We start from the raw sequence: 85,293 nt of genomic DNA, 5'->3' as shown, positions 1-85,293 counted from the left end.
GATATCCAAGTTTTCCTTCTTGATATTCTTGAACTACCATAATCTTAAATTCATCACTATATTTAGTCATAAATAAACACCCCAAAAGTTAGATTTCTGACTCTAACTTTTGGGGTGCATCACATTTTCATTTGATTTACGAGGGATTTTATCGAGATTTTCGCATTTTGTCCATAGACAATTTTGTTTTTCAACAGTATGAAACCTTGTCATTCGTTGAATGACAAGGTTAATTTTATATTTCTAGTCACTAATTGACTAATCTCGAATTAATCCTTAGCCTACATTAAAATTCTAATACTATGTAATATCATATCACTCAAATAGCACCATCTGCTCCACTTGTCCTAAACGCTCAATCGTCTTTAGTTCATGGTCTTGAAATATGCGCGATGAAGCCATTTTTCATTTGTCATGACTTTTTTGTTTTTCTCCAAATCTACCCACCGGATAGACGCATAAATAAAATACCAGCAATCGCAGTCAATATACCGATCAATTCTAAGCGAGTAAATTTTTCTTTAATAAAAAAGCGAGTGTAGAGTAGAACTAAGAAGACATTCAGTGAAACTACTGCCGATACAAGTCCAGCTTTCCCGTAATCAAAAGCGATAAGAATAAACACCATACCTACTGCATTCGTAATCCCTACTCCCATCCCAACCAGAAATGTTCTTTTTTCCGTCCAAGGATTATTAATTTTCGAAATGACGGGTTTTACCCTGAGTTTTGTTTGAAGTTCTGTAGCAGCATTCTCTTTTGAAGCAGCAAGTTCTCGATTTACGAACTTATTTTTTACTTTATAGTCCCTTAGCCACCAAAAACCAAAACAGATGGTTCCAGTTAAGAACATTAAAAAGAGCGTTGGAAACATTGGAGAGTTCAAAATCGTTGACCATTTTCCAGACAAATCATTAATAGCAAACATTAAAAGTGCTAAGAGCCCCCATTGAGAACCTTGTAAATTTCCAATAGAGATATCATTGGAATAACGGACTAGCAATACGCCTGACACAATGATGATAAATGCAATGAACTGCATGTAGTTTAAACGTTCTCCCCAGATAAAAAATGCACCTATGACAACAAGTACAGCAGGAAGAGCTGTTAAAATGGCTACGACAGATGCTTTCCCTACTTTAAACCCTTTAAACATACTGGCATTCGCTGCAAAAGAGAACAAGCCCATTTGTATTCCCACTAATGAGGTAGCCGCCCATTCTTGATTTAAAACAAAACTGCAAACTAAGCTAATTATCGCACCCATAAAAAAGGTCCCACATAGCAGTGTATTTCGATTCAGAGATTGTTGACTCGTCCAATGATATAGGACTCCCCGCATCCCGAAAGTTATCGCAGCAAGTATTGAAAATATAAGCCACATCTTGTATTTTTCCCCTTTCGAACCTAGTAATCTCTATTCTCTTATGATTCAGCATATTTTACAAGCTTAGTTGTAGCGAGTTTCATTACTTACAAAATTTCATTTTTGATGATTTTGATCTTGTGAACAAACTTTTAAATTTGTACTCCAATTTACATCGTAATTATTTTTACTTATAGATTGACTTTTATTACGAAATTGATTGGTATTATAATTTAAACGCTTACATATAAGGTATGTTTTATGTCTGAAATCACAAAACATACAAAAAAAGGCAAGGGTTAAATTATCGATGCCCCTCTACATAAAAATTTATTTAAGATGTCAGATGGACGGCAATTTATGAAGCATCAGATAAAGAATTACGACGGACCCATGCTCTATCTATTGAATTAAGTAATTCTAAACAGTATAAAGCTAACATTATGATACTTACATCGTGGTATTGGCTGATTTCTTTTATCTAGTATGTAATCAAACAGTTTCTTCCATATATAATAGGAAAATTCGGTATACAAGTAAAAGTTTGAGACAAAATAACGATAAAGTGAAACTTCCATCAGTGGTTTTTTTCCATGAAAATAAACATTTAAAATCAGGAAAAAAAGCAAAAATAAAGATCAAATCATATTGATTGAGTAAACTGGATTAAGGTCTACTACAGCATAGTCAAATTAAGGACATTTTCATCATTATTGGTAACGTTTTACTTCATTGTTGGCTGCCCGCTAATCAGCGATAAGAATGATAAAGGAGATATTTTTTCAATGAATGACGAAATCGAATCAATTTGTGAAGAAGAAACTGACTATATACACCATATTCTTAACGAGCAAATTACTCGCATTTGTGTTAAAGAGGAAGAAGAACGTATGAGAGAAGAATTGAAAAAATAAGAAAAGCGCAAGCGCCTTGTTCAGCCTAAAGCAAGCATAAGACGATTAGGAATAGAGAAGGTGGTCTTTTACCTTCAATTCCTGATCGTCTTATGACCTCGAGGAGCTAGGACGCTTGCGCTAGACACCAAAACATATAAATTCTGGTGTATAAAAAAGGAAACTGTATTGTGAACATTTTCTTAATACAGTTTCCGATAAAAACAAGCTGCTGAAAACTTCTTAACAGCTGTTTTTATGTCCTTACACTATTTAATTATGTTTATCACCTGTTAGTAAAAAAGAAGGCTGCTCCACCATCATTTTATTGTACAAATCTTTGAGTGACTGATCATCTAAACCTAATATTTCCTCTTCATTTTCTGAAAAAAACTTACACATTAATTCTTCCATTTTGATTCTGTCGGTTTCTTCCAAAAAATAATGTTTTAAAATGATATTAGACATGATCTCTTCCCCTTTTGTTTTATTAGCCGTATTGATGATAAAAATTGAGTAATCAATTACTTTGAAATCTTAGTAAGAGTTATCCTAATAACACGACTAATAACCATTTTCTAATATTTTTTTGTACGGCTAGGAATTTTATCACCCCTACTATTTTTCTCTACTTAATGTTATATTTTGCAACATAATAATGAACAATCTAAGTATATGATAAGAGCATGATAACTAATTGTCGAATTGAGTTTTTGGTTTATGACATTTTAATGACAATTGCGAATATTGTGTCTTCCGATGATAATAAGAAGTTTTGTGTTGCTTGGGGTTATACAATATAGCTCTTTAATAAGTTACTACTTGTACAGTTACATCAAATGTATCTTGTGCTTCTTCTTTAGATTTTTATTATCTTTGAAAAAACCATTACCACACTTCAGCAAAATCACTCGCCATTGATACACACTACAATCATTATTACAGAGCTTACAAATAAGGTATGTCTTGGGTTTTCATAAATTTAGATAATTTAACGAAAAGGAAAATATTAATATACCCACAAAAAACACATGACGATTTCACATTGTGAAAAAAGCCATGTGTTTTTGTATGTGATGTGATTGTTTACACATCTAATATGAACCCCTTAGAAATTCCTCAACAGCTTTTTAATTGCTATTTGCGTTTTCAGCGTTGGATTGAACCGTAATTTGTTTTCGATCTGTAAGTTCATCCTCCAACATATTGAAAATGACTCCTGTCAAGCTATGTGTACCAGCAGAATCTTGACCAAGTTCCCATAGCATCATCCCACCAAAGCCGTTATCGAGTGCAAGTTTCGTTTTCTTTTGAATCGTCATCACTCCGTTGTAATGATAGGTCGTTCCGTTTAGATTAACGGTATCCCGATTGGCATTTGCCGGGTCACTGTTAATAATTGCAGCGTATGACATCTGTTTAATTGACAAGTCTTCAGGTTGTGCATAGAAAGGAACGCCTAACACTAATTTTTCTTTAGACACTCCGTGATTGTCGAACAATTTTGACCAATAATTTACAATATTCTCAGTGAACGGATATGGAGACAAGTTCGCTGCATTATATTCCCCATCCCATTGACCGTCATAGGCCATTATATTTACATGATCTACATGCTGAAACATCGATGGTTCATATATAACCGATGTGATTTCTGTACCGGCCACACTATGAATCTTTGAATTTACCGCAATAGACAATTCTTTACCATTTGAATGAAGCTTTTCACTTAAAATTTTTGTAAAAGCAGCTAGATTTTGCGCGTCCTCCTGTGAACGAGGATGTTCAAAATCGATGTCAATCCCATCAAGATTTTCCCGCTCTGCCATTCCGATAAGTTCATTAATTAGCTTTGTACGAGAAGTTGCGTTTGAGATAGCTTCTTTAAAATAATCATACGATTCTCCCCCCTCAATGTGGTACCAACCACCAACTGCGAGCATCATCTTTGTGCCGTGTTGGTGTGCATGTTGAACCATCGTTCGCATGTTTGATAAAGCCGCTTCACCATTCATCAATAGGCTTCCATCTTTTGTTGGGTGGGCAAATGAAAAAATAATATGTGTTAGTTCCGAATAATCAATTGTTTTTGGATCACGAAAATCCTGTACATATCCAATCAATACATTTGATTTCGCTTTTTCGAGCTTAGGTTGTGTTTTTCCATATAGTTGTTTAGTAGATTTAGGAGCTTGACCTATTTTTTGTTGGGTATTGTTACTTGAAAATAACAGTCCAGAAATATATCCTCCCGCAAAAATCAGGATTGCAGTAATTGTTAGGAGAAAGTAGCGTTTCTTCATGATCTACACCCCTTTCACATTGATGGTAATCTAATAAATAGTACCAAAGATTTGAAAGGAAATGTAATGGTAATATTACCCCTTAAAAAAAGGATAGTTAGATCCGATCGATAAAGCAGGACATCTATCAGTGCGAATGATAGCCGATAATGGAAAATTAATCAGTCATGTTTACATGCGTGCCATCTTCTTGTTCGTCCACTTGCAAGTTAGAATGAAAGGGTTTACCTTCCCGATTAAGGCTGTGTCAATCTTTCTAAAAGATTTCGGTAGGAGCGATTCATTGACGTTTTGACTAAAATACATGTATCGTGATCTGAGATCGATTGTAAAAAATTCACTACAGCTTGCTGTTCATGAGCATGGTATACATTTTGGGGATTCATCCCTAATTCAATTGCTCTCATACTCATTACCTTAGATTTTTCACCAATTGTAATGAAATAATCTACTTTGCTGTTCACGACAAGCTCTGCTACGTTGTTATACTCATTCACATACGATTGACCAAGTTCTTCAATATCACCAAGGACGACAACCTTTTTAGTTGCATTACTTGCATGTTGTAAGACATCAAGTGCTGCTTTAATAGATGTTGGATTTGTACTCCAAGTATCATCGATAATGACACTGTCATTTAATCCTTTCTTAAATTGCGTATGGCGTTGAACATGTTTGAATGTTTTTAATCGTTCAATCATATCTGAAATACCCATTTTATTTACTTCTATACAGACAGCAATAGCATACAAGGCATTATAAACATTATGTTCTCCAAAACCAGGTACGAAACAAGGGTATTCTTTTCTTTTATAGCGAATAGTAAAGCCCATCCCTTTTTCTCTGTACTCTATATTTTCAGCGGTCAATGTTGCGTCTTGATATAAACTAACATTTATTATTTTCCCTTTATAGTCAGCTAAATTAATTTTTTTCGTATGCTCATCATCTGCATTCAACACAAGAACACCTTTATTGCCTAACGCCTTTAGCATTTTTTCCTTTTCCTCGATATATTTATCGTGCTCTTGAAACCCTTCAAGATGATCGACACCAATATTGGTAATCACGCCAATATCAGGCCTAAAATAATGGGCTGTATAGAGCATATTGTCTGGGCCATCTACACCCATTTCAATAACTGCTACATCAGTATCATCATCAATTTGCATGAGATATTGAAGATTCCTAGCTAATCCATTCAAACTTAATCTAGTTTTTACAACATTTAAGTCGTTCGATAAAATCCAGGAAATCATTTCCTTTGTTGTTGTTTTTCCACACGTTCCAGTTATACCAATTACTGGAATATCAAACAATCTCCGATAATAACTGATGAATCTATAATAGGCACTTTTTACATTTTGAACCAAAACAATGGTAACTCCCTCATCATTTATACCGCTGACATGGGATAAGTTACTTACTACGATCACACATGTTTTAACATCACTCGGAATCTGAACCTTTCCTTTTTGGATATGGAAATAGATTGAGTGATTCATAAGCTTATATCTTATCCCTTTTGCAACACTTTTTATTAAACTATTTACATCACCGTTAATGATCTCTCCAGACAATACCGGAAGAATACTCTTTAATCTAAGAGTTTTCATAATCTCACCTCACTTACTTTCAAACAACTTTTTATTTGAAAAATTCAAAACATAAAAGACAGGTTCTATATTCTATTTACAATTTCGCTAAGATGTTTTATTTTTTCAATTAAAAGAATCATTGTAGAATACATTTATGCACGCATCCTACGTTTTCTTTCTATATAATATAGCTTTGTTATTCTTAATGTGAATGGAACATTGAAACAAGGTTACCCATAATTATCCCATTCTTATAAAGCAGTAAAAACCTACCTCAAGATTCAGGGAGAAATAAAGTAGAAAGGTGGGAACCTCCATCTTTTTACGTTTTAAAATAAGAAAAACCTGTACTTTTATTATAAAATGTACAAGTTTTTCTTATTTTAAAATGTAGTATAAAATTCTATTTCGTTTGATCGTACTTTTTCTCTGTACCATCTTCAAACTTAACTTCTAACTCAAACTTTGAATAATTTTCATCAAGCTCAAAGACGTTTAATATCTCAGAAATAACTTCTTGATCAGGAGTATCTTGATCAAAGCTTAGCTCCTTAAATTTCGATTCTACTTGTTTAAATGCCGCATCACCATTCAAACTTTGTCCATTCAAGCGGTCCTCTATATCTACCTCCATCCCATCTGCTTCATTTTCATAGCTAACTTCATATGATTCATTCACCCCATAATCAACTTCTAAGTCGAAATTTGTAAAATGATATGGAGGGTTTACATTATTCTCATTTTTACTTTCATTATTTAAATTAGTATCTTCATTTTCGACTGGAGCCTCTGGTGGTGGTTCATTTACTTGATCACTAGTGCAGCCTTGAGCAATTGTAATAATTAGTAAAATCGTTACAATTTTTATATATGTCATCATATACTCACCCATTTCTAATGTAGTTACTTGTATTATCTCCAAAATCCACCAAAACAAAAATATATTTTTCTATTATGCTTCCTCAGTTAAACATTTTCTCGTTCACATGGATGATGAAGATTTATCTAAGGGTAAGCTTGCATACAATTTTGGAGATGGTATTCGGGGAATAACCCGAATTTTTTTACTTTTCTACTTAACACCAAGATATACACCCTGAACATATACCCTTTTGAAGAATATCTTAATACTAAATATGCTAAAGGGTCGTGTTACAATGGAAGAAATTCGTTTGCCAGTCCCCATCCAAACGATGATGATTATAGCGCCAACAGGTACGATTTTTTATCCTCAAGTGCAATGGCTGAAAAGTCGCGCCTTACAAAATAAAATTAATCATGGCATACTAAATAGCGTATATCAAATGTTTATGAAAGGTTATCAACATAACTATATGACAAAAATAATTGGTGAATACGAAGTGAAAAATAATCAGCGCGGGATTATTAGCATAATCATGACTAATATCGCCACTGGTCCAACGCTTTCTCACCCGGTTGAAAATCTCACTGCCTTCACAACAGATATTCGAACAGGTAAAACCTATTCCTTATCAGAACTCTTCAAACTAAATACCCCTTATATCGAGCGTCTATCAGCAATAGTCAAGCATCAAATCGATAAGCGACAGTTAAAAACATATCAAGATTTTACTTCCATCCGTCCTAATCAGGACTTTTATATTGCCGACAAAACGCTCGTGCTTTTTTTTCAAAGCTTTGAAATTGATCCTAACACTTCAGGATTTCCAATCTTCCCTATTTCAATTTATGATATTGCAGATATTTTGAAAGAAAATGGGCCTCTCGGAAAGTTGTTACATGATTAATAGGCTTCAAAACACTTTCTATACCCATTCAGCCTTTCTGAACAGGCAAGACTTCCGTAAGTATGGTTATACTTCTCTTTAAGCCTCGGATAAAGACCTTTTTCACTTAAGTGTTATTAATTGCTTTACACGGAGATTCTTTTTATAATGTGATTGGTTTAGTTGCAGATTTAAAAAGATGAATAGACAGAATGATTCACATTGAATATTTGAGGAGGAAATTTTATGAAAGTAGAGATTTGGTCGGATATTGCTTGTCCTTTTTGTTATATCGGCAAGCGTAAATTTGAACAAGGATTAGAACAATTTATGCATAACGAAACAGTGGATGTAACGTATAAAAGCTTTCAACTTGACCCCAATGCAGCAAAACAACAAAATCAGTCGATGTCAGAAATGCTCGCTAAAAAAATGGGTGTCAGTATCGAACAGGCTAAAGAGATGAACAGACATGTGGCATCACAAGCTAGTGAGGTTGGTCTTACTTATCATCTTGATACAGCAATTCCAACAAATACACTTGATGCCCATCGGCTTATTCAATATGCCGCCACAGAAGGAAAAATGGATGCTATGAAAGAACGCTTGCTAAAAGCTTATTTCACAGAATCTAAGAACGTTGCAGACCATTCAACGCTCACTCTGCTTGCAGAAGAAGTTGGTTTGGATAAGCAGGGAGTCGAAAATGTTCTTTTTGGAAATGCATATCTGCAAGAAGTTCAGAATGATCAACGTGAAGGTTCACAGCTTGGTCTACAAGGCGTACCATTCTTTGTCATAAATCGAAAGTACGCAGTTTCAGGCGCCCAATCTCCTGAAACATTCCTTAGTGTCTTAAATAAAGTTTGGGACGAAGAAAACCCAAAAGCAGATCTAAAAACGCTAGGAGAGACGGGTGCTTCATGTACAGACGATTCATGTACACCATAAGTATGTACAATTAAAGAGCTATTATGTAAAAGTCAAGGGGAGTAGTTTCCCTTGACTTTTCGGTTTACAGACGCTCATTCTGTAACTGCAAATTTTTCATGTTATAGGAAACTATAAAATTCTTGTAATGTGGATAAGCGCATGGCATCCAGCGCAAGCGTCCGTCCCCTCTTTCGTCTACAGCCACTTTTGAATTGATGGGGCGCAAAACACTTTCTATTCAAAAGCGTCTTATGCTATGCCTGAGGCTGATCATGGCGCTTGCGCTTTTGTTTTTCACACAATTTTATTTAAATAATCACGACTTATTTGAATGCTTTCAAATGGAGATCTTTTGCATTTATCTTGTTCTACCACCAGCCACTGTACGTTTGATTCTTTACTTTTTTTAACAATCGCTTCGATATTCACTCTTCCAGTTCCTAGTTCAGCAAAGTTTTTTTCACTATCTGTTGTCATATCCTTTAAATGGATGAGTGGCATCCGCCCTGAAAAGTTTTTCAGCCAAATTAAAGGATCTTCCCCTGCAAGTGTCAGCCAATAGACATCCAATTCGACTTTTACATAGTCCGAATCCGTTTCAGCCAAAAGAACCTCAAGATTTGTTTTATCACCACTTTTTTCTAATTCAAAATCATGATGATGATAGCTTAATTCAATCCCGTATTGCTTACTTCTCTCTCCAATTTTATTTAGTATTTTTGCTAATTGGACATAATCCGCTCGTCTATCTTCTCCTAAGTATGGGCAAACGATATTGTTGCAATCTAGCTTTTTTAGATACAGTAATTCCCTTTCAAGATTTTCTTCCATTTTTTCCAACGGAACATGACTACTTACTACACTTAGATTTAGTCGATCAAGTATCGCCTTTAAATCTTCAGCTTCTTTCCCCCAATAGCCAGCCAGTTCTACGTACTTATACCCTATTTCAGACACCTTTTCTAATGTGTGGTAAAAGTCTTTTGCACACTCATCATGCAAAGTGTATAGTTGTAAAACAATTGAGTCATTCATTTTTGCATATCCTCCCCTAGTTTGGAATGATTTTAACCGTTCTACTTTGTACACGTGTGTCGTGAAATGCACCAAGAATCCCCTTCTCTTTTATGTGCGCCTTTTGGACTTTTCTTAACGGAATTTCCACCTCAAATTCTCCTTTAAAAGGATATGGATGTACGATGATCTCCTCTTCACTTTTCCATTCGACCTTAAATGTATCCTCATGATAAAATGAAAATGGTTGGGCTAACCCTTTCTTAAACCAATTATGTAGAGAAAGACCGGTTGCTCCAGCCTCTTGCATACAGACAAAGAGAGAAATGTTATCACAAAATTTAAGTAAGTTATAATGAAAAATAAAGTTTTTGTCCGCTTCATTTACATCCAATATCTTTAAAAGTCGTTTTTGTCTTCGCTGTTCCGCCTGTATAAATTCAATAATTCGATTGTCATCAATTTCACCTGGGAAAAATCCAGTATAATGAATGCTACAAAGTAAAGCAGCATATAGGTTTTGCTCTTCTATTTCATTTAATCCCTTACGATAAAAATCAAGCTTAATTGAAATAGGAAAATCATTAAAGGTATAAGGCTCATTAGTATTGTCATTCCAGATAGGTGATTCATCAAGATTAATCCAAGAGCGATCATGTTGGGCAATTGCATATAAAACTGAATCCCTTTTATCTTTATCAAGGAAAAGCTCCACTTTCCAGTTCTGCGCGAAATCTTCTGATAAGATAGCATGCGCATGCTGTTCTGTCATAACAAATGAGTCATCCTCCTCGTATACAACCAAAGCAACCTCTCCCCCTCTTATTAAACCAATTTCCTAAAAAAAACACGGTAACATATAAATTCGTTGTGAACGAAAAAATACCTTCATTCGTTTGATGAAGTTCATAATCGTGCAAGAACAAAAGCGCAAGCGCCTTGATCAGCCTCAGACATAGACCCAAGAGGGCCGGACGCTTGCGCTGGATGCTATGCGCTTATCCACACAGTACAAAAATTTTATAGTCCCTTATAACATGAAAAAAGTTTGAATGACATTTTATGGCTTCCTTGCCTTAAATTTATTCAAACGAGCGAATACATTAATTAATCAATTATGACGAATTATAGTGTTGTACGATTTGAAATGGAGGGATTAAACAGTGCAAAATCAAATGCATCAACAGGATATGCACCAATCAACCAATTATCAAGCTAAAATGAATCATGGCGGACATGAGATGTTTGATGCCCATGAAATCATCTCTGGAACAATTTCACTATTAAATCAATACCAAATGTACGATCAATTTATGAAAGATCAAGAACTTAAAACCATCCTTCAACGTCAATACACATTTATTAATGATCTGTATAACTTGATGGTTCAAGCATTTTCAACTGGAGAGGATCCATCACATCGAACACAGGCTTATGAAATGCAACTTAGTCATGATATTGTGTATGGGTTAACCCCTTCACAACCGAAAAAGCCAAACCAATCTATAAATGAATTAGGCGAACAATGTCTTTCCAGTTTTATGCTTGGACAATGTAAATCAATGGCTGGTTTACTTGGGATGGCAGCCTGTGAGATTACAAATCCTGTGTTACGTAGAGTAGTCGCAGCTAGTGTCCCTAATTTTGTTGAAATGGCATATGAACTGTTCTTATATCAAAACAAGCATCAATATTACCAGGTTCCACAGCTTCAACAACAGGATATGACCCAAATGGTAAATTCTTTTACAATCACTAAAGCTTCATCGATAAACCAACAACCACCAATGTATATGTAATAAAATGTGCGATAACACGAATAAACAATCGTCTTACTGTATAAATTAAGAGTGTCCCTTTCGAAACCTTCGCTTGTTGCGGGACACTTAACCATGTACGGATCGGAAGGGACTAGTACCTGATTTTTAATCAGGTACTTTTTGTATATGAAGAACAAAAGCAGAAGTGCCTTGATCAGCCTCGGGCAAATAAGACGCTCTTGAATAGAAGGTGTTTTTTATCTTCAATTCAAGAGTGGCTGTAGATCCTAGAGGGGCCGGACGCTTGCACTGGATGTCAGGCGCTTTTCCACAGTTTAAGAATTTTTGTAACACTCTGCCCATTCTAACTATCCACATATACTTTATTCCTCCATTTTTACTAATTCATGTGATAGGGATATTACTACACGTTAAGAATGGGAAAAAATGTTGCTAAAATGACCACTTTGCAAACAAAGTATTAGTGCGAATCTAAGCTATTTCTGCTATTATTGAAGTGGAAACTACTTTTGGGCATTTTTGTTAACTTTCATACATGGAAATAGAATCAACTTACCTAAAAGACTTTCCTTGTGCTTAAAAGTAAATGGACTACCTGCCGAAAAGTTGGTTACCGATTGATGAGACATAATGGAGACAATCAGCAATCATTCGATGATCGTGCATTTCTAGGAGGAGCTCTTATGATACGTACATATGAATTTGTTTATCTACCAACAGATGCTGGAACCATTCGACTCGACATTTACTATAAACATTCTATGTTTCATGTTCAAGCTGAGTTAAATGGATTAGTGACTTCGTCTTATGACCGCAAAAAAGTTGAAGCTGTCAAGAAATCTTTGCTCCTCTTAGCAAAAGAACACCATGCATTTTGACATCAAAAAGTTTTCTACTTTATTATGCTTGTGCATACGATGGGTTTAAAAAAGAAGGACTTTAATACTTTCACAATTAATGATTTGTTTTGGGCAGTTATACACCCGCTTCTAATACGAATTGGAAAGCCGGTAACTAACTGCTCTTTACTATTACACGAGTATATTCATAGAGGTGAAAAACATGCTAGAAGGTTGGTTTCTTTGGTTTATCCTATTTTGGATTGTTTTTTTAGTTTCCATGTTAGCAATAGGCGGATTTTTCATGTTTCGCAAGTTTCTTCAAAGATTACCGAAGGAAGATGGTAAATCCGATTTAGATTGGCAAGATTATTATCTTGAAAAATCGAAACACTTATGGAAGCAAGAAGAAAAATATTTATTGGAAGAACTTGTTGAGCCTGTACCAGAGCTTTTCCGAGATGTTGCTCGCGCAAAAATTGCTGGAAAAATTGGACAACTTGCTCTAGAAGAAAATGTCTCAAGCATCACGTTAGATTTAGTCATACGAGGATATATTATCGCTACCCCGAAACGTGATCACAAATTTCTAATGAAGCGCTTAGAAGAAAAACAGATCGACTACTCAGCTTATGAAGCGCTATTTTAAAAAGATCCGAAACGTAATGATCGTTTCGGATCTTTTTGCTGACATATTTAATAGCTTAAATGAAACTAGTTGAATGAAACAGATTCTTTTACAAAAAAGAATTGTGATATAAAAAGGTTCTATATGTGCTAAATGGTCGGTATATTTGTCGACGTATTTAGTTGAGCCTTCACCTTTTTATAGGAAAAGAACATGGCAATTCTCCAAGGAACAATCATCCCGAATGCAAGAATCCAGAACATACCCCCAAGTTCACCAACATCAATCGTTCTACTTAAATACAATTTTAGGATAATTCTAATAATCAACAAACCAATTAAAATAAATGCAAAGGCTTTTGAGCGCTTTAAATATACATCATTTTCTTTAATTTCAAAATTAGATGTTTTAATCAAAAAAATCGAAAAGATCATTCCTACTAAAAGAGCTTCAAAAAACTCGACTGCTGTTACTCGAAACATCGGGTGAATAAACATTAATGCTCCCGTGCTCATAAAAATCGGCGGCAAAATGATCTTTTTAGCTGTAGCAGGCTTTTTAGCAGATTTCGTTCGAATGTATAAAACAACCAATGCCATCCCCAATGCAAAAATTGAAGAAATAATCGCGACCAAATAAATCATTCCTTTACTAGACAACTTTTAGCCTTAGTATAAACAAAATTCCCACGTTTACCTACAATACACTTTCAACAAATCCAATTGAAGTTTATTCACTAAAGCGAGAATTATTTTAGCTTTTCAAAACAAGTTTCCTCAGTTTCACTTCATAGCTCCACTATATGGAGGCTTATATTCGATTACAATGGATAAACAATTCCTTTTTTACCTTATCCTAAAACTCGATTTATTGCTTCTAGGACACGATTGTCATCGAATGGTTTAACAATAAAATCTTTTGCACCAGCCTCAATTGCCTCTACTACCATTTTTTGCTGTCCCATTGCAGAGCACATGATTATTTTTGCATTCGAATACTTTTGGATAATCTCTTTAAGTGCTTCAATGCCATTTTTTTTAGGCATCGTAATGTCCATTGTAACTAAATCAGGTTGTTCTTTTTCAAATAAATCAACTGCTTCTACACCATTTTCCGCTTCTCCGACAACTTCATGGTTTGCCCTTTGTAATATATTAGATAACGTCATTCTCATAAACTTAGCATCATCAACAATTAATATTCTAGCCACGTCTAGTTCCCCCTCAATAATGATAAAGGAAGCCTGATGATAGTCAAAAACTTCTTCTGTAAAAAGCAATCGACTATACATGTTATGGAGGCACTATATGCTTTTACCTTGCAACCATAAAAATCTTCCACCTTTATCTATTATAACAAAATATTCAAATAAAATAGTGAAATAGACCCAAAAATTGTTTTTTTTGAATTTGCAAGATCTAAAACCCTGTAAATCCTCCATAAAATTGAGTTAAATAAATGATAATCAGCGTCATCAAATCAAAGTATAGTAAAATTCCCATCACAATCATGAGATATCCACCGATTTTCATAATTTTCATATTATGCTTTTTTATCCAGCCAAGCTTACCTATAAAGAAAGATAATACGAAGAACGGTATGGCAAATCCTAATATATAGGCTATCATATAAATCATCGCCGAATTGGGATTTGTTGCTGCTAGCCAAATAACTGCAGAAAGAATTGGTCCTGTACATGGTGTCCAGCCCGCGGCGAACGCCATACCTATTAATGATGAACCAATATATCCACTAGGTCGGTTCTTAAATTCAAATCTATGATCCTTCATTAAGAATTTCGGTGTAAAAACACCAATAATCATTAATCCAAACACGACAATTAATATCGCACCTATTTGTCGGATCAAATCTTGATAATTTTGAAAAAATTCACCGACTAAAGATGTACCAAACCCAAGCGCAATAAATATAGAAGAAAAACCCAATAAAAAGAAAATCGTATGAACTAGGCTTCTCTTTTGTACTAGTCCATTTTCAGATTTTAGTTCTCCAACAGAAACTCCAGTAATATATGATAAAAATGCTGGATATAGAGGTAAACAACACGGAGAAATAAAAGATAAAAAACCAGCCCCAAATGCTAAAAAAATATTTATGTCTGCCATCAGACTCCTCCTAGAGTGAATATTATCCCTATTCTAGCAAAACACGCTTTACTTTTAGTGGATTTTAAATGTCACATTAACAACAACTACTACCCAATTCACATTTGATTCCTATTACAAACTTATTATAATAGATATAGTGTCGTTTTTTCTAGTATCTTCCTTTGAAACCATTCCATAAAAAGGGTATAATTTTAGTAGTTATCTATCATTAATGAAAGGACAAGTCCTCGTGTCTAAACAAGAAATGCTAAAAATCATCGAAAATAAAAGAGCCGAGTTAATTGACATTGTCCAAAAAAATGGGCTAAATTCAACGATTTCTATCGAATACAGCCAAGAGCTCGATAAATTATTAAATGAATATATTGAACTACCCTAATCGAAAGTACTTCTTAATTTTTAAGAAATAGTTATTCTCTAAAAAGAGTAGTCTAAATAACTTATTAGTCCATTGCCTGATCAACTGGGCAATGGGCACATTGCTTTCTCGGACAAACCTTTTTCCACTAATCACCAGTGAACTCCTATGTGAAAAATATCACTCACGGGGTATTGCCTCCTTGGAATTAAAAAGTCTATCAGATAGAAATAATGGGTATGTAATTCGGTTCATACATCTACTCTTAGTTCAAAAGATTTTTTCTATTTTAATTCTAATCGTACTGTTTATATAACAATTTTACCACTTAAAACTATACTTTTCCCTTTTTTGAATTTTATATTTCGACGAACTTAGCACATTTTAACATCGATAACTAACTTTGCGCCCTCCTTCATTCAGGGAAACATTTTATGCATTTATCAGGACAACATACTGACAATTAAACACCATAAACGCAAATAAAAAGCACGCTATTTTGCGTGCTATTGTTGTTTCGATATTTGCTTAAAAGATGGGAATCAGATCCATTTATTGAGCCATACATTTCTATGTAACTTATAAGAGCCTATATACATAACTTGATATCGAAATTTAAATTATTTCTAAAGAAGTGTTTATTTTGTATTATGATAATTATTATCCAGGTTATAATCCACATAGGTTAACTCCTGTAGGTTGTATTGGTAAATTCACAATGAATGAATTGTCCCAGCCATTTCTAATAAGGAAGTGGCTATTTCTATATCAAACTTATATTTTTATATAGATTAATGCTACCTGCTTATCAAATTTGACCCCCTCTGTCGTGTTTTGCAACATGGTTATTTTGACCTGATGTAAGGATTGTTTACCTCAAATACATTATCTCACCGCTAATTACTGTTCTCCATATTTTTGCACATGTAATTATTTGGAATTCAGACTAGGACACGTTGTCCTATGCAACTCACTTATTACAGATAAGTGACATACCTACAATTTGTCTTTATATTCGACAAAATAACAACGTAACAAAATCTACCCTTTAAATGGTATGATTTCCAGTTTCTCGCATATCATTAATTCATAAATCATTATGAAAAGGGTGAAGACTTTGAAACAATACATTTTCACGGTTAATACCAACAAAATGCAACGTGAACTTATCATTAACGCTAAAGGAATTACAGATGCTGTTGAACAAGTCAAACTTATAATGAAATTTGCTAGAGTGAAAAATTCTACTCAAGCGAAAAATATCCAATTTAAAGGTATTAAGTATTAATTAACTGATTGCTGAATAAATCCAAGACACTATGCTAAAAAATCATAAAACAGGTGTTTACACTCTCTTCTTTTCTCCACAACTAATCCAGCATAAACAACTGAGTAAAAGTACCCTTCAAATGTTGATCTAATCTTCCTTAGTTTTTTAGAGAATACAGACTGCTTAAACGCATCTACAACAACGTCACACAACGGCTTCTCTATCTTCGTTTTTTTGTAGGCTATCAAGATCAAGACCCTATTCCACAATTTATACGTGTCTACTGCGTTCATGAATGGCTTAGTTGCTTGGATAAATTCTTGGTCAACATTTGCAGGAGTGTATGAGTTGTCTAATTCATCTACTGACGGTTCTATTACGTTATGAAGGTTTTTATTCTCACAGAGTGAGCTTTGCTTATTCTCTGTTTTATTAGTAGTGACAGGTACAGTGACATCTTGCGGTGACATATTATTTTCAACTGGTAAATTACCTTCCAATTCCTGTACAACAATGATATTTACACCACGTTTTTTATTGACTCTAACAGTTGGAATACGTTTAATAATTCCTAACTCTTAAGTTTATTGACAGCCCTGATAACCGTTCTACGGCTCACTTTAACTTGATCAGCTATATAGGCAAAAGAGAGACACCAATAACCTTAACTGAGTTGCATCCAGATTGATTCGAGGACGTTGTATGTAGCTTCAGATAGTTCTGACTTATGTTTATATAAAAATGAACGGACTGACTTATCTATTTCCTCTATAGAGTTGAATGATTGATATTGTTTAATTGTGTCAAAGTTTTAATCTCACATATGCTTTTAAATCATGAACAGTGATACTTTCTAGTTCTGTAATCCCTCTCTTTTCAATCAGAAATTGTTTTAATTGCTTCAACTCTTGACGCTTATTTTTCATTGTTTTTGGCGTAAATCCTTTAGCTTCACAATGGTTAAAAGTACTCTGTTAAAACATCTTCTAAGAACACAAAAAAACCACCTTCCTGCTGAATTTTCCAACAGAAAAAGTGGTTTTGTAATTGTTATAAGAAGGATTAAGCAATTTGTTATAAAAATGACAATGAAAGATTCACCAACCTCTATATTTAGAGAAGATAATTTCATTGTATAAACCGCTTAAAACCTTGATATATCAACGTTTATTATTTCATTTGACCTTGCATTTGTTTCATCATTTGGTTAATTTTCTTTTGTGATGGTTTCATCCCCATTTGCATCATCATCATTTTTAACATTTGTTCATTGATTGGTGGATTCTTCTTTAGATAATTCATCATATATTTACGCGCAATGAAAAACCCTAGTGCAATTCCAGCAAGTAGTGCTAGAACGCCTACTAGAATAACAACCCATAACTCCATATAATTTCCTCCTTCTTGCTGTCTAACTTACAGTGTACTAAACCCTTTGATATTATACAACATTTGCTGTATTTTTTCTTCATATTTAAACAAAATTTCTTTCTTTTATTGGATTTAGCCACCCATATCTTTCGCCATTCAAATCCATCGCTAAAAAACATGGATCGAATTTTCTTAACACCTCAAAAAAAATCGTTTCTGCCTCATAGCTTCCGTAAGATATGAGCTCGAGGTAACGTTTTTTCACAATTATTGTAGCATTCCCACGCTGATCATTCAGCTCGATTTTATGAACATGATTTACCTTTTGATCGAGAACACGATTTACTAAGTTTGTCTCAAGTAACTGATTTATCTTTTGCATCGGTATCGGCCTTGTAATAAAATTTATTTGCTTTTCAAGGGTATCGTTATGATTTGAGCGAACTGTGGTCCAGTGAAAATCCTGAAACAGGTGAAAAATTTTTGACTCACGACCAAAGTAGTGACTTGCAAATTCCTCTTCTATTAAATAAATATAATAGTGTCTCACTTTCCACTCCTCCTCTATCATCCTATTTCTTCATTATATTAGAATGTTTGAGCAAGAATTGTCTTACGACGGAGAAAGAAGACACTATTTTTGTCGAAGTTGTCAGCTTTTCATTTTTCATTCCTTCCACAGTCGCAAAAATCAGTAACGATATCCACATCTTTTATGTCTATACTCACTTGAAAAGTGACTTCCATCGAGAGAATTTAGTTTATTCCCCAATGATTTTTAGTGAAACTCAACAAAGTATTTCGGATATTTATTACTACCAAACGAAGGCCAACCCCATAACTCTTAATCCAATCATGTTTGAAATACTACCTTTACTCTGCTAGTACTTTTTCCTCTGACGCAACGGTACCAATTGTAGTATGCGCATATAAAAAAGAATAAATCCTAATGATTTATTCTTAGTTAATGAAGATTATGTTTTTTATCATCTTTTAATTTCTGTGGTGTTACGTCATTTCCGTTTGGATCAACGATCGTTACACCTTTTAACGTATTTTTCATCGAAGAACGAAAAACTTGTAAATATTGCTGACGTAGCAATTGTTGTTCTTCTTGTTCCTTAGCTGTTAAGCCTTCCATTTTAGACTTTTTTGATAATTCATTTATACGATCGAGTTTTTCTTTAGGTAGCATAATAAATAATTCTCCTCTCAACTTACAAGTATAACAAGTTTTTAGCAATATCTATTCGGATCTGCAGTAATCGCTTTACTCCTCAAATAGATCATGCAGCTTAGCCCTAATAGAATTAGGCTGTCATTTTTGATTTAATCAAAAATAATTCATACTTGCCATAATACTAAAAAGAGGAACAAATAACAACTCCAACGCATTTTACTTATGTTTGGATTTTAGAGGGAAAGTAATGATTAGCTACCGTTGTTATCATGATTTAAACTTTCGTTGTATTCTTTATATCTTCTATGAACAGTCGCCTTACTTACTTCATAGCCTACTCCTCTAAGTGTAGCAGCAATTTCATGGAACGTAAGCTTTTTACTACGAAGCTTAAGAATTTCCTCGATTGGAACATCAATTTTTTCCCGACCTCCACCCTTATCTAAATTGGATAAGTTATCCTGTGGCCTATATCCATTCTCAATCGCCCGATTCATGCCCCTTTTAATCTTATAGTTAACTAGTTTTCTTTGAAATTCTTCAACAGCAGCAAGAATATTTAATACCATCAGATCCGATTCGGATAATTCGGGTTCTCCTTGTTCATTTAGTGAAAATACCTTTGCATCTAATTTCCTTATTTCATGTAATAAAGCTATTTTCGCATGACCTCTGCCTAAACGGGTATCATCCTGTACAAGAATCATACTAGCATGTTTGTCCTTAATCATTGCTAGCGCTTCAATTATCCCATCTCTATCCATGTCATATCCACTATGTCTCTCTTCAATCACTTTTACAACATCAATATTATGTATTTCAGCAAGTCTTTCTAATTCCTCTCTCTGTCTAACAATTGAAGTATCTTGTGCCTCTTTATCTGTACTTACTCTACAATATATAATCGCCTTCATTTTCATACACACCAGCTCTATTAATCATTTATCGATCATTTTCATTTAAATCAATTCTATTATAACAATTATTCACTTGCAATTTGTTCAATTTGATATCCATTTTCTTTTTTAACCGGTACAAACACGAAATCTCCTGGTTTAATAATACTAGTTTGGAGTTCATTTTTTTCTTGAACCCATGTTACAAATTCTTGTTTTGAGATATCGGTTTTTTCGTAGAATCTATCAGCAATACTCCATAAACTATCGCCGTCTTCAATTTTCACTTGATGAAATTTTTCTAAATCTTCATGATTACCAGTATAAGTAATAGCTCCTGCAACAGCTAAAAACACAAAAAAGAATGATAGGATATAAAACATTGTTTCTTTTTTCAATTTTACCACCTCATAGGAATATTCGTTCGTATTAATAACTAAAGTATAAAACGAACAATTGTTCCAGTCAACCCTTTTTTTCGAACCTACGTTTGTACTTATAGGTAAAAGATGCTATACTATACATAAATTATAGGAATCCGAGGTGTTAAATGGGATGACGAAACTATCAAAAAGGCAGCAAGATATCTTAAATTTTATAAAAGATGAAGTTCAAAGAAAGGGTTATCCGCCATCCGTTCGTGAAATTGGTGAAGCTGTTGGTTTAGCATCTAGCTCAACTGTTCATGGCCATTTAGCTAGATTAGAATCAAAGGGTTTAATTAGGCGAGATCCAACAAAACCAAGAGCGATTGAAATATTGGAAGATGAAGAAACCCAACATATTCCTAAAAGCAAAGTCATCAATGTACCTGTGATTGGCAAAGTAACAGCTGGCATTCCCATTACAGCAATCGAAAATGTGGAAGAATATTTCCCACTGCCCGATCGATACGTTACAGATGACGAGCATGTGTTTATGCTGGAAATTATGGGTGAAAGTATGATAGAGGCTGGTATATTGAATGGAGATATGGTCATTGTTAGACAACAGCAAACTGCAAATAATGGAGATATTATCATAGCAATGACAGAAGATGATGAAGCAACGTGTAAACGATTCTTTATGGAGAAGGATTATATTCGTCTCCAACCAGAAAACTCAACAATGGAACCAATTATTTTACGAAATGTAAGTATTTTAGGGAAAGTTATTGGAGTTTATCGTACGATTCACTAAAAGTCTGCCCATCGGCAGGCTTTTTTATTTACTCCCTTTGATAAAGCTGTCATCATCAATGAAATACAGATAAAATTTAATATTTTTGATATAAATACGAAACTTTATTAGAATACGAAAATATATTCTATTCTTTTCCTTGAGAAACATTATACTTTTAAGAGCTATCATTATCCTCTCACTTACGATAAACGTAGTTTTATTAGTCGTCACCTTTCCGCATCCTATGCTTCAAAATTGGATGATAAAATTTATCCTCAGTTTATTGAAGCGTTTCATAACCTATTTAATAAATTTAACAAAAAACGGTGTTGTAACTTTACCGAATGTCATCCAATGTCCAATGCTATTGCGAATTAGTAAAAAACGCGTAGTGACTATGTTAAACACTTTATAAGAATCATTTAGAAAAAAACGTAGCAGTGAATAAAAGGATTCGATGGAACATATCCCTTTATAATGTGAGACGTACCTAATTCTTTACAGGTAGTTATCCCCGGCCCAACTTTTTTTGCTACACTTGTATCTTGAGATTAGGGATTTCTTCCTGTTATAGCTCATAAAGGGAGGTAGAATAATAATGTTAGATAATGTGTTGCAATCCCCATCACTATCACTTGTTGCTGATTCCACTAAAGTATTAAATTACAAGCTCAATTCACAGAACTACATAACTCAAATGTTTGCCGCGCAACTTCCATCGATAAAAACTGGCTTTTTTAATGTGCATATGAGTAGAGGATTTATCATTCAACCACATTGGCATACGAATGTAAACGAACTCGTTTTTATCATATCTGGAGAAGCAAGTGTCGCTATTTTCAATCCTTTTACACGAAAGCTTATGACATACCGACTAACTCAAGGTCAAAATATCGTACTTCCGAAGGGATGGTTCCATTGGATTGTGGCCCTCAAAGACCAGACACACATGCTAACAATATTTGACAAGCCCACTCCCGATATTGTCTATGGTTCGGATTTTCTCCGCTTTACTCCCGCAGATATTATGCACCTTGCATACTGTATAAATCCAGATGAATACAATCGTGCCGTAGCGCCAATACAAGCATCTCACGTCTTAGGCCCACCGAAATGGTGCGGTAACCAACCTGGGACGTATCAACCCCATCAGCAACAGTACTACGCAGAACAAATGCAGCCTCCAACTGGATACTACAACTATTAATTGAATCTGACATGAAATATATCCAAGAACGTTTAGGACATGGTAACATACAAATTATATCTGATGTTTATTCTCACATAAGTAAAAAAAGCGATATTGACGTAATGAACAAATTCGAGGAGCACATGAAGAATGTCCTTGAATAATTTTTTTGAAATAAAATCGGGCAAAAATCGGGCAGTTACTAAAATAGGCGGAAAACTATTGAATTGCCCGATGTAAAAAAAGCCCCGATACTAGTCGTATCAAGGCTTTCAGTGATTAATATTGAGACATGTATTGTTCTCTTTCCCATGGATGTACGTGTGTACGGAACATATCCCACTCAATTTCTTTCGCTTCAATGAAGTGCTCAAATAAGTGCTCACCTAGTGCATGCTTCATTGTGCTGTCTGTTTTTAATACTTCTAAAGCTTGAGCAAGTGTTGCTGGTAAATCAACAATCCCATTTTCAACGCGCTCTTCTTTCGTCATTACATAGATGTTACGGTCAATTGGTTTCGGCGCTTCGAGATTATTCTTAATTCCATCAAGACCTGCAGCTAAAAGTACACTCATTGCTAAGTATGGGTTCGCTGCAGGATCTACGCTACGAACTTCAACACGCGTGCTTAATCCACGAGAAGCTGGAATACGAATTAATGGACTTCTATTTTGTGCAGACCAAGCAACATAACATGGTGCTTCATAACCTGGTACAAGACGTTTATATGAATTAACTAATGGATTTGTTACCGCAGTGAATGCTGGTGCATGTTTGATAATACCTGCAATAAATTGTCTAGCTGTATCACTTAATTGAAGATCACTGTTCTCATCCAAAAATGCATTTTCACCATTTCGGAATAACGATAAGTTCATGTGCATCCCTGATCCATTTACACCAAATAATGGCTTTGGCATAAACGTAGCATGTAATCCATGTTTACGAGCAATTGTTTTAACAACTAATTTAAAAGTTTGGATATCATCACACGCTTTAATTGCGCCAGCATATTTAAAGTCAATTTCATGTTGTCCTGGTGCTACCTCATGGTGAGAAGCCTCGATTTCGAAGCCCATTTCTTCAAGTTCTAACACGATATCACGACGGCAGTTTTCACCTAAGTCTGTTGGCGCTAAATCAAAGTAACCACCATTATCGTTTAGTTCTAGTGTCGGTTCGCCCTTTTCGTCTAGTTTAAACAAGAAGAATTCTGGCTCAGGTCCTAAGTTAAATTCTGTAAATCCAAGCTCTTCCATTTCTTCTAATAGTCGGCGTAAATTGTTACGAGGATCCCCTGCAAATGCAGTTCCATCTGGGTTATAAATATCACAAATAAAGCGCGCTACCTTACCCTTTTCTGCTGTCCAAGGGAAGATGACGAAAGTATCTAAATCTGGAAATAAATACATATCAGATTCTTCAATACGGACAAAACCTTCAATCGAAGAACCATCAAACATCATTTTGTTGTCTAGTGCTTTATCAAGCTGACTAACTGGTATTTCAACGTTTTTAACAGTTCCAAGAACATCTGTAAATTGTAATCGAATGTATTTGACATTGTTTTCTTTTACTAGACTTTGAATATCTTCTCTTGAATATTTAGACATTGAAAATCATCTCCTCTAGGAAAAAATTCATTTTAATTGTAACTTTCTAAAAATCATTTGAAAAATCGTGACATGTCACCTTGTCTTAAGGTTGATTGATTAAATCGACCAGCTTGCATTAATTCTGATTTCAGAAGTTTCCGCAGTTCTGTATCACTTAATTCAGGCTTTTCAACAGTTTTAGGTTGCTCTAGTTGGCCTTCATTATGTGCGTTTTCTTTACGAAAGAAAATTTGTTTAATTCCCGCCAAGTTAACACCTTGTTCAATTAATGAACGAATCTCCAATAATTTATCGACATCATGGAAAGAAAAGACTCTCCTATTCGTGTCTGTTCTAGCAGGAAAAATCAATTCATTTTCTTCATAATATCGAATTTGTCGAGCAGAGAGTTCTGTGAGCTGCATAACAATTCCTATTGGAAATAATGGCATTGAGCGGCGAATGTTATCACTCATGTTATTGTCTCCTTTGTAATAACTAATTTGATTATATTTCACGTTACATTATGTGTCAAGTGGATGTGAGGAAAAATAACATAGATTTTAATAGTTAGCTATTTATCGAGATTAATTCCTGATCTACTAGTGAATCAATAGCAGAACAAATCGCAATTTTCACATGGGAATAGGTCAGTCCACCTTGTACATAGGCAACGTACGGTGCTCTAATCGGACCATCAGCCGATAATTCTATACTAGCACCTTGAATAAATGTTCCTGCAGCCATAATTACATCATCTTCATATCCAGGCATGTAGTTTGGATATGGTGTTACATGTGAATTAATTGGAGAGGCATATTGAATCGCCTGACAAAAAGCCACCATCAGCTTTGGATCATCGAATTGAACCGATTGGATTAAATCTGTTCTGATATGATCCCACGAAGGATTCGTCTGCAACCCGATTTCCTCTAAAAAGGCTGATGTAAAAACAGCTCCTTTTAAGGCTTGTCCTACGATATGTGGCGCTAAAAAGAATCCTTGATACATTTCTTGTAAGCTATATAAGGAAGCACCAGCTTCTGCCCCAATACCCGGTGAGGTCATGCGGTATGAGCATGCTTCAACTAAAGATTGTTTCCCAACAATATATCCCCCAGTTTTCGCTATACCTCCACCAGGATTTTTTATCAACGATCCTGCCATTAAATCAGCACCTACATGACACGGTTCTAAGTCTTCGACAAATTCTCCATAGCAATTATCTACAAAAACGACAAGATCTTCTCTAATTGATTTTACAAATGCGATCATTTCTTGTATTTGTGCCACTGTAAAAGAAGGTCGGGTTGCATAACCTTTCGATCGCTGTATACCTATCATTTTTGTTTTTGGAGTAATCGCGTCTTTTACGGCTTCAAAATCGACGGATCCATTTTCGCTTAAATCGACTGTTTGATAATCAATTTGAAATTCCTTTAATGATCCAATTCCACTACCTCTTATCCCAACAATTTCCTCAAGTGTATCATATGGCTTGCCTGTAATATAGATCAGTTCATCTCCAGGTCTTAAAACACCGAATAACGCAATTGAGATGGCATGGGTTCCAGAAATGATTTGTGGTCTTACTAATCCTGATTCCGCACCAAAAACATCTGCGTAGATTTCTTCTAATGTATCTCTTCCGGTATCGTCATAGCCATATCCTGTTGTCGGCATAAAATGTGAATCGCTCACACGATAATTTTGAAAACTTCGCAACACACGAAATTGATTCGCTTCGCTTTGTCTATCAATTTGCTCGTGCACATTTTTAATCTTATTTTCAACTTTTTTCACAATAGGTGCAATTTTAGTTCCGTGCTTAAAATTCTTAAACATCATCCTTACCCTCTCTTCGCAAACTTCTCTAACTGACCATTAATTGAATGAGATGGCAGAACAAATCCTTCAATTTCGTAAACTTCTTTCTCTTCATTAAAGATTAACTTGTCAATTAATGATTCTGTTTTTAATTGAGAAATCATTCTACCTTCGTCAGTTGGTATTTGTACATAATAATGATTCATCACATCTTTAGCAAAATTCTCTACTCTATTCATTAAAACTTTTAGATCATCTTTTGAAAAAGCAGTAATCCGGATATAATCTTCTTTCGACGAAGGGACAAATGAACCCGGTGCATCATCTATTTTATTGTAGACCATTAGAATAGGAATATCGGTAATTTCCAATTCTTCAAGCAACTTATAAACTGTTTGCTCATGGTTTGCATAATCTTCATTTGAACTATCGACTATATGTAAAATTAGATTAGCCTCTTTTACTTCCTCTAGTGTTGAGCGAAAAGCGGCAACAAGTGTTGTTGGGAGATCTTGTATAAACCCAACCGTATCTGTAATAAGCGCTTGATAATTAGATGGAAATAACACTTTACGAGTCATTGGATCAAGTGTTGCAAACAGCAAATCTTCTTCAAAGCTTCCAGCTGTTGTCAAACGATTAAATATCGTTGATTTCCCCGCATTTGTATAGCCAACGAGAGCAATTTGGAAAGCTTGATTTTTTTTACGGCGTTCTCGATAACGGTTTCTGTGGCTAACAACCGTCGCAAGCTGTTGTTTAATTTCATGGATTCTATTCCGAATATGTCTTCGATCTGTTTCGAGCTGTGTCTCCCCTGGACCTCTTGTTCCAATTCCCCCACCTTGACGGGATAATGAAATACCTTGTCCAGCAAGTCTCGGTAACAAATATTGAAGCTGTGCTAATTCAACCTGAAGCTTACCCTCTTTTGATTTAGCTCGCTGCGCAAAAATATCTAATATTAATTGCGTTCGGTCAATAATCCTTACATTCAATATCGTTGCTAAATTTCGTAACTGACTAGGTGACAATTCGTCATTAAAAATCACGATATCTGGTTCAAGTTCTTCTACAAGATTCAATAATTCCTCAGCTTTCCCTTTTCCGATATATGTAGCAGGGTGGGGCCGATCTCTTTTTTGTATACAATCTATTAGCACTTCTCCATTTGCTGTTTTTGTTAATGATGCAAGCTCATCCATGGAATATTGAAAATGATCATCTTCCATTGTTTGAAGCTGACAACCAACTAATATGACTTTTTCTTTTATTATATGACTTGTGTTGTTCAATAAATAACCCTTCCTTTTCGCTATTCTAGCACCCTAATCATATCAAACATTTTGATATTTCACTAATCTATCTTTCATTCTTTGCGACAGAAATCTATACACCTATCTTTGACCTCTTATTTATGATAGATATCATACCAATTTTTATTTCTTGACCATTGTGAAATTGAGCTATAAAATCATTGAGACAGCAGGATTGAACCTATACGGAGGAAATATAAAAATGACTTGGGAAGTTTTTAGTATTATTGGGACTGTTGCTTTTGCGATAAGTGGAACAATTGTCGCATTAGAGGAAAAATATGATATTTTCGGTGTTTATGTATTAGGCTTTGTTACTGCATTCGGTGGTGGTGCCATTCGGAATCTGCTAATTGGATTGCCTATTTCTGCTTTGTGGGATCAAGTGTTACTATTTCAAATTGCGCTCGTTGCAATTACTTGTGTTTTTCTTTTTCCACATAGATTATTAAAGCATTGGCATAAATGGGGTAATTTTTCAGATGCCATCGGTCTATCTGCATTTGCAATTCAAGGAGCGCTATTCGCTCATAAGATGGGGCATCCAACAAGTGCGGTCGTCCTTGCGGCAGTTCTAACCGGATGTGGAGGAGGAATTGCACGCGATTTACTAGCAGGTCGAAAGCCATTAGTGTTTCGAGCAGAGATTTATGCGTTTTGGGCAATTTGCGTTGGTCTTTTAATCGGACTAGAAATTGTAAAACAACCGATCGGACTTTACATTTTATTTGTAGGTACTGTTATACTCCGAGTTCTCTCCTATTCGCTTAAATGGAAATTACCTTATCGCAGTTTACAATCTATATCGAATGAGCAGATTCACTCAAAATAAGCATATTATCACTTGAGATATACAATCAAATACGTAAGGGAAACAGGCTATTTCAATCCAATTTCCCTCTTTCTTTGTTTAGCGAACTATAAAAAGTTCTTGTACTGTGGATAAGCCCACGACATCCAGCGCCTAGCTCCTCTAGGGTCTACAGCCACTTATTTGCCCAAGACTGACCAAGGCGCTTGCGCTTTTGTTCTTATCTATTAATTGATTTTTTGTAATGATTTTCTTGATTGGTTCACTTTACATTTAATATAGGTCGGAGTTGTTTCAAACAAATCAGCTACATATAAAGTGGCTCCGTAGTATGTTTTTTCATATGACATTTCTTCCCTAACAATGTAATCAATAATTGTTGCTTCTATATCATGAATAAATGGTAAGATGGATTTATTATTATTTAGAATTTGGTAAACTTTAGTAATGAGAATCCGACTTTTATGATATTTTCCTATTATTTGACCAATAACGTTCTCATTAAGTGATCGTTCATTTCCCACAATATATGTAAGCTCTTCTAAAAATAATTTGTTATCACTCACCATCATCACTCCCTCTTATACTTAATATTTTATCATCGCCACCACGCAAAAGAAAGCGCATTCATTTGATTGTTCAATAGCTTTTCTCGAACGAATATCGCTCATCTTATGCTGTTAACGTATCACTTTACATATTATCGATAATATTTATTAATTTTAGAAATCACTCTACAAAAATAAGAGGTAATTCCTCGAGAATCACCTCTTTTTATTTGCAAACTTCATTTCTATTTATCTAGTTTTTCTATTTTCAAAATCCCATTTACATGATTTGTAGTTTCAACATATGCCAGAATTTTGTCGTTCACATTAATTTTTTCTGTTATCGGTTGTTTTACATTTTCAAGATTAAAGTGAATTTTCGTTTTACCATCAACTGATTGACCAGAATATTCATTACCACTAATATCGGTAATAATATAAGTAAATGTCTTATATAATCCAAGTGATTCACTTTCTTCGATAGGATTCGTAACTGCTTGTTTTTCATGTGACTTTTCAAAATTAATGAATAATATAAGAAATATGCAAAGTAGTAAAAATAAAATGATAAGTTTACGTTTCATCACAACCTCCAAAAATTGGATCAGTAACAGTATGAAAAACCACGTTATGGATCGTCTTTTATCTAATTTACTTTTTCATCAGATAACACTACATCTTGGCTTTTGATTGTTAAAAGGTCATCACGGTTATATTTATCAGTAAGTAATAAGCGCATCGCCTGCGAACGGATTGATTTTTCGATGATATTTCGTACATATCGACCATTGCTAAATTTGGCAGGTGTTGTCATTGTTTTAACGACCATCAAATGCTCCTTTAATTTCAACATTGCATCATGACTAAAACGATATTCTCGTTCAGTCATCATTCTTAATGATATGTCCATCAGGTCATCTACTGAATAATCGGGGAAATCAACGACTAGTGGAAATCTGGACAATAACCCTGGATTAAGTGATAAAAAATTATCCATTTCTCGTGGATACCCCGCTAGTATTAAAACAAAATCATGTTGTTTATCTTCCATATGCTTTACTAACGTATCAATTGCTTCTTTACCAAAGTCCTTTTCACCACCTCTTGCAAGTGAATAGGCTTCATCAATAAACAAGATCCCACCAAGTGCCTTTTTAATAAGATCTCGTGTTTTTTGGGCAGTGTGACCAATATATTCCCCTACTAGATCTGCTCTTTCAGCCTCAATGAGATGGCCTTTCGAAAGTACGTTCATTTGAAAGAACAATTTCCCGACTAAACGAGCTACTGTTGTTTTACCAGTCCCTGGATTTCCTTTATACATCATATGAAGGGCTTGTTTTCCAGCCTTTAACCCTTGTTCCTCACGTTTTTTATTAATAAAAATCCACGCATAGATTTCTTTTATCATTCGTTTCATTTCATTCATTCCAACGAGAGAACTCATTTCGTTTTCAATTTCCTTAAGAACAGTGTGCTTCTCTTCAACCTTAGGAATTTTCAAGTCATAGGAAGTTGAGCTTACATTATTTTCGATTTTTTCTTTTGATTGATTATTTAAGACAATATTTATCTGTCCATTCGTTTTATACGTAACTGCACGATCTTGTTCCAAAGATCTTCACCCCACAGTCTAATGCTATTTATCACAAATTAACTACTAGTAGCACCAACTTCTTGAAATATCACCTTTTCGTGTACGTTTTCAACTTCACTCCACAGAGAATCGTCATCAATTCATGGAGCGATTATCCGCACTTTTGGTCGGTTGGAGCATACTTGACGTTTATTTGCGGTTCTAAGCGCTAGTTCATATGTAGATCTTGAAATCAAAGGATTGCTGCCAATTGATGCGGAAAAACTTCAATTTGTTCAATAATCAAGCTTATACTTTTACAAAAAATGGTCGAAAATATATGAAAATTGTTACTTTATGCGCTTTCCCAAGAAATATTCATTCCTTTATTTATATTCATTTTTTAGAAATTTACTACAATTGTAGGAAGTTTTTTAGGTTAATACCTTCCGTAACGGGCAATACCATCTTATTTCAAGATTCAAGAGAATCATAAAAAGTAGGTGGGAAACACTGACCGTAAAGTTTCAGGTAACTCCCGCTTTACGAGGTCTGTAAGATTCTTTGCTGTGGCTAATTAAAAAATGACAAAAGGAGCTAATCGAATTTTAACGATTTGCTCCTTTTAATGTTACTATTCAAGCTCTAACTGAATATTTTTTTGTGGTGCAAACGTTGAAATCGCATGTTTATAGATAAGCTGTTGTTTACCTTCTGTTTCTAACAGCACAGTAAAATTATCAAAGCTTTTTACGGTGCCTCTTAATTGAAATCCATTAAGTAAAAATACGGTAACAAATATACCATCCTTACGTAATTGGTTAAGAAATTGATCTTGAATGATAATTGATTGTTTCATGTTTCGTCCTCCTCTTTTCTCTATACCTTTTAAATTCGATTAAAGTTGAATCTTTCCTGCTATGTATGTAAAAATATCATCAACCATTCCATCATACTTAATTGGTGGGGTCATATCAAACCATTTTACTTCCATTTTATTACGAAACCATGTCAGTTGGCGTTTTGCATAGCGCCTTGAATTTTGCTTTAATTGGTTAATCGCTTCATCATATGTCATTTTCCCATCAAAATAGTCATAAATCTCTTTGTAGCCTATTGCTTGAATCGCTTGGGTGTTGCGAATGCCCTTATCATAAAGCTGCTTTACTTCTTCAAGTAAACCTTGCTTTACCATAATCTCCACCCGCTGATTTATGCGGTCATAGAGGATTTCTCGGTCCATTGTTAATCCAATTAATGCAACATCGTAAAGAGGTTCTTGCTCTTGACTATTTATGTATTCAGACATCGTTTTATTTGTGCAATGGAAAACCTCAAGTGCCCGAATGACTCTTCTACTATTGTTTGGGTGAATTTTCCAAGCCGATTCAGGATCAATTTTTTCCAGTAATTGATGGATCGCCTTTGCACCCCTATCTTTCAGTTCAGCCTCAAGCTTGGACCTATATTCGGGATCTGATGGATTTTCTGTGAATTGATAATCATATAAGACAGATTGTATATATAAACCAGTACCTCCAACAATCATCGGCGTTTTCGTCTGATTAGCAATTTCTTCAATTAATGGCCGGACATTTGCCTGAAATTCAGCAACCGAAAAGTCTTCTTCAGGACTTTTAATATCAAGTAAATGATGTCGAATCCCTTCCATTTCATTCACGCTTATCTTCGCAGTTCCAATGTCCATTCCTTTATAAATTTGCATGGAGTCACCACTAATTATTTCTCCATCAAGTCGATGTGCTAAATCGATACTTAGTTTTGTTTTTCCTACAGCAGTAGGACCAATGATGACGACGAGCTTCTTTTTCTCCAATAACAATCACTCTTTCGAATCTGATAAATACTTCGTTCATCATCTTAACATGTGAACTACATGAACACCAGATTATTGTTTCCTATTTCATATATTTGTAAACATTGTTCCACACGAATAAAAACATTGTTCAAAAATCCATACCTTTCCGAAAAAGTCTAAAACGAGTAAATTTCTAGTTATCCCATCATTTGATTTACATAACATTATTATTGTATTAACCAAAAGATAATTTCGCTCATAAAAATAGCACAGTCCTATCTTTACAGCGATCTCAATGGGAAAAATCCCCCACCATTGCTTTCATTCCGGTGGGGGATTTTTGCTGAAAATAAATCGGGTTAGTACCTTTACTTTAAATTATTCTTTTTTAATACTTCTTTTTGTTTTAACCCCTTCTTGGACAGATAATTATTTTTCCATCCTGCATAAAGAAAATAAAAACCAGAAACAACAGCAATAAAATCATTTACAAAATCTTCAGGAATCGTTTGATAACCAAGCATATTTAACACGGCATTTATTGCAGCTACAATTAATAAAATAAATCGTGTAAAACTCGCTTTGTCCAAATGAAGTACCTCCTTTAGATGGGATCAATCAGTTTTTCATTGTGAAAGCTAACATTCTAATAATCATACAAATCCTCTTTCATATCTTTATATATTCAATTTTGCTTTTACTAGACGTATTATTTATTTTTTATCCCATTCTTAACTGGCAATACCCAAATCTTGAGCCTTAGGAGCATCAAAGGAGAGTGATGGGGATAACCTTGTAGGACCTTTACTCCTTTCATGGGTATGTCCATACCTTCGCAAGACAATATAAAAGCCCTCATTTAGAGGACTTATGATCTTCTATTATTTTGTTTTATCTCATCAACCAACTTAATGAATTGTAGCAACAAATGTAAAGGCCAGAATATAGTTGTTAGGATGATCTCATAACGCTTTAACTCATTGATTTTATATACTGAATACAGTATACCAATGGTCAGATAAATCAGTAGCTCAAGCATAATGATGTTCCTTTCTCTTTTTGTTAGTATATTCATCCATTTCCAACTGGTTCCATCTCTATTTCGAAATAGGAACAAAAGCGCAAGCTCCTTGATCAGCCTTAGGCATAGCATAAAATGCTTTTGAGTAGAAAGCGTACTTTGCCTTCTATTCAAAAGTGGTTGTAGACCCTAGAGGCAGTCAAGAATGCGACGTCCTGTGCTTCGGGGCCGGACGCTTACGCTAGATGTCGTGCTCTTATCCACAGTACAAGAATTTTATAAATTCCTAAGCAGTAAAAAAGCCATTTAAAAAGTAAAGGTCCACTTACCCTTCACTTTTTAAATGGCTTTGTGTATTAGCCTTGATGTGAACTTTTTCTAGCATAATAGAAAGCGAAATCTCCCTACATTACCCTTTTTATTATCCATCTTCATGAACATTTGTTTTGTTTCACGATCTAATTTTTTTCTTCTATTGAAATTTCAATCCAATAATAAAGCTAATTTTAAAATTCAGGAGCCATATAAAAAGTTGGTTGAAGGTGCTTTGAGGAAAATTAGAATTAAATTACGTGATATGAAGATTGAAATATGGAAATTAAACGTTGGATTACATTAAATTAAAGAATACTTAAACTTCATGTGATCTAATTGTCTTAGGTTAAATTACACAAGGGGGGGGTATGGATTCTATACAAAAAATTGGAGAAAGGTTGAAAGCTGTTCGCATTGCAAGGAATTTATCATATATTGATGTTTGTAAGTCGATCGGTTTTTACAAAGAAGGATTATCCAATATAGAAAATGGAATTAGACCATGCACCCTAGAGATACTAATCAAACTATGCAAAACATATGCGGTATCTCCAGAATATATTTTAGGGTTAGAAAATTTAATTTGGGAGATCGAACCTCGATGGGCTTCATTGATTAAAGAAATGCAATTAAGGAATTTGAATCCTCGTCAAGTATATAAAATGGTTGAACGGGATTTTAAGAGAACCGAGAAGTTGGAAAATGAAATACTAAAACAAAATAAACACCCCCTCCAATAGGAAGAGTATATCAAATACTGAAATATACATAATAATAGAAGTCCATTGCTAAAACTGGAATTGCAAATTAATTTACAGGCAGTATCATCTGAAAATTTTGTACAAGCACTTAAAAAAACAAGCACTGAACAATGAATGTGGTAGAAATGTGGTCAATTCAACAAAAAATACGGGTAGAACGCTTGATACATCAACGTTTTACCCGTATAGAAATTACATTACCCTCTTAAACATTTTCTCCATCTCATACGTTGAATAGTACACGATAATCGGTCTTCCATGTGGACATGTAAACGGGTCTGACGATTTTCTGAGCGTTTCTAATAAAGCAAAGATTTCATCGTTACGTAAGTGGTGGTTTGCTTTAATCGATGCTTTACAGCTCATCATGATTGCCGCTTCTTCACGTAGTTTTTTTATATCGATTTTTTTCTCATCTAACACTTGTTGAATGATGTCTTCAATTATTGCCGTTTCATCGCCTCTTGGAAACCATTGTGGATGTGATCTGACGATATAGCTGTTGCGACCGAACGGTTCTAAGAAAATACCAACTTTCGCAAAAGTGTCCATGTGTGCTTCTATAATCATCGTTTCATCATTTGAATATTCAAAAGTTAGGGGAACTAAGAGCTCTTGCACTTCTGAATGGATCTCCCCTACTTTTTCCCGATAAAATTCGTATTTAATTCGTTCTTGGGCAGCATGCTGATCAATGATATAAAGCCCACGTTCATTTTGTGCTAAAATGTACGTTCCATGCATTTGACCGATTGGATATAAAGGTGGTACACGATCATTTGTTGAAATCTGTTCTTCATGTTTATCATCAGCAGGAAATGAATCATTTTCAACCTTTTCCTCAAATTTCGGTGTCTGTTCCAGATCTTTAACTGTTACATCTTGCTCGATCGTTTCAAAGGGGTCAAAATCATCTGCTAACACGGGCAGTTCAAATACTGGCATATTTTGTGATGGACTCGATGCTAACTGAACCTCTTTTACGAATAGATTTTGATGATCCCCGCTAAACGATTGCTGCGTTTGTAATTCACTTTTAGACGAATGATCAAACGTGAATTGCTGTTGTTCATCGGATGACTTTAACTTTTGTGTTTTAGGAAGTTCGACAGATGGAATGAGCTGTTGTTGTCTAAATACATCACGAATTCCAGCTGTTATTAGTTCATTTAATTCTGCTTCTTTACTCAATCTTACTTCAAGCTTAGATGGGTGAACATTGACATCAACAAGGATTGGATCCATTTTTATCTCAATGAAAACGATTGGAAAACGGCCGATTGGAAGCAATGTGTGATAGCCCTGTTGGATTGCCCTTACAAGTGAATAGTTTTTAACAAAACGACCATTAATAATCGTAGAAATATAGTTTCTAGAGGCTCTTGTTATTTCTGGTAGAGCAACATAGCCACTCACATCGAAATCTAGTGATTCTAACGTAATTTTCTTCATTTTTTTAGCAATTGACATCCCATAAATAGCCGCTAAAACTTGACGTACATCACCATTTCCATTTGTGTGTAACAGCTTTTTACCATTATGAACAAGACGGATTGAAACCTCAGGATGTGAAAGTGCAATTCGATTCACAATGTCGGTAATATTACCAAGCTCCGTATGAACGGTTTTCATATATTTCAAGCGCGCTGGAGTATTAAAAAACAAATTACGAACAGTGATATCTGTGCCCTTTCGGCTTGCTGTTGATTCATGCTTTTCAATTTTCCCACCGATTAATACGATGTTGGTTCCTGCGCCTAATCCAGTACTTGTTTTCATATCAAGCATGGAAACAGATGCGATACTTGGTAAAGCCTCACCTCTAAATCCCAATGTTCGAATGCGAAACAGATCATTTTCATCCTTTATTTTACTTGTTGCATGTCGATGAAAGGCATTTAGGCAGTCATCTTGTTCAATGCCATCACCATTATCAAGGATGCGGATTTTACCTATACCAGCTTCCTCGATTTCAATTTCTATAATAGTACTATTTGCATCAATTGCGTTCTCTACTAATTCTTTCACAACAGAAGCAGGTCGTTCGACAACCTCACCAGCTGCAATTTTATTTGATAGCTGATCATCTAGAAGAATAATCTTTCCCAAGACTCTCACCTCTCTTTGTTTTTAACCATTCTGGCACTCTATTTTACTTTTTTCTGGAGCTGATACAATTCATTCATTGCATCTAATGGTGTCATTTCTAATAAATTCATTGACTTCAATAAATCAATAACAGCTTGTTCTTTTTTCTGTAAGGAAGGAGCTTTTTTAGGTATTTTCTTTTCCTCAGAGAATAAAGATAGTTGCGCATCTGTATAAACTTCTTCTTTTACAACTGTTTCCTTCGTCATTGGTTTTGTTACTGTTTTATCAGCTTCTAATTCGATTAAAATTTCCTTAGCTCGTGTAATAAGAGACTTTGGCAGATCCGCTAACTCAGCAACATGTATGCCATAGCTTTTATCGGCGGCACCCTCTTCAATTTTGTGTAAAAAGACAACCTTACCATTCTCTTCAATGGCTTTAACATGAATATTTTTTAACGAGCTCAATTGTTCTTCAAGGATCGTTAACTCATGGTAATGCGTAGAAAATAATGTTTTTGCACCAATATGCTCGTGTATATGTTCAATAATCGCCTGTGCTAACGCCATACCATCATAGGTTGACGTCCCTCTTCCAATTTCATCAAATAGGATTAAACTTTGCGAGGTAGCATGTGCAATCGCATTTTTAGCCTCAAGCATTTCCACCATAAATGTACTTTGTCCTGAAATCAAATCATCCGCGGCACCAATTCTAGTAAAGATTTGATCAAAAATTGGTAACACCGCTTCTGATGCAGGTACGTAACAGCCGATTTGCGCTAAAATCGCGGTTAAAGCAACTTGACGCATGTACGTACTTTTCCCTGACATATTCGGACCAGTAATGAGAAGCATTTGACGCTGATCATTGAAAAAACAATCATTCGGAACATACTCTTGTGAATCCATCACTTTTTCAACGACCGGATGACGGCCATCTTTCATGAAAAGCTCTCCTGTTTGTGAAAACTGTGGCTTACTATAATGACGATTTTCACTAACTGTTGCAAAGCATTGAAGAACATCCAGCTCACTTATACGCTTAGCCAATAGCTGTAATCTAGGAATATATTGCTTCACCTGTTCTCTTAGGTCGACAAATAATTGATATTCGAGTTCAACAATCTTTTCTTCTGCTTCTAAGATTAATGTTTCTTTTTCTTTTAATTCAGGTGTAATAAAACGCTCTGCATTCGTCAAGGTTTGCTTCCGCTCGTACATGCCCTCCTGTAATAAATGCAGATTTGCTCTTGTCACTTCGATATAATAGCCAAACACTCGGTTGTAGCCAATTTTCAATGATTTAATCCCTGTTTTTTGACGTTCTTGCTGCTCTAATTGCGCAATCCACGTTTTACCATTTCTACTTGCATCACGATATTGATCAAGCTGGGCGTGATAACCGTCTCTTATAATATTTCCTTCCTTCACTGAAAGAGGTGGGTTTTCAACAATTGCATCTTCTAATAATTTACTTAAGTCCTCACAAGCATCTAATGGTTCGGACAGAAAAACTTCATTTTTTAACGACTGACATAGCTCTTCAATAGCTGGGACTTGTTGAAGTGATTTGTTTAATTGAAGTAAATCTCTTGCATTCACATTTCCAAAGGCAACTCGTCCAGCAAGTCTTTCTAAGTCATATACCTCTTTAAGTAGAGCACGTAAATCCTCGCGTTCAAAATAGTTCGAGATCAATGTTTCGACCATTGTAAGACGAGCTTCAATTTTTGCACGGTTGACTAATGGCTTATCAACCCATTGCTTTAGTAATCTTCCGCCCATCGCCGTTTTTGTTTCATCTAATAACCATAATAACGATCCTTTTTTCCCTTTTGAGCGAATCGTTTCAGTTAACTCTAAATTTCGCTTTGAATGAAGATCAATTTTCATTGAATCGTGTAAATAGTACACGTTCACCTGTTGAAGATGTTCAAGACTACGCTTTTGTGTTCGTTGAAGATAGGTTAACAGTCTTCCAAATGTGCAGGTGAATCGTTCATCATGTAATTCCTCGATGATCTCTACAAAATCTGAAGAGATCGTCGTTTCCGATTCATACGATAATGTTGCTTGGCAACGGTCAATAAGTTGCTTTTTCCATTCATCAGGAAAATTGCTTGAAATGACAACTTCCTTTGCTCCAACTGAATAGATCTCGTTCAAAATTTCATCAAAGCTTGAACAAATCGCCACAAGGTTTTCACCCGTTGTTAAATCACTTAAAGCAAGTCCAAATTGGGAATCAAATGCTGTAATTGAAGCAATATAGTTATTTTCTTTGTCATGAATGCCTTTTCCATCCATCACCGTTCCAGGTGTAATAAGCTGAACAACCTCTCTTCTTACTACACCTTTTGCTTGCTTTGGATCCTCTGTTTGTTCGCAAATCGCAACTTTAAATCCTTTTAATATAAGTTGCTCAATATAATTAGGTGCAGCATGATAAGGAACCCCACACATCGGGATTTTCTCATCTCCACCACCATCTCTGCTAGTTAACGTAATTTCTAATTCTTGTGATGCATTGATGGCATCCTGAAAGAACATTTCATAAAAATCACCTAAACGAAAAAATAAAAAGGCATCTTGGTAGTCTGCCTTAATCTTTAAATATTGCTGTATCATCGGCGTGTATGTTGCCATATTAATCCTCCAATATCACTAAAACGTACTTAAAAATCAACTATTATTATAGCATAGATCGACAATTCCCTGTGATAATGTGAATGGAAATCACAGGAACCTAACGTGAAATGTTCATTTTAGGATTATTTTTCTATCAATCATAGCCATAAGGAATTGAACGACATAATCCAGTGGTCACTTCTTTTAGTTTACATAACATTATCATTAGCTAAAAAGAAACTAGGAGGGCTTTTCCTCCTAGTTACTCTTCAACGTCTCCAATTAAAAATTCTGGGTTTAAATCTTCAAATTCGTCATCCAACTCTTCTTCCCAATCTTCATCATCTTCACAACCATCTGGGTTTACGTGTACACACACTTTTGTTTCACCAATTACTTCTGCGAGATGCTCTCTTTCTGCTTGAACAATAATTTTATTGCCATTTGGTGAAATTGTAACCTCTAGACAATTTGGTTGTTGTAATACTTTACAAATCACTTCGTGTTCATCATCAAGAAAGTTGTCATCCTTATATCTTAATTTAATGACATCTTCATATTCGACTCTCTCTGTTACTACCTCTGTTTTTGTGTTTTCTTTGTAGGAATACCAAACGCTTATGTCGTAAGTTCCTACTACGACAACTGTTTTACCCTTCTTGTGTGCATCATAATTATGGTTTATGATCCAACCACCTAAAATGCTCGCAGGTTTTTGCGATGGTGTAATCGTATGTGTACATTGTGAAAATTTGCGGCCTTTCGCAACTACTGCTTTCGTAATTATTTCTCTGTATTCAGACATTCGAGCATACCCTCCTCAATAAATCTTCATATAATCCTATGCTAGGCAATTAACGATTGTGCTAACTAATTAACGAAAATGATGACAGGTTTCTCCATTACATGAAACCGTATAGTTCATTGTATGCGTTGAGAAATGAATATGTGCCTAAAAAGCGAAAATGGTGCTTGTTTACTCCAAAAAATTTATGTCCATTTTATCTGTTGGGACTTCTTTCATCATCAAGTACTTTCTATTAAATGCAATGACGATCACCAAATGAATTCGAACTTATTCTCAATTCGTTATATGAGGTTTTTAGTTGTTAACCTAGCTTTTGTAAATCTCCTACCTCAAGATTCTAGAGAAGCAAAGAAGATAGGTGTGGGATAACTACTCATAAAGATTAGGGTAAATCTCGCTTTCCTGTTTTAAACGAATCATTCTACAAACTCGTTCTTGGACTATTAGTCAAGTTAAATGATTCAAATAAATGTATGAAATGTTCGTCGTCGATATGCTTATTTGTAAAAAAAATTCATTCTGGTTGAATTTTCTCTGTCTGATAGCATGAGGTATTTTCAATTTGAATTCAATTGATCGTGAGTGGTTTCTAAAAAAGAACATAAAAAAACGAGGCTAGCGTATTTGCCATAGCCTCGTTTTTAACTAGTAAGAGCAGTTTTCTCCAGATGAACTTTTGACCTTTGATCCTGTTTCACCTGCTAACAGATCTCCACCTGTTGAGGTAATAATTTCATTGGTTACTTTATTTGAAATCGTATGAGAAACAAGCTGCAGTAAATCGTTTACTTCAACTTGAGATTCTTGGAATTCTTGAATAATTGGGATTTCATCCAATTCATCTTGAATTTTTTCAATTTTCGCTTCAACTTGCTTTAATGCTTCATGCTTCCCATAATGCTGGTAATTTACAGCCTGTTTCTGAAGACTTTTTATCTGTGCAAGCATTTCACTTATTTTTTTATTTTCATTGATTTGTGCCTCTGCGCGCTTAAAGAAATCAACTTCATTTGATTCAGAAATCATTAGTGCAAGTTCTCGAGCTTTTGCTACGATATCGTCCTTTGTATACAATGCCATCTTATTTCACCTCAACTGATTCTTCTACTATATCTCCGTTAAGTGTCCAAGTTTTTGCTGTTGTAATTTTCACCTTTACAATTTGCCCAATGACAGATTTAGGTGCTCTAAAATTTACTAGCTTACTTTTTTCAGTGTAGCCTGCTAATACATCCGGGTTATTTTTACTTTCACCCTCGACAAGAACGTTAACAATTTGCCCTTCATATTCCTTTAATTTTTTAGCAGATGTTTCATTTACAAGAGCATTTAGTCGTTGCAGACGTTCCTTTTTCACTTCCATTGGTACGTTGTCCTCCATTTTTGCTGCAGGAGTACCTTCACGTGGTGAATAGATAAACGTATAAGCACTATCAAATCCTACTTCACGATACAATGAAAGTGTTTCTTCAAATTGCTCCTCTGTTTCATTTGGGAAACCGACAATGATATCTGTCGTTAGCGATGCATTTGGCATTGCTTCCTTAATTTTACGTACTAATTCTAAATAATGTTCACGACTATATTTTCGGGCCATAATCTTTAGAACATCGGTGCTACCAGATTGTACTGGTAAATGAATATGATCTAATAGATTTCCACCTTTTGCTAAAACTTCAATCAGATGATCATCAAAGTCACGCGGATGACTTGTTGTAAAACGAATTCTCGGAATATCAATTTTAGAAATTTCATCCATTAAATGACCTAAACCATAGTCCATATCTTCAAAGTCTTTTCCGTACGCATTTACGTTTTGGCCAAGAAGTGTGATTTCCTTATAGCCTTGAGCAGCCAACTGACGAACTTCATGGATAATTTCCTCAGGGCGACGACTACGCTCTTTCCCACGTGTATACGGAACGATACAGTACGTACAGAATTTATCGCAGCCGTACATAATGTTTACCCATGCTTTAATCTCCCCTTTACGTACTTTAGGAAGATTTTCAATAACGTCCCCTTCTTTTGACCATACTTCAACGACCATTTCTTTTGAAAGATAGGCTTCGTTTAAGATGTTAGGCAAACGATGGATGTTGTGTGTTCCAAAAATCATATCAACAAACGGATGAACCTTTAAAATACGATTTACAACAGATTCTTCCTGAGACATACAGCCGCAAACACCTAATAATAAGTCAGGTCTGCCCTTTTTCAACGTTTTTAAGTGTCCAAGCTCACCAAATACTTTGTTTTCTGCATTTTCACGAATCGCACAGGTGTTTAGTAAAATAACATCGGCATCGGCAACACCATCTGTTGGCTCATAGCCTAGTGCCATGAAAATACCTGCCATAACCTCTGTATCATGCTCATTCATTTGACAACCGTATGTGCGAATGTAAAATTTCTTTCCTTGCCCCATCCCTCTAAATTGTTCTGGAATAGCAAAGCCATCATATTGTACTTCTTCTTTTCCACGTTTTTTCGCGTCCTTCAAGGAAGGTGGCATATACACTGCTTGAAAATACTTGCTGTAGTCCTTTTCGGATTTTTTGTCCGATGGGTTTACTTGAGTACTTTCCTTACGTTGCTGTTCATTCATTATGTTATTCTCCTTTCAAACATTCCTTACATTGATGATCACTCTATCAGTGGTTTTTTCTTTACTCTCCACTAATGGTTTGTGAAACTTACCTTAGCTTTTATGGGCAAATACCCTCCACCTTCGCCACTTTGATCCAGTAATTGCTTGGTGGTGAGTGTATTACTGTCCGTTAGTGCGGGGTAAATATTCTTTCATTTTGGTTAATAAATATAGAAACGTACAACTTAATAGTATATCGATTCTATCCTTAGAAAACAATAATATATACATATTGTACATAATTTAACACATCTTTAATAGAAAATGTGAATCTACATTTTTAAATTAATGACACTTTTCATTATAAATCAAAATATATAAAACTAAGATTCATTATTTTTAAGACTATGGAAAGGTACTTTTTATGTTAAGTTTAATCGAACTTTTCGCACCTTCTAAAAAGGGCAGCTTACCAGCAATGATAGTTGATTTGATCCAATATTGGGTTAAGTAGTGGATTTGGATTTATATCACATAGAGGGAAAGATATATCCGATGGGCACATTACCCTTTTATTGACAGCCTATCCCCTTCTAATTGTCCTCGAGCGCTTAAAATTTTAATAGAGGTGGGTTTATACCGGTAATCTGTAGTAAATTCATTTTGGGATGCTTGGGCTTCAGTAATTTAAGAAAGTAATCGCTCACATTATATTTACCCCATGAGCCCAAACGAATCACGAAACCAAACCTAAAACATTTTTTTGACGCGATATTTTCCAACTACTAGTAATAAAAACGGGAGAAATAAACCAAATGTAAAATCAACAAGTCACCACATTTTTGAAAGCATGTTATTATAATAAGTAATATTTGGAGAAATAAATAAAGTAAGGACCAATACATTTAATCCTAGCGGAAAAATAAGAGGACGATAATTTTGAAATTTTAATAATAAGGAAAGACCTAGCACCGTTACATAAAAATAAAAAGCGATTTTAAAGAAGATCGTAATTAACCATATAGAGGCAAGCGTCGCTTCAATTCGCGAAAAAAATCTTCAACATTTACATTTTTAGCCAATATAAAACTTGGATATACTTGCCTTGAAATTAAATCAGCACCAAATACTAAATTTGTCACTGACGTAATAATAATTAATACCAAACCTCCTAATAATGCACCGATATATAGACTTTTTCCAATCGTTTCTTTTTCATTTACATAAGGAAGTATCATCAGAATTTCGACGAGTTCAAGAAAGGGAAATGCAATGAATGTAAAAGATCCCCTTATGATTGGTTTAAACCCGCCTTCAAATACTGGTTGTATATTTGCAAACTTAAATTCCGGCAAAAGAAAAATAATTAACGGTAATAAAAGCAGTATGACATAAGGAAAAAGCAAATCTGAACTTCGAATTAGTGGTTCAAATCCGAGGCGAGACGCAAATAATACAACAATCATGGTCAGAATTAAAATTGCTTGGATAGGGGTTTCCGGCAAAATTTGAGTTGTCATAAAAACCCCGACTTCCCTCAAATATAATGTACAAATGATAAAGGTATAAATGACAAACAACAATGCAATTGTGATTCCTAGCCATTTACCAAAGATTTTTTCGCTATATTCAATCAACGACAATTCAGGATAGAGCTTGCTTAATGAAGAATACAGAAACACTACTAACGAGCCTACTCCAACACTAATAACAGCAACAATCCAAGCATCTTGTTTTGTCTCATATGAAGTAATTGCTGGTAAAACCAAAATAGAATCTCCGATGGTTTGAATGATGACGAAAATCAATAATTGGCGACTGCTAATTTTCACATTTTCAAGCATATTTTTTCCATTCCCTTTGTTAACAATGAATTAACGTTCTAACAAATGATTTGTATTTACTTGTATAGTTTATATTTGGTAGTGGATGGAAAAAATATACATCTTCTCATAAAATGTCCAAACAAAACCTAAGGCTGCAAATCCAAATGTTAGAAAAGTATAAAAAACAAGAAAGTTGATTTTCTGTATCATACGGAAAATCAACTTTCTTGTTTAGCATTAGACGAATTTCTTACTTCTCAAACTCCATTTTCCAACTAAAATAGGCATTATCAGCATTTTTCTCGTACTTTAAGAGCGCATCGAACTTATTCCCTTTTTTACTAGTTAACCCTTTAACCGGTGCAACACCATTTTTCAATAGTGCTTTGACCATTGTCTTTGTAGGTTTTTTCTTCATCGTCGCTAGAAACTTGTCATTTTTCCAAATAACGAATTTACAGCCATTTTTCCAGTTGCTGCAGCCAAAACCTTTTTGCCCTTCTATCACTGCATGTCCGCAAAGAGGGCATTTCCCCATTACTTCATTTGTCTTATGTTCAGTCGCCACCTCATTAATCGTTATTTCTTTTTCATTCTTAATTGTCTCAACTGATTTTGTAGTAAAGTCAAAGATTAACTGTAAAAACTCTTTTTTACTAAAGGTTCTTTTTTCAATATCAGACAATGCCTTTTCGAGGCGACCTGTAAACTCTAAATTGAATAAATCTTTTATCGGAAATGTTTCTACAAGCTTTCTCCCAAGTTCTGTACATAACAAATTTTTATTTTGCATCGAGATATAGCCTACATCCTTCAGCTTTTTAATTGTTTCTGCACGTGTAGCTGGAGTACCAATGCTAAAACCGCTTAAGATTGCATTCAAGTTTTCTTCACTTTCACCATCACCATCATAATTTTTCCCACATGTCTCCATTACTCTAAGTAACGTTCTTTCTGTATGTTGCTTTGGTGGCTTGGTCACATGTGATGTAATTTCATGTTTTACAAGATCTACGTGCTCGTTAACTTGAACGAGTGGTAAAATGGTATCTTTCGATTGAACTTTCTCTACTTTTTTCCAGCCTTCTACAAGCTGCACTTTTCCTTTTGATATAAAAAGTCCTTTTAAGTCTGTATTCATAATTTTTGTTGCAATTCTCGTTTCCTCGTACTCCGCAACAGGCATAAACTGCATAATAAATCTGTTTTTGATTGCCTGATACACTTGCTCTTCATCTATAGTTAGCTTTTTAGGTTTCATATAAGTAGGAACAATTGCACTATGACTTTCTACTTTTGAGTTATCAAAAATCCTTTTAGACTTAACAAACTTGATTTCATCCTTATATGGTAGGTCTTCTGATAAAGTCTCTAATACCTTCGCTGTTTTACCGACAAGACTTTCTTCTAAGGCTACACTGGCCGTACGTGGATATGTAATAAACTTTTTCTCATACAAGGTTTGAGCTACTTTTAATACTTTATCAGATGTCCAGCCTTTATATTTACTTGTAATATATCCTTGTAAATTAGAAAGGTTAAATAAATACGGAGGATACTCGTTTTTCTTCTGTACTTGCTTATCATAAATAATTGCTGACTTATTTAATAATTCTTGCTGAATCGCTTCTAAAGTTTCTTTATTTTTAAATTTCTCTTCTTTTCCCTCTACATATGTTCCTTCATATTCTTGTTCATCTTTTGTTTTAAACGTCGCTTGAAGTTTAAAATAATGTTCAGGAACAAAGTTCTCAATTTCTTTATCGCGATCATAGATAATTTTTAACGTTGGTAATAGTACGCGGCCGATATTTAAGGCCTTCCCCTTGCCTTTTTGATATTTTAAAGTAGCCACAGAAGTTAAGTTTATGCCAATAGCCCAATCGGCCCACTGGCGACTAACACCCGCATCTTGCAGTGGTCTAAGTTCTGAGTTCAGCTTAATATTTTCTAAACCTTTTATCACCTCAGCTGGTGTCCATTCGTTTAATAAAAGGCGATAAACATCTTTATCTGTCCCAAGGTTATAAATAATACTGTCACCAATTACTTGACCTTCTCGATCATAATCACAAGCAGAAATGATAGCGTCTACATCATTTCTTTTCATCAAGCTTTGAATAATTTTTAATTGCTTTTGGGCACCTCTGTCTGGCTTTTCTCTGTTTCTAGGGTCACCCTTGACTTTATATTTAAACGTATTAGGGATAAATGGAAAGTTCTCCATTTTCCATGTAGACATTTTGTTATCATAATCTTTTGCATCGTATAGTTGAAGCAAATGACCAAACGCCCATGTAACCACATAGCCATTTCCTTCAAAATACCCGTCTTGTCGCGCTTTTATTTTCAGTGCATCTGCAATATTTTTAGATACAGATGGCTTTTCTGCAATAATTAACTTCATTGTTTTAATCACCTTACATTTTGATAGATATTATATTTCTTGTAAACTTCTTTATTTTACTTTATTTTTGTTAGGAAGAAAAATAAAGTAAAATAAATTTATATTTCAAAAAGGACTTTTTATCAATAGACCGAATCATTCATGGATTTCTTTGAAAACTAAAATAGCTCTTTATCTTAACATGGATCTATGATTTTTTCACTTAAAAGTAAAATGGGCTTTTCTTTGAAGATGCTCACATAACTATACAAAGTAGCTAATTCATATTCCATGTTTTAAACTTTTAACTAATAGTTTCTTTTAACTTCTTGTTAAAAAGAAAAAATCCCTGCAACACTTGAAGTCACAGGGGAAATTAAATATGTTCATTCAGATGTTTTCGTTATAAATTACACTTCGCACTTGACTAACGGCTGATTGAGCTTCTGCAATTTCAACAGCAGCTTGTTTGATTGCTTCTTGAGCTAAAATTGGGTCTGAAAATGATTTTTCAATTGCTTGAAGTAGTAAATTTTGCGATAGAGTCACATTCGCTTTCGCTTGATTTAATTGGTTTGCGTCAATTTGTTGTTGATATTGAGTCACTCGTATCTCCCCTTTTACCTACGGTTAAGATTGGATAGGGTTAAAATAAAGCACAAAAGGAGGGGCAAATGCCTCTCCTACTTTTTATTAGAATCTGATTTTATTAGGATCATTAGATGATAATCTTACTTACACCAATTCATTTGTAATCAATAATCTCTTCGACCTTTCGTAGCTATATTTCCCTACAACATATTTGAAGGGAAATATAGTTTCTTTATTCAGATTTTTGTGCTAAAAACGCGCTTTGCACTTGACTAACTGCTGTTTGAGCAAGTGCGATTTCTGTAGCAGCTTGTTTGATTGCTTCTTGAGCTAAAGCTGTGTCTGAAGTTGATTTCTCAATTGCTTGATTTAGTAAATTTTGTGTAAGAGTTACATTTGCTTTCGCTTGATTTAATTGATTTACGTCAATTTGTTGTTGTGTCATGAGTATCTCTCCTTTTTAATTTTTAAATTACCTCTATATATTGACCTAGCCTTATACTTTTATAATTGAAAAAAACTTCCAAATATTTTGATTATATCCAAATGATATTGATGATCTTTTTTACATATAAACAATCAAAGATTCAAGACACTGACAAATTTCATTCAAAAAAGGCTTATAGAAATTGGCAAAATGACTTCTATAGAAACTACATGCTTTTTTGTTCAGGAGGGAACATTAAAGATATCAAAAAATGAAGGAGACAACTTTCATGAATTTTAAAATTTTTAGGGCTATCAATCGGCTTGCGGGTCATTTTTCTCTTATGGATATGTTGATGATATTGATTTCAAACAAAGTTCGCTATGTTTTTATTTTTGTTTTAGGATTAATGTGGTTCCGAAACGATTCTGGTAAAAAAGTGGTTTTAAATGCAATCAATTCAACAGTATTTACTTTATTAATTAACAATTTAATTAAATTGTTTTATTTTAAGCCTCGTCCGTTTATGAAACGGCGTATCGGCATACTTATTCCTTCGAAGACGGATTCTTCTTTTCCTAGTAAACACACTTTACTTGTGTTTGCTGTATCTACTTCTATTTTTCTTCGCGAACGTTTTCTTGGGTCAATCATGTTAGGATTGTCTGTGTTGACGGGGTTGTCACGTATATGGGTAGGGCATCATTATCCTTCTGATATTATTGGAAGTTCTTTTATTGGCACCTTGACGAGTCTCGTGATTGACAAAACTTCACGTTTATTTCGTTCTTTTGTTCGTCTATAAAAAGGGCATAAATTTATTTTTCTCAATGTACATAGCAACAATGATTTCGTAAATAAACTTAGCATAATAGAGGAGATTGGAATTTAGAAATCAGAATAATGACGTTTAACATTCATCATGGCAAGGGGATTGATAAACAAGTTGATCTCTATAGAATCGCTGAAGTAATTGAAAAAAGTGATGCTGATATAATTGGTCTTAACGAAGTTGATAAACATTTTTCTAAGCGAAGTCTCTATGAAAATCAAATTGGTTGGCTTGCAAAACAATTGAATATAGAGCACGCTTTCAGTCCATCTCTCTCTATAAAATCTAAAAATTCAACAACGATACGGCAATATGGAAATGCCCTTTTATCTCGGTATCCGATTGTAACAAAAAAGAGCCATTCATTTAATTATATTTCCGGATTAATTGAAGGAAGGTCATTGCTCGATGCAACAATTGAAATAAACAATCAGTTATATCAAATAATGGTTACTCATTTAAGTCTTAATCCCTTTCTTCATCGGAAACAAACAGATTTTATCGCAAATCATCTTCATATGTATCACCATCCTATTATGATAATGGGAGATTGGAATATGAAACCGAGATCAAGAGGATTTAGAAAAATAACAAATGAGTTACAAGACGCTTGGCATTTTGCGGAAATGGGACCGGGCTACACTTATCCATCGCTTCATCCAAGAATGAGGTTGGATTACATATTTGTCAGTCGTAACCTTCAGGTTGTTGAGGCAGAAGTTTTAACAAATATGCCAATAGCTTCTGATCATTTGCCGTTAAAAACGACATTATCTCGCTGTTGAAAAAGGAAAGAATGACCAGAATCAAATGAAAATAGTCTGACTCTGCATTAGTGTCAGACCTCTCTAATTTACTATAAAGCATTAGACTAATTTTAACAAAAAAGAAGTTGGGTACCTAAAAGGCGCCCAACCTCTCAACCTTTCCGCATAATTTAGTAGTATGCTGCGTATCGCCTTGCTTCATAAAACCAAAGGAGAGTTCTCGTTTACTCATAACTTGTTAAATAACGATGGATAGAAGAAAACACCTTATCTCTTATAAGCTCTTCTTCATTTAATAAATGATGTTTTCCGTTCTCTATAAGTTCAACATCTATATTTGAAAACTTCTTCAGTAAGAAAACAACATTATATCGCCAATCCACCGTTGTGTCCTTTTTTCCCTGGAGGATGAGAACAGGGACAGGACTAGGGGTTCCTTCCTTGATGGATTCATTCCATTTCATCAATGCTTCTAGCCAACTGAGAGGGATTTTATCATACTGCAATGGATCCTGCTTCACGAAACGCAAAAACTTTGAATCTGATGAATTGTTTCGAAAAACCCTTCTCAATTGCCGGGTAAACACCTTTAATGGCTTTATCCCGATGGTGATTGCATTCCAGCGATAAGACCGAATAAGTGGACAGATGAGAACTGCTTTTCGAATCTGAGACGCTTTATGATTGTTCAGTATATAATCGACTGCCGCAGCAGCTCCGGTACTGTGAGCCACGATATAGACGGGAAGAGAGCTTGAGGACAGGTGTCTGTGCACGACTTCTCGAATACTTTCTGCATAAAGAGAAAACTCCGAAACGACTGCCCGTTCTCCTGTTGACAATCCATGTCCTGGTAAATCAAATATCAACACATGAAACCCTTGTTGAACCAAAAAGCGAATGACAGCACTTAACACTCCAGCATGATCATAATAACCGTGGAGAAGGAGAATATCTGCTTTTGCCTGTAAGGGACGAAAAGATTGGATAAACAGCCATTCATGAGCAACTTGTTCAAATCCATAACGGTACATTACATTATCTGTTGGGAGATTGTAAAACTCGTTGTAACGTTTCATATTTTCAGTCATGGGACGTGAATCGTATGTAAAAAGCAAATGCTGGTCGTTTCGAATGTCTTCAATGACTTGTTTCATACTCCACTCCTATGTCTCAGTAATTTATTGGTATCATCTAATGATTTTTGCACCATAACCTTACCTTACCCCCATTAGTGATTTTCACTAAAAAAATGGAACAAATGCCTAGTCCTTAAGACATACAGTGGAGCTATATGCGAATGTACAAAAAATGCCAACATCTGTCGTATAGATAAAAGGAAAATGCTGGAGGTGCCCTATAGAAGATGAACGTAACTTGAAAAAGAATTCTTCTTTTATAGAATTTTTCTCAAACAATATCCTAATACTATACTTTATGAAACATTAAATGGCCGATTATCCGTTGATTATAGCTTATTAATTATTCATTATTTAGAAAGTGAGGAAAAAATATTGATTAATTGTAATACATTAATTTTTTCTGCTTCTATTGGAAATGGACATAATCAAGTAGCCAAAGCACTACAAGAAGAGTTTGAGAAAAACGGGATGAGATACCAATGTATGATGTTATAGTAGAAAATGTAATTAAAGGATTCTTAATTTTTGGTTTTGTGATATTCTTTATACTGATAGGAATAACTAATCCTTCGTCAGAGTAAAACGTTGCTTAAATGTAGCGTTTTTTTATTTTCTGCTTTAAGGATAATCTTACTTACGCCAATTCATTTGTAATCAACAATTTCTTCGACCTTTTCGTAGCTATATTTTCCTACAACATTTATGATGGGGAAATTAAGTATGTTCATTCTGATTTTTATGTTAAAAATGCGCTTTGCACTTGACTAACTGCTGTTTGAGCAAGTGCGATTTCAGTAGCAGCTTGTTTGATTGCTTCTTGAGCTAAAGACAAAATGTAGAATTCAAATATCATGAAAGAAAAAACAATTAGAATGAATAGAGATACTATATAGTAATACTTTTTGCTTAGGGATAAAGAGAATAGGGACTAACCTCTTTTTAGATAGCCCCCATTGAAAAAGAATGCTTATTGACTATTATTGTTTTTATTAAACATTTTAGGCGTTAGTTCTTCAGTAAATTCACTAGCAAAATTCACTTGATTTTGTAATGGTCTACTCGTATTATTTCGAATGCTGTTGTACCCGTCTTAGATTTGTTGTACCCATCTTAGATTACGGCTTCCGATCACTCCAAGTGTCGTTAAACCAAGTAATGACCAAAGTATCATGCTTCCGTTATTCGTTCTTCTCTTTCTAAACATGTTAAAGAAGCGTTGATTTCTTCTTCCACTTATAAATGAAAAAAGCGTATTTAAATTGTTCATTCTGATTACCCCCTATTTCGTATTTTTTTTGGAGACAATCATATTGTGTATTAATTCTACAGAAATTGTGATGGTAATTTTTAATACCTTTGTTTTACGTGATGTGTTAAAAACTGGGCCGATTTCCCCCTTAAATTAAAGAAAGAATCCAGTCTTTTAAATCTAAAATACGTAAATTTTTCGGTTTTGTATCTGTTCCGGTTACAATCATTGAAACAAGTGAATCTTGTTCATGTAATCCTCCGTGACTAGCACCACCAACATGCGTAGGAGACCCTTCGCCAATAAACTCATATCCCGGTTTGGCACTAACAACTAGATAATCCCCTTCATGTGAAAAAAACGTCGTATAAAGTCTTGCCAATGCATCTGGATAAGCTCCATAACTGACTGTATTTTCATTTATTGAAAGGCCTAATAGTTCTAGTTCCCCTTCTATATACCAAGATTGTCCATATTCATCATTCAAATCTCCTTCAGGGTGAAAAATTAATTGTCCATCTTGAATGCCGGAAATTACATTAACAGAATTTCCCTTTTTCCAAGCGATGACATCAATTCTTTCATCTTTTTGCAAAATTTTTGCAATTTCTTCTAGAGGTACAGTCTTAGAATCCAGTGAATAAATAAAAGACATTCTTTCATTCACACAAAGAATCACTTGAGCTGAAGAGGTAACGCCATCTTTTAATTTCGGAATTTGATACGAATGCAACAGTTTTCTAAGATCTATCAATGCAAGGTTACGATTATTATCAATCCATGCTTGGCCATTATCACCTAGAATAATCCATATATTATTCGTTAATGCTTCTTCCCATGAACGATACGTGTTGAGGATCGTTTGAAGTTGCTTATCTACTTTTTCAATTCCTTTACTATCCATCCTCCCTTTTTTATGTATGCGTTGATCTAAATTAGGAAAGTAAGCAATTGTGAATGCAGGAAGCAGATCCCGTTCGATGAGATATTTCACTTCTTTTGCTGTAAATTTGTCATTAAACCCATATCTCTGCCAAAAAAAGGAGTTCCTTTTTGATGGATTCAATTTCGTCATAGCCCCGTATGAAAATACACTTGGCGCATACGCGAATATTTTCCTTCTCATTCCTGTAACCAATGACATCAAAAAAGGAAATGTTATTTGTACAGATTGATTTCCCCTATATAATAAAGTATTAATGGATGCTGTTTGAATATCTTGAACCATCAGGATTTCATGAATCGTCTTATGTTTTTTACTTAAATGGTTATGATTTAAATTGTAAAAAATATCTTCCATTGCCTGTTTTAACCCTAATTTTATGAGCTCTCTAACATGACCACCATAATCAATAATTCGATTTTCTTTTTTGTTAAACCAAACTAACCCCGGGACTTTATGTTGGTCACTATAAACACCTGTTAACAATGTACTATCGACATTGACGGACATTGTTGGAAATGGACTTACAACGTTTGGAATGTGATAACCATTATCAATAAAAAACTGAAATGCAGGAGCTTTTCCATTTCTAAGTGCTTCCTGTAAAGTTATATTCATTAATGTATCAACGCATAGCATGATAATATGTTTCTTTTCTGATTGTTCTATAGTAACTCGTCCTCTCACTATACTCATTCCTTCATTTATTGTTAATAATCATCAAATCCAGGAGAAGTATGATTCCTTTCCTTATTTTTCCCATTATTTTATCAAATAAAACGAACAAAATATAATCGGGATTAAAGGTATAGATGGGAATATGTAGATGATACCGATGTAGAAACAAGAATCTATGGAAGAATGGCTGCCAAAAAGCAAATGATAAAGGAGTTTTGGTACGCTAAATTTACATCAACGCTTTTTCATTCACCAATCTTGGCAGCACATTGAATACTTGAAATCACTTATTTCTGAAATTGAACAGAGAATTGATACTTTATAACAAAACTATCAGAATGAACTCAATTTATGCTCAATAAACCCTTTTTTCAGATTAGAACAAATCGATTGAATAAAAAATTCAATTTCAATGTTTACTTTTTAAAACATTTCATTAATTTCCCAAGATTCGACGGTTAAATAGGCGGTATACGGATCCATGCCTTTACCTATATTATAACAATGAGGATAGTTAAATTTTTCCACATTAAATGGAATTGCTTCAGCCACATCTCCCTTTACTTGATACCATTTAATTGTTTGATGAATGAATTCTATTGTAATTAAAGAGCATTACAATGTATTCAAAAATGCTGTTTTTCGCTTGCCCACAAGTTTGATATTTTTCGCAAAAGATTTATTCTTCTTGATTAAACTATGAAAGTATTTAATACATACGGTGTCATAATAGTTACCTTTTCTACCCATGCTTGTGGTGATTCTTAATTTCTTAGGATCTCCCGATAATCATTTGCTACATACTGACTTCCTCTATCTGAAGGAAAACTACCCCTTCTTTTGGAGGTTGCCTTCCTATTAATTATTTTAAGGCAATAATCACAATCTCTTTTGTCATACTTTTATTATCTGCCAACCTATGATTCTTCTTGAAAATAATATTTTCTTTAAAACGACAAAAAGGACTAATGATTTACCATCAGTCCTACGTGTCTACGTTTCTATTACATAAATTCTTGTACTAATTTAGTAAACTCTTCTTCATCAATTGATAATTCAGCTGCTGATAGCGGCGTTTCGCTGTAGCCATTGATCGATTCTTGGTATGATTTTTTCTCGGTATTTTGATAAATTAACCCAGTGACTAAGCCATTATGCTCCATCAGTGTTTGCATTGCCATCTCTCTACTGTTTGCATCATAACCTTCTACATTGCCTAGCTTGGTTAAGTTTTCTTTAAACCAATCATATGTATTTACCTTGTTATATGTAACACATGGACTAAATACATTGATAAATGAGAAGCCTTTATGATCAATTCCTGCTTCAATTAATGCCGTCAACTCTTTAAGATCTGTTGAAAAACTTTGTGCGACAAATGTTGCTCCAGCTGTTAACGCCATCTCCATTACCGATAATGAAGATTCAATTGAACCATTCGGTGTACTTTTTGTCACAAAACCTGCCTCACTCCGAGGTGACGTTTGCCCTTTTGTTAAACCATAAATTTGATTATCCATGACGATATACGTGATGTCGATGTTACGACGAATCGCATGGATAGTATGGCCCATTCCGATTGCAAAGCCGTCGCCATCTCCACCTGACGCAATCACGGTTAAATCGCGGTTTGCCATTTTCACACCTTGTGCGATTGGCAAAGAACGACCGTGGATACCGTGGAAACCATAGGAATTAATGTAGCCTGCTATCCGGCCAGAACAGCCAATACCTGCTACAACAGCCAGCTGATCTGGTTCTAATCCTACATTTGCTGCCGCACGTTGGATTGCAGCTTGAACAGAGAAATCACCACAGCCGGGACACCAGTTTGGCTTTACATTATTTCGGAAATCTTTGAACGTAGTTGCCATGTTAGATCAACTCCTTGCTTTTCGTATGAATTTCATAAGGTAGGAAAGGATTGCCATCATATTTTAATAAAGATGAAATCTTTTTTGCATGCCCAATATTCATCTTTAATAGATTCGCAAGTTGCCCTGTTGCATTGTTTTCAACGACAATGACCTTTTTAGCCGCATCGACTAGTGGTTGCATCTCTGCAGTTGGGAATGGATGAATAAGACGAATTTGTGCATGGTTTACCTTTATTCCTTCTGCTTCTAATCGTTCCATTGCTTCTTCAATCGTACCTCTTGTTGAACTGTAACCTACAAGTAGTACATCAGGATTTTCATGTTGCATATTTTTATGAATGGGGTTTTTAAATTGAATATTGCTCAATTTTCTTAAACGTTTGTCCATTTGTTCAAGACGATTCCCTGATGCTTCTGATGGTCTCCCTATTTCATCATGCTCTACACCTGTAACATGGTGTATTCCATTTTTCATTCCAGGAATAACACGTGGTGATATTCCATCTTCTGTTACTTCATAACGTTTAAAATATCCTTTATTCTCAAGCTCTGGTAATTCTTCTGTTTGAAGCTTACCACGGCGAATTTCGATTTTACTATAATCTAAAGGTTCAACGGTTTGTTTTCCTAGCGAAAGCTGTAAGTCTGTTAATAGAACAACAGGACATTGATATTCCTCAGCTAGATTAAATGCCTCAATAGTATCATAGAACGCTTCTTGAACTGTGCTTGGAGCCATCACGACTTTTGGAATTTCACCATGGGTACCATAGATCATTGCCATTAAATCTGATTGCTCTTGTTTTGTCGGTAATCCTGTGCTGGGGCCTCCGCGTTGTGTGTCAACGATAACAAGAGGTTGTTCCGTCATTCCAGATAGACCAATTGCTTCCATCATCAACGATAGCCCAGGACCAGCAGAAGCTGTAAATGTACGTGCACCTGCATAGTTTGCACCGATTGCCATTGTACAGGCAGCAATTTCATCTTCTGTTTGGATAACGGCACCACCGAATTTAGGCAGTTTCTCGATTAAGTATTCCATAATTTCAGATGCTGGTGTAATTGGATATGCAGCCATAAATCGTGAGCCTCCAGCGAGTGCACCTAATGCAATCGCATCATTCCCAATCATGAACATCCGTTTTTGTGCATCGACTTTATCAAGATACATATCTTGACGATCAAAGCCTAACTCATTTTTTAAATAATTCGCCCCTGCTGAAATCGCTTCCAAGTTCTTCAAAACAATCTTTTCACCTTTACGCCCATATGTATCATTTACAACTTCGTGATACAGTGCTGGATCTAAATTAAGAATGGCACTTGTTGCACCAATCGCAACCATATTTTTCATTAAGGAAGTACCTAATTCAGTTGCAATTTCAGTAAATGGAACAGGATAAAGTGTTACATTTGATTCAGTGGAAATCGTTGGATTGAATTTTGCATCAGCGAGTACAATCCCCCCACTACGTAGCTCGTGGACATTCACATCGATTGTCTCTTGGTCAAAAGCTACTAATATATCAAGATCGTCTGAAATTGACCGAATTTGTGTTGTGCTAACACGAATTTTATTGTTTGTGTGACCACCTTTGATTCGTGACGAAAAGTGGCGATAACCGTATAAATAATAGCCAAGTCGGTTTAAGGCGATAGAGAAAACCTCACCTGTACTTTCAATACCTTCTCCTTGCTGTCCCCCAACCTTCCAAGAAAGTTGACTTATCATGTGTAACACCCCTTTGAATAAATACAAAATAATTTTCAATTTAATAAAGCGACAATTCCGTCAGTGATGGTTATCTTTATCCCATCCTAATGTGCTAGCAAGTCTTACATTCGCTTTTAAAAGGGCGGATCCCCCTTCTTCGCTGCCATGATTCACGAAAAGAGAGTTGGGGTGATTACGACCCAATAATGCGGGATAAAATAATTACTATTACCTAGCAATGTTTTAATAATCTTTTGATTTTTATTTCTATTCTTCTCAAAGTCTATTAATACCAATTTCATTTAATCATGTTGTTGATATCTTGACCAATGAATAAGAATTGAAAATTAATTTAAGGAATTAAAATGTTTTTTATTCCCTAAACGCCTTCAATTTTAGACTGAAAGGAATAAAAAAACAAGAGTTTATCCCAACTTTTTTTTATTCCCTTTTATAAATGAATTGATGAACGTAATTCCTCTGAATCAGTAGGAAAGATGATCAATAAAATTTTGGTAGACAAACTTTTTAACTACTCTTTGGGGGTAATAATTTAAAAGTTGATTAACAAAGTCGTAGTAACATGAATACTCGTTAAGACCCGGTATCGTTTCATCAATTCCGTCAAAATCTGAACCAAATCCGATATTATTTTCCCCACCTAGAGCGCAAAGATAATCAACATGTTTTAAAACATCAGACATTTTAGGTCCTTGACTATTTGTAGTAAAAAAAGGGACAAATGTTACACCAATTATTCCTTTTTTCTTAAATAATGCAACAATTTGTTCATCCTTTAAATTACGGACATGAGCACATAGCTTATGTGCATTGGAATGTGAAGCAATTGGATATTCAGCTAGATCAAGAGCCTCCCAAAAGCTTCTTTCACTTGCATGGGATAAATCCGTCCATAGTCTTTGATCATTTAAATAGTGTACGACCTCCCTCCCGAAGTTTGTCAGTCCACCATTTCGTTTTTCATGTGCGCCATCTGCAACAAGATTTGCAAAATTCCATGTTAGCCCAACCGAGCGAACTCCTAACTGATAAAGGATCTCTAAATGTTCAAGCTGATCCCCGATGGCATCACAGCCTTCAAGAGTTAAGATTGCACCGATTTCGTTTTTAGCTAAGTTCAGTAAATCTGATTTCGTTTTTATTAATTTTACTTCTGGATATTTTTTTAAAACCTTCTGATAAAATAGATTTATTTGCGCATGTGCGACTGCTAGTCTATTTACAAACGGAACATCATTAGGTACAAAAATAGCAAAACATTGAATTGGCTTGTTCATTGCTTTCAATTTTGATATTGACACATGGAGGCTTGGATCTTCATAGACATCAATACTTGGATCTCTCCAAAGCTTGTAAAGCATATCACAATGCGCATCAAACACCCTCATTTTTCAATTTACTCCCTTCAAAACTCTACATTCTTATATCTTCTCTTCTGTTCCTTCAACACCATTTTCTTTACCTAGACTTGTCTTTTTTCAAACTGGTTTAGATGGATCAACACAGTAGGTGTATTCCATCCCCTTTCCATCAATGACGAAACAAGGGTTTGACTCAACGTTTGAGTCAAACCCTTTTACTAAAATATGATTTTCATTTCTAAATGTATCAATTATCGTGGCTCAACGATTAATTTAATCGCTGTACGCTCCTCGCCATCTATTTGAATATCAGTAAACGCAGGTATACAAATTAAATCTACGCCGCTTGGCGCTACAAAGCCCCTAGCAATCGCTACAGCCTTAACAGCTTGATTAAGTGCTCCAGCACCAATTGCTTGGATCTCAGCATTTCCTCGCTCTCTTAAGACACCAGCTAATGCACCAGCGACTGAATTAGGATTAGACTTTGCTGAAACTTTTAATATATCCATTTCTAGTTCCCCCTTATTTTTCAATGAATTCTTGAGTGTTCATTAGAACATCATAGGCATATTTTGTTTAAAAGGGATCCCCTCTTTCCCATTTTAAACAGTATTAGCTCATCATCCAATGATACTATATTCACTAGAAATGGAAAGTATTCCTGCTTGTTCGCACATCTTTTCTAAAAATTCTATACTTATTCAGACTATTTTGTCATTTAATCGAAATAACAAAATATTATTACAATATGTTTTTATTCAAAAAACATATGATCATCGTTAATTAAAACTCTCTCAATTTTCTTTGATTTTCCTGATTTATCATCAATTTCTACAACAACAGCACTTAATTGTGTGCGTCCTTCTGCGACATCAAATCGAACAGGTAAATTTGTCAAAAATCGTTTCAAAATCATTTCTCGATTTACACCTAATATGCCATCGTAAGGTCCTGTCATACCGACATCAGTAATATAGGCAGTTCCTTCATGTAAAATGTGTTCGTCTGCCGTTTGGACATGTGTATGTGTCCCAACAACTGCGGATACTTTCCCGTCTAAGTACCATCCCATTGCTTGCTTTTCACTCGTTGCCTCTGCGTGAAAATCAACAAAAATAATCGGTGTCCGTTTTTTCGCCTCTGCTACTAGTTCATCAGCTTTCTTAAAAGGACAATCTGATGGTGGAAGAAAAACTCGACCTTGTAAATTAATAACCGCTACCTCTTTTCCCCCGACTTGAACAAAAGTCATCCCCTTACCTGGATTACCTTCAGGGAAATTAGCTGGACGGATCATTTTGTGAGCACGATCAACAAAATCAAAAATTTCACGGTTATCCCACGTATGATTCCCCATCGTTATGACATGTGCGCCACTTTCAATAAATTGTTGATAAATTTTCTCAGTAATTCCTTTACCATGTGCCGCATTTTCTCCATTTATAATGACAACATGTGGATTATATTTTGTTTTTAACTTTGGTAAATACTCTTTCACCATATCTCGACCTGATGAACCAAATACATCTCCGACGAACAAAATTTTCATAATTGAAGCCCCTCTATTTTACATAATCTTTTAACTTGACCTTTATAAAACCATTTCACAATAGGTTTTATATTTCTTCTATATAGTTTTGCATAAATCTCACAAAAAATAAAGTGGCGCATTTCTGCACCACTTTATTTTGCATATTCAACTGCTCTTGTTTCACGAATAACAGTTACTTTAATATGACCAGGATAATCGAGTTCCTCTTCAATTCTCTTTCGGATGTCTCTTGCCAAGCGATGTGCTTGTAAATCGTCTATACTATCAGGTTTAACCATGATTCGTACTTCACGACCTGCTTGAATGGCAAACGACTTCTCAACACCTTCATAAGATTCTGAGATCTCCTCGAGCTTCTCTAGGCGGCGAATGTAATTTTCAAGTGTTTCACTACGTGCACCAGGTCTTGCAGCTGATAATGCATCTGCTGCTGCAACAATAACAGCAATGACTGACGTTGGTTCAGTGTCTCCATGATGTGAAGCAATACTGTTGATAACAACTGGGTGCTCTTTATACTTCGTTCCGAGCTCAACACCAATTTCAACGTGACTTCCTTCAACTTCATGATCAATTGCTTTACCAATATCATGCAATAACCCTGCTCGTTTAGCTAATAACACGTCTTCTCCAAGCTCAGCTGCCATTAGTCCTGCTAAGTAAGCAACCTCTGTAGAATGCTTCAATACATTTTGACCGTAACTAGTTCTGAATTTCAGACGACCTAAAATTTTAATTAAGTCAGGGTGTAGACCATGAATACCAACCTCAAACGTCGTCTGTTCTCCTGTTTCTCGGATATACTCATCGACTTCTCGGCGTGACTTCTCAACCATCTCTTCAATACGTGCCGGATGAATCCGACCGTCCTGAACAAGCTTGTCAAGCGCAATTCTTGCAGTTTCTCTACGAATTGGATCAAAACCTGATAAAATAACTGCTTCAGGTGTATCATCAATGATTAGATCAATACCCGTTAATGTTTCCAAAGTACGAATATTTCGTCCCTCACGTCCAATAATGCGCCCCTTCATTTCATCATTCGGAAGGTTAACAACAGAAACTGTAGTTTCAGCTACATGATCTGCTGCACAGCGTTGAATAGCAAGTGACAGAATTTCTTTAGCCTTCTTGTCGGCTTCTTCCTTCGCACGATTTTCGCTTTCTTTTATCATAATCGCGGTATCATGTGTGAGCTCTTTTTCAACCTTCTCAAGTATGATTGACTTTGCTTCATCTCGTGTCAGGCTAGATATGCGTTCAAGCTCTGTTTGCTGTTTACGCACCATCTCGTCCACTTTGCTTTCCATCTCTTCAATATGCTGTTGTCTTTCATTCAGAGAATCTTCCTTTTTCTCTAGCATAACTTCACGTTTTTCTAAAGAATCATCCTTACGATCAAGATTCTCTTCCTTTTGTAATAAGCGATTTTCTTGTTTCAGAAGTTCATTTCGTCTCTCACGAACTTCCTGCTCTGCTTCTGTTCGCAACTGGTGAATTTCATCCTTTGCTTCAAGAAGCGCTTCTTTTTTCGATGCTTCAGCATCGCGCTTTGCTTCTTCAAGGATCTGTTCCGCTGCATGATTAGCGCCAGCAATTTTCGCTTCGGCAATGGATTTACGAACAAAATAGCCAACAACTGCACCGACGATTAGGCCAAGCAAAATGGAGATAATAATTGATACGGTGTCCATCAATACACCTCCTCTTGCTATGAACTTGTTTTTTCTAGATTAAAGTGTCGGCATGTACATTGTTCAAGTATAAGTTGTCAACATACAGCACAAAGCTTAGTTTTCATGTTGAACTTATAGTCTTAAAAGGATTTATTTAGGAAGACAGTTTCAAGTACCAACATTATTGCTTTCAAAATGCTTCAATCATCATTTTACAAAATTGTAAAATATACATCCTAATTGTAAATGTGTGAAATTTTCTTGTCAAGCCTGTCGTTATCACGATTATAGGCACTTTACCAAATAAAAAGATACAATACCCTTTACATTCTGATAAAAATAATGCAGTTTTTGTAGAAATATGTCACATTATTTAAATCGATAATGAAAATAATAATTATTATATCCAAATATACGATCTATTTATACCCATTCTAACTATTTTTCGTGATGATCTTCTAGCTCTTACATTAGAAATGATAAGAAAACTATTTTCATATATAATGCGAAATTGCCATACCTGTGGGATTTACTGTTCTTTAACCTGTTCTAAATTGTGATTTCCTTCAGCGAGTTTTCTTTATTTTCACAGACTGATAGCGGAAATAACCTTAATCTTACGGATAGTTTGCTTCACTTACCTCCCTTAGTTTCTCCCAAACCTTGAGGGAGGGGGTTTAGAATGGGAAAACTAGCTATGTATTTATGAAGATTAAAAGAGAGGGCAATTGCCCTCTCTTTTTAATCCTTTAATAAATTTAGTTCTTCTTGATCTTCATCTGGAGCAATGACTTCTTCATCCAAGCCATAGTGCTTACGGATTTTCTCTTGAATCTCTAAACGAATTTCTGGATTTTCTTTTAGGTATTGTTTCGCATTTTCTCGACCTTGGCCTAAACGCTCTTCATTATACGAATACCATGATCCACTTTTTTGCACAATATCAATGTCTGAGCCTAAATCGATAATCTCACCCTCTTTAGAGATCCCTTCACCGTACATAATGTCTACTTCAGCTACTTTGAACGGTGGTGCAACTTTATTTTTGACAACTTTAATTTTTGTCTTGTTACCGACCATGTCATTTCCTTGCTTTAGAGTTTCTGCACGACGAACCTCTAAACGAACAGACGAATAGAATTTTAACGCACGTCCACCTGGTGTTGTTTCAGGATTACCGAACATAATACCAATCTTCTCACGAATTTGGTTGATGAAAATGGCAATTGTTTTTGATTTATTAATCGCACCTGACAGCTTACGTAATGCTTGTGACATTAAACGAGCTTGAAGCCCAACGTGAGAATCACCCATCTCCCCTTCAATTTCCGCCTTCGGTACTAAAGCAGCTACTGAGTCAATAACAAGGATATCAATAGCTCCACTTCGAACAAGAGCCTCAGCAATTTCAAGTGCCTGCTCACCCGTGTCAGGTTGTGATAATAATAATTCATCGATATTTACGCCTAGCTTTTGTGCATACACAGGATCAAGTGCGTGCTCCGCATCGATAAAAGCAGCTTGACCTCCTTGTTGCTGTACTTCCGCAATTGCATGAAGGGCAACAGTTGTTTTACCTGAGCTTTCAGGACCGTATATTTCTATAATTCTACCACGTGGATATCCACCTACTCCTAACGCAGCATCAAGAGCAAGGGAACCACTTGGAGATGTTAAAATCTTTCTATCTGTTTGTTCCCCCAATTTCATTATGGAACCTTTACCGAATTGCTTCTCTATTTGTTTTAACGCCATATCTAAGGCAGCTTGACGATCGCTCACAAAATTTCCTCCTTTTATTGAATCTATACTAAATATACAGCTTTTTTTATCGTTTGCCAAGTAAAAATCGAACATTTATTCGATTGTTTTCGTTTGAAAATCTAACGAAAAATTTATTTTTTAATTAGAAGGATATTCAATAATGAATACAATAATCTGCGAAATAATTACATTTTTACACTTAGTAACTGAAAGTTTCCATCAGCAGAGAGATGTTCTCTCCCGTAATTAGCGAAAAAAATAGAATCTGAAAATCAGATCCTATCTATGTCTCTCAATTATATAATCATTTTAGATTATCACTAGAGACCATTATATCATTCTATTTCCGTTAATAGTTTAACCAAATAATGGCATCCATACTTTACCGTTCGAACCCGAATTCCATTTCGTGTACCTGCAAAATGAAACTTGTAAACTTGAGTTTCATGGCCTTGAGTTGCGATACCGATAAAGACTGTACCTACTGGCTGTCCCTCATGCGGCTTTGGACCAGCTACACCTGTAAAGCTAATACCGATATCACTTTTCGCTAATTTCCGTATTTGTTCGGCCATTTCCTTTGCACATTGTTCACTAACAGCCCCGAATTTAGCGAGTGTATCAATTGAGACATTTAGTACTTGAGCCTTCATCTCATTTGTATAACAAACAATGCTTCCTTTTAAAAATTGTGATGCACCATCTAAGGCAGTGATTTGTTCTGAAAACATACCGCCTGTTAAACTTTCTGCAGCAGAAATTGTTTTTCCCTTTTCGACTAATAGCTTTGTTAGTTCTTTTGCGAGAGTCGTTTGCTCATAGCCGTAAAAAAACTCACCTACACGTGCGTTAATTTTCTGTTCAAGATCATTTAGTAGTTGATTGGCAATGTTTTCATCTACATGCTTTGCGGTTAATCGTAATGTTACTTCTCCGTCACCTGCTAAAGGTGCAACAGTTGGGTTTACCTGTTCATCAATAATGTCTTGTATATCTGTTTCAAGCTGGGATTCCCCAATCCCAAAATACCTTAACACGCGAGAAGTAATCTTTTCTTGGAAACCAAGTTGATTTTGGAAATATGTACGACCATAGTTTTGAAACATGGGCTTCATTTCCTTAGGTGGGCCAGGTAATAGCATATAGATGGTTCCATCAACTTCCAAAGCCATCCCAGGAGCCATTCCATAATCATTTTTCAGGATGTTTGCACCATCTAATACAAGTGCTTGCTTTTTATTATTTTCAGACATGATTCTTTTCGTTTGAACAAAGTATTGTTCGATGTATTCTAATGCTTCCTGATCAAAAACAAGCTCTTTACCAATTGTTCTTGAAATGGTTTCTTTCGTTAAATCGTCCTTCGTAGGCCCGAGCCCTCCTGTGAAAATAATCACATTTGAACGGTCTTGGGCAATCTTTATCGCTTGTTCAAGTCGCGCGGAATTGTCTCCGACGACTGTATGATAATAAACATTCATTCCAAGATCAGCTAACTGCGAAGATAAAAATTGAGCATTGCTATTTACTATTTGACCAAGCAGCAATTCAGAGCCAACCGCTATTATCTCTGTACGGACATTCATTTGGTTCCCCTCCTGAGAGCTTAAAAATTATTTCGAGTTGATAAATGCTTGTTTATTTTTACTGAAATAATCCCATCCAGATATCACCGTGAAAAATGTTGCAACCCACAAGGCAATGGTCGCAAATGGCAGGTTAATAAATTCAAATGGCAGATTATGTAGTAGTAATGCTGAGATTGCAATGATTTGTGTCCATGTTTTAATTTTACCTAACATGTTCGCTGCCACAACTTCGCCTGTCCCTGCTAAAACAAGTCTTAATCCTGTGACTGCGAACTCACGACTTATAATAAGGATGACCATCCAAGAAGGTGCAAGTTTAAGCTCTACTAATATGATTAATGCAGCAGAAACAAGTAGCTTGTCCGCTAACGGATCTAAAAATTTCCCAAGGTTTGTCACCTGATTAAGCTTTCGTGCATAATAACCGTCAATCCAATCTGTTGTGGATGCAATGATAAAGATAAGAGCACCAACAAAATGGGTAACTAAAATCGATTCAGACCCAAAGGTTAATTCTCCCCAGTTAAATGGAACGAGCATGATAATCATAAAAACAGGAATGAGAAAAATTCTTGAGATTGTAATTTTATTTGGCAAATTCATGTGTTTATCCTCCGTATTTCGTATTGATGAATTAGTCGTTTTGAAAACGTTTGTTACAGGCGTAAAATTTTAAATAACTGTGATTCTTCACGGAGAGTCCCTTTCCCCTGAGATTCAAATGAAACAAAGAAGAAATGTTTAGGGATATCTGCCGGATAAAAATCAGATAAATCTTACTATATAACACAAATGGGGACGACTCAAGTTAATGGTCAGACACCTAACCAAACATGTATAGCTTCAAAATTACTATACATGTTTGAATAGATGCCTGACTCTACAACATGAGTCAGTCCCTATTATTTGTTATAAATAATGGTAATGTTTTGAGGTGTTTTCTTAGTATCCTCATATTTTAATAACTCACCATTGATTTTCAAATCAGTGCCAGGAACGTTTCCAACTCTTACTTTGATTTCTGATTCCGCTGTAAAATCATTTACTTTTGATTCCCCTTGAGGGATCTCAGCACCAAAAAAGCTCTTATTTTTTCCATTTTTAATACCTACCCAAGTTCGCCCTTTTGCAATGACCTCTAGTTCAAATTTATCCGTACCAGTTAGCTCGTAGGTTGTTGCGCCTCCGTTAACCTCTTTAACGGTTAACTTTTGAACCTGTTCTTCAGGTTTTGTTTCAGGCTCTGCTTCTACTTGAGAATCTTGTTGCTTCTCAACAACAGGCTCTTCATTCTTGTTTTCTTCAGGTTTAGGCTTTTCAGCTGTTTCATATTCAACATCATTCACTTCGTCAGTAACCGGATCATTATTATTTGGATCTGCTACATGTGCGTTTTGTTTCCATATCCAAAAGACAATTGCAATCACAATAATCACAGCAACAGTTAATAGTTTAGGCAGTAACTCAAGAAGCTTAGAAGCAGTTTTAGGCAGCTCTTTATGTGTTTTTACTCGTGAAAGTTGTTCAGGTAAATCATCATTATATGTACTTGGAACTTCATTTTTATATTCTTCAAAGATGATTTCTGGATTTAAATTCACTGCCTCAGCGTACTGCTTGATAAATGCTCGAACATAAAAATTCCCTGGAATCATTGAATAGTTACCTTCTTCAATACCAATTAAGTACCTTTTTTGAATTTTCGTTATTGCTTGAAGGTCGTCTAAGCTAATGTTTTTTTCTTCTCTTTCTTGCTTAAGTCGATTTCCTAGTTCACTCAACCGTAACACCCCATAGTTAAAAGTCAAAGCCTGAAAGACTAGAAGAATCAAACATCATTTGCGGTTCCTCAGCATCTTTATAGGTAATTTCCTCACCAGGCTCATTGCGAATTTCTATTATATAATCAAAATCATCAATCGTATATTCAGTATTTTGCACAAAAATATCGGGATGTTCTACTACTTTTGTTGCAGATAGTCTCATTATTTCTCTTACAAGTTGAAGATGTTGTTCAGTACCTCTTCTCGTAGAAACAATCCCATCGATAATGAAGACATTATCATCATTATATTCATCAGCAATTAACTGACTACGGATTGTTTGCTTTAACAAAGTAGAAGAAACAAATAACCACTTTTTATTCGCACAAACACTTGAAGCTACAATCGATTCTGTTTTCCCTACCCTTGGCATGCCACGAATTCCAATTAATTTATGACCATCCTGTTTGTATAATTCAGCCATAAAATCAACTAAAAGTCCGAGTTCATCACGTACAAATCTAAAGGTTTTTTTATCGTCAGCATCTCGCTGTATGTATCGTCCATGTCGAACAGCTAATCGATCGCGTAGCTTTGGTACCCTAAGCTTTGTAACTGTTATGTTGTCCATCGTATTTAAGATTGATTCAAGTCTACGTATTTGATCATTGCTTCCACATTTCATCAAAAGTCCACGTCTGGAATCATCGACACCATTTATTGTAATTATATTGATTGATAACATTCCTAATAAAGATGAAATATCTCCAAGGAGCCCTGGACGATTATTTTGAATTTCATATTCTAAATACCATTCAAATGACAAGTTAGGTCACCCTTTCAAATCAACCACTACATCCTATAATATATGATTTCCCCAAAAGAAGAAAGTAGAATATTGAAAAGTGCAAAAGCCTTGTACATGTTTGATTTGATGAAAGCATTTTTTTATAATCACGTCTATAAAGGAGAAAGTGATCTTCATTCTGTGAGGTTTTACATGTTGAAAATAACATGATGATATAGAAAAAGAGAGGATTTCTCCTCTCTTTTTAATGTGAACCGTTATTTTGAACAAGTTTTACCATCATACTAGCAATTGCTTGTTGCTCTTGTTGAGATGCTACACTCCAAAGATCTGCCAACACTCGTTCTTGAGTATTCTTTGGATCAACCTGCTTTGCTAAATAATCACCGACTTCAAATGCTAAGTTATTGATAACTTTTTCGTCCATACCTTGGTTTTCAGCATGATTTAAGCGATCACCGAGGAAATTTTTCCATTCATCCCAATTTTCTAAAACAGACATAAGAAAACCTCCTTTATAATGGTTTCAAGTATATTGTTCCTTTTGAGGCACAATCTATTCCATTGCTTGCAAAAGTTTTTTACCATTATGATTTTGATCATTAGGTCGAGCACTAGTCCCGTTCGTTTTCTTAACACCAGCCACCATTCACCGATATCACCTGACCTGTAATATAAGATGCTTGCTTAGATGCTAAAAAAGATACTGTATTGGCAATTTCGTCTGGTTGTCCTAACCGCCCGAGTGGGATTTCTTCCTCTAGTTCAGTTAATTCCTCTGTTGAAAAATTAGAAAGCATTCGGGTTTGAATTGCTCCAGGCGCAATCGCGTTTACTCGAATTTGACTAGGAGCAAGCTCTTTCGCAAGAGCTTTTACAAATGAGTTTTGGCCGCCTTTAACCATTGAGTACAACACCTCACACGAAGCTCCTGTTATTCCCCAAATTGATGAAATCACAATAATATTACCTGCTCTTTTTCTAATCATCATCGGAATCAATTTTTGCGTTAGACGAAAAGGACTTGTTATATGTATATTCACCATTTGATCTATATCATCATCACTCATATCTGTCACTAAGCCGTAAAAACTCATGCCACTATTTAGAATAAGTAAGTCAATCGGCATTTGAATTTGATCTATTAAGTATTGAACGCCCGATTGCTTCGTTAAATTCGCTTGAATTGGGATCACAATGTTTTTATTTATAGAAATAGATCTAATTAGCTCCATCATCGCCCGCTCATTTTGATGATAATGAACATATAAATGATAGCCATCCTCAATAAGTTTTTTTGCAATCGCGGACCCAATCCCACCACTTGCGCCAGTTATTAAAGCATATTTATCCATTCTTTCTCTCCTTAAGAAAAGCGCAAGCGCCTTGTTCAGCCTCAGGCATAGCATAGGACGCTCAGGAATGAATAGAAGGTGTTCTTTGCCTTCAATTCCTGAGCGTCTTATGACCTCGAGGGGCTAGGACGCTTGCGCTAGACACGAAAACTAATTCAAAAAATTTTATACTTTCTTATCTCTCAAAAAAGACCCGACTTATGTCAGGCCTTTCTACCCTTTTCAATAGATTGTAGCATCCTTTAGTTACTTCGGTACAACTTGACAAACTGAGAATAATTCATCTTCAACTGCCTCTTTGAGAACAGCTGTAATATCTTCTTGTGTTAACGATTCAAGCGTTGGTACAACATCAAAAAGATTCATCTCATTAAAGGCATATCGTGTAAATTGATTTGCGATATATTCAGGTGAGTTAATGGCTCGTAAAAACGTACCTATTTTTTTATTTTTCGCGGAATCAAATGTAGTAAAGTCTACACCCTCATTTTTAGCCTTGAATAATATTTGTTTAATTTGCTCTGCCAGTTCATCTGGATGCTTAGTATCGCCACCGATCATCGCAAAGCCAAATCCATTTTCTTCGGTATAATCGTAACTGAACGTGTCGTCAATAAGCCCTTCACTATAGAGATTTTCGTAGTATGGAGAGCTCTTACTAAACAGCATATCTAAGATAATGTTCATAGATAGTTCATATTTTAATAACTCTTTCCCGGAGCGATTCGGTCTTTTTGCTTTTAATCCAACTAAACATTTAGGACTCTGCACATTCATTTTTAACTTTTCTAGCTTTTTATATGCTCCTGATGGCTCACTCGGAAATTCCCTTTTAATTTCTGACTGTGCAGTGAAATCCTTTTTCTGCTGGTTTTCTCTTACTTGCTTTAAGATTTCCTCTGGTTCTACAGCACCAACAATAAAAAGGAGCATATTACTTGGATGGTAGAACGTATGATAACACTCATATAAAGAGTCCTTCGTAATTTTAGCAATTGATTCGATTGTTCCAGCAATATCGATTCTGACCGGATGGTTTTGATAAAGGTTTTGGATCAGTCCAAAATATAAGCGCCAATCGGGATTATCATCATACATATTGATTTCCTGCCCAATAATCCCTTTTTCTTTTTCAACTGTTTGTTCTGAAAAATAGGGATCTTGCACAAAATCAATTAATGTTTCAAGATTCTGTTCAACATCACTCGTACTAGAGAACAAGTAAGCAGTGCGTGTAAATGAAGTAAACGCATTGGCTGAAGCTCCTTGTTTACTAAATTGTTGAAACACATCTCCGTCTTCTTTTTCAAAAAGTTTATGTTCAAGAAAGTGTGCAATTCCGTCCGGTACTGAATTCATTTCATTTTTATTTAATGGGACAAATCGATTATCTATCGAACCGTATTTCGTTGTAAATGTAGCAAATGTTTTGTTAAATCCCTTTTTCGGTAATACATAGACATCAAGTCCGTTTTCCATTTTTTCATAATATAGTTCTTCCTGCAGTTGCTCAAAACGAATAGGATTTGTCATGCATTTCCCCCCATTCCTTTTAAGAAATAAATTGTATCTAACTCTACCTTTTCGCCTACTTTTACAACATCTTCTTTTGTAACCTTCTCAATTCCTTGTAAATATTCATCAAAAGAACGGTTAATCTGAGCAATGATATTATGATACACAATTTCAACTATGCCATGAGGCGTATCAATCGTTTCTAATAATTGATTACGGATAACTGCCTTCGTTTGCGCAAATTCCTGGTCGGTAAAATCGCCCTTTTTCATTGCAGCCATTTGTTCACGAATAATCGTAACAGCCTGATTGTAATTTTGATTCTCAATTCCAGACATGACCATTAGTAACCCTTTATGACTCTCCACCCTTGATGCAGCATAATAGGCTAGACTCGCCTTCTCACGTACATTAATAAATAACTTAGAATGTGAAAATCCGCCAAAAATCCCATTGAATACTTGTAAAGCGTAGTAGTCATCGTCGCAATATGTACTATTTGTCCGATAACCAATATTTAATTTCCCTTGTTTAACATCTTGCTCTTCAATTACTTCTTTTTCTTTCACATCTTTATTAAAAGTTGCTTCAACTGCCGGTTCAAACGCATTGTCAAATGAAAAGTGTTTTTTTGCATACCCTTCTACTTCTTGTTGATTTAAATCACCAACTACATATAAATCGATTTTATCTGAACGCAATGCCTTTTGATAATAGTCAAATAATGTCTTTGGAGAAATTCCATCTATATCGTCAATTTCACCATTTACATGTAATGCATATGGTTCTTCTTTACACATTTCTTGTACTAGACGCAAATTAGAATATCTCATCTTGTCATCATATACAGACTGGATACGCTGCTTCATCGTTCTTTTTTCCTGTGTAACAATTTCTTCTTTAAATACTTCACCTTCAAGTAAAGGATCTAAAATAATCTCAGATAACAACTTTATCCCTTTTTCTAATAGAGGGGTAGAATCTGATAAAAATTTTTCATTTGCAATTTCCATCCGAAATGAAATAATGTGATTTTCTCCCTTTTTTGCAAGGTCCACATGAAGTGTCGCACCATATAGTTCATCCAAATGCTGTCTAAGACTAGTACTAGTAGGGAAATTTTTCGTACCTCTTTGAAGAACATATGGTAATAATGCTCTATATGTAACATCTTGTTTATTTAATGGTGCAAGGAGCTTTAAAACAATTGTATTCGTTTTAAACTTTTTCGTTCGCAAGGTATGGACAGACAATCCATTAACGTCAACAATCTCTTCATCAATATATGTCATTATGACCCTCCTTTATAGCTAATTGCTTGTAATTATAACAATACGAGGATAATAAAGGAAATAATACACATTTTTCTACGAATTTATTCTTTCTAACATTTATCCTCATTATACAAAGTATTACCAATCGAGCTGTATCAAACCGCGATCATGGCATAAAACACTTATTTCTAATATGGGTAAGCGACCTCCTTATACTAGTTTAGGAATCCTCCATTTTTCTACATCCTTTTGGTGATGATCTTTCGATTTAATAAATACGATGACGACAATGGCAGCCAGAAGACTTGCTCCACCAGAAATATAATAAATTAGATGGTCTGATACCGTCATAAAGTAGGAATAAGCAGGGGGGCCCGCCGCAACGCCAATAAATCTCATTGAACTATAAAACGATGTCATTGTACCTCTTTGATCTTTTTCAATTCTTTGCGTAATAATGGCATCGAGGCTTGGCAACGAAATTCCAATTCCGATTCCTGTAATAACTAAAAAAGAAATTAAATAAAAAAAGGAATGTTGTATTCTTAATGCGATAAAGGATACTGTCACCAATCCCATTCCAACAACAATAACGATTTTCATTAGATTTTTGCTCTCACCAATTTTTTTCCCTGAAATAAATGAGCTAATGGAGAGAGCTAATAAAGGAATCGCCAATAGTAAGCCCTTTTTTACACCGTCAATCGCATATTGCTTTTCAAGCATATCTGATAAATAAAAAAGAATTCCAAACAAAACAAACATAATAATACCACCAACTAAGAATATCGCAAAAAGCCATTTTCCATTGTGTTTAAAACACTCTTTAACAGAACGAAGAAATTCCTTAATTGGTTCTATCTCCTTTTCTTTTTTCTTAGGGACCTTCACTAGAAAAATAACAAGGAAAACACTTATTGCGCTAAAAAAAGGAATAAACAAAAAAGGTAAGAACCAAATAAAAGTAGCGAGTGTTGCACCAATGACAGGACTTAAAACCTTTCCAGCTGTATTTGCTGTTTCCGTTAACCCAAGACCTGCTGTTATTTGTTCATCCTCTGTAAACATATCCCCCACTAACGGAATGACCACTGGTGCTGCTCCAGCAGAGCCAATCCCCTGTAATACTCTTCCTAGTAAAATGAACATAAAGGGGTCATCCATCTTCCAAGAAGCCCAACCAGAAACCGCTCCACCTATACCCGCAATGATTAAACATGGTACCATGACATTTTTCCTACCGAAACGATCTGACAAATACCCTGCAATCGGTATTAAAAAAATCGCAACGATTGAATAGACACTAATAATTAGTGATACTTGAAAGGAATTAATTTTTAAGTTTTTTGAGATTAAAGGAAGAACTGGAATTAACATAGAATTTCCTAATGTCATGACGAGTGGAACAGATGATAGTGCTAACAAATCGAGCTTCTTTCTTGCTTCCATTTTTTTTCACCTTGTCTACATTATTTTTAATAACATTATCATTTTGCGTCTCCTCTGCCTAACATATACTGGGATAACTAGGAAAGAGAAATTCGCTACCACTTCGAGATTAAAATAGGATTTCAACTTTAAATAATATAAAAAACTTCTCCAACAAAAGTTGAAGAAGCACGAATGATACTTATTAACGTTTTCCTTTTATATAAGGAGTTCCAGACGCTTTTGGTGCATCCGCACGTCCAATAAATCCTGTTAAAGCAAGGATTGTTAACACATATGGCAAGATAAGCAAGTAAACAGTTGGGATATCCTTTAAGAATGGAATAGATCCACCAATTATGCTTAGGCCTTGTGCAAGTCCAAAAAATAATGCTGCTCCCATCGCACCTAGAGGATGCCATTTACCAAAAATAACGGCCGCTAGTGCCATAAATCCTTGACCACTTATTGTTGCATGACTGAAATCCCTTGAAATGATCGTTGCATATACCGCACCACCGATTCCTGCAAATGCGCCACTAAGTATAACGCCAATGTATCTCATTCTTGTTACATTAATCCCCATCGTATCTGCAGCCATTGGATGTTCCCCTACTGAGCGGAGACGAAGACCAAATGGCGTTTTGTATAATACATACCAAACGACAACAGCTACTATGATCGCGATGTAAGAAGTAACATATCCACCTGAAAAGAATATTTTACCGATTATTGGAATATCACTCAAGATCGGTACATCCCATTTATTAAAACTCACACTTATCCGGTCTGTTTGACCTTTTCCATAAATAATTTTCACTAAAAATAAGGATAAACCAAGAGCTAAAAAGTTAATCGCAACACCACTAACTGTTTGATCGGCTCTAAATGTAATAGATGCTACAGCATGAAGTAAAGAGAATATAGCTGTTACGATCATCGCAACTAAAATGGAAAGCCATGGTGTTGCACTTCCAAACATATCGACAAAACTTAAATTAAATACAATCCCCACAAACGCTCCAATAATCATTAATCCCTCAAGACCAATATTAACAACACCTGAGCGCTCACTTAAAACACCACCAAGCGCAGTAAAGATAAGAGGAGCAGCAACAAACATCGCTGTTGGAATGATTATTTCTAATGCCTGTAAAATACTCATTTATTTCCCCTCCTTTTTAAAACGAAATAAAAGCAGGCGAATAAAATAGCTTGCAGCTACGAAGAAGATAATAAGGGCAATGACAATTTCAACCAGCTCATTTGGCACGCCAGCTTCTGAAGGCATATTTAAAGCACCAACTTTTAGCCCACCAAATAATACTGCTCCAAATATCACACCTAATGCAGTGTTTCCGCCAATAAGGGCTACCGCAATACCATCAAATCCAATTCCAGTAAAACCACTCTTTACTGAAGCAAATTCAAATGTACCTAATCCTTCCATTGCACCTGCTAGCCCTGCAAATGCTCCGGAAATAACCATTGATAAGATGATATTTCGATTCACCTTCATACCGGAATAGTGTGCGGCATCATGGTTAAACCCGACAGCACGAAGTTCAAAGCCCTTCGTTGTTTTTTCAAGTAAAAACCACATAATAATCGTGGCAATAATTGCGATAAAAATACCATTGTGCATCCTTGAGAAATCAGTTAGATTTTCAAAAAATCCAGAACGTAATGATGCAGTTGGTAAGATATTATCCGTCTTATCAGCATTATCAGTAATGACATCTCTTATTATTGCATTGGTTACGTAGAGGGCAATGTAGTTCATCATGATCGAAACGATTACCTCATGCACTTTAAATCGTGCTTTCAAAAATCCAGGAACAAATCCCCAAAGGGCACCTGCTAATGCCGCTACTATGATTGAAAGCGGCAGATGAATAATCATTGGTAATTCAAAGGCAAGCCCTACCCAAACTGCAGCTAGCCACCCTACAAGAACTTGACCTTCAACACCAATATTAAAAAGTCCTGTTCGAAACGCGAATGCTACAGCTAGTCCAGATAATATGTATGGTGTTATCTGCCTTACTGTTTCACCAATATAATATGAATCGCCGAAGATTCCATACCATAATGCACTATAACCTGCAATAGGATTGTACCCACTGACTAACATGATGATCGCACCGCAAATTAAGCCTAATAAAATAGCGATTATTGGAATCAATAAGTTCATATAACGATTTAGATTCATGATGTCTCACCTGCTTTCTGACGCTTACTTCCAGCCATAAGTAATCCTAACTCTTGTTCAGTTGTTTCTTTAGGATCAACAATAGCAACGATTTCCCCTTCATAGATGACAGCGATACGATCACTTACATTGATAATTTCATCTAATTCAAAGGAAAGGAGAAGTACAGCCCTTCCATTATCACGTTGTTCAATAAGGCGATTATGAATGAATTCAATTGCGCCGACATCTAGACCACGTGTAGGTTGTGCAGCAATTAATAAGTCTGGATTACGATCTACTTCACGACCGATAATAGCCTTTTGTTGATTTCCACCGGACAATGCCCTTGCTAAAGTTGTTGAACTCGGTGTTCTTACATCAAATTCTTTAATAAGTTGCTTTGCCTTTTCATAAATTGCTTTGAAATTTAACACACCGCTTTTTGAGTACGGTTGCTGATAATACGTTTGTAATACCATGTTCTCACCAATTGGGAAATCAAGAACAAGCCCATGTTTGTGACGGTCCTCTGGGATATGACCGACACCTGACTCGGTAATTTTCCTTGGATGCATATTTGTGATAGCTTTGTTATTTAATTTAATGGTACCACCTTCAACTTTTCTTAATCCTGTGATGGCCTCAATTAATTCAGATTGGCCGTTACCATCTACTCCAGCAATTCCAACAATTTCACCTGCTCGAACGGATAGACTTAACGAATTAACCATAGGTACTTGCCGATTATCTTTCACCACTAGATTTTCAATTGCTAGCACATCTTTTGTTGGTGCTGCAGGTTTTTTTTCAGTTGTAAAGGCGACCTCACGACCAACCATTAATGAAGCTAATTCATTCGGATTTGTATCAGCTACATTGACAGTTCCAATTCCTTCACCTTTTCGAATCACTGTAACTCTGTCACAAACCTCCATAATTTCCTTCAGCTTATGTGTAATTAAAATAATTGATTTGCCCTCATTAATTAATGTCTTGAAAATGCGAATTAATTCTTTAATTTCTTGTGGTGTTAATACCGCTGTTGGTTCATCGAAAATCAAAATTTCTGCACCACGATATAATGTTTTTAAAATTTCAACACGTTGCTGCATCCCCACTGAAATATCAGATATTTTTGCGGATGGATCCACGGAAAGTCCATATTTCTTTGATATTTCTTTTACTTTCTCTTCTGCATCTTTTAAATTAATTGAGATACCTTTTTTTGGTTCATTACCTAAGATAATATTTTCAGTAACTGTAAATGTATCAACTAGCATAAAATGCTGATGAACCATTCCAATTCCTAGGTCATTTGCAATAGTAGGGTTCGTAATACCTACTTTTTGACCTTTAACTCTAATTTCTCCTTTTTCCGGTTGATAAAGTCCAAAGAGAACATTCATTAATGTTGACTTACCTGCACCATTTTCGCCTAAAAGTGCATGAATTTCGCCTTTTTTGACTTGAAGTGTAATGTTATTATTTGCAATTATGCCAGGAAATTCTTTACGAATATTTAGCATTTCAATTACATAATCCAAGCTTATTCACTCCTTTTTCCTGAACAAAATGAAGATTATATTAAATTCATTTTTGTATATTTAATAATAGTTTGGTTAAAAATCACCAAATGCAAATAATCTAAAGAGTTAGAATATTTGCATTTACCGATTTTCAGGAAGAAAGGGGCGACTTAATTGTACAGATCTCTCTAACAATGACAAGAAAATAATGGCTGGATCCCATCTTCTATATGCTAGAGGTTCTGACAATTTTTATTAAGTCGTCCCCTTTGTACTTTCTCTCTTATTTTGTAGGTACTACAATTTCACCCTTAAGAATTTTCTCTTGATATTCTGCTACTTTCGTCTTTACCTCTTCTGATAAATGTTCATCATGTGGAGCAGGTGCAATACCGATTGCATCTTCTTCAATTCCATATTCAAGCACTTCTCCACCTGGGAATTCACCAGTTTTAGCTTTTTCAGCAAGGTCTTTAACAGCAACGTCTACACGTTTCACCATTGAAGTTAAAGTAATATTAAACTCTTCACCAGCTTTTGTCTTACCGTTACCATCTTCATATTGGTCTTTATCAACACCGATTACCCAAAGTTCACGATCTGGATTTTTTACTTTTAAGTCAATCGCTTCAGAGAATACACCATTACCACTACCGCCTGCTGCATGATAAATAATGTCTATACCAGCACCGTACATACTAGAAGCAATCGCTTTACCTTTATCAGCTGCTGTAAACGATCCAGCGTATTGAACGTCAACATTTGCATTAGGATTTACCGCTTTTACACCTTCAATAAAACCAACTTCAAACTTTGTGATTAAATCAGACTCTATACCACCAACGAAACCAATTTTATTTGTTTTCGTTGTTAAACCAGCAACAACCCCAGCTAAGTATGAACCTTCATTCTCTTTAAAAGTTAGGCTGACAACGTTTGGTTGTTCAACAACACTATCAACAATAACGAAGTGTGCATTTTTTTGTTGACCTGCGATTTCATCAATCGCACCTTGTAATTTATAACCAACTCCATAGATTAAATCAAAGTCATTACGAACAAGTGTATTTAAGTTTGTCGCATAATCCGCATCATTTGCAGATTGTAGGTAATTATAACCACCTTTGCCCTTTTCAAGGTCGTTTGCTTTACCGTATTCTTGAATACCTTCCCATGCAGATTGGTTGAATGATTTATCGTCAACTCCACCTTCATCCGTTACCATTGCAATTGAGAATGCATCTTGTGCATCTTTTCCACCAGCTTCTTCTTTCTTATCAGCACCGGCCCCACAACCCGCTAATAACGTACCAGCAGCTAGTACTAAAGATAATGCTATTCCACTTTTTTTCTTCATCAGTATTTCCCCCTATTCATTAAATTAAGTATTTGTTTAAACCCTAACCAGCATTTTCGAGCACAATCACCTCCCTATCGTACGATTGTACTCAACAATCATTGAAAACAACATTATAGTGATACACATTTGGACGTGAAGCGTATTTCCCCATATAGTGTAATCCCCTACAACGTTATATTGTCTATTATTTACTTATAACCGTTTTCTTACAACATGAAAACTAAAGTGGTCTGCTCTAAAATAGTTTAATGAATATAATACTGGACGATCTTGAGCATCAAAATGCATTTGCTTTAACAAAAGTAAAGACGTTTCCGGATCACATTGCAAAATCGGAGAAATTTTCTCATGATAGCCAATTGGATCGATATGTGTGACAGCATAACTAATATAAATATTTGCTTTTTCCTCTAATAATTTAAATAACGATTCCTGCTCATGATCAAACGTTTCCGGCAAAATATATGTAGGAATTTTATCTAAACAATAAACCACTGGTTCACAATTTGCTGTTCGTACTCTCTCTAATTGGAAGATTTCCTCTTCAATTTCACATCTAAATCCTTTCACATCATCTTCTGTAGCGCCAGTTATCGATGATGAAAGAAATATGGTACCAGGTGTAAGGTTTGCTTTTTCAATCATTCCTGTTACACTATCCAATTGTTCGATACCTGAAGTGAAACGCGGCTTTGAGTTTACAAATGTACCAACACCATGCCTTCTTATGATTACGTTTTCTTCCTCTAAAATTCGGAGTGCTTCTCGTAAAGTTGCTCTACTGACACCTAAGCTTTTTGACAGTTCAAATTCAGATGGAAGTTTTTCCTTTTCCTTGTATGTACCACTATCAATGTCTTCTTTAATTTTATCAATAACTTGTAAATACAAATGTCGATTGTCAGATTTTATGCTCATTCGTTGCCTCCAACTTATCCGCTATGTACAAGAGATCAGACCTCTGATGTTATACCCCTATCTCTAATCCAAGATACTATATCATGTTTTTAAGTAGAAATAAATAGAATCTAATTATTTTTGTCGAAATAAAGAGAAAATAATAATATTATCTTGTTATTATCGGGAGTTTCATCACCTATTGTTCGGTTTTAGCATCGTTTCTCAAATCCAAAATAAAATGCTCCGTAAAAAAAATAAACAGAATATGATTTTATCTTACATCATACTCTGTTTAGTTATATCCATTATGAGGTTAATTCATCATGATTGTCTTTAGCGATTAGGACATCTCGAGGTTTGCTCCCTTCATAAGGACCAACAACTCCTCTTTCCTCCATTGCATCGATTAATCTTGCTGCTCGCGTATAACCGACACGAAAACGTCTTTGTAACATTGAGACAGATGCTGTTTGCATGTCAACGACAAGTTGGACGGCATCTTGATATAGATCATCCTGAACTTCACTTTTGGTTTCTACGATATCGGTTGGAATCATTTCTTCTTGATATTGAGCTTTTTGTTGAGCAATAACAAAATCAACTGTTTCTTCCACTTCCTCATCAGATAAAAATGCCCCTTGTACACGGACTGGTTTTGATGAACCAACAGGTAAAAAGAGCATATCGCCTCTACCTAAGAGCTTTTCCGCTCCACCCATATCTAGAATGGTTCTAGAATCTGTTTGGGACGAGACACTAAAGGCAATCCTAGATGGAATATTCGCTTTAATGACTCCTGTAATAACATCAACAGATGGACGTTGTGTTGCAATAATTAAATGAATTCCGGCAGCACGTGCCATTTGTGATAATCTTGTAATGGAGTCTTCAACATCACTAGATGCAACCATCATTAAATCTGCTAACTCATCAACAATGACAACGATGTATGGGATTTCAGGCTGCTTCGCTTCTTCCTTACGATTATTCCTTCTTATAATTTCGTTATAGCCCTCGATGTTTCTTGTTCCAGTATGTGAAAATAACTCATAACGACGTTCCATTTCATTCACTACTTTTTTCAACGCTTGCGATGCTTTTTTCGGATCTGTTACAACAGGTGCTAGCAAATGTGGGACTCCATTATACACATTGAGTTCTACCATTTTGGGGTCAATCATCATCAGCTTAACTTCATGTGGCTTCGCACGCATTAAAATACTTGTGATAATACCATTTATACAAACACTTTTCCCACTCCCAGTCGCACCTGCAACAAGTAAATGTGGCATTTTATTTAGTTCTGCTAATACTGCATCTCCTGAAATATCTCGTCCTAGCCCAATTAATAGCTTCGCTTCAGGTCGATCATTCGCTTTCGACTCTAGTACCTCTCTCAATGAAACCATGGCAACTTCCGAATTTGGCACCTCAATACCAACAGCAGATTTCCCTGGAATGGGAGCCTCAATTCGAATACCTTTTGCAGCTAGTGCAAGTGCTATGTCATCACTTAAATTGACAATCTTACTAACTTTAACCCCAACATCCGGATACACTTCATATTTTGTAACAGCTGGTCCTAAATGTACTTGTGTAACCTTCGCTTTTACACCAAAGCTTTGAAATGTTTTTTCAAGCTTTCTTGCATTTTCATAAATATTTTTCTTATCTGCACTTTGAGCATTATGTTTTGGCGCATGTAATAATTCAATTGGAGGTAATTCATAGTCTTTGTTCTCTATTTCTACAAACGTCATCGGCTGGAGCACCACTTTTTCTTGAGGTGGGTCGGCTGGTGTTGCGTCTTTCGTTTTTTGCTTCGTACTTTGCATCGTGTTCGCCACATTCGCGGCATCTACTTTTTGATGTTGATCTTCATCCATTGTGTGAATAATCATTTCCTGACTTTCGGCTTCCCCATGGTCAGAAAAACTTGAGATAATTGGCTGGAGGTCATCTTGGTCATCAACAATTTCTAAATCTTTTTTGTTTGCCTTCTCCGCTACTTTTTCTTTCTTACTTTGTTTTTGTGTGGCTCGCTTTCGCTTTAAAGCTTTTGGCAAGCTTTTCATATCTTCTATAAATCCGATGATTTGATTTTTCAACACGTTTCCTACAGGTACTAAAACTTTGGCTAATGTTACTTGAAGCGATCGACCGGTAATCAAAATAATCCCGATTACAATTAAGACAATCGCGATGATTCTTGAGCCAGCTTCTGCGAATAAATAATATGAAGCTGCAAAAAACAGTGCTCCAAACATTCCTCCACCTAAATCAACCGTACTTACCTCTCCCTTTACATCCATCCAAAATAATTCAAATGTGTTCGAGAGTACGCTTGGTGTAGCAAATGTACCATTATGTGATAACATTTTGAAAAGAGTCACATGACTTAATAATAACAGGGAGGCTGTTACACAATAGATCCCAATCATTTGTCTAGTAAATAGCATTGGGATTTGACGTTTCCAAATTAAATAGAGGGAAAATATGACGATTCCTATTAAGAAGAGCATATACCATTCCCCGCTAAAAAAACGGAATAAATGGACGATTGTCGTTCCAACAAATCCAAGCTTTGAAATTGCAATGAGAGCAACCGCTAGAATAATTAATCCTGCAAGCTCAAACTTTAACGTTTTTTTCCAATCATCCGCTGATTTTCTTCGTTTTCTTTTTCGTTTCACCATTCATATCACACCTATGTAAATTTGTTCTAATAAAATAAGATAAGTTTATAACTCTTTTTGCCATGGCTTTAACAGAGATGATTGTCCTTTTCTAAAAGTTCAACGATTATTATTATTGAGAGGGGCTAAGTCATTTGCATAAGACAAGAAACTAAGTTAAAAACTTATATTTTCTTAAGTAATAAAGAAAGCAGCCAAATCAGGCTGCTTTTATCATTATTTTCTTATTATACCATAATTATCTTAGTTGGTAGAAATGGACATGGTAATTTTTTGCCCTGGGCAGTATTGATTATCAAGAAAATGTTGAGGATCGCTACTAAGCACCCTAACAATTTCATATTGGGAATCGACCGTTGTTTGGACAAGAAGAGGAACACCATTCATTTCAACGACTGTTTGTTTTGCATATTCATCATCTAATGTAGGGAACATCAACTCTTCTGGCATCGTCGTATAAAAGATCATTGCAGCACCTGCTCTTCATCTGATTTATCGAGAAAACTATTCAGCTTTTGAATCGCTTGACCGATTCCTCCAACTTCATCAATTAACCCGTATTCTACTGCATCTGGTCCCACTACGTTAGTTCCGATATCTCGAGTTAAATTCCCCTTTGAAAGCATTAGTTCTTTAAACTTTTCTTCCGTAATATTTGAATTCTTTGTAACAAAATTTATCACTCGCTCTTGCATCTTATCTAAATACTCAAACGTTTGCGGGACCCCAATAACTAAACCTGTTAATCTAACTGGATGTATTGTCATCGTTGCTGATTCAACGATAAATGAATAATTACATGAAACGGCGATTGGGACCCCAATTGAGTGGCCTCCGCCAAGAACAATAGACACTGTTGGTTTTGAAATAGAGGAAAGCATCTCAGCAATTGCCAGACCTGCTTCCACATCCCCGCCAACAGTATTTAAAATGACTAATAAGCCTTCAATATTAGGATTTTGTTCAATTGCTACGATTTGGGGAATTACATGTTCATATTTCGTTGTTTTATTTTGAGGTGGAAGCTGGATATGGCCTTCAATTTGTCCAACAATTGTTAAACAATGAATTTTTGAATCTTGGCCCATTTGCGGCACATTTGTTTGGCCCAATTGCTGAATCTTCTCTACAATTGAAGATTCCTTACCTTCTTGATTCTCTGGGCCATCATTTTGTTCATTACTTTGTATGTAATCATCACGATTCGTCATGTTTTCCATCCTTTCTAATTCAATCTCCTTGTAGTATTTACAACCTTAGTGATTTCATGCGAAAAAGAAGAGCGGAGTAACCTTAACATAAAGCTAGACTACCATCAGTGGGAGTTTTCTTTATCCCCCCATTCTTATCTTTGAACAAAAGTGCAAGTGCCTTGATTGGTCTCGGGCAAATAAACGTTAAAAAAAAGCATTGACCATATGATCAACGCTTTTCTAATTTTAACTATTTTAGCAAATTTCTTGGCTATACTTATATTAATATAAAGATGTACAGTTTTGTTCCGTCAAATTTCCATGATGATTGGTAAAATCATTGGCCTTCTTTTTGTTTTCTCATAGAGATATTGATTAAGTGCCTCTCTTATATTCAGCTTTAAAGTAGACCATTCAATTGTATGTTCTTGCAGGCTACGATTAACAATATTCGATACAATTTCTGTCGCGTTACTTATTAACTCTTCTGACTCACGGACATAGACGAAACCTCTTGTAATGATCTCTGGGCCAGAAATAATTTGTTTTTTCTTTTTTTCCAAAGTGACTACAACAATAAGAATCCCATCCTGTGATAATAAGCGACGATCACGTAATACAATATTGCCAACGTCACCAATTCCTAAGCCATCGATTAAGATATTACCTGCTGGAACCTTACCACCCGTATAGACGTTGTCACCTTTGAATTCAATAACATCACCTTTTTCAACGATAAAAACGTTTTCCTCACGGATACCTACATGATTCGCTAACTTTGCATGTGCTTTTTGCATTTTATATTCACCATGAATCGGAATAAAAAATGTTGGCTTTGTTAAGTTAAGCATCATTTTTAGTTCTTCTTGATGTCCATGTCCAGAAACATGTATTTGCTTTTGGTCGAATACTACATTTGCACCTGCTCTCAATAACAAATCAATTGTTTTTGAGAACACAAGCTCTTGCCCAGGAATTGGGGTAGCTGCAACAAGGACTGTATCGTCTTCACGGATATTGACATGTTTATGAGATTGCTTTGCCATTCTAGCAAGGACAGCAAGTGGCTCCCCCTGATTGCTTGTTGTTAAAATAACAACTTCATTTATTGGATGCTTGTCGATCTCACTAACTGAAATGAGTAACTCTTCTTCAACATCAATATATCCTAGATTAATAGCTAAGTTTAGTATATCCTTCATATTTTTACCAACAACTGCAAGTTTGCGCTTATTATTTACAGCCGCATTAATTACTTGCTGAATACGATAGAGGTTTGGTGCAAAGACCGAGACAATGACTCTGCCTTTGGAACTATATACAACATCGGAAATTTCATCGCCAACGCTGGATTCTGAACCTGTAAATCCAGCCTTTTCTGCATTAATACTATCCGATAATAAGCATAAAACACCTTCATCACCAATCTTGGCAATTTTCCCAATATCCATCTGACGACCCTGGTCTGATGTTTGTCCAAATTTAAAGTCTCCTGTATGTACGATTGACCCCATTGTCGTTGAAAAGCTAATCCCAACTGAATCTGGTATACTATGATTCGTTCTAAAGAAGGTTACATTTGTACTTGAAAAAGCTAAAACTGTATCGGATTCAATTTCTTTCACTAATATTGATTGTTTCATACGACTTTCTTTAATTTTTTCGCCGACTAATGCTAAGGTAAGTTTAGTCCCATAAATAGGAACATTTAAATTATTAAGCAGGTAAAAGATCCCTCCGATATTTTCATCGTGACCGTTGGTTAGAAAAACCCCTTTTACACGCTCTCTATTTTCTTTCAAATATGTAATATCTGGTATAACCATATCAATCCCTAACATTTCACCCTCTGGATACATTAACCCAGCATCAACAACAAAAATATCTGTATTAATTTCAATTACAAACATATTTTTGCCGACTTCACCTACGCCGCCAAGCGCGATTAATTTTATATTTTCTGTCTTTTCCATGATTTCATAAATCCTCCCTATTGTAGTACCCGTTCAATGTCACTTAGAAACATTATACCTGATGAAAGAATTGGAATACAAGGAAATTTTCACCGTTTCGTTTTTCAAATTACAATAGGTTAACGTCAATCTATGAACAAATGAGAAAAACTAGGTAAATACAACAAGATTTCCGTCAAGGTATTTCTATTTTTAGATCCTCTTAAAGAACAAAAGCCCAAGCGCCTTGATCAGCCCTAAGGCAGGCATAAGGCGCGCATGACTAGAAGGTGTACTTTGCCTTTAATTCATGCGTGGCTAGAGATCTTAGAGGGACCGGACGCTTGCGCTAGATGTCGTGCGCTTATCCACAGTACAAGAATTTTATAGTTTCCTATAACAAAATAAAAAGGTCTGATTAAAGTATCAGACCTTTCAGATTGTCGACAAAAGGGGTTCGGAATGGTTTCATTCCGAACCTCTTTTGCGATTTTCTTGGAAATTCACCTCAAATGAATGAGGATAGACCTCTCTTAGCTCACTTTATTATGCCATTTCTGAA

At 35.3% G+C, this 85,293-nt stretch carries 79 protein-coding genes; 14 read left to right on the top strand and 65 right to left on the bottom strand.

Going from position 1 to position 85,293, the window contains the following annotated elements; translation table 11 throughout:
- Positions 1-439 precede the first annotated feature (439 nt).
- Positions 440-1,384: an EamA family transporter gene (locus K9V48_RS09930; protein WP_224138786.1), complete on the bottom strand. Its 945-nt coding sequence runs from the start codon at positions 1,382-1,384 to the stop codon at positions 440-442.
- A 767-nt stretch (positions 1,385-2,151) separates the two neighbouring features.
- Between K9V48_RS09930 and K9V48_RS29040 the strand changes: the two genes are divergently transcribed.
- Positions 2,152-2,280 carry a hypothetical protein gene (locus tag K9V48_RS29040; protein WP_263432786.1) on the top strand — a complete coding sequence of 43 codons (129 nt, stop codon included), beginning with the start codon at positions 2,152-2,154 and terminating at the stop codon, positions 2,278-2,280.
- A gap of 252 nt (positions 2,281-2,532) precedes the next feature.
- On the opposite strand, the gene K9V48_RS09925 is transcribed toward K9V48_RS29040, so the two are convergent.
- From K9V48_RS09925 to K9V48_RS09910, 4 genes are all read right to left on the bottom strand, one after another.
- Positions 2,533-2,727 (bottom strand): hypothetical protein, encoded by a 195-nt coding sequence (locus K9V48_RS09925; protein ID WP_224138785.1) that lies wholly within the window; start codon positions 2,725-2,727, stop codon positions 2,533-2,535.
- Positions 2,728-3,389: 662 nt separating this feature from the next.
- Positions 3,390-4,562 carry a glycoside hydrolase family 18 protein gene (locus K9V48_RS09920; protein ID WP_224138783.1) on the bottom strand — a complete coding sequence of 391 codons (1,173 nt, stop codon included), beginning with the start codon at positions 4,560-4,562 and terminating at the stop codon, positions 3,390-3,392.
- Positions 4,563-4,798: 236 nt separating this feature from the next.
- Complete coding sequence (locus K9V48_RS09915; protein WP_224138782.1) at positions 4,799-6,178, bottom strand: UDP-N-acetylmuramoyl-tripeptide--D-alanyl-D-alanine ligase; 1,380 nt, start codon at positions 6,176-6,178, stop codon at positions 4,799-4,801.
- Positions 6,179-6,563: 385 nt separating this feature from the next.
- Positions 6,564-7,037 (bottom strand): YusW family protein, encoded by a 474-nt coding sequence (locus K9V48_RS09910; protein ID WP_224138780.1) that lies wholly within the window; start codon positions 7,035-7,037, stop codon positions 6,564-6,566.
- 280 nt (positions 7,038-7,317) lie between these two features.
- Between K9V48_RS09910 and K9V48_RS09905 the strand changes: the two genes are divergently transcribed.
- Positions 7,318-7,929, top strand: a complete 612-nt coding sequence (locus tag K9V48_RS09905) for an RsiV family protein (protein WP_224138778.1) — start codon at positions 7,318-7,320, stop codon at positions 7,927-7,929.
- Between the two features lie 225 nt (positions 7,930-8,154).
- Positions 8,155-8,859 carry a DsbA family oxidoreductase gene (locus tag K9V48_RS09900; RefSeq protein ID WP_224138777.1) on the top strand — a complete coding sequence of 235 codons (705 nt, stop codon included), beginning with the start codon at positions 8,155-8,157 and terminating at the stop codon, positions 8,857-8,859.
- 276 nt (positions 8,860-9,135) lie between these two features.
- Here K9V48_RS09900 and K9V48_RS09895 read toward each other — a convergent pair whose 3' ends face one another.
- Positions 9,136-9,876, bottom strand: a complete 741-nt coding sequence (locus K9V48_RS09895; RefSeq protein WP_224138775.1) for a sugar phosphate isomerase/epimerase family protein — start codon at positions 9,874-9,876, stop codon at positions 9,136-9,138.
- 16 nt (positions 9,877-9,892) lie between these two features.
- Complete coding sequence (locus K9V48_RS09890) at positions 9,893-10,660, bottom strand: DUF3891 family protein (protein ID WP_224138773.1); 768 nt, start codon at positions 10,658-10,660, stop codon at positions 9,893-9,895.
- 358 nt (positions 10,661-11,018) lie between these two features.
- Here K9V48_RS09890 and K9V48_RS09885 point away from each other — a divergent pair, with 358 nt between their 5' ends.
- The 3 genes from K9V48_RS09885 (at position 11,019) to K9V48_RS09875 (ending at position 13,124) form a co-directional block, all read left to right on the top strand.
- Entirely contained in the window at positions 11,019-11,654 is a 636-nt protein-coding gene (locus tag K9V48_RS09885; protein WP_308012540.1) for a spore coat protein, read from the top strand.
- 665 nt (positions 11,655-12,319) lie between these two features.
- A complete protein-coding gene (locus K9V48_RS09880) occupies positions 12,320-12,514 on the top strand; it encodes a hypothetical protein (protein ID WP_224138771.1) in 195 nt (64 codons plus the stop codon).
- Positions 12,515-12,698: 184 nt separating this feature from the next.
- Entirely contained in the window at positions 12,699-13,124 is a 426-nt protein-coding gene (locus tag K9V48_RS09875) for a DUF2621 domain-containing protein (protein ID WP_224138770.1), read from the top strand.
- Between the two features lie 128 nt (positions 13,125-13,252).
- On the opposite strand, the gene K9V48_RS09870 is transcribed toward K9V48_RS09875, so the two are convergent.
- The 3 genes from K9V48_RS09870 to K9V48_RS09860 all read right to left on the bottom strand — a co-directional run bounded on the left by K9V48_RS09870 (position 13,253) and on the right by K9V48_RS09860 (position 15,229).
- Complete coding sequence (locus K9V48_RS09870) at positions 13,253-13,747, bottom strand: CcdC family protein (RefSeq protein ID WP_224138795.1); 495 nt, start codon at positions 13,745-13,747, stop codon at positions 13,253-13,255.
- Between the two features lie 206 nt (positions 13,748-13,953).
- Positions 13,954-14,313: a response regulator gene (locus K9V48_RS09865; protein WP_224138769.1), complete on the bottom strand. Its 360-nt coding sequence runs from the start codon at positions 14,311-14,313 to the stop codon at positions 13,954-13,956.
- A gap of 208 nt (positions 14,314-14,521) precedes the next feature.
- Complete coding sequence (locus K9V48_RS09860) at positions 14,522-15,229, bottom strand: cytochrome c biogenesis CcdA family protein (protein ID WP_224138767.1); 708 nt, start codon at positions 15,227-15,229, stop codon at positions 14,522-14,524.
- A gap of 232 nt (positions 15,230-15,461) precedes the next feature.
- Here K9V48_RS09860 and K9V48_RS09855 point away from each other — a divergent pair, with 232 nt between their 5' ends.
- Positions 15,462-15,611: a Spo0E family sporulation regulatory protein-aspartic acid phosphatase gene (locus K9V48_RS09855; RefSeq protein ID WP_111615423.1), complete on the top strand. Its 150-nt coding sequence runs from the start codon at positions 15,462-15,464 to the stop codon at positions 15,609-15,611.
- 1,096 nt (positions 15,612-16,707) lie between these two features.
- Positions 16,708-16,878 (top strand): hypothetical protein, encoded by a 171-nt coding sequence (locus K9V48_RS09850; protein WP_224138765.1) that lies wholly within the window; start codon positions 16,708-16,710, stop codon positions 16,876-16,878.
- A 29-nt stretch (positions 16,879-16,907) separates the two neighbouring features.
- Here the strand turns inward: K9V48_RS09850 and K9V48_RS09845 are convergent, their stop codons facing one another.
- The 7 genes from K9V48_RS09845 to yneA all read right to left on the bottom strand — a co-directional run bounded on the left by K9V48_RS09845 (position 16,908) and on the right by yneA (position 20,705).
- Positions 16,908-17,360, bottom strand: coding sequence for a hypothetical protein (locus K9V48_RS09845; protein ID WP_224138764.1), 453 nt, complete (start codon positions 17,358-17,360; stop codon positions 16,908-16,910).
- A gap of 303 nt (positions 17,361-17,663) precedes the next feature.
- Positions 17,664-17,786: a hypothetical protein gene (locus tag K9V48_RS29035; protein WP_263432785.1), complete on the bottom strand. Its 123-nt coding sequence runs from the start codon at positions 17,784-17,786 to the stop codon at positions 17,664-17,666.
- A gap of 244 nt (positions 17,787-18,030) precedes the next feature.
- A complete protein-coding gene (locus K9V48_RS09835) occupies positions 18,031-18,249 on the bottom strand; it encodes a YneF family protein (protein WP_224138762.1) in 219 nt (72 codons plus the stop codon).
- An 85-nt stretch (positions 18,250-18,334) separates the two neighbouring features.
- Positions 18,335-18,781 carry a sporulation inhibitor of replication protein SirA gene (gene sirA, locus K9V48_RS09830; protein ID WP_224138760.1) on the bottom strand — a complete coding sequence of 149 codons (447 nt, stop codon included), beginning with the start codon at positions 18,779-18,781 and terminating at the stop codon, positions 18,335-18,337.
- Positions 18,782-19,195: 414 nt separating this feature from the next.
- On the bottom strand, positions 19,196-19,426 hold the full coding sequence (locus tag K9V48_RS09825) for a DUF896 domain-containing protein (RefSeq protein ID WP_224138758.1): 231 nt from the start codon (positions 19,424-19,426) through the stop codon (positions 19,196-19,198).
- Positions 19,427-19,662: 236 nt separating this feature from the next.
- Positions 19,663-20,325, bottom strand: a complete 663-nt coding sequence (locus tag K9V48_RS09820) for a YneB family resolvase-like protein (RefSeq protein WP_224138756.1) — start codon at positions 20,323-20,325, stop codon at positions 19,663-19,665.
- Between the two features lie 68 nt (positions 20,326-20,393).
- Positions 20,394-20,705, bottom strand: a complete 312-nt coding sequence (gene yneA, locus K9V48_RS09815) for a cell division suppressor protein YneA (protein WP_224138754.1) — start codon at positions 20,703-20,705, stop codon at positions 20,394-20,396.
- 157 nt (positions 20,706-20,862) lie between these two features.
- Here yneA and lexA point away from each other — a divergent pair, with 157 nt between their 5' ends.
- On the top strand, positions 20,863-21,486 hold the full coding sequence (lexA, locus tag K9V48_RS09810) for a transcriptional repressor LexA (protein WP_224138752.1): 624 nt from the start codon (positions 20,863-20,865) through the stop codon (positions 21,484-21,486).
- 580 nt (positions 21,487-22,066) lie between these two features.
- On the top strand, positions 22,067-22,675 hold the full coding sequence (locus K9V48_RS09805) for a cupin domain-containing protein (RefSeq protein WP_224138750.1): 609 nt from the start codon (positions 22,067-22,069) through the stop codon (positions 22,673-22,675).
- A gap of 261 nt (positions 22,676-22,936) precedes the next feature.
- Here K9V48_RS09805 and glnA read toward each other — a convergent pair whose 3' ends face one another.
- From glnA to hflX, 4 genes are all read right to left on the bottom strand, one after another.
- On the bottom strand, positions 22,937-24,271 hold the full coding sequence (gene glnA, locus K9V48_RS09800) for a type I glutamate--ammonia ligase (RefSeq protein ID WP_224138748.1): 1,335 nt from the start codon (positions 24,269-24,271) through the stop codon (positions 22,937-22,939).
- Positions 24,272-24,324: 53 nt separating this feature from the next.
- Entirely contained in the window at positions 24,325-24,729 is a 405-nt protein-coding gene (locus K9V48_RS09795) for a MerR family transcriptional regulator (protein WP_224138746.1), read from the bottom strand.
- A 94-nt stretch (positions 24,730-24,823) separates the two neighbouring features.
- Positions 24,824-26,098, bottom strand: coding sequence for a methionine gamma-lyase family protein (locus K9V48_RS09790; RefSeq protein WP_224138744.1), 1,275 nt, complete (start codon positions 26,096-26,098; stop codon positions 24,824-24,826).
- Between the two features lie 5 nt (positions 26,099-26,103).
- Positions 26,104-27,312 (bottom strand): GTPase HflX, encoded by a 1,209-nt coding sequence (hflX, locus tag K9V48_RS09785; RefSeq protein ID WP_251528570.1) that lies wholly within the window; start codon positions 27,310-27,312, stop codon positions 26,104-26,106.
- Positions 27,313-27,598: 286 nt separating this feature from the next.
- On the opposite strand from hflX, the gene K9V48_RS09780 reads away from it, so the two are divergent.
- On the top strand, positions 27,599-28,228 hold the full coding sequence (locus K9V48_RS09780) for a trimeric intracellular cation channel family protein (RefSeq protein ID WP_224138743.1): 630 nt from the start codon (positions 27,599-27,601) through the stop codon (positions 28,226-28,228).
- A 206-nt stretch (positions 28,229-28,434) separates the two neighbouring features.
- Here K9V48_RS09780 and K9V48_RS09775 read toward each other — a convergent pair whose 3' ends face one another.
- The 6 genes from K9V48_RS09775 to K9V48_RS09750 form a co-directional block, all read right to left on the bottom strand.
- The gene (locus K9V48_RS09775; protein WP_224138741.1) at positions 28,435-28,773 is read right to left on the bottom strand and encodes a hypothetical protein; all 339 of its coding nucleotides are present in this window, start codon (positions 28,771-28,773) and stop codon (positions 28,435-28,437) included.
- Between the two features lie 227 nt (positions 28,774-29,000).
- A complete protein-coding gene (locus K9V48_RS09770; protein ID WP_224138739.1) occupies positions 29,001-29,339 on the bottom strand; it encodes a hypothetical protein in 339 nt (112 codons plus the stop codon).
- Between the two features lie 62 nt (positions 29,340-29,401).
- Complete coding sequence (spoVK, locus tag K9V48_RS09765; RefSeq protein ID WP_224138737.1) at positions 29,402-30,370, bottom strand: stage V sporulation protein K; 969 nt, start codon at positions 30,368-30,370, stop codon at positions 29,402-29,404.
- Positions 30,371-30,965: 595 nt separating this feature from the next.
- A complete protein-coding gene (gene hfq / locus K9V48_RS09760) occupies positions 30,966-31,190 on the bottom strand; it encodes an RNA chaperone Hfq (protein WP_224138735.1) in 225 nt (74 codons plus the stop codon).
- Between the two features lie 39 nt (positions 31,191-31,229).
- Positions 31,230-32,174: a tRNA (adenosine(37)-N6)-dimethylallyltransferase MiaA gene (miaA, locus tag K9V48_RS09755; protein WP_285872541.1), complete on the bottom strand. Its 945-nt coding sequence runs from the start codon at positions 32,172-32,174 to the stop codon at positions 31,230-31,232.
- Positions 32,175-32,518: 344 nt separating this feature from the next.
- On the bottom strand, positions 32,519-32,740 hold the full coding sequence (locus K9V48_RS09750) for a phage holin (protein WP_224138731.1): 222 nt from the start codon (positions 32,738-32,740) through the stop codon (positions 32,519-32,521).
- A gap of 1,114 nt (positions 32,741-33,854) precedes the next feature.
- On the opposite strand from K9V48_RS09750, the gene K9V48_RS09745 reads away from it, so the two are divergent.
- Positions 33,855-34,226, top strand: coding sequence for a helix-turn-helix domain-containing protein (locus K9V48_RS09745; RefSeq protein WP_224138730.1), 372 nt, complete (start codon positions 33,855-33,857; stop codon positions 34,224-34,226).
- Between the two features lie 213 nt (positions 34,227-34,439).
- On the opposite strand, the gene mutL is transcribed toward K9V48_RS09745, so the two are convergent.
- The 9 genes from mutL to K9V48_RS09700 all read right to left on the bottom strand — a co-directional run bounded on the left by mutL (position 34,440) and on the right by K9V48_RS09700 (position 47,614).
- A complete protein-coding gene (mutL, locus tag K9V48_RS09740; protein WP_224138728.1) occupies positions 34,440-36,356 on the bottom strand; it encodes a DNA mismatch repair endonuclease MutL in 1,917 nt (638 codons plus the stop codon).
- A 38-nt stretch (positions 36,357-36,394) separates the two neighbouring features.
- Positions 36,395-38,986: a DNA mismatch repair protein MutS gene (mutS, locus tag K9V48_RS09735; RefSeq protein ID WP_224138727.1), complete on the bottom strand. Its 2,592-nt coding sequence runs from the start codon at positions 38,984-38,986 to the stop codon at positions 36,395-36,397.
- 244 nt (positions 38,987-39,230) lie between these two features.
- Positions 39,231-39,773 (bottom strand): outer spore coat protein CotE, encoded by a 543-nt coding sequence (gene cotE, locus K9V48_RS09730; protein ID WP_224138725.1) that lies wholly within the window; start codon positions 39,771-39,773, stop codon positions 39,231-39,233.
- Positions 39,774-40,421: 648 nt separating this feature from the next.
- Positions 40,422-40,856 (bottom strand): regulatory iron-sulfur-containing complex subunit RicA, encoded by a 435-nt coding sequence (gene ricA / locus K9V48_RS09725; protein ID WP_224138723.1) that lies wholly within the window; start codon positions 40,854-40,856, stop codon positions 40,422-40,424.
- Between the two features lies 1 nt (position 40,857).
- A complete protein-coding gene (miaB, locus tag K9V48_RS09720) occupies positions 40,858-42,384 on the bottom strand; it encodes a tRNA (N6-isopentenyl adenosine(37)-C2)-methylthiotransferase MiaB (protein ID WP_224138721.1) in 1,527 nt (508 codons plus the stop codon).
- 995 nt (positions 42,385-43,379) lie between these two features.
- On the bottom strand, positions 43,380-44,210 hold the full coding sequence (locus tag K9V48_RS09715) for a GerAB/ArcD/ProY family transporter (protein WP_263432782.1): 831 nt from the start codon (positions 44,208-44,210) through the stop codon (positions 43,380-43,382).
- A gap of 232 nt (positions 44,211-44,442) precedes the next feature.
- On the bottom strand, positions 44,443-46,599 hold the full coding sequence (locus K9V48_RS09710; protein WP_224138719.1) for a type IA DNA topoisomerase: 2,157 nt from the start codon (positions 46,597-46,599) through the stop codon (positions 44,443-44,445).
- A gap of 369 nt (positions 46,600-46,968) precedes the next feature.
- Positions 46,969-47,184, bottom strand: a complete 216-nt coding sequence (locus K9V48_RS09705) for a hypothetical protein (protein ID WP_224138718.1) — start codon at positions 47,182-47,184, stop codon at positions 46,969-46,971.
- 217 nt (positions 47,185-47,401) lie between these two features.
- Positions 47,402-47,614, bottom strand: coding sequence for a hypothetical protein (locus K9V48_RS09700; protein ID WP_224138716.1), 213 nt, complete (start codon positions 47,612-47,614; stop codon positions 47,402-47,404).
- A gap of 271 nt (positions 47,615-47,885) precedes the next feature.
- Between K9V48_RS09700 and K9V48_RS09695 the strand changes: the two genes are divergently transcribed.
- Both K9V48_RS09695 and K9V48_RS09690 read left to right on the top strand, forming a co-directional pair.
- Complete coding sequence (locus K9V48_RS09695; RefSeq protein ID WP_224138714.1) at positions 47,886-48,401, top strand: undecaprenyl-diphosphatase; 516 nt, start codon at positions 47,886-47,888, stop codon at positions 48,399-48,401.
- A 98-nt stretch (positions 48,402-48,499) separates the two neighbouring features.
- Complete coding sequence (locus K9V48_RS09690; protein ID WP_224138712.1) at positions 48,500-49,213, top strand: endonuclease/exonuclease/phosphatase family protein; 714 nt, start codon at positions 48,500-48,502, stop codon at positions 49,211-49,213.
- A gap of 206 nt (positions 49,214-49,419) precedes the next feature.
- Here K9V48_RS09690 and K9V48_RS09685 read toward each other — a convergent pair whose 3' ends face one another.
- The 29 genes from K9V48_RS09685 to K9V48_RS09545 all read right to left on the bottom strand — a co-directional run bounded on the left by K9V48_RS09685 (position 49,420) and on the right by K9V48_RS09545 (position 84,752).
- Positions 49,420-50,352 (bottom strand): alpha/beta hydrolase, encoded by a 933-nt coding sequence (locus K9V48_RS09685; protein WP_224138710.1) that lies wholly within the window; start codon positions 50,350-50,352, stop codon positions 49,420-49,422.
- A 1,075-nt stretch (positions 50,353-51,427) separates the two neighbouring features.
- The gene (locus tag K9V48_RS09680) at positions 51,428-51,604 is read right to left on the bottom strand and encodes a hypothetical protein (protein ID WP_224138709.1); all 177 of its coding nucleotides are present in this window, start codon (positions 51,602-51,604) and stop codon (positions 51,428-51,430) included.
- Positions 51,605-51,734: 130 nt separating this feature from the next.
- Entirely contained in the window at positions 51,735-53,225 is a 1,491-nt protein-coding gene (locus K9V48_RS09675) for an alkaline phosphatase family protein (protein WP_224138708.1), read from the bottom strand.
- Between the two features lie 556 nt (positions 53,226-53,781).
- A complete protein-coding gene (locus K9V48_RS29670) occupies positions 53,782-53,886 on the bottom strand; it encodes an IS3 family transposase (protein ID WP_224138789.1) in 105 nt (34 codons plus the stop codon).
- Between the two features lie 325 nt (positions 53,887-54,211).
- On the bottom strand, positions 54,212-55,081 hold the full coding sequence (locus K9V48_RS09665; protein ID WP_224138707.1) for a 2-oxoacid:ferredoxin oxidoreductase subunit beta: 870 nt from the start codon (positions 55,079-55,081) through the stop codon (positions 54,212-54,214).
- A 1-nt stretch (position 55,082) separates the two neighbouring features.
- The gene (locus tag K9V48_RS09660) at positions 55,083-56,819 is read right to left on the bottom strand and encodes a 2-oxoacid:acceptor oxidoreductase subunit alpha (RefSeq protein WP_224138705.1); all 1,737 of its coding nucleotides are present in this window, start codon (positions 56,817-56,819) and stop codon (positions 55,083-55,085) included.
- A gap of 467 nt (positions 56,820-57,286) precedes the next feature.
- The gene (locus K9V48_RS09655) at positions 57,287-58,210 is read right to left on the bottom strand and encodes a dipeptidase (RefSeq protein ID WP_224138703.1); all 924 of its coding nucleotides are present in this window, start codon (positions 58,208-58,210) and stop codon (positions 57,287-57,289) included.
- 224 nt (positions 58,211-58,434) lie between these two features.
- Positions 58,435-58,695 carry a stage V sporulation protein SpoVS gene (gene spoVS, locus K9V48_RS09650; protein WP_111614911.1) on the bottom strand — a complete coding sequence of 87 codons (261 nt, stop codon included), beginning with the start codon at positions 58,693-58,695 and terminating at the stop codon, positions 58,435-58,437.
- 245 nt (positions 58,696-58,940) lie between these two features.
- Positions 58,941-59,735, bottom strand: coding sequence for a 2',3'-cyclic-nucleotide 2'-phosphodiesterase (ymdB, locus tag K9V48_RS09645; protein WP_111614912.1), 795 nt, complete (start codon positions 59,733-59,735; stop codon positions 58,941-58,943).
- A gap of 134 nt (positions 59,736-59,869) precedes the next feature.
- The gene (rny, locus tag K9V48_RS09640) at positions 59,870-61,432 is read right to left on the bottom strand and encodes a ribonuclease Y (RefSeq protein ID WP_224138701.1); all 1,563 of its coding nucleotides are present in this window, start codon (positions 61,430-61,432) and stop codon (positions 59,870-59,872) included.
- Positions 61,433-62,155: 723 nt separating this feature from the next.
- Positions 62,156-63,196, bottom strand: a complete 1,041-nt coding sequence (gene recA, locus K9V48_RS09635) for a recombinase RecA (protein ID WP_224138699.1) — start codon at positions 63,194-63,196, stop codon at positions 62,156-62,158.
- Positions 63,197-63,513: 317 nt separating this feature from the next.
- Positions 63,514-64,764, bottom strand: coding sequence for a competence/damage-inducible protein A (locus tag K9V48_RS09630; RefSeq protein WP_224138697.1), 1,251 nt, complete (start codon positions 64,762-64,764; stop codon positions 63,514-63,516).
- A 27-nt stretch (positions 64,765-64,791) separates the two neighbouring features.
- Positions 64,792-65,370 carry a CDP-diacylglycerol--glycerol-3-phosphate 3-phosphatidyltransferase gene (gene pgsA / locus K9V48_RS09625; RefSeq protein ID WP_224138695.1) on the bottom strand — a complete coding sequence of 193 codons (579 nt, stop codon included), beginning with the start codon at positions 65,368-65,370 and terminating at the stop codon, positions 64,792-64,794.
- A gap of 299 nt (positions 65,371-65,669) precedes the next feature.
- Positions 65,670-66,548: a helix-turn-helix domain-containing protein gene (locus K9V48_RS09620; RefSeq protein ID WP_224138693.1), complete on the bottom strand. Its 879-nt coding sequence runs from the start codon at positions 66,546-66,548 to the stop codon at positions 65,670-65,672.
- 16 nt (positions 66,549-66,564) lie between these two features.
- On the bottom strand, positions 66,565-67,356 hold the full coding sequence (locus tag K9V48_RS09615; protein WP_224138692.1) for a DUF3388 domain-containing protein: 792 nt from the start codon (positions 67,354-67,356) through the stop codon (positions 66,565-66,567).
- 226 nt (positions 67,357-67,582) lie between these two features.
- Entirely contained in the window at positions 67,583-67,840 is a 258-nt protein-coding gene (locus K9V48_RS09610; RefSeq protein ID WP_111614918.1) for a DUF3243 domain-containing protein, read from the bottom strand.
- A gap of 130 nt (positions 67,841-67,970) precedes the next feature.
- The gene (gene ymfI / locus K9V48_RS09605; RefSeq protein WP_224138691.1) at positions 67,971-68,693 is read right to left on the bottom strand and encodes an elongation factor P 5-aminopentanone reductase; all 723 of its coding nucleotides are present in this window, start codon (positions 68,691-68,693) and stop codon (positions 67,971-67,973) included.
- A gap of 246 nt (positions 68,694-68,939) precedes the next feature.
- Positions 68,940-70,226 carry an EF-P 5-aminopentanol modification-associated protein YfmH gene (gene yfmH / locus K9V48_RS09600; RefSeq protein WP_224138689.1) on the bottom strand — a complete coding sequence of 429 codons (1,287 nt, stop codon included), beginning with the start codon at positions 70,224-70,226 and terminating at the stop codon, positions 68,940-68,942.
- Complete coding sequence (gene yfmF, locus K9V48_RS09595; RefSeq protein WP_224138687.1) at positions 70,223-71,500, bottom strand: EF-P 5-aminopentanol modification-associated protein YfmF; 1,278 nt, start codon at positions 71,498-71,500, stop codon at positions 70,223-70,225. Before yfmF ends, yfmH begins: the two co-directional genes overlap by 4 nt.
- Before the next feature lie 192 nt (positions 71,501-71,692).
- Complete coding sequence (bcbE, locus tag K9V48_RS09590) at positions 71,693-72,931, bottom strand: bacillibactin exporter BcbE (protein WP_224138686.1); 1,239 nt, start codon at positions 72,929-72,931, stop codon at positions 71,693-71,695.
- Between the two features lie 184 nt (positions 72,932-73,115).
- The gene (locus tag K9V48_RS09585) at positions 73,116-74,075 is read right to left on the bottom strand and encodes an ABC transporter permease (RefSeq protein WP_224138684.1); all 960 of its coding nucleotides are present in this window, start codon (positions 74,073-74,075) and stop codon (positions 73,116-73,118) included.
- Positions 74,076-75,122, bottom strand: a complete 1,047-nt coding sequence (locus K9V48_RS09580; protein ID WP_224138682.1) for an ABC transporter permease — start codon at positions 75,120-75,122, stop codon at positions 74,076-74,078.
- Positions 75,119-76,648: an ABC transporter ATP-binding protein gene (locus tag K9V48_RS09575; protein WP_224138679.1), complete on the bottom strand. Its 1,530-nt coding sequence runs from the start codon at positions 76,646-76,648 to the stop codon at positions 75,119-75,121. Before K9V48_RS09575 ends, K9V48_RS09580 begins: the two co-directional genes overlap by 4 nt.
- Before the next feature lie 265 nt (positions 76,649-76,913).
- A complete protein-coding gene (locus K9V48_RS09570; RefSeq protein WP_308012539.1) occupies positions 76,914-77,987 on the bottom strand; it encodes a BMP family lipoprotein in 1,074 nt (357 codons plus the stop codon).
- A 195-nt stretch (positions 77,988-78,182) separates the two neighbouring features.
- On the bottom strand, positions 78,183-78,908 hold the full coding sequence (locus K9V48_RS09565; RefSeq protein WP_224138678.1) for a GntR family transcriptional regulator: 726 nt from the start codon (positions 78,906-78,908) through the stop codon (positions 78,183-78,185).
- Between the two features lie 287 nt (positions 78,909-79,195).
- Positions 79,196-81,586 (bottom strand): DNA translocase FtsK, encoded by a 2,391-nt coding sequence (locus K9V48_RS09560; protein WP_224138677.1) that lies wholly within the window; start codon positions 81,584-81,586, stop codon positions 79,196-79,198.
- Between the two features lie 243 nt (positions 81,587-81,829).
- On the bottom strand, positions 81,830-82,054 hold the full coding sequence (locus K9V48_RS09555) for a YlzJ-like family protein (RefSeq protein WP_224138676.1): 225 nt from the start codon (positions 82,052-82,054) through the stop codon (positions 81,830-81,832).
- Positions 82,051-82,797, bottom strand: coding sequence for a ClpP family protease (locus tag K9V48_RS09550; protein ID WP_224138674.1), 747 nt, complete (start codon positions 82,795-82,797; stop codon positions 82,051-82,053). Before K9V48_RS09550 ends, K9V48_RS09555 begins: the two co-directional genes overlap by 4 nt.
- A 293-nt stretch (positions 82,798-83,090) precedes the next feature.
- Positions 83,091-84,752, bottom strand: a complete 1,662-nt coding sequence (locus K9V48_RS09545) for a ribonuclease J (RefSeq protein ID WP_224138672.1) — start codon at positions 84,750-84,752, stop codon at positions 83,091-83,093.
- Positions 84,753-85,293: the final 541 nt, after the last annotated feature.

It is taken from the genome of Metabacillus rhizolycopersici, assembly GCF_020075705.1.
This window is presented reverse-complemented; position numbering and strand designations above follow the sequence as displayed.

Excerpts from the sequence above, each read along its gene's own strand:
- K9V48_RS09550 (WP_224138674.1), bottom strand. The coding sequence starts at position 82,797 with ATGACGAATCGTGATGATTACATACAAAGTAATGAACAAAATGATGGC.
- yfmF (WP_224138687.1), bottom strand. The coding sequence starts at position 71,500 with ATGACATATATTGATGAAGAGATTGTTGACGTTAATGGATTGTCTGTC.
- mutS (WP_224138727.1), bottom strand. The coding sequence starts at position 38,986 with ATGGCAACATACACGCCGATGATACAGCAATATTTAAAGATTAAGGCA.
- K9V48_RS09915 (WP_224138782.1), bottom strand. The coding sequence starts at position 6,178 with ATGAAAACTCTTAGATTAAAGAGTATTCTTCCGGTATTGTCTGGAGAG.
- ricA (WP_224138723.1), bottom strand. The coding sequence starts at position 40,856 with ATGGCATTGTATACAAAGGACGATATCGTAGCAAAAGCTCGAGAACTT.
- glnA (WP_224138748.1), bottom strand. The coding sequence starts at position 24,271 with ATGTCTAAATATTCAAGAGAAGATATTCAAAGTCTAGTAAAAGAAAAC.
- K9V48_RS09545 (WP_224138672.1), bottom strand. The coding sequence starts at position 84,752 with ATGGAAAAGACAGAAAATATAAAATTAATCGCGCTTGGCGGCGTAGGT.
- K9V48_RS09665 (WP_224138707.1), bottom strand. The coding sequence starts at position 55,081 with ATGGCAACTACGTTCAAAGATTTCCGAAATAATGTAAAGCCAAACTGG.
- K9V48_RS09660 (WP_224138705.1), bottom strand. The coding sequence starts at position 56,819 with ATGATAAGTCAACTTTCTTGGAAGGTTGGGGGACAGCAAGGAGAAGGT.
- bcbE (WP_224138686.1), bottom strand. The coding sequence starts at position 72,931 with ATGGAAGCAAGAAAGAAGCTCGATTTGTTAGCACTATCATCTGTTCCA.
- K9V48_RS09895 (WP_224138775.1), bottom strand. The coding sequence starts at position 9,876 with ATGAATGACTCAATTGTTTTACAACTATACACTTTGCATGATGAGTGT.
- K9V48_RS09820 (WP_224138756.1), bottom strand. The coding sequence starts at position 20,325 with ATGAAGGCGATTATATATTGTAGAGTAAGTACAGATAAAGAGGCACAA.
- K9V48_RS09570 (WP_308012539.1), bottom strand. The coding sequence starts at position 77,987 with ATGAAGAAAAAAAGTGGAATAGCATTATCTTTAGTACTAGCTGCTGGT.
- K9V48_RS09900 (WP_224138777.1), top strand. The coding sequence starts at position 8,155 with ATGAAAGTAGAGATTTGGTCGGATATTGCTTGTCCTTTTTGTTATATC.
- spoVS (WP_111614911.1), bottom strand. The coding sequence starts at position 58,695 with ATGGATATATTAAAAGTTTCAGCAAAGTCTAATCCTAATTCAGTCGCT.
- K9V48_RS09780 (WP_224138743.1), top strand. The coding sequence starts at position 27,599 with ATGACTTGGGAAGTTTTTAGTATTATTGGGACTGTTGCTTTTGCGATA.
- K9V48_RS09555 (WP_224138676.1), bottom strand. The coding sequence starts at position 82,054 with ATGATCTTTTATACGACGATGCCAGAAGAGTTGATGTTCCCTACATTA.
- hflX (WP_251528570.1), bottom strand. The coding sequence starts at position 27,312 with ATGGAAGATGATCATTTTCAATATTCCATGGATGAGCTTGCATCATTA.
- K9V48_RS09715 (WP_263432782.1), bottom strand. The coding sequence starts at position 44,210 with ATGCTTGAAAATGTGAAAATTAGCAGTCGCCAATTATTGATTTTCGTC.
- K9V48_RS09880 (WP_224138771.1), top strand. The coding sequence starts at position 12,320 with ATGATACGTACATATGAATTTGTTTATCTACCAACAGATGCTGGAACC.
- K9V48_RS09925 (WP_224138785.1), bottom strand. The coding sequence starts at position 2,727 with ATGTCTAATATCATTTTAAAACATTATTTTTTGGAAGAAACCGACAGA.
- K9V48_RS09655 (WP_224138703.1), bottom strand. The coding sequence starts at position 58,210 with ATGAGGGTGTTTGATGCGCATTGTGATATGCTTTACAAGCTTTGGAGA.
- K9V48_RS09875 (WP_224138770.1), top strand. The coding sequence starts at position 12,699 with ATGCTAGAAGGTTGGTTTCTTTGGTTTATCCTATTTTGGATTGTTTTT.
- K9V48_RS29035 (WP_263432785.1), bottom strand. The coding sequence starts at position 17,786 with ATGAAAAATAAGCGTCAAGAGTTGAAGCAATTAAAACAATTTCTGATT.
- K9V48_RS09675 (WP_224138708.1), bottom strand. The coding sequence starts at position 53,225 with ATGAGTATAGTGAGAGGACGAGTTACTATAGAACAATCAGAAAAGAAA.
- rny (WP_224138701.1), bottom strand. The coding sequence starts at position 61,432 with ATGGACACCGTATCAATTATTATCTCCATTTTGCTTGGCCTAATCGTC.
- ymdB (WP_111614912.1), bottom strand. The coding sequence starts at position 59,735 with ATGAAAATTTTGTTCGTCGGAGATGTATTTGGTTCATCAGGTCGAGAT.
- yfmH (WP_224138689.1), bottom strand. The coding sequence starts at position 70,226 with ATGACAAATCCTATTCGTTTTGAGCAACTGCAGGAAGAACTATATTAT.
- K9V48_RS09560 (WP_224138677.1), bottom strand. The coding sequence starts at position 81,586 with ATGGTGAAACGAAAAAGAAAACGAAGAAAATCAGCGGATGATTGGAAA.
- K9V48_RS09630 (WP_224138697.1), bottom strand. The coding sequence starts at position 64,764 with ATGAATGTCCGTACAGAGATAATAGCGGTTGGCTCTGAATTGCTGCTT.
- K9V48_RS09690 (WP_224138712.1), top strand. The coding sequence starts at position 48,500 with ATGACGTTTAACATTCATCATGGCAAGGGGATTGATAAACAAGTTGAT.
- K9V48_RS09860 (WP_224138767.1), bottom strand. The coding sequence starts at position 15,229 with ATGGCAGACATAAATATTTTTTTAGCATTTGGGGCTGGTTTTTTATCT.
- K9V48_RS09610 (WP_111614918.1), bottom strand. The coding sequence starts at position 67,840 with ATGTCTGTTTTAGAAAATTGGGATGAATGGAAAAATTTCCTCGGTGAT.
- K9V48_RS09695 (WP_224138714.1), top strand. The coding sequence starts at position 47,886 with ATGAATTTTAAAATTTTTAGGGCTATCAATCGGCTTGCGGGTCATTTT.
- K9V48_RS09930 (WP_224138786.1), bottom strand. The coding sequence starts at position 1,384 with ATGTGGCTTATATTTTCAATACTTGCTGCGATAACTTTCGGGATGCGG.
- K9V48_RS09745 (WP_224138730.1), top strand. The coding sequence starts at position 33,855 with ATGGATTCTATACAAAAAATTGGAGAAAGGTTGAAAGCTGTTCGCATT.
- K9V48_RS29040 (WP_263432786.1), top strand. The coding sequence starts at position 2,152 with ATGAATGACGAAATCGAATCAATTTGTGAAGAAGAAACTGACTATATA.
- K9V48_RS09805 (WP_224138750.1), top strand. The coding sequence starts at position 22,067 with ATGTTAGATAATGTGTTGCAATCCCCATCACTATCACTTGTTGCTGAT.
- cotE (WP_224138725.1), bottom strand. The coding sequence starts at position 39,773 with ATGTCTGAATACAGAGAAATAATTACGAAAGCAGTAGTTGCGAAAGGC.
- K9V48_RS09870 (WP_224138795.1), bottom strand. The coding sequence starts at position 13,747 with ATGATTTATTTGGTCGCGATTATTTCTTCAATTTTTGCATTGGGGATG.
- K9V48_RS09680 (WP_224138709.1), bottom strand. The coding sequence starts at position 51,604 with ATGAACAATTTAAATACGCTTTTTTCATTTATAAGTGGAAGAAGAAAT.
- K9V48_RS09710 (WP_224138719.1), bottom strand. The coding sequence starts at position 46,599 with ATGAAGTTAATTATTGCAGAAAAGCCATCTGTATCTAAAAATATTGCA.
- K9V48_RS09585 (WP_224138684.1), bottom strand. The coding sequence starts at position 74,075 with ATGAGTATTTTACAGGCATTAGAAATAATCATTCCAACAGCGATGTTT.
- K9V48_RS09835 (WP_224138762.1), bottom strand. The coding sequence starts at position 18,249 with ATGGAGTTATGGGTTGTTATTCTAGTAGGCGTTCTAGCACTACTTGCT.
- K9V48_RS09910 (WP_224138780.1), bottom strand. The coding sequence starts at position 7,037 with ATGACATATATAAAAATTGTAACGATTTTACTAATTATTACAATTGCT.
- lexA (WP_224138752.1), top strand. The coding sequence starts at position 20,863 with ATGACGAAACTATCAAAAAGGCAGCAAGATATCTTAAATTTTATAAAA.
- pgsA (WP_224138695.1), bottom strand. The coding sequence starts at position 65,370 with ATGAATTTGCCAAATAAAATTACAATCTCAAGAATTTTTCTCATTCCT.
- ymfI (WP_224138691.1), bottom strand. The coding sequence starts at position 68,693 with ATGGATAAATATGCTTTAATAACTGGCGCAAGTGGTGGGATTGGGTCC.
- K9V48_RS09700 (WP_224138716.1), bottom strand. The coding sequence starts at position 47,614 with ATGACACAACAACAAATTGACGTAAATCAATTAAATCAAGCGAAAGCA.
- hfq (WP_224138735.1), bottom strand. The coding sequence starts at position 31,190 with ATGAAACAATCAATTATCATTCAAGATCAATTTCTTAACCAATTACGT.
- K9V48_RS09580 (WP_224138682.1), bottom strand. The coding sequence starts at position 75,122 with ATGAATCTAAATCGTTATATGAACTTATTGATTCCAATAATCGCTATT.
- K9V48_RS09920 (WP_224138783.1), bottom strand. The coding sequence starts at position 4,562 with ATGAAGAAACGCTACTTTCTCCTAACAATTACTGCAATCCTGATTTTT.
- K9V48_RS09565 (WP_224138678.1), bottom strand. The coding sequence starts at position 78,908 with ATGAGCATAAAATCTGACAATCGACATTTGTATTTACAAGTTATTGAT.
- K9V48_RS09905 (WP_224138778.1), top strand. The coding sequence starts at position 7,318 with ATGGAAGAAATTCGTTTGCCAGTCCCCATCCAAACGATGATGATTATA.
- K9V48_RS09790 (WP_224138744.1), bottom strand. The coding sequence starts at position 26,098 with ATGTTTAAGAATTTTAAGCACGGAACTAAAATTGCACCTATTGTGAAA.
- K9V48_RS09685 (WP_224138710.1), bottom strand. The coding sequence starts at position 50,352 with ATGAAACAAGTCATTGAAGACATTCGAAACGACCAGCATTTGCTTTTT.
- K9V48_RS09770 (WP_224138739.1), bottom strand. The coding sequence starts at position 29,339 with ATGAAACGTAAACTTATCATTTTATTTTTACTACTTTGCATATTTCTT.
- K9V48_RS09825 (WP_224138758.1), bottom strand. The coding sequence starts at position 19,426 with ATGCTACCTAAAGAAAAACTCGATCGTATAAATGAATTATCAAAAAAG.
- miaB (WP_224138721.1), bottom strand. The coding sequence starts at position 42,384 with ATGAATGAACAGCAACGTAAGGAAAGTACTCAAGTAAACCCATCGGAC.
- K9V48_RS09795 (WP_224138746.1), bottom strand. The coding sequence starts at position 24,729 with ATGAGTGATAACATTCGCCGCTCAATGCCATTATTTCCAATAGGAATT.